Genomic DNA, 115,343 nt, shown 5'->3' with positions numbered 1-115,343 from the left:
CAGAAAGGAGTATTTTCGACATCCTGAATACGTGGAATACCATCACCTTTAAGACGAACCGCAGGCTTGCCTTGGTAAGCTTGTTCAAACACTTTCGCCACTTGTGCTTCCGTCACGCCTTGCGAAAGTTTCATGGTGATCGTGGCAAGAATGCCGCGCTTAAAGTTGCCTAGGTGTGGAGTAAAAATCACATCGCAACCCAAATGCTGAGCAATCTCTGGTTGGTGACGATGGTTAAAGACACCGTAAGGTTGCAAGCTCACTTCGCAGAAGCTGTTAACCATGGAAGCTTTACGCCCTGCACCTGATACACCACTAGTTGCGTTAATCACAGGCCATTGGTTGGTATCCAGTAATTCGTGTTCTAATAAAGGTTTGATTGCAAGCTGTGAAGCGGTTGGGTAGCAACCTGCCACTGCAATCAAAGGAGTGGTTTTTATTGATTCTTGGTTCCACTCTGCTAAGCCGTATGCAGCTTTATCTAGCCAGTTGTTATATTGATGTTCGAAGCCATAAAAGGTGTTGTAGAAGCCTTCGCTTTTCACACGGAATGCACCGGATAAATCGAATACCTGACAGCCTGCCTCTAAGAAAATTGGGGCTAAGTCGTGGCTAACTTCATGTGCTGTGGCCAGAAAGACCACATCTGACGCTTGAGCAACCTGCTCAGGGTCAGTCAGCGGCGAAACTGGCATATCAATCACACCCGCTAACTTGCCGTGCAATTGAGCAATGTTCTTTCCTGCATCTACGCTATTGGCGGAAACATATAAACCTGATAGCGTGAGTTCAGGGTGTTTGTTGACCATTAAAGCCAACTCTGCGCCGGTGTAGCCGCTGGCTCCGATAATCGTGGTTTTTAGCATTACATGACATCCATATACTTAAGGCTTAAAATGACTATTCATATTTAATTTTTGCTTTATTTTGATTTTTTATTCAATAAATATGATTTAATATGTGTTTTACATTTTTGTGCTCTGTCTGTCAACAGGAGAATTGAAGAATCCATGCAATTACCAAGTTTTCTAGAGGTCTATGAAGGACTGATCAGTACCTCTTCGATAAGCTCAACCGATCCAAGTTGGGATCAAGGCAATGCCAAAGTGATCGAGAAGCTGGCATCTTGGTTTAAAGATCTTGGCTTTAGTGTTGAAGTGATCGAAGTGGAACCAGGCAAACACAATATGATCGCACGTATGGGTGAAGGTGAAGGCGGCTTACTTCTCGCAGGCCATAGTGATACCGTGCCATTTGATGAAGGACATTGGAGTTTTGACCCACATACGCTGACCGAGAAAGACAACCGCTTTTACGGATTAGGTACTGCGGATATGAAAGGCTTCTTTGCCTTTATTTATGAAGCGGTAAAGAAAGTCGACTGGAGTAAACAAACCAAGCCGCTGTATGTGTTGGCGACCTGTGATGAAGAAACCACCATGCTGGGTGCGCGTCATTTCACTGAGAACGCACCTTTTAAACCGGATTACTGTATCATTGGTGAACCCACCAGCCTTGTACCCATTCGAGGTCACAAAGGACATGTGGCAAATGCTATTCGCGTAACAGGTAAATCCGGTCACTCATCGGATCCAGCACTTGGTGTCAACGCCATTGAAATCATGCATGAGGTCATGTTTGCCATGATGCAACTGCGTGACAAGCTAGTGAAAGAGTACCACCACCCTGGTTTTGCCATTCCAAGCCCTACCCTAAACCTCGGTCATATTCATGGCGGTGACAGTGCAAACCGGATTTGCGGTTGCTGCGAACTGCATTATGACGTGCGTCCTCTTCCTGGTATTAGCCTTGATGGTTTAGAGAACATGCTGCGCGGAGCCTTGAAAGAAGTCGAAGCGAAATGGCCAGGGCGATTAGAAATCATTCCCCTGCACGAGCCAATTCCGGGGTACGAATGCCAACACGACCACCCATTTATCGGTGGTGTAGAAGAGATCTGCCAAACCAGTTCAGAAACCGTTAACTACTGTACTGAAGCACCATTTCTTCAACAGTTGTGTCCAACACTGGTTTTAGGTCCCGGCTCGATTGACCAAGCTCACCAACCTGATGAGTTCTTGTCATTCGACTTTATCGACCCAACCATCGACGTGTTATCACGTGCGATGGTGAAATATTGTTGTTAGTCGCATTCTGTACTTTCCTCACAATGCAGCTCGATTGAGCTGCATTTTGTTATCTGCGCCACGCCCCCTCTAGCACGCTATATCCTTCTTTTAGAGCGTTATTTTGTAATTAATTTTCACTTCTCCTTCGATAAGCTGACCTATTTTTGCTCTAAATCAGGAGAGAAGTGGAATAATTGCAATCTATGCGTGCTTTATTTGACTAGAACTGGTGCTTTTCGCTAGATTGGAGTCTTAACAAGGACAATGGATGTAGTTTTTTTACGAGGCAGGATGACAATGAACGAGAAATACGCCGCACTCAAAAGCAATGTGCGCATGCTGGGCCACTTACTGGGCAACACAATTCGCGATGCCCACGGCGAAGAAATCTTCGAGAAAGTGGAAACCATTCGTAAATTATCCAAATCGGCTCAAGCTGGAAATAATGCTGACAGAGACAGCTTAATCGAAGAGATTAAAAGCTTGCCAGATGAGCAATTGACGCCCGTGACCCGCGCGTTCAACCAATTTCTAAACCTGACCAATATTGCTGAGCAATACCACACCATTTCACGCCATTGTGAAGAGCATATCTGCGAACCTGACGCAATTAACTCGCTGTTCTCAAAGCTGGTGCAAAATGATGTGAGCAAGCTAGACACGGCACAAGCGGTTCGCGACCTGAACATTGAATTGGTTCTAACTGCGCACCCGACCGAAATCACTCGTCGAACCATGATCAATAAGCTGGTGAAGATCAACGAGTGTCTATCTAAGCTTGAGCTGAGCGATCTCTCTTTCAAAGAGCGTAAGAAAACTGAACGTCGCCTTGAGCAACTTATCGTTCAAAGCTGGCACTCTGACGTTATCCGTCAGCAGCGCCCGACACCGCTTGATGAAGCTAAATGGGGCTTTGCAGTGGTCGAAAACTCACTATGGGAAGCCGTACCTGACTTCTTACGTGAAATGAACGACCGCCTGAAATCTTACCTTGGCGAAGGTCTGCCAATTGATGCTCGCCCAGTGCACTTCTCTTCTTGGATGGGTGGTGACCGCGACGGTAACCCATTTGTAACCCACAGCGTGACTCGTGAAGTACTGCTTCTATCTCGCTGGAAAGCAGCTGACCTATATCTTAACGACATCAACGAACTGATCAGCGAACTGTCAATGACAGTGTGCAACGATAAAGTTCGTGAGCTTGCAGGTGAAGATCAACACGAACCATACCGTGCGATTCTGAAACAACTTCGCTCACTATTGAACGAAACTAAAGACATTCTAGACGCGAAAGTTCACGGCCAGAAATTGGCAGTCAAAGCACCTCTGCAAAAAGTAGAGCAGCTTTGGGAACCACTTTACGCGTGTTACCAATCGCTAAACGAATGTGGCATGGGCGTGATTGCCAACGGCTCACTGCTGGATACGCTGCGCCGCGTTAAAGCCTTCGGTATCCACCTAGTTCGTCTCGATATTCGTCAAGAAAGTACTCGTCATGCTGATGTGCTTTCTGAATTGACTCGTTACCTAGGCATTGGCGACTATGAGCAGTGGAGCGAGCAAGACAAGATTGCTTTCTTAACCAACGAACTTGCATCTAAGCGCCCTCTTCTACCTCGCGACTGGGAGCCATCAGAGCCAGTTAAAGAGGTTTTGGATACCTGTAAGATTGTGGCAGCACAACCTCGCGAAGCGTTTGGTGCTTACGTTATCTCAATGGCACGTACCGCTTCTGACGTACTTGCCGTGCATCTACTGCTACAAGAAGCGGGGTGCCCTTACCGCATGGACGTATGTCCACTGTTCGAAACACTAGACGATTTGAACAACGCAGAAGCGGTAATCAAGCAGCTGATGGGCATTGATCTATACCGCGGCTTTATCCAAAACCACCAAATGGTGATGATTGGCTACTCTGACTCTGCAAAAGATGCAGGCGTAATGTCAGCAGGTTGGGCGCAATACCATGCGATGGACTCACTGGTTAAGGTTGCAGAAGAAGAAGGCGTTGAACTCACACTATTCCACGGTCGCGGCGGTACAATTGGTCGTGGTGGCGCGCCGGCTCACGCTGCACTACTATCTCAACCACCTAAGAGCCTGAAAGGCGGTCTGCGCGTAACCGAACAAGGTGAGATGATCCGCTTTAAGCTAGGTCTACCTGATGTCGCAGTCAACAGCTTCAACTTGTATGCAAGTGCAATCCTAGAAGCGAACCTACTGCCGCCACCAGAGCCTAAACAAGAGTGGCGTGACTTAATGGATGTGCTGTCCGAGGTGAGCTGTGAAGCCTACCGTAGCGTCGTTCGTGGTGAGCCAGACTTCGTGCCTTACTTCCGCCAAGCAACACCTGAACTTGAGCTAGGTAAACTGCCTCTAGGTTCTCGCCCTGCAAAACGTAACCCGAACGGTGGCGTGGAAAGTTTGCGTGCGATTCCTTGGATCTTCTCTTGGAGCCAAAACCGTTTGGTTCTTCCAGCATGGCTAGGGGCTGGTGAAGCGATTCAATACTCAGTAGACAAAGGCCATCAGGCACTACTGGAAGAAATGTGTCGTGAATGGCCATTCTTCTCGACTCGCCTAGGTATGCTTGAGATGGTGTACACCAAGTGCAACATGGATATCTCTCGTTACTATGATCAGCGCTTAGTTGAGGAGCAGCTTCAACCGCTGGGTGATCGCTTACGAGATCAACTTCAACAGGACATTAAGTCTGTCCTGAACGTAGAAAACAACGAGAACTTGATGCAAAGTGATCCTTGGGGACTAGAATCCATTCGCCTACGTAACATCTACGTAGAGCCATTGAACATGCTTCAAGCTGAATTGCTGTACCGTACTCGCCAGACTGAAGAATCTTCTGCAAACTTAGAAGAAGCACTGATGGTAACCATTGCAGGTATTGCAGCTGGTATGCGTAACACAGGCTAACCAAGCTACGCATAAAGAACCAAAGGCTGAGTTAATACTCAGCCTTTGTTACTACTAACCAATCACTTCTACTATTTGAGCAATACGCAACCAGACATTTAATCCAAGAAAAAAACAAAAAGTCCCCACCAAACAACATAAAACACTACACAAAAACACTATTGAGTATTTTATTAGTTTTTTTGGGTAATTTTGTCCTACTATTCCACTTCATGCTTATTATTTATATACTACTTGCCTGCTGGAAGCTCACAAATCCAATCAAATAGGCTCCAGCTCGATGGAAACACCCATCACTCTAGGTGATAAACGGCTTTAAGGTGACAGGACCAACATTGTTGGTGCTATTTACACATAAAAAACTCAAGCGTCAGAAAGAGCGCAAATGAAAGTGTAAGTAGCTTGTTTACAAGTTTATTGACCATTTGGATTGAAGACATGTCATTACCACACGTAATTTTAACTGTTCTTAGCACTCGCGACGCAACCGGTTACGACATCACTAAAGAATTCTCAGCTAGCATCGGTTACTTCTGGAAAGCAAGTCACCAACAAGTTTACCGTGAACTAAACAAAATGGCTGAGAAAGAGCTGGTTACTTGCGTACTTGAACCGCAAGAAGGCAAACCTGACCGTAAGGTTTACTCAATTACTGACGCTGGCCGTGGCGCATTAGGTGAGTGGTTCGATCAACCAACAGCACACCCAACAGTACGTGATGAGTTCTCTGCTAAGCTAATGGCTTGTGCAGTGCAACCTGCGACACCGTTTCGTGACCAACTTTCTGAACTTGTGGAAGAGTCTCGTAAACTGGTTTCTCATTACAAAGAGATTGAAGCCGCGTACTACGCAACACCATCAACACTAGACAAACAAGCACGACTAGAGCGTCTAACACTTCGTCGTAACTTAATGCTACGTGAAGCGTGGATTAACTGGGCAGAAGAAGTGCTAACAGAACTTGAAGTGATTGGCTAATTCGTCGCTTTGAATAAAACGAAAAAGGCTTGCCGATGGGCAAGCCTTTTGTCTATCTGGGGAAAACGTATTAAGCGCCTACTGCGACTTGTGGGCGAACACCGAGCGTGTGGCATAGTGCATAAGTCATCTCTGCACGGTTAAGTGTGTAGAAGTGAAAGTCCTTCACGCCTTCACGGCTTAAGACACGCACCATATCAATCGCTTGGCTAGCACCAACAAGCTGACGCGTCACAGGATCATCATCCAAACCTTCAAACTGTTTGCTCATCCAACCCGGCACTTTCACGTTGTTCTGCGCCGCAAAGCGAGACGCTTGTTTGAAGTTTGATACAGGCAAGATCCCCGGAACGATTTCTACATCAATCCCTGCCGCTACACAGCGATCACGGAAGCGTAGGTAAGATTCCACATCAAAGAAGAATTGGGTAATTGCACGGTTTGCCCCTGCTTCAACCTTACGCTTTAAGTTAAGCAGATCCGATTGTGCGCTTTTCGCTTCTGGGTGTACTTCTGGGAATGCTGCCACTGAGATATCAAAATCATGGCGTGCTTTAAGCAGCTCTACCAAGTCTGACGCATACATATCTGGCGCACCACCACCTGGTGGAATATCACCGCGCAGCGCAACAATGTTCTTGATACCGTTATTCCAGTAATCGTCAGCAATGTCGATCAATTCATCACGAGTTGCGTCGATACACGTTAGGTGAGGCGCAGCAACAAGACCCGTCGCTGCTTTGATTTCTTTGATGATAGAGTGGGTTCTGTCACGCTCGCCTGAATTTGCGCCATAAGTAACAGAAACGAATTTCGGTTGAAGAGTTTTAAGGCGGTGCACTGAGTTCCACAGTGTTTCTTCCATCTTTTCACTGCTTGGTGGGAAAAACTCAAATGAGACGTTGATATTGTCTGATAGTTCAGCGATATTCTGGTTTAAGGCATCAATATGCCCTGCATGTGTGTATCCCATCTTACTCTCCCTGTGGCAACTCCACCACGAAATCAAAATCCTTAAATCGACGTTTAGACGTCTATATGTCTCCAGAATGTATTGAATACGATTTAATGTCAACCTTGTGATTATGAATTTTTCTCAAGTTAATAATTAGGATAGTTCAAGTTCCTAAGTGACAACCTCATCGCCTAACTCTGTGATTCAGTATGGCGTTATCAAGACAATAAAAAACCCCGGAAGCCATCCGAGGTTTTGTGGTAGTTCGCAAAATTGGACTTAGTAAGATTTAGAATAAGCCAGCTAGGCGATTAAGATCAGATTGAATCGCACCGGCCGTCACTTCACGTCCTGCGCCTGGACCACGAATCACTAATGGGTTGTCTTTGTACCATTTACTCTCAATTGCGAAAATGTTGTCACACGGTAGTAAGTTCGCTAAAGCATGCTCTCGTGATAGTGCCTCAACTCCTACCGTTGCTTTACCGTTACGCTCGAGACGGGCGACATAACGTAGCACTTGGTCGTTTCTTTGAGCTTTAGTTAGGCGCTCTTGCAGGATTTCACTTAAGGTATCACCTTGGTCAAAGAAAGCGTCTAGGCTCAAATCTCGCAACTCTTCTGGTACCAACGATTCGACCTTCACACTTTCAGGTTCAATATCCAAACCAGACTCACGAGCTAAGATAACCAACTTTCGCATCACATCAGAACCATCTAAATCTGAGCGAGGATCGGGCTCAGTCAAACCTTGCTGCCATGCTAAGTCGACTAGTTCAGTAAATGGTACCGAACCATCAAATTGTTGGAATAGCCAAGATAGCGTACCTGAGAAGATACCCGACAGTGCGACAATCTCGTCACCGCTTTCACGCAAATCTCGAACGGTGTGATTTATTGGTAGCCCCGCACCAACCGTCGCGTTGTATAGCCAATGACGGCCAATCTTGGCGAAAGCATCTTGTACTTGATGGTAATACTGACTATCAGCTGAACCTGCCACCTTGTTCGCCGAGATAAGATGAATACCTTGCTGTGCAATTTCTACATAACGTGCCGCCAGATCTTTACTCGCAGTGACATCCAGTACCACCGCTTCGTCGAAGTTTTGAATCGCACCGAGCTTAGTTAGCCAATTGCTATCATTCTCTATGCTTTCATCATCAAAGCGCTGAGCAACCGTTGCTGCATCAATCCCGTTTTCATCAAACCAGTAAGTTTGGCTATCTACCACCGCCACTAAATCAAAGCTCATGCCGTGGCGTTTTTCGAGCTCTTCTTTTTGCTCTGCGAACAATGATAACCAACTTGAACCAATATTACCTTTACCACACAAGGCAACCGCTACGCGCTTTTGCGCTTGAAACAGCTGACTATGAATACTTTGTACTAACTCTTCCACTTCGGCTCGGCGTAATACTGCGACGAGACTCAGCCCTGATTGTGCCTCTGAGATAAATTCAACCGGAGAGTCTTTTAACTGCTGATAAAAACCAAAGCAATGATTGGCGTTTTTCGTGACCCCTGCACCTACCGCTGCGAGCAGTGAGTAACCCTCTTTCAGTTTAATTTCAGCTTCAACCGCCAACTCTTGAAGGTAAGCCAATGCACCACCGGCTATCTCGGACGTGTACGCTAAGCGCAATGTTTGTTGGTCTTCTTGCGCTTCAAATGCTAGTGGCTCTAATTGAGCGCGCTTTAACGCTTGCAACACTTCTTTCTGCGCTCGCTCAAAATCATGACCATGCACAAATGAAAGTTGCACGAGTAACACTTCATCAAGAGAGGTAATGATTTTAGCGCCACGACCAGATGCTAATACACGCTCAATTCGGGTTGAGCCAGACTCCGGTTGATAGCTGCATTTGAGGTTCAAATCCATCGTACTTTGAGCAACAGGTTGAAGCGTGCGACTGTGCAATACTGGAGCAGCTAAGCGAGCAAGTTCACTTGCTTCATCTAAACGCAGTAGGGGCAACAAGCATGCATCAGAGACTAAACGTGGATCCGCACTATACACACCTGCGACATCACTCCAAATAGTAACAGTACTAGCTTCTGCCAGTGCACCAATGACCGTAGCCGAGTAATCAGAACCATTACGGCCTAACAGTACTGTCTCTCCCGCCTCATTCTGTGCCATAAACCCTGTGATAATCACTCGCTGATGATTATGTTGTGCTAATGCTTCTTTAATTAGAGCGTAAGAACGAGCGCGGTCGACTTCTGGCTGTGTACCTACTTCTGCACGTAAAAAGGTACGAGAGTCTTGTGCAACCGCTGGCAAACTCTGCTGCGACAGCAATGCAGCAAGTAAGCGTGAAGACCATACCTCACCATGTCCAAGCACTGCGGCTTTTTGAGCTTCTGTTAACGGAGCCGTTAACTCTGCTAGAGTACTGAATTCATCTTGAAGGGAAGCAAGCAGTTGCGTCTGTGCCTCACCTGTTAACAAAGCTTCTACCAATTCAGTTTGGAAGTGTCTCAAGCTTTGTAATGCTTCATGCGCAACACGACCGTCTTTATCTAAACCTTCAAGAAACTCGATCAAGCGATTGGTGGTTTTCCCTGCCGCAGACACCACGACTAAATCATTTTCGGCTGAATACTCTTTTAGTATTTCAACCACACGTAAATAGCATTCGGGGTTGGCTAAACTGCTGCCGCCAAATTTATGCAGCTGACGTTGTACACTCATGACTTTTCTCTCTCCCGATTACTGTGCTGCTTTTAAAAATGCTTGCTCAAGATCGGCGATCAAATCCTGTGCATCTTCAAGACCAACGGATAAGCGCAGTAACTGTTGAGAAACACCAGCTTCAGCTAATGCCGCTTCCCCCATCGCGCGATGTGTCATCGATGCTGGATGACAAATCAAGCTTTCAACCCCACCCAAGGACTCTGCTAACGAAAACAATTCCAGCTCTTTTACAAACACTTTGAGCTGTTCAAATGATCCTGCGAATTCGAAGCTCAACATAGAGCCAAAACCGGATTGCTGCTTCTTGGCGATGTCATGTCCAGGATGCTCTGGCAAACTTGGGTGATAAATCTGTGCAACTAACGATTGAGTCTGTAAGTAAGCAAGTACATCTTGAGAACTTTCTTCATGAACTCGCATTCGCGCACCCAGCGTACGAATTCCTCTTAATGTCATGTAACTGTCGAATGGTGTTCCCGTCGCCCCAATGCAATTGCCCCACCACGCCAGCTCTTCTGCATGCTCTTCACTCTTAGTGATCACCACACCACCAATAACGTCGGAGTGACCGTTAATGTATTTCGTCGTAGAGTGGATAACAAAATCCGCACCTAGCTCCAAAGGCTTTTGGTACACAGGTGTCAAAAAGGTATTGTCCACGGCAACCAGTGCACCGACTTGTTTTGCCTTTTCACACACAGCGGCAATATCGACCACGCGCACAAGCGGGTTTGACGGTGTTTCTAGCAAGATAAGCTTTGGTTTTTTCGCAATCGCCGCATCAAGAGCTTGCTGATCCGACTGATCGACAAACTGCACTTTAAAATCACCCTTGTTCGCACGAGTATTGAAAAGACGATAGGTACCGCCGTAGCAATCGTGCGGCGCTACAATTAGATCATCAGGACCAAGAAACGTCGATACCCAAAGGTTTAATGCTGATGTACCACAGTTAGTGACAACCGCTCCTTTGCCTGATTCAAGCTCGTACAATGCTTGCTCTAGTAAGCCTCGGTTAGGGTTACCAGAACGGGTATAATCGTATTGAGGCACTTCACCGAATGCAGGGAAGCCATAGTTAGTAGAAAGGTAAATAGGTGGTACAACAGCGTTGTATTGGCTGTCTGACTCGATACCAGTGCGTACAGCAATGGTCGCAGGCTTACGGGTGCTCATGGGTGTATCCTTTCACGGGTGGTGACATCTAAATGGGAATGCGCTATATCTAGCTTGTATTGCTCAATTGATTAACACTCTTCCCTAACTATTAACCTCACTTTACTTGTCTAAAAATGAGACGTCAACACTTCTAGACGTCCATATGTCTTTGCTTATGGCAGTAAATGCAGCTAAAATCAGCACCTATATTTATTTTTCTAACTTATTACATTAATGAAGGTGCGCAATGGCTGACTGGAATGGCGAATACATTAGCCCGTATGCTGAGCACGGTAAAAAAAGCGAACAAGTGAAAAAGATTACCGTCTCAATCCCGCTAAAAGTTTTAAAAGTGCTGACTGATGAGCGAACACGCCGCCAGATCAACAACTTACGCCATGCGACTAACAGTGAACTACTGTGTGAAGCGTTCCTACACGCTTACACAGGTCAACCACTGCCAACTGATGAAGATTTGCGTAAAGACCGTCCAGACGATATTCCTACCGAAGCAAAAGCAATCATGACAGCGATGGGAATCGAATTCGAAGCATTCGACGAAGAATAATTGCTTACAAATTCGTCGATGATAGAAGCTGTGCTGGGGACGGTTTCCAAGAACAAAAAAAGGGACGCTCTCGCGTCCCTTTTTTATTTTTAAATTTTACTTTACCACTATTGAGCCATGTAATTCTCTGGCATTTCAATACGTGCCACACCAGAGTCAACCGCAGCTTGAGCCACCGCTTTTGCCACGCGTGGTAGTAGGCGTGAATCCATTGGCTTTGGAATGATGTAGTCAGTTCCGAACTCTAGCTTATCGACGCCAGCTGCTTTTAATACCGCTTCCGGTACTGGCTCTTTCGCCAATTCACGAATCGCGTCAACCGCAGCCAGTTTCATTTCATCATTGATCTCGCTTGCACGAACATCCAATGCGCCACGGAAGATGAATGGGAAACACAATACGTTGTTTACTTGGTTCGGGTAGTCACTGCGACCTGTACCCATGATCAAGTCATCACGCACTTCGTGAGCCAATTCAGGTTTGATTTCTGGATCTGGGTTTGAACATGCGAACACAACTGGCTTGTCTGCCATGAGCTTCAATGCTTCTGCAGGTAGTAGATTTGGACCCGATACACCCAAGAAAAGATCTGCACCTTCAATCACATCTTCCAACGTGCGCTTATCTGTGTTGTTAGCAAACAGCTGTTTGTATTCATTGAGATCATCACGACGCGTGTGGATCACCCCTTTACGATCCAGCATGTAGATCTTCTCGCGCATCGCGCCACATTTGATCAACAGCTCCATACACGCGACTGCCGCCGCACCCGCGCCTAAACAAACAATCGTTGAGTCTTCGAGCTTCTTACCTTGCAGCTCGATTGCATTCAACATACCTGCTGCCGTTACGATCGCTGTACCGTGTTGATCGTCATGGAATACTGGCACGTCACAGCGCTCAATCAGACGCTTTTCAATCTCAAAACAATCTGGTGCTTTGATATCTTCTAGGTTGATACCACCGAATGTATCAGCAATGTTTGCTACTGTGTCGACAAATTCATCGATCGTGCGGTGTTTTACTTCGATATCAATTGAGTCTAAACCAGCAAAGCGTTTGAACAATAGCGCTTTACCTTCCATTACTGGTTTAGAAGCCAGCGGGCCAAGATTACCAAGACCAAGAATAGCCGTGCCGTTAGAAATAACCGCAACCATGTTGCCCTTCGCTGTGTACTTATACACGTTGTCAGCGTTCTGTGCGATTTCACGTACAGGTTCTGCAACACCAGGGCTGTATGCAAGAGCAAGGTCATTTGCAGTTTCAGCAGGCTTAGTTAGCTCTACGGCAATTTTTCCTGGGGTTGGATATGCATGGTAATCCAATGCTTGTTGGCGGCGTTCTTCTTCTGGGGTGACTTCTTGGCGATTGTCTTCAGACATGGATCGTTTCTCTTTGTTATTTTTCGGTAAGGGGGAATAAATTCTAAAGGATAGAAGTCAAACTTCATAGGCTAGATTGCGAGCGATATCCTTAAAAGGGCCGATAATAAAAGAGATTAGACCAGATATTAGTGATGAGCACCCTGCTTACAGGTCAGGTGCTCTTTTTATCACTTGGTTTGGATAGGAAAACAGCGAAATATAATCTCACTCTTCATCGACATATTGTGCTTGTAGGTAATTTTCTATACCTGACATCTGGATCAAACCGAGTTGAGTCTCAAGCCAGTCAACGTGCTCTTCTTCGTCTTCAAGAATATCTTGAAACAGATCTCTAGAGACATAATCGCGAATATCCTCAGCGTAAGCGATGGCATCTTTCAAATCTGGAATGGCGGCCATCTCAAGTTTAAGGTCACACTCAAGCATTTCTTTGGTATCTTCACCGATCATAAGTTTGCCGAGGTCTTGTAAATTAGGTAACCCCTCAAGGAACAGAATACGCTCGATCAAGTGATCAGCATGTTTCATTTCATCGATCGACTCGTGGTATTCCTTATCTGCGAGATGCTTTAATCCCCAGTCTTTATACATACGGGCATGCAGAAAATATTGGTTGATCGCGACGAGCTCGTTACCGAGTATCTTATTGAGATGTTGAATAATGATTGGATCGCCTTTCATGGCAAAGCCCTCCTCTTTGGCTTCATTTAAATGTAGAAGCAAATGAGAAGGTGTCAAAAAGGCTCAGCTAATATTTAGCTAGCTTGTTTCAGCATTAGGTATTCAGTTTCAGCTAAAATTTCTTTCGCTTGCTTGATGCACTTGCCGCATTGACTTCCCAATGCCGTACATCTTTTAATTCCTTTTATATCTGTTACGCCTTCATCTATCGCCAACTTCCTAATTTTCTTGTCAGAGACGCCATGGCAAAGACAAACGTACATATTCACTACCTTTAAATTTCACTATGGAATGAAATATAAACAAGAATCGTTCTTGTTACCAGTTGTATTAAAGCGAATTACAGAACGTTTTGTTATAACGATTTGAACGATTTTGGCGGCTTTCAGTGACTTAGAGGGGTACTAAAAAAGAAGAGGAAGTTAGGTAAAAATAAGGTCATGTTTTTCATAAACAAAACGCATGACTAAGAATGACTGGCTTATAACCATATTGAAAAGAGGAATAGCAGATATAAAAAAGGGAAGCCTTAGCTTCCCTTTTTCTAGCGCTTTCTTCAAGAAGAAGAAGAGTGCAAGATTTTGCTCAATTCGTTAAGAATTATGCAAAGATCTTAGCAACAACACCAGCACCTACAGTACGGCCACCTTCACGGATAGCGAAACGTAGACCTTCGTCCATTGCGATAGGAGCGATTAGTTCAACAACCATTTGGATGTTGTCGCCAGGCATTACCATTTCTACGCCTTCTGGTAGAGAGATATCACCAGTTACGTCAGTTGTACGGAAGTAGAACTGTGGACGGTAGCCTTTGAAGAACGGAGTATGACGGCCGCCTTCGTCTTTAGAAAGTACGTATACTTCTGACTCGAACTTAGTGTGTGGAGTGATTGAACCAGGCTTAGCTAGTACTTGACCACGTTCAACTTCGTCACGCTTAGTACCACGTAGAAGTGCACCAACGTTCTCACCAGCACGACCTTCGTCTAGAAGCTTACGGAACATTTCAACACCAGTACATGTAGTAGTAGTAGTGTCTTTGATACCTACGATAGCAACTTCGTCACCTACGTTTAGGATACCACGTTCGATACGGCCAGTTACTACTGTACCACGACCTTGGATTGAGAATACGTCTTCGATAGGCATTAGGAATGGCATATCTACTGCACGCTCTGGCTCAGGAATGTATGAATCTAGCGCTTCTGCTAGTTCAACAATCTTAGCTTCCCACTGCTCTTCGCCGTTTAGTGCGCCTAGTGCAGAACCTTGGATAACTGGTAGGTCATCACCTGGGAAATCGTACTCAGATAGAAGTTCGCGAACTTCCATTTCTACTAGCTCTAGAAGCTCTTCATCATCAACCATGTCACATTTGTTCATGAATACGATGATGTAAGGGATACCAACCTGACGGCCTAGTAGGATGTGCTCACGAGTTTGTGGCATTGGACCATCTGTCGCAGCAACAACTAGGATACCACCGTCCATCTGTGCAGCACCAGTGATCATGTTTTTAACATAATCCGCGTGTCCTGGACAGTCTACGTGTGCGTAGTGACGAGTTGGAGTATCGTACTCAACGTGAGAAGTTGCGATTGTGATACCGCGCTCACGCTCTTCTGGAGCGTTATCGATAGATGCGAAGTCTTTAGCTACACCGCCGTAAACTTTAGCAAGAGTAGTACAGATAGCTGCAGTTAGAGTTGTTTTACCGTGGTCAACGTGGCCGATAGTACCAACGTTAACGTGCGGTTTCGTACGTTCAAATTTTTCTTTAGACACAATCGTGTTCCTTCCTAGTTATGATTCGCCGTGATCATTATTGATCTCGACGCGCCAGAAATTGTTATTTTATGCGCCAACGTCTGTTAGCGCAATATTTCGACGGCTTGATCTAGCAAAAAGTCGTAAACTTTTTTAGCTCAATCGTCTATTAGTAACCACGGTCTGCAATGATTTTATCTGCGAAGTTTTTCGGTACTTCAGCGTACTCGTTAAACTCCATAGAGTAAGACGCACGGCCTTGAGTTGCAGAACGTAGGTCCGTTGCGTAACCAAACATCTCAGATAGTGGTACTTGAGCGCGGATGATCTTAATACCAGCCACACCATCGTCCATACCTTCGATCATACCGCGACGGCGGTTAAGGTCACCAACAACATCACCCATCCAATCTTCAGGAGTAGTTACTTCAACATTCATCATTGGCTCAAGAAGAACAGGCTGTGCTTCTAATGAACCCTTCTTGAATGCCATCGAGCCAGCGATTTTAAACGCCATCTCGTTAGAGTCAACATCGTGGTAAGAACCATCAAACAGAGTGGCTTTAATATCTAATACAGGATAACCCGCTAGAACACCGCTGTTCATTTGCTCTTCGATACCTTTCGCTACCGAGTTGATGTATTCCTTAGGAACAACACCACCCACAATTTCGTCAACAAAGACAAAACCTTCGCCAGGTTCAGATGGCTCCAGTTTGATCCATACGTGACCATACTGACCACGACCACCAGATTGACGTACAAATTTACCTTCAACTTCCGCGTTGCCACGGATTGTTTCACGGTACGCAACCTGAGGTTTACCAACATTACAGTCAACGCTGAATTCACGTTTCATACGATCAACGATGATATCTAGGTGAAGCTCACCCATACCAGAGATCAGTGTCTGACCTGTTTCGTCGTCCGTCTCTACGCGGAATGATGGATCTTCTGCCGCTAGTTTACCTAGTGCAATACCCATCTTCTCTTGATCGGCAACAGAGCGAGGCTCTACCGCGATCTGAATTACCGGATCAGGGAACTCCATGCGCTCTAGAATCACTTTGTGATTCTGGTCACATAGCGTGTCACCTGTTGTCACGTCTTTCAGACCGATAGCAGCTGCGATATCACCAGCGCGAACTTCTTTAACTTCTTCACGCTTGTTCGCATGCATCTGTACGATACGACCGAAACGCTCTTTCTTGTCTTTTACTGAGTTGTAAACTGCATCACCTGAGTTCACAACACCTGAGTAAACGCGCATGAAAGTTAGCGTGCCCACGAATGGGTCAGTCGCGATCTTGAATGCTAGTGCTGAGAACGGTTCGTTGTCGTCTGCGTGACGCTCAACTTCGTTCTCTCTTTCGTCGATGCCTTTAATTGCAGGAACATCAACTGGCGATGGCAAGAATTCAATCACTGCGTCTAGTACTGCTTGAACACCTTTGTTTTTGAACGCACTACCACAAGTAGCCAGTACGATTTCGTTGTTTAGTGTACGAGTACGTAGAGCTTGTTTGATCTCAGCTTCAGACAGTTCACCCTCTTCAAGGTACTTGTCCATTAGCTCTTCAGTTGCTTCAGCTGCCGCTTCAACTAGGTTGTTGCGCCACTCTTCAGCTAGCTCTTGCATGTCTGCTGGAATTTCGTCGTATGTAAACGACATGCCTTGATCGGCTTCATTCCAGTTGATCATTTTCATCTTGATAAGGTCAATAACACCTCGGAAATCATCTTCCGCGCCAACGTTTAGCTGGATTGGAACAGGATTCGCACCAAGACGGTTTTTAATTTGGTCCACAACACGTAGGAAATCTGCGCCTGCACGGTCCATCTTGTTTACAAATACCATACGTGGAACGTGGTACTTGTCAGCTTGACGCCATACAGTTTCAGACTGAGGTTCAACACCAGATGAACCACAGAACACAACAACCGCACCATCAAGTACGCGCAGAGAACGCTCTACTTCGATAGTAAAGTCAACGTGTCCAGGGGTGTCGATGATGTTAACGCGGTGCTCTTGGAATTGTGCTTCCATACCACGCCAGAAAGTAGTAGTTGCAGCTGAAGTGATAGTGATACCACGTTCCTGCTCCTGCTCCATCCAGTCCATGGTTGCTGCGCCATCGTGAACTTCACCGATTTTATGAGACAGACCAGTGTAGAACAAAATACGTTCAGTAGTGGTTGTTTTACCAGCATCTACGTGAGCACAGATACCGATATTACGGTAGCGCTCAATAGGAGTTTTGCGAGCCACGATTGAATCCTCTTAACTTAGAGATAGGGACTATTGCTATAGCTAAAAATGCTATCCCTAGATATAGCAATAGTTCCTAGCATAGGCATAGGAACTAAAGAAGTGCTGCAAGGAACCTTGCAGCACTGAAAAGGTATTACCAACGGTAATGTGCGAACGCTTTGTTTGCGTCAGCCATGCGGTGAACGTCTTCACGTTTCTTAACCGCAGTACCTTTGTTCTCAGACGCGTCTAGCATTTCAGCAGCTAGGCGTTGAGCCATAGATTTTTCACCACGCTTACGCGCAGCTTCAACCAACCAACGCATAGCAAGTGCGTTACGGCGAACCGGACGAACTTCTACAGGTACTTGGTAAGTTGAACCACCTACACGGCGAGATTTAACTTCTACCGCTGGGCGAACATTTTCAAGAGCTTCTTCAAAAATAGCTAAGTGGTCTTTACCAGACTTTTCAGCCATAGAATCTAGTGCAGTGTAAACAATTTTCTCTGCAGTAGATTTTTTACCGTCAACCATTAGGATGTTAACGAATTTTGCCAGCAGTTCAGATTTGAACTTTGGATCTGGAAGGATCTTACGCTGACCAATGACGCGACGACGTGGCATGGATTTTCTCCGTTGTCTTCTTCAGGTTTTATCCAAAACTTTTCAGTTTTTTCAAAAAATTAAAAATAATTTAGTGTTTGGCCTTACTTAACGGAATCCATTAAGACTTAGGACGCTTCACACCGTACTTAGAACGACCTTGTTTACGGTCGTTAACGCCAGCACAGTCAAGTGCACCGCGAACAGTGTGGTAACGTACACCCGGAAGGTCTTTTACACGACCGCCACGGATTAGTACAACACTGTGCTCTTGAAGGTTGTGACCTTCACCGCCGATGTACGATGTAACTTCGAAGCCGTTTGTCAGACGTACACGACAAACTTTACGAAGTGCTGAGTTAGGTTTTTTAGGTGTAGTTGTGTAAACACGAGTACATACACCACGTTTTTGTGGGCACGCTTCTAGTGCAGGCACGTTGCTTTTAACAACTTGCTTTGCACGTGGCTTACGTACCAACTGGTTAATAGTTGCCATTAACTAGCTCCTGATTTACTTGAAAGTAAGCTTTGTGAAAAATCTATCCCTAACGACTCTTGGCAGTTAGGGACGCAAAATTCTATGCAGCAGTGAGAGGTGTGTCAAGAAATATACGGATCTTTTTTGTTCAATTAGGGTAATTCGTCCGTAAAGCTCAATCGACAGGAATAAAGGGCTAATCCCAAGTCAGAGATTTCGCCTGTTTTGTCGTGAGTTCGACAAAACCTGAATAATTTATAACGGTAATAGACGGGCTTATACGATTGGTGATTCCGCGAGCTTCGATATCACTCTGTAAAGCAAACACAGCGGGGCCTTTTACCTTTGTAAATGCTTTATGTTGAGGGTTAGCGGCATAAACCGCCTCTTCAATCAGCAAGACATCATCTTGCTCACTGTACAGTGCCATTGCATCGTCTAATGCTGCTACGGATTTGATGATATGTAACATGGCTTCCTCAGAATGACAGCAGTTTGCTAGCTTGTTGCAGTTTAGCTTTGAGTTGCTCGGTATTTAGAGACTCGGCATCAATGACTAAATCGGCTTGAGCCAAGCCACGCTCGGCAAGCGAATCAGCACAAACAAACACTTGCTCAATATCGTACAAGTCGAACAGCTTTAGCATTGGTGCGTAGTCTTTGCTTAAGATGCCATTTGGCTCCTGTCCAAGCAGTAACTGGTAGACACCATCACCAACAAATAAGACGGTGATGTCTTCACAGTACGCCGACGCCGCTAGCAGCGCATCCACACCTTCACGCCCCGCATTACTACCATGAGGTGCGCTACGAAATAGGTAAGTTAACTGACTCAAAACTGCACCACTCTATCTTGCGTTAACATAGCTTCGGCTAAGCTGCCCAAACCAGCTTGTTCGAACCCTGTCGCTAGGTTGTTCTGCTCAAGACCATGTTGATTGGCTTCATCTTCGCTGATGATACCGCGACGTAAAGCCGCTGCCACACACGTTTCCAAACGAACATCGTGTTGCTGTGCGAGTGATTGCCATGCTTTAGCTAGGTCAAACTCATCATTGGCGGGCACGCTCAGAGCTGTACCATTGGTGACGCCGTCTTGATAAAAGAACACACTCACTAGAGTGTGCCCTTGTTCAATGACTGCTTTAGCAAATTGGTATGCACTGCGTGCCGATTGGCTGCCGTAAACCGGACCGTTCACCACTAGCGTGTAAGTTAATCCACTCACGCTTATTCGTCCTCAGTTTTACGCTGACGAATATAAAGGTAAACCGTATGCTTAGAAATGTTTAGACGATCAGCAACGCGGTTGATGGCGTCTTTAATGTCGAAGATACCTTTATCGTACAATTCCATGACGATCTGACGGTTTTTCGTATTGTTCGATACCGATTTGTCTGCATTGATTTCTTCAATCGTGCGCTCAACGGTTTGATCGACAAGTTCTTCAACATCGCTGGCGAAGTTTACTGAAGACGCCGCCTCTTTTGCTTCTTGTGTCGGCATAAAAGATTGCAGCACTTGGGAGAACGGCGCATCAAGGTTGACGTTAATACAAAGCAGGCCAATCACTCGGTTTTCACCATTGCGGATAGCAACGGTGATCGACTTCATGAGTACACCACCTTTTGCACGGGTGAAGTACGAACGTGAGAAGTTACGTTCAGAGCCTTCAATGTCTTTCAACATCTTTAACGCTAAGTCGGTAATCGGAGAACCGACCTGACGGCCAGTGTTTTCACCATTGGCGATTTTGATTGCAGAGGTATTGAGATCTTCAAGAGAGTGAAGAACGATCTCACAAAAGGGACCAATCAAACTGGCGATGCCGTCCACGACCGCTTCGTAAGATCTCAAGATGATTTTATCGTGCTCAGAAAATGGCATCACGTTGACAGATTCCATTTCGAGCAACATCTCCGCATTTATTGTTTCTGTAGTTGTCATAAGCCTTCGAGCGAAAAATCAACAAATTGGTGTAAGTTTATCAGAAAATTTGAAAGGCAACCTAGCAAACTCATCAACTAGTGACCTAGAACAAAAAAGGCCCGTAAAACGGGCCTTTTTTCATCGAGTTATCGCTATCTGTTATTACTTAGCAGCTTGATCGTTCTCAACTTTTAGTAGTTCAACTTCGAATACAAGCGTTGAGTTAGCTGGGATGCTTGGTGTGTCTTGATCACCGTATGCTAGCTCTGGCGGGATAACAAATTTGAACTTAGAGCCTACAGGCATTAGCTGAACACCTTCAGTCCAACCAGGGATAACGCGGTTTAGTGGGAACGTTGCTGGCTCACCACGATCGTAAGAACTGTCGAACTGAGTACCGTCGATCAGAGTACCTTTGTAGTGCACCTGAACCGTATCAGTGTCTTTTGGCTTCTCACCTTCAGCAGGCGTGATTACTTGGTAAAGTAGGCCAGAATCTGTCTTAACTACGCCTTCTTGCTTTTCGAACTCAGCACGGAAGTCATCACCTGCTTTCTTCGCTTCAGCCGCTTTTTCAGCGGCTTGCTTTTGCATCTTCTCAGCAACACGCTTATCTAGAGACTCTAGAGCAGCACGAGTTTCTTCCTCGTTTAGCGCAGCTTTGTCTTTGAATACGTCTTCGATACCTTTAAGAACTAGGTCTTTGTTTAGGTCGATACCGATTTCGCTTGGCTTATCGATACTCGTGCTCAGGTAGTTAGCAAATGAAACACCGATCGCGTACGCCGCTTTGTCATCGTCGGTTTTAAAGTGAACTGCTTTACCAGTTTCTGCTTGAACTTGTTCTGCTTGAGGTGCTGCTTCTGGTTTTGTTTCTTCTTTTTGACAACCTACCGCTAGCATTACTGTTGCAGCAAGTAGCGACACTTTTAAAACTGATTTCATTAAATTCTCCCAATAATGGCTTAGCCACTGGTTGTTGTGCACAAATCTTCGATGAGACTAGTGAAGACAATCGTTATACCAATATACTAGCTATATGTCTTAAGACACAAACCGGATTATTAGATGTGATGCAAAGAATTTCTCATTTATTCCTATATTTAATTGTCATCACCACGTTAAATGGATGCTTTTTTACCGATCATGACGTTCAACGTTGGTCACTCGAACCACAAGGTTCCACCAGCTTTGCGCTCAGTCGAGATGGCCGATTTGCACTGCTGTACTCCAAAGAGCACCAGTTGGTTCTTTGGGATTTGGAGCAAAACAAACAACTCGCAAAGCTGGGTGAACTCGATCAAGCTGCGAATGTGGTCTCCCATATTCGCATTTCGGACAATGGCCGCTATGCCGTCACTGCAAGCCAAATGAACTTCGCAGTATGGGATCTCGGATGGACTCAAGCCGAAGGACTTTGGTCTATCGATGACGCGCTAATTCGAGACGTTGATATCACCAGTAACGGAGAACAAGTGTTGCTTGGCCTGTCCAACGGTAAAGCGATTCACGTCAACTTAGTCACTGGTCGCAGGCTAGAGTTCCTTGCACACCAAGAAAAAGTCAATTCCGTGGCGATATCTCCCAATGGCCGCTTCGCCTTAACGGGCGGTAATGACTACAAAGCGTATCTGTGGGATACCGAAACCGGGCTAGTATTGCGCAGCTTTGAACACGAGCAACGCGTGGTCAGAGTCGCGCTTCAACGGGATGGGAAACTGGCCATGACGTCCGATGGCGGTAATCAAGCCATCATCTGGGACTTAGAAACTGGAGAAGAAGTGACACAGCTAAGCAGTTGGTCTCGTCAGTTGATCTTCTCGACGGCTCGATTCTCAGACGATGGCAGCTTATTAGTTACAGGAACGCCTTCAGGACGCGTGATGGTTTGGGATACTCACACAGGTAAACGAGTGGATAGATTTGAAGTCGAGCCGAAAAAAGATACTCGCCCTCCTCGTGCGGTCGTGTATGATGCAGCCTTTGATTCCAAGCAACGTATAATTACTGCCACTTCTGCGGGCATTGCCCAAGCTTGGCAGCTAGAGAACGGATCATGACAGAAAAACTTATTCAGCAATTGGAAGCTCGCATTAATGACTTAGAGTGTCAGCTTGCGTTCCAAGAACAGACGATTGAAGATCTGAACGGTGCCTTGTCACAGCAGCAACTGCAAATCACCAAGATGCTCGATCAGATGAAATACGTGGTAGGTAAAGTGAAGAATATGGATTCGTCGAATTTGGCCGATCCATCAGAAGAAACACCACCACCGCACTACTGATTCATCCGAATCCTAGTGCAGTAAATAACACAAAGCCCAGACTCTTATCTGGGCTTTGTTGTCTTTAAGAAAACGAATCGCTACTCGTCAGAGTAAATGTTTACGCTCAACTCACCTTGAGTGTTGATCCCTGCTCGATACATACCAGAACTGTTCATCGCAAAGTGCAACTCACCTTGTGCATCGATGGCAATTAGACCGCCCTCTCCGCCCATCTCTTTAAGTTCACCTTGAATGATATGTTCACAAGCCGTGTGGACGTTTTCTTGCAAATAACGCATGCGCGCTGCGACATCTTCCGCCACTCGTTTACGGATAAAAAACTCGCCGACACCTGTAGTGGAAACCGCAACAACACCATTCTCTGCCACCGTGCCGCACCCAATCAGAGCGGAATCTCCCACGCGACCGTATTTCTTGTTGGTCACACCGCCAGTGCTGGTTGCTGCCGCTAAGTTGCCTTGTTGGTCCAATGCAACCGCACCAACCGTACCGTGTTTACGGTCATCTGGGTAACGGGACTCGGAAAGAGCAAACAAGCCTTTCTCACGCATAGAAATCAGTTGTTCATAGCGACGATCAGTGAAGAAGTAATCTTGCTCTGTGTACTCGTGGCCTTGTTCGAAAGCAAATTTCTCAGCGCCCTCGCCGACTAACAGCACATGGTTGCTGTTTTTCATTACATCACGAGCGAGTTCAATGGGATTCTTAATATGACGAACACCGGCAACAGCACCTGCCGCTTGGTTTCTACCATCCATTACAGAGGCGTCCATTTCTACCATTTCAGTATGAGTAAGAACCGAGCCTTTGCCTGCATTGAAATTAGGGGAGTCTTCTAGCACTTTTACCGCAGCAACGACCGCATCTAAGGCTTCACCACCTTTTGTTAAGATTTGATGACCCGCTTTCACCGCAGCTTCTAAATCCGTCAAAATGGATTGTTGCAGTTCATCGCTCATCTGTGCCCGCAAAATGGTACCTGCACCACCGTGAATGGCAATCGAGAAAGGTTTCGTCATCGCTTTGTCCAACTGTTATTCCTTGTATGATTTGCACTACACCCCAGATAAACAAAAAGCGCAAGTTGAAACCTCAACTTGCGCTTTTCAAAGCTTGTTCTAGATAATGCTATCTAGAGGAAGAGCGTGCGATTAGTGAGAACCGCAACCGCCGCCGCCACAGCATTCGTGGTCGTCAGCTTTTTCTTCGCCACCGCAGCAGCCGCCTTCGTGGTCATGGTCGTGACCGCCACAACAACCGCCACCTTGGTGGATGTGACCGTGTTCGATCTCTTCAGCTGTTGCTTCACGAGTAGCCATAACTTCAACTTCGAAAGTTAGTGTTTGGCCAGCTAGCATGTGGTTGCCGTCTACAACAACTTCGTCGCCATCAACTTCAGTCACTTCTACAGGGATTGGACCTTGGTCAGTGTCTGCTAGGAAACGCATGCCAACTTCGATTTGCTCAACGCCTTGGAATACGTCAGCAGGAACGCGCTGTACTAGAGCGTCGTTGTGATCGCCGTAAGCATCTTCAGGAGCTACTGTTACTGAAAACTTGTCGCCAGCCACTTTACCTTCTAGCTCTTTCTCAAGGCCAGTGATTAGGTTGTTGTGACCGTGTAGGTAATCAAGAGGCGCGTCAGCTGTTGATTGATCAACAACAACACCGTCTTCCATCATTACTTTGTATGCAAGGCTTGCAACAACGTTCTTTTCAATTTTCATACTAACTCCAGGGAGATTAACTGACTTAACCAAAATGGGGTTAAGTACCGAGATGGTAGTATTATGGGGATCAATTAACGAAGTTCAATTACTCAGGCTTAAAAATCCCGATCATTTCTTGTTCTGAGTGTTTATTTTTTTCTACAGATTGTGGTTTACGCTGCTCGGTGTAATCACAATCTACACATTCAACTAACTCGATATTGTTCTCAATCCACCAGCGCAACGTATCTTGCTGGCTACACTGCGGGCAGCTTGCACCCGCGATAAAACGTTTCTTGGCTTTCACTTTTGTTCCTTTTCCCGCTTAATACCTTGCGGGTACTACTTCCAATGATTTGGCGACTGTTGATCGCTTTCCATTTCGCGACCAAAGATTTCTTCTAGTTCTTTGCGTGCCTCTTTCGAGCGTTGAGCAAGTTCTTTATCCTCATTATGCTGAGGCAATAAGTCTTTGAGCATAGCATTATCTAGTTTACGAAAATGTGCTTCTGCCCGCTTTGCTTGATACGGATGCATGCCTAGTTCTACGAGCGCTTGGCGACCTAGATCTAATGCGCCCAAAAAGGTTTCACGCGAGTAGTTTTGCACACCGTGATTCATTAACTGATAAGCTTCCACACGGCTGCGTGCACGGGCGAGGATCTTCAAATTCGGGAAGTACTCACGACAAATGTCGACAATCGCCATGACCTCATCTGGTGAATCGGTACAGATAACCAGCGCTTCCGCTTTGTCTGCACCTGCGGCACGTAACAAATCAATCTGAGTCGCATCACCGTAAAACACCTTATAGCCGTATTTACGCAGCAAGTGGATTTGGCTCGCATCACTTTCTAGCACCGTGACTTTGATCTTGTTGGCATACATCAAGCGCCCAACAATCTGACCAAAGCGACCGAAGCCGGCAATGATCACGCGCGGTCGACGATCAACAACATTGGTCGTCACGCTCTCTTCTTCTTGATTGAGCGTGTGAGCAAACCACTTCTTTTGCCCCATGAGCAACAACGGCGTCGTCACCATCGACAAACTCACCACAACCAATAAGAAGGAAACTTGCTCTTTGGTTAAGATCCCTTCTTGGCTTGCCGCGGTGAAAATCACAAACGCAAACTCACCACCTTGGCTCAAAATCGCCGCCATACGACTACGCGACTTTGCGCGAACTCGGGCAGTACGCGCCAGAACGTAGAGCACCAAGCCTTTCACGGTGACCAAAGCAACCACAGAACCTAATATTGCCCACGGTTGCAATGCTAATAACCCTAGGTTCACCGCCATACCAACAGCGATAAAGAACAAGCCAAGTAGCAGACCTTTAAAAGGTTCTATCGCGATTTCCAGCTCATGACGATATTCACTTTCCGCCAGCAGTACGCCCGCTAAGAAAGTACCGAGTGCCATCGACAGCCCCAGCTTTTGCATCGCAACAGAAATGCCAAGTACCACTAAAAGAGCAGCAACGGTGAAAAGTTCACGCACACCACTCATCACGACAAAACGAAATAAAGGGCGCAGTAAAAAGTGACCACCTATCAATAAACCGATCACCGAGGCTAAGACCCACAAGGCATCCAGCCAATCACCGCCACTGGTGCCACCAGCGAGTAATGGCAACATGGCAAGCATTGGGATTACAGCAATATCTTGGAATAACAGTACCGCAAAGCCCGATTGTCCGGTTTCCGTTCCGGCTTGTCCTTGCTCTTCTATCACTTTAAGTGCAATCGCGGTGGATGAGAGTGCTAATCCCATGCCGATCACTAAGCTCACTTGCATGCTCAAACCAAACAGGCTGACGATGCTGCCAATCACGGCAGTCGTCACAATGACTTGAGCCCCCCCAAGTCCAAGTATTGGTCCACGCATTTGCCATAGTTTTTTGGGATTTAACTCCAAGCCAATTAAGAACAGCAGCAACACCACCCCAAGTTCAGCAAAGTGGAGAATCGCATCCACATCGCTGATCAAACCCAGTCCCCAAGGACCAATTAAAACACCAGCAATCAGGTAGCCAAGCACGGAGCCCAAACCAAGTCGCTGAGCAATCGGCACTGCTACGACAGCAGCAGAAAGGAATACCACGCTGCTTTGAAGAAACTCACTGGTTATCGCCATGATGACCTCCTTGTACTCCCCACTCATTCAAAGGGTTGTTCAGCCATTGACGATATTGTTCCGCATGCTGATAACGCTCAATATCCGAGACATTACGTGACCAGTACAACACCAGAGGTTCCATCCAGTGCATTTGACAAAGAGCAGCGGTTAACTCGAAAGGTTGTAAGATCTGTTCTAATGGATATTTGTTATACCCAAGTGGGCTAAAGGCATCTTCTTTGCCTCCCGTGGTGATAACACTACGCCAATATTTACCTTCAAGTGCACAGCCATCACCAAACGCAAACCCTTTACCTAACACGCGATCTAACCACTCTTTTAGTAGCGCAGGGCAAGAATACATATAGAGGGGATGATGAAAAACGATCACATCGTGCGTCATCAACAGGTTGTGTTCGTAATTCACATCAATAAAGAAATCAGGATACGCACCATAAAGATCATGCACAGTGACGTGATCAAGTGATTGAATTTTTTTTATCATCACTTGATTAGCAATGGAGTTTTGCGGCTCAGGGTGAGCATAAATCACCAGAACTCTTGGGGGATAAGACGCTGCAACAGCCAAATGGTCGTCCTTGTTTTAATTTCTCAGGGAAAATTATCGTTATCAGTTTGTTATACTTTTTTGTATAGCATAATGCAATTAAAGGTCAGAGATCGACTTTTCCCGCCAATAGCCCTACTATTCACCGCGAGATATATGACGAAGAAACGCGCGCTGCGCAAAGTGAACTAAAGCCCTATGATTACCTTTTCAGATATTCAGTTACTGCGTGGCGGTAAACCTCTTTTAGACCAAGCTTCTGCAACCATTCACCCTGGCGACAAAGTGGGTCTGGTTGGTAAAAACGGTTGCGGTAAATCGACTCTATTCGCACTCCTGAAAGACGAATTGTCGATTGACGCTGGCTCATTCAGTCAACCGCAACATTGGGAATTGGCATGGGTAGCGCAGGAAACTCCCGCACTAGACCGCAGCGCAATTGAATACGTCATTGATGGTGATCGAGAGTTTCGCGGTCTTGAGCAACAACTGATGATTGCCGAAGAAAAAGACAACGGTACGTTGGTTGCAGAGATCCACGGAAAAATTGAAACCATTGGTGGTTACAGTATTCGCGCGCGTGCTGCCGAACTGCTTGACGGTCTGGGCTTTAGCCAAGAACAAATGAGCTGGAATCTGACTCAGTTCTCAGGTGGCTGGCGTATGCGCCTCAACTTGGCTCAAGCGCTATTGTGTCGTTCAGACCTACTGTTACTTGACGAACCAACCAACCACTTGGACTTAGATGCAGTAATGTGGCTGGAACGTTGGTTACAAAACTATCCAGGCACATTGGTTCTTATCTCGCACGACCGTGACTTTTTAGATCCAATTGTTGGTCGTATTATTCACATCGAAAACCAGCAGCTAAACGAATACACAGGCAACTACTCGTCGTTTGAAAATCAGCGCGCGCAAAAAATGGTGTTGCAACAAGCCATGTTCGAGAAGCAACAGAAACAGATGTCGCACATGCAAAGCTACATCGACCGCTTCCGTTACAAAGCATCTAAAGCCCGCCAAGCACAAAGCCGCATCAAGGCTCTAGAACGTATGGAAAAAGTGCTGCCAGCACAGTTCGATAACCCGTTTAACTTTCAATTCCGCGAGCCAGCGGCTTTGCCAAACCCAATCATGATGATGGATGAGGTATCGGCAGGTTACGGTGACAACCTGATCTTAGAAAAGATCCGCTTGAATCTGGTCCCAGGCAGTCGTATTGGTCTACTTGGTCGTAACGGCGCAGGTAAATCAACCTTGATCAAACTGTTGTCTGGTGAGCTAAAAGCGCAAGGCGGCGATCTCACATACTCACAAGGCGTGAAGATCGGTTACTTCGCACAGCACCAACTAGAAACACTGCACCCAGAAGAAACACCACTACAACACATGATGCAGATTGCACCAGACCAAACTGAACAACAACTGCGTGATTACTTAGGTAGCTTTGGCTTCCAAGGTGATAAAGCACTAGAAAAAGTCGCACCGTTCTCTGGAGGTGAAAAAGCGCGTTTAGTATTGGCATTAGTTGTGTGGCAAAAACCCAACCTATTGCTACTCGATGAACCAACCAACCACCTAGATTTGGACATGCGCCAAGCATTGACCATGGCACTGCAAACCTTTGAAGGTGCGATGGTCATTGTTTCGCACGACCGTTACTTGCTGCGCGCAACAACGGACGACTTGTATCTGGTACATGACCGCCAAGTCGCACCATTTGATGGTGACCTCAATGACTACTACAAGTGGCTAACAGAGCAACAAAGAGCCGAGCGTAAAGAAGCACAAGCGGCACAACCAGAGAAAGACAACAACAACAGCGCTGCGGCAAAAAAAGAGCAGAAGCGACGTGACGCAGAATTTCGTAAACAGACAGCGCCAATTCGCAAAACCCTGACACAGTTAGAAAATAAAATGGATAAGTTAGGCGAAGCATTAGCATCAGCAGAAGAGCAATTATCGGATAACTCTCTGTATGAAGCAGAAAACAAGGCTAAACTTAATGAAGTATTGGCACTTCAAGCGTCGAGTAAATCTGAGCTTGAAGACGTAGAGATGGAATGGATGTCTGCTCAAGAAACGTTAGAGCAGATGGAGCTAGAGTTCAATCAATGACAAAAGAGCACGCAGAATACACTCTCACCCTAGAACACCTTTGGCAGTTCAGTCTGCAATTTTATGGTGTGCGAGAAGTGAAGGAAGCGTGCTTGTCGTTGCAAAATAACTATCACGGCAATGTGAATCTACTACTGCTGCTCAGATGGCTCGATGAGCAGCAAGTTATTTTCCAAGAACAAGACTGGCATTTAGTCCAAGGTTGCCTTGGTCGAAGCGAAACCCTTCTGCACTCCTACCGTGAGTTACGTCGCCATCTAAAATCGCAAGTCAACGATGCCCTTTATCGCGAAGCACTACAGTTCGAACTGCAGTTAGAAAAACAGCAACAATCCGACCTCGTTGACTGCGTCAACTCATTAAAATTAGTCAGTAACGATGGCGATCCATTAACGCTAAGATATTGTCGGCAGCTCGGTGGTGAGCACCTTCAACAAGCGTTTTCCCTTCCAGTTCCAAAAATTCAGCATCCATAAATCAGTCATAAACCAGTAAAATATCTATACTAAAGCTATAAAGGATTATATTAATAAGTTCTTCAGCGAACATTGAAGGACCATATAAGAGCAGTTAGGTATGACACAATTTTTCGCAGCCGCCGGGATTAAGAACCCGCACCTTCAGACGCTATTACCGCGCTTTATTCGCAAGAAAGCGCTGTTTACGCCTATTTGGCAAACACTCGATACACCGGATGGTGACTTCCTCGATTTGGCGTGGTCCCAGCAGCCAGATTCCGAAGCTGCACGCAACAAACCAATCTTCGTCCTCTTTCATGGCTTGGAAGGCTGCTTCTACAGCCCGTATGCGAACGGTTTGATGAACGCCTTCTCTAAATCGGGTTGGCTTTCAGTGATGATGCACTTTCGTGGTTGCAGTGGTAAGCCAAACAAGAAAGCCCGCGCCTATCATTCTGGCGAAGTAACGGATGCTCGTTTCTTTCTTGAGCAGCTCAATCAGCAGTTCCCCAACAATCCAAAAATCGCAGTAGGGATCTCCCTCGGCGGTAACATGCTGGCGAACTATTTAGCTAAGTACAAAGGTGACCCGATCTTGAGTGCCGCGACGATTGTCTCTGCACCGCTTGATTTAGCGGCATGTGCCAATCGTATTGAGCAAGGCTTCTCGAAGGTCTATCGACGTTACTTACTCTCTTCACTAAAGCGTAATGCACTGCAAAAGCATGACTTAATCCAAGGCGAACTCGCACTGTCGTATAACTCGATCAAACGTGTGACTCGCTTGTATGAGTTCGACGACTTGATCACAGCCCCTCTGCATGGCTTTAAAGACGCACAAGATTATTACGATCAATGTTCTGGCTTAAGCAAACTGCAACAGATCACTCTACCGACGCTGATAATCCACGCAAAAGACGATCCGTTTATGACGGAAGAAGTGATCCCGAAATTTGTGTTGCCAGATAACATCGATTACCGACTTTATGAGCATGGGGGGCATGTGGGTTTTCTTACGGGAACCGCTCTCAAACCAAAGTTTTGGTTAGAAGAAGCCCTACCTGCTTATTACGAAAGTATCGCTGCGGAGTACCTTTCTGCTGTATCCGTGCCACGAACACAGTAAACTACTTAGGCGCGCCAGACTCCAACCCAAGGCGCGCTTAAACATCATAAAAGTTTGAGGTATTTATGGTCATCCCTTGGCAAGACATCGCGCCAGAAACGCTGGAAAATTTGATTCGTGAATTCGTACTACGTGAAGGCACCGACTATGGCTCGGTCGAAGTTTCACTGCAAAGTAAAATCGATCAGGTCAAATACCAATTAGAAAAAGGTGAAGCAATCATCGTCTTTTCTGAGCTACATGAAACAGTAGATATTCAATTAAAAGCAAAGTTTTAGACCCTTCACATTTTACCGTATCCCACTCGATGACAAGGGCTTGTTACGTGCTATAGTGGGTTATCGACCGTGCAGCATACGCATGCTGCACTTTACAGGTAAGTAATTTTCGACAAGGTTTGTCATGTCAGCTAAACATCCAATCATTGCGGTTACTGGTTCATCCGGTGCCGGTACCACCACCACATCTGAAGCCTTCCGCAAGATGTTCAATATGATGAACGTCAAACCTGCATGGGTCGAAGGCGATAGCTTTCACCGTTTTACTCGTCCAGAAATGGACGTCGAAATCCGTAAAGCCCGCGAGCAAGGCAAACACATCAGTTACTTTGGTCCACAAGCCAATGACTTTCCGGGGTTAGAAGAGTTCTTTCGTCAGTTTGGTGAAGATGGCACTGGCAGCGTGCGCCGTTATCTGCACACCTTTGATGAAGCGGTCCCATATAACCAAATGCCGGGCACCTTTACACCTTGGCAAGATCTGCCAGAAAACAGTGATGTCTTGTTCTACGAAGGCTTGCATGGTGGCGTGGTGGATGGCGATGTCAATGTGGCACGTCACGTCGACTTTCTAATTGGCATGGTGCCAATCGTCAACTTAGAATGGATTCAAAAGTTCGTTCGTGACACGCGCGATCGTGGCCACTCAAGAGAAGCGGTCATGGATTCGATCGTGCGCTCAATGGATGACTACCTAAACTACATCACCCCGCAGTTCTCTCGAACGCACATCAACTTTCAGCGTGTCCCAACGGTGGATACATCCAACCCACTCAATGCCAAAGGCATACCAAGTTTAGATGAGAGTTTTGTTGTCATACGCCTTCGCGGCATAAAGAATGTCGACTTTCCTTATTTACTGGCAATGATTGATGGCTCATTCATGTCTCGCCACAATACTATTGTGGTACCGGGCGGTAAGATGAGCTTTGCAATGGAGCTCATAGTAAGGCCGATTCTGCAGCAACTTATCGAAACAGGGAAAATTGGCTAAAAACCTTGCCATCGTAGTGTTTACTTTTCATACCGTGATCATGTGCACAGTTTTGCTTACAAAATCTCAATGATGGCACGATTAAAATCAAGAAATCGTTTTCGAAAAAGGATACTATTTCTAACCGAAACACAAGAGAGCTTGCAGCATATAAAAAGTGCTCTTATTCTAGTAGGCCAATTCAGGCTTAGCTAAAATATGGATAGCGCAAGCGTACCCTGCAGAGGAAGTGAGATATTATGGTTCTAGGTAAACCTCAAACCGACCCAACATTAGAGTGGTTTCTTTCACACTGTCATATTCATAAGTACCCATCAAAAAGCACGCTAATTCACGCGGGCGAAAAAGCAGAGACTTTGTACTACATCGTTAAAGGCTCTGTTGCGGTTCTTATCAAAGACGAAGAAGGTAAGGAAATGATCCTTTCTTACCTAAACCAGGGCGACTTCATTGGTGAACTTGGTCTATTCGAAGAAGACCAAGAGCGTACAGCTTGGGTTCGCGCTAAATCTCCTTGTGAAGTGGCTGAGATTTCTTTCAAGAAATTCCGTCAACTTATCCAAGTTAACCCAGACATCCTAATGCGTCTTTCTGCGCAGATGGCTCGTCGTCTACAAGTTACTAGCCAAAAAGTGGGTGACCTAGCGTTCCTAGACGTAACTGGTCGTATCGCTCAGACTCTTCTGAACCTTGCTAAACAGCCAGATGCGATGACGCACCCAGACGGCATGCAAATCAAGATCACTCGTCAAGAAATCGGTCAAATCGTTGGCTGTTCTCGTGAGACAGTAGGTCGTATCTTGAAGATGCTAGAAGAGCAGAACCTAATTTCTGCGCACGGTAAAACTATCGTTGTTTACGGGACTCGTTAATCTCGATTAACGTTTAAAAAATTTAAAAGCCACCAAATGCAAGTTTGGTGGCTTTTTTGTTTTTTGGGAATCGGGAACGGAAAACAAAGAGCCGAGAATTGGGAACACTGCATTCCGAGATCGGACTTCATCCTCCGAGATATAGCCCTCTCAGATTCCGAGAGTTAAAACCTCCCGCAGCGAAGCATTCCGGCATCTAGAGGGCGTAGCCCGTTCTCGCCTCTTCTTTAACCGTTGGTGCTTTCGAAGATCTTATCTGCCGATGCAGCCACAAATCCTGGGTACAACTCACCGTTATCCATTGGATAGCGCTTAGCAAACTCGTAGAAGCCTCCAGGAATCACCTCAACACCTTCAGTAAAGGTCACTGGCACTTTGTCTGCCATGGTCGATGATTGCTCTAGTAACACCTCCGGCGTGCCTTTTACTTCACCGCCATTCTCGTTGATGGTGAACCCTACTTTACGTAGGTGGTCGTTCACTTGCTTTACTTCTTCATGCTGGTTGAGTTGATTCACACTCACTGTGAAGTGGTTTGCTCCGTAACCGTGCGCGGCAAGCCAAGAACCGTATTCACTCTCTTTCGCCAAGGTTTGGAAGTCAGCGTAACTGAGGTTCCACAAACGTCCGCCGTATAAGAAATCACTGCCGGTCAGTTTAGAAGCATCAACCTGCTCTACCAATTTATGAACAATGGCCTGTAGCTCCGGTGAGCACTCATCCACTTTCAATTCACTGATGAAGACTTTTGGTTGTTTTGGATCTGGGTGCTCAAAATGTTTTGCTACCAGCTTTTTGCTTTCAAATACGTAGTCACCACAGGCTTTGTAGCCCACCGCCAAGAATGGCTTCGCTAACGTTTCAATGCCTAGGGGATCGACATTAAACGTACGTAGAGCAATATGGTCATTAATCAGAGGCTCATCTTCTTGAAGAAGTTGATGGACTTTAGCAGCGGAAGGACAAAGACGTTTAATGTAGTCTTGCCATAGCGATTCAAATAACACATCGGGCGTCATAACGACTCCTTGTTATGCAATGTAGAGTTAGGGGTAAGAGAAGTTGACCGCTCGTTCACAGCCCGGAGGCTGTCCAGAATCACGAACGAGCGGTCATCAACCTGTGACGGTATGTGTGGCATAAGTGCCAGTCAGTCAACACGCACTGGAGAGTCTTAAGCTCGCCTTTGGCGTTTGCCAGCGCGCTTACCAGAATCCTAACTTGGTAAATAGCTCCGGCAGAGAGAAGCGGCGATACTTTGTCACCGCTTCGTTTTTCTCTATTACAGGTTTACACCCGGACTCAATGTGGCAGGCAAGACCGTCTCTTGTCCTTCCATTGATGCCATTGGATACGCACAGTAGTCTGCTGCGTAGTAAGCACTTGGACGTAGGTTGCCCGACGCACCCGGACCACCAAATGGTGCGTCACCACTTGCGCCCGTTAGCTGGCGGTTGCGGTTCACGATGCCGGCACGAATGTGGTCCACGAAGTATTCCCACTCTTGGTCGTCGGTTGAAACCAGACCCGCAGAAAGGCCAAAGCGTGTATCGTTAGCTAGTTCTACCGCTTTCTCTAGCCCTTCGTAGCGCACAACTTGCAGAAGTGGACCGAAGTACTCTTCATCTGGCAGTTCAGCAATGTTCGTCACATCAATAATTCCTGGAGAAACAAATGCCGCTTCGCCTGCTTTCGCTTCAATCAAGCTTTCTCCACCAAGTGCTTGTAGGTTTGCTTGTGCATCCAGAATGAATTTAGCTGCCGCGACCGAAATCTGTGGTCCCATAAATGGCGCAGGTTCTGCAAATGGTTGGCCGACTCTAATATTGAGTGTCGCTTCCACCAGCTTAGTAATGACGGCATCACCCTTGTCGCCAAATGGAATGTAAAGACGACGTGCACAAGTACAGCGCTGACCTGCACTGATAAAAGCCGATTGGATGATGGTATAAACCGTCGCATCTAGGTCGCCGTAGTTATCCGAGATAACCATCGGGTTATTGCCACCCATTTCAAGCGCCAGCATTTTGCCCGGCTGACCAGCAAACTGACGATGCAGAACATGACCTGTGTTTGCACTACCGGTGAATAGCACTCCATCAATGCCTTTCGCATCCGCAAGCGCAATGCCAGTTTCTTTCGCGCCTTGGACTAGGTTAATCACGCCTTTTGGTAGACCGACCTCCTCCCACAGCTTCATAGCGAGTTCACCCGTCCATGGCGTTTGCTCAGACGGTTTAAAGACAACGGTGTTACCAGCCAGTAGTGCTGGCACGATGTGACCGTTTGGCAAGTGACCTGGGAAGTTATAAGGACCGAATACCGCCATCACACCCAGTGGGCGGTGGCGCAATACAATTTGGTTGCCTGCGGCTTCACGTGCAGCTTCACCCGTACGGTCGTGGTAAGCACGGATGGAAATCGCAATTTTACCTGCCATTGCTGCCGCTTCGGTGCGTGTTTCCCAAATCGGCTTACCGGTTTCTTTGGCAATCACTTCGGCGATTTTTTCGCTGTGCTCTTTTACTTTTTCAGCAAAAGCCAACACGATCGCTTCTCGCTCTGCAAATGGGCGCTTCTTCCAGTCAACAAACGCTTCACGTGCCGCCGAAACCGCTTGGTTCACTTGTTCTGCCGTTGCACCGTTGCCTTGCCATATCACTTCTTGGTTGTACGGCGACAGAGACGTAAATCCTTCACCCTGACCTTGTACCCATTCACCTGCAATCCAATGTGTCATTGTTTCTATCCTTAAATTCTGTCGTCAGTTACTGCGGAAGAAGGCGAACAAAATCCCCTTCCTCAACCAAAAGCGCATCAGCAAGTTCAGGAGCCAATACAACGCTTTGCGTTTCAGCGTCGTAAGCCGCTTTTGCAGCTGCAGCACGGAAGTTCTCGAATGATGAGTTACACATCAAGAAGTCTTGAGTACTGGTATGCTCAGAGATTTTGACTTGGGCACGGAACGAGTGACGTACCGATTCGATATTGCGTAGATCACACTCCACCGTTGGGCCACCATCGAAGATGTCGACGTAACCACGGTTAGTAAAACCTTCGCGTTCAAGCAGCTTCAGAGCAGGACGCGTGTTATCGTGCACCTTACCTATTACGGCTTGTGCTTCTGGGCTTAGCAAGTTGATGTAGATTGGCAATTTCGGCATCAAATCAGCGATAAAACCTTTCTTACCGATACCGGTTAGATAATCCGCAAGCGTGAAATCGATAGAGAAGAAATGCTCTTGAAGCCATTGCCAGAATGGTGAGTTGCCCTGATCATCAGAAACACCACGCATTTCAGCAAAGATAGTTTCCGAGAAGCGTTCTGGGTGCTCTGCCATCATTAAGAAACGACACTTAGACATCAGACGCCCGTTCAAGCCACCACGGAATTTCTCGCGTAGGAACAAGGTACAGATTTCGCTGTTACCCGTGTAGTTGTTACCAAACGTCAGCAGCTTAACCACGTTGTTTACGCCAAGCTTTGGTGACGAGTGCACCACTTTACTGATGTGGTAAGAATAAAAAGGCACATCCCAGCCGATTGAAGCTTCAATACCTGTGGTACCTGCGACTTCACCAGTTTCAGATTCAAAGCCCACCATTAGGTAGCCTTCATCACCGGCTTCGTTCACGTCAGGTTTGCCAAAACTGTACTCTGAATGTTTAATTCGATTGGTTAACAGTTCTTCGTTAACCGGTAGAGATGTAAACCCATGACCAGACTCAACCGCACAGGTGTGCAGCGCGTCATAATCCGACATTGCGATAGGGCGAACTACTAGCATCAATACTCCCTCCAGATGCAAGAAGATCCTAACTATATTGTAGGAACAATACCCCCATCAGAGATCCTTGATGGGGGTTTCTAGGTTGACGATAAATGGGGACCGCGCTTAGACCAGTGTTGCGATCGCTTTATCTAGCTTCGCTAAACCTTCTTCGATTTCTTGTTGTGTGATAACGAGTGATGGTGTGAAACGTACGACATTGGCACCCGCAACCAATACCATGAGACCTTGTTTACCCGCAGCAACCAGTACGTCACGCGCACGACCTTGCCACTCTTCGTTCAGTGCAGCACCAAGCAGTAGACCTTTACCGCGCACTTCAGAGAAGATGTTGTATTTCGCGTTGATCTTATCTAGACCCTCACGGAACATCGCTTCACGCTCTAGTACACCAGCCAGTACTTCTGGTTTAGTCACTTCATTAACGACCGCTTCGGCAACGGCACATGCTAGCGGGTTACCGCCGTAAGTCGAACCGTGCGTACCGACTTTCATGTGTTCAGACAGTTTCTCTGTCGTCAGCATGGCACCGATAGGGAAACCACCGCCTAATGATTTCGCAGTGCTTAGGATGTCTGGCGTAATGCCTAGACCTTGGTATGCGTAGAAGTGACCAGTACGACCGTTACCTGTTTGAACTTCATCGAAGATCAGTAGTGCGTTGTGCTTGTCACACAGCTCGCGAACCGCTTGAGCGAATTCAGGTGTTGGTGGAATGATGCCGCCCTCACCTTGTAGAGGCTCCATCATCACCGCACAAGTGCGATCAGACATATGTGCTTGCAGCGCTTCGATATCATTGTAAGGGAGGTGCGTTACGTCGCCTGGTTTAGGACCGAAACCGTCAGAGTAAGCCGCTTGGCCGCCTACCGTTACGGTGAAGAAAGTACGACCGTGGAAACCTTGTTTGAATGCGATGATTTCAGATTTCTCAGTGCCATGAACGTCTGCTGCATAACGGCGCGCCAGCTTCAGTGCTGCTTCGTTCGCTTCTGCGCCAGAGTTAGCAAAGAACACGCGCTCGGCAAAGCTCACTTCTGTTAGCTTCTTCGCCAGTCGAAGTGCAGGCTCGTTAGTCATAACATTACTTAGATGCCAAAGCTTGTTACCTTGCTCAGTCAATGCGTTCACCATAACTGGGTGACAATGACCAAGACAGCTCACCGCAATACCACCAGCAAAGTCGATGTATTCATTTCCGTTCTGATCCCAAATACGTGAACCTTCACCTTTTACAGGAATCATTTCCATCGGGTTATAGCAAGGTACCATTACCTCATCGAATAAACCGCGCTCTACTTTGTTTTCCGTTGTCATTGCACATTCCTTCTTGATACCGCATGCCTAGCAGATAAGCGAATTTAACCAGCACTCTTTGCCAGCAAATAATGTTTTGCATTTAAGCTAATACGGCATTGTATTTACATTTGATTAACCATTTCAATAGTGATTTATTCTTTTCGTATGCGAGCGTAACACCTCATACTCACTATCTATGATTATTTATGCACCAAGAAACGCAAATAGAGAAGCGATTTTTTATAAAAACCATGCATGACAAGGTTCAGAAAGAAATGAGAAAAATGAATAGTCCCTACCTAATTGGCAGAACGCATAGTTTTGCATTCCCCTTCTCAGGCACAAAATATGAAGAATTTGTTAAGAAAAGTGATCGCGATCAGATCGTTTTACGCGCAAGAAAGTTTGCGAGTAGTTCGTGGCCTTGTTCTGTCTTAATTGACTCTGGATGAAACTGTACTGCATCAATTGGCAGGGTTTTATGCTGATAACCCATGATTTCATCCATGGTTCCGTCAGGCAACTCAGTCCACGCAGTCAATTCAAACACCTTTGGTAACGTACCGTTTTTCACCACAAGAGAGTGGTAGCGGGTTACCGTGAGCGGGTTATTGAGGTTTTTAAACACACTGCGACCATTGTGACGAATTGGGGATGTCTTACCGTGCATTACTTGTCGAGCACGTACCACTTCCCCTCCAAACACCTGTGCAATCGCCTGATGACCAAGGCAAACGCCCAAGATAGGTAACTTACCAGCAAAGTGCTCAATGGCTTGTAGAGAGATACCTGCTTCGTTAGGGGTACATGGCCCAGGAGAGATCACCAAATGAGTTGGGTTGAGTGCCTCAATGCCTTGGATGTCGATCTCATCGTTACGCACCACCTTTACGTCTGCACCAAGTTCGCAGAAGTATTGGTAAAGGTTGTAGGTAAAAGAGTCGTAGTTATCGATGATCAACAACATAAAGGGTCGGTTGCTCCAATCCGTTTTGGCAATGCTTACGTGGTGATCGCCACGTTCGTGACAATCAAGGGCGGTATTTTGCTATACCAAGCAAGAAAGGCAAGTTTTTGCTGAATAAAAAGGCCAGCATAGGCTGGCCTTTGGTCTTTACAGCTATTTAGGAACTGTTTGTCAGGAAATAAATTCGCTTAGCGGCGACGGCGGAATAAGCCTAGACCTAGCAGCGCAATTAGCGCGCCAAAGCCAAATGAACCACCATCATCATCGTCTGATGGGTTAGTGCTCGACGGCTCTAACGTAACATCGCGAGAATCACTGAACTTAACGGTGTTGCCCGTCGAATCTGTCACTTTCTCTTCTAGTACGTACTGGCCTTCTGTTGGAGCTTTGTCGAATTCCACACTGACACTGCGAGCATCAATGTCCGCTTGTGTCAAAGTTGCACTCGCTTCGTAGCCATCAGCATCAGAGGTTGACGACGCCGCTTGAGTTGTTTCCACTAGGCTTACCGTCACGATATCACCAACAACTGCGTTTGGTGGCAGACGAACTTCCACCGCTAGGTTTTCACCTGAGCTTGGTAGATCGATGTCTGTATCCGGGAAATCAATCGCGATGATCACTGGATCGTGGTCAGATGCCGAGAACGCATCTTTGTACTTCGGCATATCACCGGTGTACTTGCTGCTGTATTCGAACAAGTTACTTTCTAGTGAGTTAATGTGCCAATCTTCAATCGCCACCACTTTTTGTGCCAAGCTGTTGCTCGCCAACGCGTGGTCTAGGTTACCTAGCTCACCAGAGTAGGTGTATGAGAAGGTGTCTGCGCCGTGAAGTACCGTGTTCAGGTTATGGTAACCGTAACCTTTTTCAATTTTGGTCTTCTCTACTTGAAGCTCACCACCACCAATGGTTGTGTAAGCAGCAGTGTAAATGTCACGGCCGTATTTCTCTTTCGAGTAATCAGTCAATGTAAGCAGAGGATCTTCCATGCCATACGCGTTTAGGTCCCCCATTACTAGCACGTCACCTTCAATGCCTTTCAGAGCGTCACCCACAACGTTGGCTGCAGAAACACGGAAGTTGTTACAGTTGCCTTGCAGATCCGCCGGCTCAGAGTCTTCTACACCCGCAATCCATTCTTCAATACATTCAGAGCCTTTCGATTTGAAGTGGTTAACCACAACGGATAGATCTTTACCGGTCTCTTTCACTGTAAAGGTTTGTAGCAGGCTATGACGCTGGTATTTGTCGTAAGCCGGGTTGCCTTCCGCATCGTCACCACGCGTAATGGTGTTTTCTTCGATGTGCTGCTCTGGTGTCACAATCACTTTCGCAACTTCTTTTGGCGTCACTTCGTTTGCACGGTATAGGATCGCCACCATGATCGCATCACTACCAAAGTATTCGTCTTGGTATTTGTCTTGATCCGCGATTTCAACGTAAGTGTAATGATCTTCTGTGTCTTCGATTTCAGCATTCAATGCATCCACCAAGTTCTTCACCGCACTGCTGTCACCAAAGCCGTTGTTTTCGACTTCCATTAAGCCAATGATGTCAGCGTCCATCTTATTCATCGCCGCAACGATTTTCGCTTGTTGGATCAGGAACTCATCGAGGTTTTCTGCCCCACGGTTTTGTCCGGTTGGGTTTTCATGACCGCTGTCAGCCACAGAGTTGAAGTAGTTCAGTACGTTAAAGCTCGCGATACGCAAATCTGAATCCGCAATCGCTGGCGCATCTTTACGAGCCACGTCGAAGTCTTCACCTGAAGCCACGAAGTTGGTGTTATCGACTTCATTGGTCGCAATCAAGCGGTATTCGTTGTAACTGTAAGCCACCACGCCCTGCAGACCTTCTACTCGCGAACCAAGACGAATGTGCTGCTCAGAAGAGCCATCTTGATCTGCATCTTTCGCAAAGTCAGGGTAGTAAGGAATTTGGCCGTTTGGTGCTTTGCCATCTGATTCTAGGTATACGCGGTTCGCTGCGTTGTCTTTTGCTAGCTCAACAGCTGCATCACTCTCTGCTGCGTGCAATTGAGTCGGCTTAAACAATGGCGCTTCATGAGACAGCATCATATTGTTACGACGAGAGTCGTAGTCGTAAGAGAAGTTACGAGTCACAAACAACTCGCTTGCTGATTTCAGTTCAACTTGCATGCCTTCATGACGCTCTAGCGCATCACGTAGTGTCTCACCTTCTTTGATAACAAGATCGGTAACTCGAGGAATATCCGATGTGCCCGTTTTCACATAACTGTTAGCATCAGAAGCTAGCTGAGTATTGCTGTAATACTCTTGAACTTTACCTTTCACACAAACAACATCGCCTGATTTTAGATTGGTATCCGCGGCATCGGTATGAATGAACAAGCCTTCTGAAGTCTTGTCGTTGTTGTCGCTTTCTAACGCTTGCAGGTAGAAACCTTTGGTTAGGCCAGTGGTAACAGCAGTCACGACACCAGTTACGAAATGATCTTCGTCAGTAATGTATGGATAACCATCAATAAATGGTGACGAATCGCCTTCACCTTGAATATCTTGAATGGTGGTGAAGTTAGGTTGCTGACCGTCTACTTCACAAGCGAATGGTGCTGGTGGCTCCGTCGCATTTAGCTCACCAAGACCGTCAATGTTGTCTTTCTCAAATGCCGTCCACTGAGATGCATCATAAGTAGCAGAAGGGGTTAGTGCATCACTGTTACGAACCAATGTTATATCTTTACCAAAATCTACGTCACCCATCACACCGATGATGTCATGCACTTCGCCATCTTTAAGCAGTGCGATCGGGTCGTCACCGTTAAAGTTCGCAACGCTTTTATCTGTGATATCCGTGACAGCTTTGATGGCATCGCTCGCGTCACCATGAGCCAGTACATACACTTGGTTAGCTTGTAACGTCACTTGGCTAAGGTCGAGTGTGCTCCCCCAAGTACCGCCACCGTTTGATGATTTCGCTAGCTCGTAACCGGTTAGCGTTACCGCTGCATCGCCCGTGTTCGCGATTTCTACGGCTTTGTTGTATGAGCCACCTTCAACATATTGGGAAAGGATAATTTCTGCGTTAGCATTGGCACTAAGCGCGCTGGCAATCGTCAGTGCAAGTAAAGAGGGTTTGATTAACGTATCCATTGTCGTACCTGATATTTATTTAAATGCAAACTAAGCCCTGAGCAGAGCCCACCATTTGTGCCTACTATCAGGTTTATTTATGAAATAAATAAGAAACACCAGTAAAAGCCGTGAAATATATCACACGTGAATACGCAAAATTATGCCAGGGCTGCCCATTTAAACAGTTTTTGTAACAAATACAGTAACTAAGAATATAAATATCAATAATTAGACTTATTACTCGGTTTTATATCACTCAGCATGCTATGTGAATGTATGAGTATTCAATCTGAATTAATTCAATTCTAGCAATACAATTTAAATATTAAGCAATGCTAATTTAGAATGACGAACTTATTATTTCTTTCCTTTACAGCGCCATTAAAAATAACCTTTGAGGTTATTTATGCGTGTGAAGTTCAAAGTTTTATAAACCAAGCATTACTCTCACCATGTGAATCTAGCAAAATCCATAAGCACTCGTTATAACGCTCATGAGAGACAGATAACAAGATCTCCAATAACGACGATTAGGATAAGAAAATGAAACAATTTCAAAAGATTGCGCTAGCCCTTTCGGCTTCCATACTGATTATGGGATGCCAATCTATTCAGAATAAATTAAAAACAAGCCAACCATTAAAGCCGAACACAGCTCAACATTTAATTGAGGAAGCCAAAGCCGAGCTGGACCAATATGAAGAGTTTGATGTAAGTGATGAGGGGATGATTACTTTCACCGCTCAGTTGCCGCGATTCTCGCGTTACACTTGGGATCCAGTTTCGATTACCGAATCGAGCTATCAAATCGCATGCGAGGATCTGCGTTACTTCACGGAACGCGGTTTTGTGATAAAAACATGGTTTGCAGGACCACGAGGACGTGCCGAGTACTACAATATGACACGTTGTGAGGAAGAGGCATCTTCCAGAAAATAGGCACCAAAATGTATGGTTCGCACCGTTATTGCAACTACAATTAAGTCATAACGGAGTTGGTTTCGATTTAACTTACGGCGTAGCACTTCCGCACCTTAATAGCTATAAGTGATAGCGTGGAAACAGTGCTTGCCTAGGTCAATACCTAAAAAATGAATAGAAGGCAGATGGTTCACCTTACTCTGAGAGCCCACTCTAAGCTTAATGACTTGAGAGTGGAGTGGGCCATATAATTAAGCTCCACCAATCAATGGTAGAGCTTTTTTGTGTTAGGCTTCAGCCTATGGGCGAGCAACAAAACCCACTGCTTCGTATGCTTTCTTCAACGTTTCAGCCGCACGTGCCGATGCTTTCTCCGCGCCTTGCTTCATCACTTCATTCATGTAAGTACGGTCAGCGCGGATGCGGTGGTATTCAGCCTGAATTGGCTCAAGCATAGTCACCAACGCTTCACCAACATCTTTCTTGAATGGACCGTACATTTCAACGCCTTGGTATTTGGCTTCAATCTCTTCAAAGCTCATGCCTGTTGCCGCAGAGTACAGACCCATTAAGTTAGAGATACCTGCCTTGTTGTCCCAATCGTGAGCGATACGCGGTGGCGTTTCTGTGTCGGTTTGCGCTTTGTTGATCTTCTTAATGATCGACTTAGGCTCTTCCAACAGCGTGATAACGTTCTTACGGTTGTCATCAGATTTAGACATCTTCTTGGTTGCGTCTTGAAGGCTCATTACGCGCGCGTTTACCGTCGGAATGTAAGGCTCTGGCACTTGGAAGATTGGCTGCTCTGGTGAGTAGATGTTGTTAAAGCGGTTAGCAATATCACGCGCTAGCTCTAGGTGTTGCTTCTGGTCGCTACCTACAGGCACTTGGTGCGCACCGTAAAGCAGGATGTCTGCCGCCATCAGCACTGGGTAGTCAAACAGACCAACGTTTACATCACCAAACTGGCTTGAGCTGTCGTTTGAGTAACGTGCAGATTTGTCTTTAAACTGCGTCATACGACCCAGTTCACCCATTTGGGTGTAACAGTTAAGAAGCCAACCAAGTTGAGCATGCTCTGGTACGTGTGACTGAACAAATAGCGTGCTCTTCTTCGGGTCAACACCAACTGCCAGACAGATCGCCAGTGCGTCTAGCGTCGCTTCATGCAGTGCTTTAGGGTCCTGACGAACCGTAATCGCGTGAAGGTCTACCACACAGTATTGGCAATCATAATCGTCTTGCATCTGCTGCCATTGACGTAGAGCACCCAAGTAGTTACCGATACTTAGTTCACCTGAAGGTTGAACACCACTCAATACAATGGGCTTGCTCATTAGAATGATTCCTTTGACTTCTTAATCTAAATAAATGAAAAAAACCGTGCAACGATAGGTGCACGGTTTACTCAGTGTACTCATTAACGAGTATTTTGGAAGCTCTTTTGTAGCCGTTATGCAGAAACCGCTACTACATCCAATAATTCAGCCAAACTGTCAGCGACGAAATCTGGATTTGATGCAGAGATAGGCTCACCGTGGTTGTAGCCATAAGTCAGACCAAATGAGGCACAGCCTGCATTCTTTGCTGCGAGAATGTCGTTCTTCGAGTCGCCGACCATCAGCATTTCACTCGGTTGGATTTGGTGCTTTTCCATCAACCAGTTCAGTGCAATTGGGTTTGGTTTTTTCTCTGGAAACGCGTCGCCACCTAGCACATCAACAAAGTATTTTGCGATGTCGTGTTTTTCTAAAACATCAGGCACAAACTTCGAAGGCTTGTTGGTCACCAACGCCATAACAAAACCGGCTTTGTGCAACTCTTCCAGCGTCTCTTTTACCGTTGGGTAAAGGTGGCTTAACTTGTGACCACTTTGCTCGTAGTAGTCATCAAACAGCACACGCGCTTTTGCACGAAGCTCTTCGCTCAACTCTGGATTGATGGTCAGGCTTTGACTTAATGAGCGTCCAATCAGTACGTCTGCGCCGTTACCAACATAGTCACGAACTTGTTCTTCTGAAACAGAAGGAAAACCGAGTTCTTGAACAGCTTGATCGGCGGCAACCGCAAGATCGGGCACGCTATCAAGCAAAGTACCGTCTAGGTCAAAGGCAATGAATTTAATGTCTTGTTGAGTCATAACTCCCCTGAAAATTCTATTTATAAATCGGTGAAAACGACAAAGGATGGCACCCCATCCTTTGTTTTTATCATTATGTCTGACTTTGCAGTAACTATTTGTTTATTAAAACTTGTTTAGCAATTACTTTGCAGCAATACGCTGACGAACAGCTTCAAACAAACAAATGCCAGATGCGACAGATACGTTCAAACTTGAAACGCTACCTGCCATTGGGATCTTAATCAAATCGTCACAGGTTTCGCGAGTTAGACGACGCATACCGTCACCTTCTGCACCCATTACGATAGCAAGAGGGCCAGTCAGTTTCGCTTGGTAGATATCGTGCGTTGCTTCGCCTGCTGTACCAACAAACCAGATGCCTTGCTCTTGCAGTGTACGCATAGTACGAGCCAAGTTGGTCACTCGGATCAATGGCACGACTTCTGCTGCGCCACAAGCAACCTTGCTTACGGTGGCATTCATCGGTGCAGAGCGATCTTTCGGTACGATGATCGCCGCCGCGCCGGCTGCATCAGCATTACGAAGACATGCGCCTAGGTTGTGTGGATCCGTCACGCCATCCAATACCAACAGCAGCGGTGATTCATGCTGCGCTAGGATGCCATCAATGTCGTTTTCATTAAGCTGTTTCGCAGCTTTAACACGCGCAATGATGCCTTGGTGGTTAGCACCGTGTGCTTTGTCGTCTAGCGTTTTACGAGTCATTTGTTGAATCGAAACACCACAAACCTGAAGGTCATTCAGGATTGGCATTAGACGATCGTCTTGGCGGCCTTTTAGGACGTATGCTTCGATAAAACGCTCTGGTTCGCGTTCTAATACCGCTTTCACTGCGTGAATGCCGTAAATAAATTCGTTACTCATTGTTTAACCTGTTGTTCTGGTCGTCTTGCCCTCGCCAATCTACTCCTTTTCGGACTAGATTGGCGCTTCAGCCTACTCAGCGTCGCTCTTAGTACGCTTAGTCTTTCTCGGCTTACTGTGTGGCTTTTTCTTGCGTGCTTTCTTCGGCTTTTTCGTACCTTCAGCGTCACCGCGTTTCGCGCTACCTTTGCGAGCACTGCCTGCTTCCGCAGGTTCTGGGTGCTTGGTCGGTTCAATCATCGGCTTCGCGCGCGTACCGCCTTTGGTTGCCGCACGCTTTTTCTCTTTTGCTTTGCGTTTGGCATCTGCTGCGCGTTTCTTCGCAGTCTTACCTTTGCCGCGTAGCTTACGGCTTGTTTCGATTAATTCAAAGTCAATTTGCTTGTCATTTAAGTTGACCGCAAGCACTTTCACTTTCACCGCATCGCCTAGGCGATAGATGTTACCGAAGCTTTCACCGATAAGTCTTTGACCAATCGGATCAAATTGGTAGTAGTCGTTTGCTAGCGTTGAAATGTGCACCAAACCATCGATGTGCAGCTCAGTCAGACGAACAAAGAAACCAAAGCTGGTCACGTTGGCAATAACACCATCCAGCTCATCGCCAACATGGTCTTGCATGTATTCACACTTCAACCAATCAGCCACTTCACGAGTTGCATCGTCTGCACGGCGCTCTGTCATCGAACATTGCTCACCGTAGAAGTCCATGTCGTCAAACGAGTAGTGGTAACCACCCGTTGGGGTCCAACGATCTTGATTGCGACCTTCTTCTTTGGCAATCAGATATTTGATTGCGCGGTGCAGCAGCAGGTCTGGGTAACGACGAATTGGCGACGTGAAGTGCGCGTAACGCTTCAGCGCCAAACCAAAGTGGCCGGCATTGTCCGCGTTGTATACTGCTTGCTTCATTGAGCGCAACAGCATGGTTTGAATCAGCTCTTTGTCCTGACGCTCCGCAATCTGTTTTACCAAGTCTGCATAGTCGGTTGGTGATGGTTCAAGACCGCCCTTCAAATCCAAGCCAAGCTCACTTAGGAAATCACGGAAACCCTGCAAGCGCAGTTCACCCGGAGATTCGTGAACACGGTACAATGCTGGCTCTTTTGCCTTCTCGACATAAGACGCTGAGGCGATGTTCGCTAGGATCATACATTCTTCGATGATCTTATGTGCATCGTTACGAATCACAGGCTCGATGGTTTCAATCTTGCGTTCGGCATTGAAAATGAACTTAGCTTCAACGGTCTCAAATTCAATCGCACCACGGTTGTCACGAGCGTCTTTTAGCACTTTGTACATGCTGTGCAGTTCTTCTAGATGAGGCACTAGGTTGTGGTAGCGCATACGCAGCTCTTCATCACCTTCTAGAATCGCACCCACTTTACTGTACGTCAGACGTGCATGTGAGTTCATCACCGCTTCGTAGTGCTTGTACCCTGACAGCTTACCGGTGTCAGAGATGGTCATTTCACACACCATACACAGACGATCAACTTGTGGGTTAAGTGAACACAAACCGTTTGATAGCACCTCAGGTAGCATTGGCACAACTTGCGATGGGAAGTACACCGAGTTACCACGGTTGATGGCTTCTTTGTCCAGCGCAGAGTCTGTACGTACGTAGTAACTTACGTCAGCAATCGCTACCCATAAACGCCAACCACCGCTCTTTTTCTTCTCACAGTACACCGCATCATCAAAGTCACGAGCGTCTTCACCATCGATGGTCACCAACGGTAACTCACGCAAGTCAACTCGACCCACTTTTGCTTCTTCTGGGACTTCTTCGCCTAGATTTTCAATTTGTTTATCGACAGCCGCTGGCCAATCGTGAGGAATTTGGTGAGTACGAATCGCGATTTGCGTTTCCATACCCGGAGCCATGTTTTCACCCAGCACTTCAACCACTTTACCCATCATGCCACGCGAACGAGAACCACGGTCAGTGATCTCAATCACCACCACGTTACCCATACGAGCACCTGCTTTGTGCTCATTTGGGATTAGAATATCTTGGCTGATACGCGAGTCATCAGGCACAACGTAAGAGTAGCCGTACTCTAGGAAGAAACGACCAACGATCTGCGTGTTACGCTCTTCTAAAACACGTACTAAACGCCCTTCACGGCGACCGCGCTTGCTGTTATCCGTCGGTTGAACCAAAACGAAATCACCATGAATGATGTGTTTCATTTGGTGATGAGGCAGCACAATGTCATTATCCTTGCCAACACTGCCTTCAGGACGCACCCAACCATGACCATCTTTATGGCCAATTACGTAACCTTTCACCATCTCGAGTTTTTCTGGTAGCGCGTAGCACTGACGACGCGTAAACACGAGCTGGCCATCACGCTCCATCGCGCGCAGTCGACGGCGTAAACCTTCGTATTGATCTTCACCTTTTAGCTTAAGCGCTTCAAACAAATCGTTGCGATTCATTGGGACGCCAGCTTGCTGCAGAAACTCAGTGATGAACTCTCGACTTGGAATTGGGTTTTCGTAATTTTTGGATTCACGATCTGCGAATGGATCGTTTGGAATATTGTCTGACATAGGCGTGCCTATCTAGCAAGGAAGGTATAGAGCTAGTATATCCGAGTCTCTTGATAAGCTACAGAATTGCTTTGAAAAAAGAATGATCTTGAAAGGATGAGAGAGACACACGTAAACTAAGGACGTGTAAGCAGGATCAGCAGCTCTGAGTTGTCGCGAAGCAGTTCATCAATAGTGCAACCGTCTAATTCAGCTAAGAAAGCCAATTTCGCTTTTGCTAGCTTCTCTTTTAGACGACATGCCGGCGTAATGTGACAAAACTCGACATCACAATTTACCAAATCTAATGGCTCTAGATCGCGCACCACACCACCGACAGTAATTTCTTTTGCCGGCTTCATCAAACGAATGCCGCCGTTTTTACCACGCACCGTATGTACATAACCTAACTGACCAAGACGGTTGATCACCTTCACCATATGGTTACGTGATACACCAAATAAATCAGTTACTTCGGTAATATTTGTAAGCTCATCTTTGGGCAAAGAAGCCAAGTAAATCAGGGTTCTTAACGCGTAATCAGTAAAGCTAGTTAACTGCATGTTGCTATCCTCTCTAGAAGCAAAAGTGTAATTCTTTTCTTGATCGAAAGATACATTTGAGATACAACTTTAAACATGCATTACAAATACAACTTTAAATAGGAAGCCATTATGCTCAGCAACCAAACCATTGATATCGTGAAAGCAACCGCACCACTTCTTGCAGAAACTGGCCCGAAGTTGACTGCGCACTTTTATGACCGCATGTTCACCCATAATCCTGAGTTGAAAGACATTTTCAACATGAGTAACCAGCGTAATGGTGACCAACGTGAAGCTCTATTTAATGCTATCTGTGCTTATGCAAGCAATATCGACAACCTACCAGCCCTACTTGGTGCAGTAGAGAAAATCGCCCACAAACACACCAGTTTTATGATCACCAAAGATCAGTACCAAATCGTTGGTACGCACTTACTGGCTACCATTGATGAGCTGTTTTCTCCTGGTCAAGAAGTGATTGACGCATGGGCAGAAGCCTACGGCGTGCTAGCAAACGTGTTCATTCAACGTGAAGAACAAATCTACCAAGAAAATGCAGCACTTCAAGGTGGCTGGCGTGGTCTGCGTGAGTTTGAACTGGTTGGTAAACAACTTGAAAGCGAGAACATTTGTAGCTTCGTCTTCAAACCGGTCGATGGTGAAAAGGTTTCTGAGTACAAACCGGGCCAATATCTTGGTATCTACATCAACAGTGATAAGTTCGACAACCAAGAGATTCGCCAGTACAGCCTATCTTCTGCGGTACAAGAAAACACTTACCGTATCTCGGTAAAACGTGAAGACGGCGGCAAGGTATCGAACTTCCTGCATGACGATCTCAACATCGGCGATAAAGTGCAGCTAGCCGCACCTGCGGGTGACTTCTTTATGGACGTAGAAGCAAGTACACCCGTTGTTTTGGTTTCCGCTGGTGTCGGTCTAACGCCAACACTTTCAATGCTTGAGAGCCTTGCTGAACACAAAGCACCTGTAACTTGGGTACACGCAGCAGAAAACGGCCAACAACACGCATTCAAACATCATGTGAATCAGATTGTTGGCGCAAAAGAGAATATGAACTCGCTGGTTTGGTACAACCAACCAACGGCAGAAGATAAGTTGGGTGAAGACTTCCATTTCACCGGCTTCGTAAACCTACACGAAATTGAAGCAGCAGTGAAACAAGACAACGTTCAAGTTTACTTCTGCGGCCCTGTTGGTTTTATGCAGCACGTAGCGAAACAACTGCTTGAACTTGGTGTTCCGCAAGAACAATTCCACTATGAATGCTTCGGTCCACACAAAGTCGTTTAATCGCTCACGATTACGTTTCGGGAAAAACAACAAAGCCCACATGATGTGGGCTTTGTTGTTTTTATTGGCAGAGTGTTATGAAGCTACTGGTGTTTTAAGAGTACATCTACCAGAAAGTATCGCGACGCTTGGCTCGCGCAATGATGTTTTGCGGCATACGTTGCTCTAAACCATTTCTTAGCACCGCAATACGCTTATGTTTTCTCTGATCTGCCGTGACTGAGTTGTATAACCAACGGTAAGCATCTTCGTAATCCAGTGGGCTACCGTAATCACGTAACAATAACTCAGCAAGATGAATACGCGCATTAAGGTTCCCCATTGCCGCCGCTTCTCGCAGGTATGGGATTGCACGCTCTTTATCTTGTTGAACTAAGGTACCACGAGAGTAGTAGCGCCCAAGCTGCTCTAATGCAGCAGGTAAGCCTTGGTGTGCAGCGTTTTCCATATAGTAGAGACCAAGTTCAACATCTTGCTCTACACAAACGCCCCACGCCAGCATGTCGCCGTAGAGAAACTCATACGACGGTAAATTAATTCGTGTGGCACGTGCAACAATATCTTCCACCAACTGGCAGTTATCCGCACGCACGCGTTCTAAATGCTTATTTTGTTCAATAAGCTTAATTAACTCTGCTTCGGTATAGATGGGAACTGGTGCCCCCACATCGGCAACATCTGCCTTGACCGACGTTGCACTCAGCATCAATAACAGTGAAGCAGCCACTGTTCGTAACTTCATAAATGTACTCTTTAAGGATTCTGAGAAATCAAAGATCGGTGAAGGATCTCCTCTGCTTGATAACCTTATCGGCAAACGTCAGTTAAGCTTTAGACAATTTTTGCCTCTTGTTTAAGCTTAACGGCAACAATTTGCCATATCGAGTTTATTTTTCCGTCAGTGCAGCCAAGTTACAGATACAAAAAAGCCGACTCGAAAGTCGGCTTTTATAATCTCTAACGAGTATCGATTAAGATTCGAATGGGTGAACCTTGATGATAGTTTCGTTACGATCTGGACCTGTTGAAACGATGTCTACAGGCACGCCAGTTAGCTCTTCAATACGCTTGATGTAGTCTAGAGCTGCTTGTGGTAGCGCGTCGATTGACTTAGCACCAAATGTGTTCTCAGACCAACCAGGCATTGTTTCGTAGATTGGTGTCGCTTGCTCAAATGACTCAGCTGCCATTGGAGAAACTTCTAGGATAGAGCCATCTTTCATCTTGTAACCAGTACAGATTTTTAGCTCTTCTAGGCCATCTAGAACGTCTAGTTTAGTTAGACAGAAGCCAGAGATAGAGTTGATTTGGATTGCGCGACGCATCGCAACAGCATCGAACCAACCAGTACGGCGTAGACGACCAGTTGTTGCACCGAACTCATGACCAACTTCACCTAGATGCTTACCAACAGGATCTTGCTTGTCTAGACCGTCGTATAGCTCAGTCGGGAATGGACCAGAGCCAACACGAGTACAGTAAGCTTTAGTGATACCAAGGATGTAACCGATATGACGAGGACCGAAACCAGAACCTGCAGCAACACCACCAGCAGTCGTGTTAGAAGAAGTTACGTAAGGGTAAGTACCGTGGTCGATATCTAGCAGTGTACCTTGCGCACCTTCGAACATGATCTTGTCGCCGCGCTTACGTGCTGCGTCTAGTTCGTCAGTTACGTCGATAACCATTGAAGTTAGTAGCTCAGCGTAGCCTTTAGCTTGCTCAAGTACTTCTTCATAGCTTACTGGTTCAGCTTTGTAGAAATGCTCTAGTTGGAAGTTATGGAATTCCATTACTTCTTTTAGTTTCTCAGCGAACGTTTCCATATCGAATAGGTCGCCAACGCGTAGACCGCGACGAGCAACTTTATCTTCGTATGCTGGACCGATACCACGACCTGTTGTACCAATAGCTTTTTTACCGCGAGCGATTTCGCGAGCTTGGTCCATTGCAACGTGGTAAGGAAGAATTAGAGGACATGCTTCAGAAATGAAAAGACGCTCGCGTACTGGAATGCCGCGCTCTTCAAGAGGTTTCATTTCTTTAATTAGAGCTTCAGGCGATAGCACTACACCGTTACCGATAACGCATTTTACGTTATCGCGAAGGATACCTGATGGAATTAAGTGAAGAACGGTTTTTTCACCGTCAATTACAAGTGTATGACCTGCATTGTGACCGCCTTGGTAGCGTACCACGTATTTTGCATCTTCAGTTAAAAGGTCTACAATTTTACCTTTACCTTCGTCACCCCATTGGGTGCCTAGAACGACTACGTTATTTCCCATCTTTCCAAGTCTGATTGCTAGTTAAAAATGGATTCTAGCACCGAATCCCCCTTCTTGCAGTCATTTTTGTTCACAGAGTTGATACTAGAATGCAAACATCACCGATGTTGTTCATTTCGAAATCACTACATCACTGATAATATTTACCTTTCTTAAATCCACAAGGAATCGCAATGTCTGAGTCTATTTGGCTGGCTATCGGGCTGGTTTTGATTGTAGAAGGAATTGGACCACTGATTGCCCCAAACGGTTGGCGTAACATGGTGGCTCAGTTGAGTGACCAACCAGATAACCAGTTGCGTCGGATTGGTGGCTGTCTGGTCGTCGCCGGAGCGGTCATCGCGATAATGATGAGTTAAGCCGCCAGCGCTTATTTTCCAGCAGATATAAAAAAGGCTCCATATAGGAGCCTTTTGTCGTTTAGCAATTCGCTTATTCAGCTTTTGCGCCTTTCGCGTTATTCATGTACTGGAAGAACTCACTCTTCGGATCAAGTACAAGAATGTCATTCTTAGAGCTGAACGATTTCTCGTAAGCTTTTAAAGAACGAAGGAAGCTGAAGAACTCAGGATCTTTGTTGTAAGCATTCGCATAGATCTTCGCAGCTTCTGCATCCGCCTCACCTCGTGTTACACGAGCTGTTTTGTCTGCTTCTGCAAGAATTGTTGCCACTTCAAGCTCAGCTTGTGCACGGATAACTTCGGCTTTCTCACGACCTTGAGAACGGTGCTTACGAGCTACCGACTCACGTTCTGCACGCATACGACGGTAGATTGATTCACTGATCTCATCTGGTAGGTTGATCTTCTTCATACGGAAGTCAACGATGCGAACACCCAAATCTTTCATTGCGCTGTCGCGTGTGTCTTTCAACACTTCAGACATGATTAGGTCACGTTCACCATCGATTTCCAATGCTTCACGAGCTGCTTCAGTACTTACTTCCTCGCTGGTTGCGTCTTCTGGAAGTACGTCGTTGTTACGTGGACCAGATACGATTTGCTTGATTTCACGAGCACCGATTTCTGCACGTAGTACGTCCGTTACCTTACGCTCAAGAAGCGCCTCGGCAGTCAGCGTATTGCCGCCACCTGTTGCTAGGTAGTAACGACCGAAATCTTCGATACGCCACTTCACGTAGGTATCAATGATTACGTCTTTTTTCTCAGACGTTACGAAACGGTCAGCACGGCCATCCATTGTTTGGATACGCGCATCTAGTGTTTTCACGCGGTCAAACAAAGGCATTTTGAAGTGCAGGCCCGGCTCGTAAATACGAGTGATGTCGTTGTTGTCTTTCAAGACACGACCAAATCGAACCACAATACCGCGGTCACCTTCAGGAATCACGAACAGTGACATCAGCATTAATGCCAGAGCGATTACCAGTACAGGGATCATTAACTTACGCATTCTTAGTATCTCCCTTGACGTGTACCCGTTGAACGAGACTGCGTGTTCGAAGTGTCTTCTTGAGTACGCTCAGATTCAAGTTGAATGTGGTCGTATGTTGAAGTCGATTTCGATTTACGTTTAGAGTCTGATTGACCATCTTGGCCTGCCAATTTATCAATTGGAAGGTAAAGAAGGTTGCCGCTGGATTCAGAGTCAATCAGCACTTTCGATGTGCTTGAGTAAACTTCTTCCATTGCGTCAATGTACAGACGATCTCGAGTTACGCCAGGAGCCGCTAGGTATTCAGGCAGTAGTTTTTCAAACTGAGCCACTTGACCAAGCGCTTCGTTCGTCACACGCTCGTTGTAACCTTGTGCTTCTTTCTTCAAACGCTCTGCTCGACCTGTTGCCTTCGGCAAGATTTCGTTTTTGTAAGCTTCTGCTTCACGGATGAAACGCTCTTCATCCTCACGTGCCGCAATTGCATCATCGAACGCATCTTTCACTTGCTCTGGTGGACGTGCAGACTGGAAGTTCACATCTACAATCACGATGCCCATATCGTAGCTATCGATGATTTGATTCAGTGTTTCTTGCGTTGTTTGACGGATTTGCTGACGACCACTGGTTAGGATGCTATCCATCAGTGAGTCACCAATTACTGCACGCAGAGCTGAGTCGGTTGCTTGACGCAAACTGTCATCAGCATTCGTTACGCGGTATAGATATTTGTATGGGTCAGCAACACGGTATTGAACGTCCATCGCTACTGTTACTACGTTTTCATCTTTAGTCAGCATTAGACCTGATGCACGTAGTGAACGAATCGCTTGTACGTTAACCGCTTCGTATTCATCAATGAAACGAGGACGCCAGTTCAGACCTGGGTCTACGATACGGTCGTATTTACCTAAACGCAGTACGACACCGCGCTCTGCTTCACCGATGGTGTAAAAGCCAGCGAAGAACCATACTGCAATCGCGATAACTGCAATGACACCAAAGCCAATCGCACTACCACCACCGCCGATAGGTGAACCACCGCCGCCGCCTTTTTTACCAAATTTGCCACCCAGCTTTTGACTCAGTTTGCTGAACACTTCATCTAAATCTGGCGGACCTTGATCTCGGCCACCAGGACGCTGGCCACCACGATTATTATTACCCCAAGGGTCATTATCGCGGCCATTGTTGCCGTTGTTATTTCCAGGCTCATTCCACGCCATTAGAAAGCTCCATCATTTGATATGACGTTATACTGTAGCAGTCCTTTAAGTGACTATAAAGTCGACTAAAACTGCCCCTTCTCTTTTTTCAAGTCTAGACCAATCTACCTGTTGCATTCGAATATCGATCAACAAGTTACCTTCCTGGTCATATTCCTCACGTTGAATACACTTCATTTGGAAGAATGTACTACGGAATCGTCCTTGATACTGTGGAGGAATTCGCAACTGATGCTCAACCATTTGCGACGCCAAACGTTCTGTCAGCGCATCAAATAGGAGATCAATGCCCAATCCATCCATCGCAGAAACCCAGACCGCTCGAGGCACGCCTTCCTCATCACGTTCAATACGAGGATTTTGCTCTTCTAGATTGTCAATCTTGTTCATTACTACGAGCGTCGGCACTTCATGTGCGTCGATCTCTTCTAATACTTCATGAACAGCTTGAATATTCTCACGAAAACGCTCGTCACTGGCATCAACAACATGTAACAAAATGTCAGCTTCTTGCGTTTCCTGCAAGGTTGCTTTGAAGGCAGCAACCAAATCATGTGGTAAATGTCGGATAAATCCAACGGTATCTGCAAGAATTGCAGGCCCCACATCGTCTAACTCTATCTTACGTAAAGTTGGGTCAAGAGTAGCAAATAATTGATCTGCCGCGTAAACGCCAGCTTCTGTAATGCGGTTGAAGAGTGTCGACTTACCCGCGTTGGTGTAACCCACAAGAGAAATCGTTGGGATTTCTGCTCGATTTCGGGCGCGGCGCCCTTGTTCACGCTGCTTCGCAACTTTTTCGAGACGGCGAAGGATAGCTTTAATTCTGTCACGCAATAATCGACGGTCGGTCTCTAACTGAGTTTCCCCCGGCCCACGTAGACCGATGCCGCCTTTCTGCCTTTCAAGGTGCGTCCAACCACGAATCAAACGAGTAGAAATATGACGAAGTTGGGCTAGCTCTACTTGCAGCTTACCTTCGTGTGTTCGTGCTCGTTGAGCAAAGATATCGAGGATGAGACCAGTGCGGTCGAGGACTCGACATTTGCACAGTGCTTCGAGGTTACGTTCTTGGGCAGGAGAGAGGGAGTGATTAAAAATCACAATTTCAGCACCAGTTAATTGTACCGCAGTAGCAATTTCTTGTGCCTTACCCTCTCCGACATAGTATTTCGGGTGTGGGGATTGACGACTGCCAGTTACAACTTGCAGTGCCTCTACCCCAGCGGAAGAAACCAGCATTTCAAACTCAGCCAGATCTTCCCATTCACCTTCTTGCGTGAAGTTGATATGAACAAGTACGGCTCGCTCACCGGATTCATAACGGTCAAACAAGCAATCAACTCCTTATTTTAGCAATACTAAATGAAGAATTAATCTTCAGATTTCTCTTGTGGACGATCACCTTGAGGACGATCACCACTGTGGTGGCTCACTGGACGAGCCGGAACAACGGTAGAGATTGCGTGCTTGTACACCATTTGATTTACAGTGTTTTTCAGCAGGATCACGAATTGATCGAAAGATTCGATCTGACCTTGTAGTTTAATACCGTTCACAAGGTAGATAGATACCGGGATACGCTCACGACGTAGCGCATTTAGGAATGGGTCTTGTAGAGATTGCCCCTTAGCCATTTTATTTTCCTTATTTAATTTGTAGTTGTAATTATTTAGCTAGTGGTGCAATGCAAAAGGTACTGCTTTTTGCATCTGAGCTAAACGAATCAAAATGCACCCTAAGTAATTAGCAGCATAGTATAAAAACCGCCAATAACAGATCCTTTGAGAGTGCGATCACGCAAAAACGATCACATTATACACAGCTATCTCAATCAGATGCTATTGCTTCTGACATGGTTTCGAGTGCTTGTTCAATGTTGTCGCTATCCAACCAAGTTAAATCATTCCAGCTGCGTAACCAGGTGATTTGACGCTTGGCCAATTGACGAGTTGCACATACGCCACGAAAAACAGCTTCATCACGAGTACACTCCCCGTCTAAATACTCCCACATCTGTCTGTAACCAACACAACGTATTGATGGAAGATCAGGGTGAAGATCGTCACGCGCATACAACGCTTTCATTTCTTCTTCAAAACCTGCTTCCATCATCTTCTCGAAGCGCAGCTCAATTCGACGGTGAAGTTCTGCCCTGTCCATGGGAGCTATTGCAAACTGTTTGACTCGATAAGGTAAGCTATCACCTTTAGTTTGAGTCAACTCAGTAAGAGTTTTACCTGAAATGCGGAATACTTCCAATGCCCTAGATAAACGTTGAGGATCGTTTGGATGGATTCTCGCAGCTGATACAGGATCAATCTCTTTCAGCTCATCGTGCAACACTGACCAACCTTTAGTCAATGCTTCTTGCTCAATTTGCTGACGAATTTCAGGATTTGCAGCAGGAAGAGGTGATAGGCCTTCAAGTAATGCTTTGTAATACAGCATGGTACCGCCGACTAAGAGCGGAATTTTCCCTTCTGCAACAATGTCATCCATTGCTTGTAGGGCATCACGACGAAAGTCTGCCGCTGAGTAAGATTCACTAGGATCTAAGATATCAATAAGACGATGCGGTGCTAGGCTCAGTTCGCGTTCATCAGGTTTAGCCGTACCAATATTCATGTCCTTGTAGATCAATGCGGAATCGACGCTAATGATCTCAACCGGATATTTTTGGCGTAGGCGAATGGCGAGCTCTGTTTTACCTGATGCAGTTGGTCCCATCAAAAAGAGGGCCAAAGGTAGTTTGTCTGTCATGGCTTTAATTTGGCAATCGAGGCAGAGAAATCAACAGCAGACACAAAATGGGTGTCTTCCAATGGCAATTGACCATGTCTTAGCTGTTCAAGTTCCGCAATAATTTGAATGGCTTCAGAGAGAGTATAGTGGCTCTTAACCGTTGTGACTTGCAACGCAAGCCAATCAATCAGCTCAGATAACAGCGACGCCGTTGCCATCTCTCCCGTCAAGCGAGTTTGCGCGTAAGATAACAGATCTGGTATCAGATTTTGTAAGTTTTGTTGGCGCAACGGGGCCGGTACTCCCATGACCATCAACGCTTTATCATTTCGTGATTTTAGCTGGATACCAAGCTGAGCAAAATCTTGCTGATAATCTTGTGCTAATTGAACCAAGCTCGATTCCAACTTGATCGATAATGGTACCAGTAACGGTTGAGCTTTTAACGCTCCGTCACTTGGTGTGAGCTGACCTTTGGTCCGATAAAACTCCGCTCTTGGCAACGCGACCAAAGCTGCGCCACTGTCGCTGCTCATCAACACATACTGTTCGTCCACCACGGCTAAAGCTTTGCTAAGTGCCGTAACGGGAGAGAGTTCTGTCTTTGTTGATACGCTTACCGCCTCTCCGATCGTTTCAGTTTGAGGCTCAAAGTCTGGCGTTTGAAGCAATTCATGATAAGCACGCACTTCTTGTTTACTTGGCGCAGGCTCTGCATGACGTTGCTCTCTGTTAGAACTTGGTTTAGGTGCAGGTTTTGATTCAACCCAATCTGTTCGTCTGAAAGAATCCGCCGGACGTGCTTCTCGCACAGAAGAATCACTTGGTGCCCTATCGCGAGGTTTCGCTTCATAGTCTGAACGCCCCGGATAAGCTGGAGTGTTATCAATCGCTTGATAGACATGCTCTGGCACAGGAGAATTCACAGGCTCTGGTGCACTGACTGGTTCTTGATTTTCCGTGCTTGCCTCAAAAGATTCAACAGGGTCGGCATGGTGGAACGCGGATTCGTTGACGTGAGGTTTATCAATCACCGAGCTTTGCGCAAGCGCATCTGCCAAAGCTTGATAGATAAAGTCATGCACTAAGCGGGCTTGATGGAAACGCACTTCATGCTTGGCTGGATGCACGTTAACATCCACTTGATGCGGGTCCAGTTCAATAAACAACACATACGCAGCAAACTGATCTGGCTTAAGGCTGGTTTCATAGCTTTGGCGAATCGCATGATTGATCAACTTGTCACGCATCATTCGTCCATTCACATAACAGTACTGCAAATCGCTTTGCTGTCTTGCTCCCTCCGGCGTCGTGATCCAGCCGTGAAGCTTCAACCCTTGATGCTCCAGTTCAATACGCAGCATATTACGTACAAAGGCGTTACCACATACCGCCGCAATACGCTTTTCAGTTTGCTGTTGGTTCTTTGCCGCGCGGTATTGACGGATCATTTTGCCGTTGTGGCGTACGTTGATGGTAACGTCAAAGCGGCTCAGTGCGATACGCTTCAAAAGCTCATCAATGTGTGCGAATTCCGTCTTTTCAGTTCTAAGGAATTTGCGACGTGCCGGCGTATTGAAAAATAGGTCTAATACTTCAACCGAGGTGCCTATCGGATGTGCAGTCGGTTGGAGCTTAACTTGCATATCTCGACCTTCAGAGTAAGCACTCCACGCTTGTTCTTGTGCTGCTGGGCGAGAAGTCATGGTAAGGCGCGAGACCGAGCTGATACTCGCTAACGCCTCACCACGGAAACCCAGACTCATGATGGCTTCAAGATCGTCCAATGTGTGGATCTTAGAGGTGGCATGACGACTGAGCGCCAGACCTAACTCATCTTTAACAATCCCTTTGCCGTTATCGCGCACGCGAATTAGCTTGGCGCCACCTTTTTCGATATCGATATCGATTCGAGTCGCGCCAGAGTCGAGACTGTTTTCTACCAGTTCTTTCACGACAGAAGCGGGTCTTTCAACCACTTCTCCTGCCGCGATTTGGTTTGCCAACCGAGCTGGCAAAATCTTAATGGTCATGATGAGTTATAAGCTCACTTATTTGTTTGGAATGATCAGTACCTGTCCTACGGCAAGCTCGTCAGAACGCAGGTTGTTTGCTTTACGAATGCTTGAGACGCTAACGCCATACTTCGATGCAATCTTACCTAGGTATTCACCACGAGCAACTTTGTGCTTGCGGATTGGCTTGTCTTTCACTGCGACAGTGATCTTCAGCTTCTGACCGACCCAAACCGTGTCTGATTTCAGATTATTTTCACGACGAATATCGGCAATCTTCACTTTGTAATGACTGGCGATCTTACCGAGGAACTCACCTGATTTAACCGTGTGTGTGATTGTCTCAGTTTCCACCGTATTAGGTTTATTTGGAATCGAGACAGAAACCGCACCAGCGCCCGGAATCTTCAACTTCTGACCGACCGCCAAACCACTAGATTTAAGTTTATTCGCACTCATAATGGCTTTGGTCGACGTTCCGTATTTTTGTGCAATCACAGATAAAGACTCACCTCGTTTTACCGTGTGAACAGCAGACTTCGATGAAGAAGAGAACACCGTACCTTCTGGTGGATTATCTTTTAAGTACTGAACAACGGCTTTAGTGATCGCACGCGCTAACTTGTCTTGGTGAGCACGTTGGAACAATAACTTCTCTTCCGTTGGGTTCGAGATAAAGCCGGTTTCAACCAGTACTGAAGGGATCTGTGGAGAGCGTAAAACCGCAAGACTGGTATTGATTGGTTTTGAGTTATGCAAACGAGCGACTTTGCCCATTTCCCCCAAAATACTCGTCGCCAACTTGTAACCTTCTTTCTGAGAATGGCTGAACTGAAGGTCTAACAAGGTCTGGTTAACATTGCGGTCATTGGTGTTACTGACAAACGCAGTACCAGAGCCACCTAGGATCTCAGACTGTTTCTCGTGGTTTTCAACCCAACGAGAAATTTCTGTGTTTGCTCGGCGTGTATTCAAAACGAAGACAGAGCCACCGCGTGGTTTTGGTGAAGTAAAGGCATCCGCGTGAATTGATATCAACAGATGAGCATCATTTTCACGTGCAATCGCAACACGACGGTTCAAGTTAACGAAGTAATCTCCGGTACGCGTCATGCGAGTTTTGATACCCGGAACGGCATTGAGTTGCGCCGACAGTTTACGAGAAATACTCAGTACCGCGTCTTTTTCGTATTTACGACGAGATGGGCCAATAGAGCCAGGATCTTCACCGCCATGACCAGGGTCGATCACAATCAAAATTTCTTGAGCGCGCTGTACCGTGCTCATGTCTTTGTTGGTCGTTGTTGGCTTATTTGGCTTAGCCGCTGGTGTCGCTGTCTTTTTGCCATGTGGCAGGTCAATGACGAGACGATGACCATATTGACCACCCGGCGTCGGGCTGAGCGTAAACAACTCGGCTTTAACACCTTTTTTCAACTCAAACACCAAACGGTAAGTGTTTTTATTCGGCGGAGAGCTTTTGCGCACTCGCTTCAACACTGGACTATCCGTCACAGTGACAGGCAACTTCGCTTGCATTGATGTGTTTTTGAGATCCACAACAAGGCGATCCGGCCCAGATAGAGAGAAATAGGAATAGTCAGCTTCCGCGCTTAAATCGATGACGACACGAGTCTCATCAGGTGAAGGCCATACTCGGAAACTTTTAACAACGTTAGCAAACGCTAAATTGGGGATGATAAGGAGAAGAGTGGCAACTAACGCTGCCACCGCTCTAAATTTTGAAAGACTCAACATAGCTCCAATTGACTGAGTAACTGCACACCATATTCATTATTCGCCGTTAATTCGGCTACACGCTGCTCGCCTTGGTAACGAATGTCCACATCAAGATCTGGCTGTGGCAGCAATCCTTGCCCTTTTTCTGGCCATTCAACTAAGCAAATCGCATCATCAGTGAAATAATCACGAATCCCCATGAACTCAAGTTCTTCAGGATCCGCAAGACGATAAAGGTCAAAGTGATAAACTTGCCACTTATCCAACTGATAAGGTTCAACCAAAGTATAGGTTGGACTTTTTACATTGCCTTGATGACCAAGAGCACGGACAAAACCACGACTAAATGTTGTTTTACCCGCACCCAGATCCCCGTGTAGATAAATAGTGGTTTGTTGAGAACAAAGCTGAGCCAATGCGGTACCAAGTGCTACCGTTTCATGCTCATCTTTAAGATTAAATTGTTTCGTGCTCATTGATGTATCTCTAACTAATGATCGTTGACTATATAAAAATCAAAAGAACAGGAATAGTAAACTGTGTTGGTTTTGAGAGACAAGCTCTCAAATGTCATATATGCGAAAAAAGTAGTCAAAAAGACAAATCCTAATTCCCTGATTCTATTGAATGCATAAACAGATTTGGTCACATCAAAGTCAACAGTCGATGACTTTGTTTCAAAATCTATTTCTCGACTTTATGTCTAGACTTTCTGGTAGCACCAATGAGTAAGATCCGGTAAGATCCGCCCCCCCTTTATCTCGGTGATAAAACATGAACTTCGAACAACTCGCTCAACAAATCAAAATTTGGGGTAAAGAGCTCGGCTTTCAGAAAGTCGGTATCTGCGATGTTGATCTTAGTGAACATGAGGCGGCTCTGCAAAAATGGCTTGATGCTGGCTATCACGGTTCAATGGATTGGATGGCTCGTCATGGCATGATGCGCGCAAGACCAGATGAACTTTTGCCGGGAACCGTACGCGTAATAAGCGTACGCATGAACTACCTACCTCCGGAAGCCCACTTCGCCTCCAACTTAGCTAACAAGAATCACGCATACATTAGTCGTTATGCGCTTGGACGCGATTATCACAAGCTAGTAAGAAAGCAACTGAATAAGCTTGGCAAGCTTATCGAACAAGAAGTAGGACAGTATGGCTACCGTCCATTTGTCGATTCTGCTCCTATCTTAGAAAGACCTCTTGCTCAGAAAGCGGGGCTAGGCTGGACAGGCAAACATTCACTTATCTTAGATAAAGACTGTGGATCTTGGTTCTTTCTTGGCGAATTGCTGATTGACCTGCCATTGCCAGTAGATGAACCAAGCGTCGATCAATGTGACAAATGTAAAGCATGCATTACTTCCTGCCCGACTCAAGCAATCGTTGAGGATAAGGTGGTGGATGCACGTCGCTGTATCTCTTATCTCACCATCGAATTTGATGGCGTGATTCCTGAAGAGTTCCGTAAGCCAATAGGCAACCGCATTTATGGTTGCGATGACTGCCAATTAGTCTGCCCTTGGAATCGATACGCAGAACTAACGGAACAAGAAGACTTTCATCGCCGAGACAGCTTTGAAGAGCCTGATTTACTGACAATGTTTCATTGGGATGAAGCGACCTTCCTTAAACAAATGGAGGGATCGGCGATTCGTCGAATTGGTCATGTTCAATGGCTGCGTAATATTTCTGTCGCACTTGGCAATGCAGAATATAGTCAACAAATCATTGAAGCACTGGAAAACAGACGTGGCGAAAGTGAATTGCTTGATGAACATATAGAATGGGCATTGACGCAACAAATTAATCAGCTTCCGACCAATGAGTCCGACTCGGTAGAAACGAAGAAAAAGCGGTTAATCCGGATTGTCGAAAAAGGCCTACCAAGAGACGCATAAATGCGTAGCTCATATGCAAGAGATTGAAAACATTTTTTGCCCGTTCAATTCATGACCTTGTTCTCAATTCTGTAATGTGGAAAAAAATAAGAGTATTGAGAGAAAATAGGTTATAGAAAAAAGTTAAACACAACCTAAAGAAATGATTAGGATCAAAAAAACACAAAGTAATGATCCAAATTTAACGCACCCGATCCGCAATAAAAGCACCTTTCCCCATACATAACAACAACTTAAGCGTTTAATAAAAAGTTTAGCCGCTGTCAGATTTGGAAAAGATCTTTCTTTACAACCTTTAAACCCCAAGCAGAAAACACTTTATCAACCAACTTATCCACAGAACGATATATGTGGATAACTCTGTTAATTAAAGATGTGAAAACGCCCCGAACACCAGAATATTCATTGGTCAGCCGTCTCGTCTCATGTTTAAAACACAAACGAAATCGTCCGACATCATTCGATGCGGATTAGAGTTTTATTTTTCAGGGATTGATGCTTCTCAGCATTATGAAAAGAGCGATGTGGCTGGCTGTAACCTCTATTGCAAATAGAGTTACATTCATCGATGGTTTGAGTTAGTGACTAAAACTATCGCTTGAAAATTGGTTGCGGGAGCCGGATTTGAACCGACGACCTTCGGGTTATGAGCCCGACGAGCTACCAAGCTGCTCCATCCCGCGTCCGTATATTATCGATTAATACGATAATAGAAACTGGAGCGACACACGAGGTTCGAACTCGTGACCTCAACCTTGGCAAGGTTGCGCTCTACCAACTGAGCTAGTGTCGCAATGTCACTGTTAAGCACAATGAGGGCTTATTCCACATTTCAAAAAGAAAGTGGAGCGACACACGAGGTTCGAACTCGTGACCTCAACCTTGGCAAGGTTGCGCTCTACCAACTGAGCTAGTGTCGCAATGTCATTGTTAAGCACAATGAGGGCTTATTCCACATTTCAGAAAGAAAGTGGAGCGACACACGAGGTTCGAACTCGTGACCTCAACCTTGGCAAGGTTGCGCTCTACCAACTGAGCTAGTGTCGCATCTCTTAACGGCCTGAATATCATTAAAAATGACCTTCAAACTGCTTTAGATTTGGTTGCGGGAGCCGGATTTGAACCGACGACCTTCGGGTTATGAGCCCGACGAGCTACCAAGCTGCTCCATCCCGCGTCCGTATTTCACCGTTAGGTACGATGAAGACCTTAAAATTGGAGCGACACACGAGGTTCGAACTCGTGACCTCAACCTTGGCAAGGTTGCGCTCTACCAACTGAGCTAGTGTCGCATCTCTTAACGGCCTGAATATCATTAAAAATGACCTTCAAACTGCTTTAGATTTGGTTGCGGGAGCCGGATTTGAACCGACGACCTTCGGGTTATGAGCCCGACGAGCTACCAGGCTGCTCCATCCCGCGTCCGTATTTCATCGTTAGGTACGATGAAGACCTTAAAATTGGAGCGACACACGAGGTTCGAACTCGTGACCTCAACCTTGGCAAGGTTGCGCTCTACCAACTGAGCTAGTGTCGCATCTCTTAACGGCCTGAATATCATTAAAAATGACCTTCAAACTGCTTTAGATTTGGTTGCGGGAGCCGGATTTGAACCGACGACCTTCGGGTTATGAGCCCGACGAGCTACCAAGCTGCTCCATCCCGCGTCCGTATTTCATCGTTAGGTACGATGAAGACCTTCAAACTGGAGCGACACACGAGGTTCGAACTCGTGACCTCAACCTTGGCAAGGTTGCGCTCTACCAACTGAGCTAGTGTCGCATATTCTCAAGAGAGAATTGGCTGCGGAGCCGGGATTTTATCCGGGCGGCGCATCCGTCGACGGCCTGAGGGTTATAATAAATAACGTTCAAACTGTCTTGAATTTGGTTGCGGGAGCCGGATTTGAACCGACGACCTTCGGGTTATGAGCCCGACGAGCTACCAGGCTGCTCCATCCCGCGTCCGTATTTCATCGTTAGGTACGATGAAGACCTTAAAATTGGAGCGACACACGAGGTTCGAACTCGTGACCTCAACCTTGGCAAGGTTGCGCTCTACCAACTGAGCTAGTGTCGCATCTCTTAACGGCCTGAATGTCATTAAAAATGACCTTCAAGCTGCTTTAGATTTGGTTGCGGGAGCCGGATTTGAACCGACGACCTTCGGGTTATGAGCCCGACGAGCTACCAAGCTGCTCCATCCCGCGTCCGTATTTCACCGTTAGGTACGATGAAGACCTTCAAACTGGAGCGACACACGAGGTTCGAACTCGTGACCTCAACCTTGGCAAGGTTGCGCTCTACCAACTGAGCTAGTGTCGCATCAACAACGTTTCCGTCGTTCAGGGCTGCGAATTATAAGAGCATTTTTTTGTGATGCAAGTCCTTCGTTCAAAAAAACTTTATTTTTTTACTGACCGACGAAAAAGCAAGCAAAACGTTCACGAAATACAACAATTTGGATCGCAGCCTTAACAGTTAGATCTTAAAGATCGTTTCGCGGTAGTACTTTAGCTCAGCAATCGACTCACGGATGTCGTCTAACGCTAAGTGTGTACCTTGCTTAGAGAAGCCATTTAACACTTCAGGTTGCCAGCGACGAGTTAACTCTTTAAGCGTACTCACGTCTAGGTAACGATAATGGAAATATTCTTCGAGCTCTGGCATGTGTTTGTACAAGAAACGGCGATCTTGACCAATACTGTTACCACAAATTGGTGATACACCCTTTGGAACCCATTTTTCTAGGAATTCGATGGTTTGTACAACAGCATCTTGCTCTGAAATATCACTATTACGGACGCGCTCAACCAAGCCGCTTGATGTGTGCGTATTGGTACACCAGTCATCCATCTTAGCCAGCTCTTCTTCTGGTTGATGAACAGCGAGTACCGGCCCTTCAGCCAAAATGTTCAGCTCGCTATCGGTAACGATAGAAGCAATTTCAATGATTTTATGCGTTTCAGGATCAAGGCCCGTCATCTCTAAATCAACCCAAATTAGGTTTTGATCGCTAAAGGACATGGTTACGCCGCCTATTTGTTTATCGATAAAAGAGGTACTATACCTGAAAATACTTGAAACACGATACTCACTCGCTTGAACCCTTGTTGGTTCAATCACTTGAGCGAACTCACACTAAGTACAGAATTGTGGCAAAAAAGAAAAAGTTAACCAAAGGTCAGGTGCGACGCGTACGCAGCAACCAACAAAAGCGCCTAAAAAAGCAAGAAGACTCAATCCAATGGGATGAGCACATGCTTGGCGCAAGTAAGCAAGGCTTGGTCATTACTCGCTTCGGCCAACATGCTGACATCGAAGATCTTGAGACGGGTGAAGTTCAACGTTGCAACCTTCGTCGCGGCATTGAATCCCTAGTATCGGGTGACCGCGTGTTGTGGCGTGAAGGTTTAGAATCTATGGCTGGTATTTCAGGTGTTGTAGAAGCAGTAGAACCTCGTACATCGGTACTTACTCGTCCAGATTACTACGATGGCTTAAAACCTGTGGCCGCAAATATTGATCAAATGATCATTGTGTCTTCGGTTCTACCGGAACTGTCATTGAACATTATTGACCGCTACTTGGTTGCTTCAGAGACACTTAACATTGCGCCATTGCTGGTTCTGAACAAAATCGACCTGTTGTCAGACGAAGAGCGTGCAACTTATGAAAGTTGGTTGGAAGAATACCAACGCATTGGTTACAAAGTTCTATTTGTGAGCAAGAAATCGGGCGAAGGCATTAATGAACTTGAAGCCTTGCTAGGCGACCGAATCAATATCTTCGTTGGCCAATCAGGTGTTGGTAAATCCAGCCTTGTGAATGCTCTTATGCCAGAGCTTGAGCAAGAAGTGGAAGAAGGCGAAGTCTCTGAGAACTCTGGGCTCGGTCAACATACAACGACCGCGGCACGTCTATACCATATTCCCACGGGCGGTGAACTCATTGACTCTCCTGGGGTTCGTGAATTTGGCCTTTGGCACTTAGAAGCGGAAGAGGTCACCAAAGCATTTGTTGAATTCCGCCCTTATCTTGGTGGCTGTAAGTTCCGTGACTGTAAGCACAACGACGATCCAGGCTGCATATTGCGTGAAGCTGTAGAGAAAGGTGATGTGAGCAAAGTTCGCTTTGAAAACTACCATCGCATCCTAGAAAGCATGGGCGAAAACAAAGCCAACCGTCAGTACTCACGCAGCAAGAAAGCGGATCTGTAACTGAGTTAAGACTGCAACTGTGTAAGAAAACATCACCTAATACTGACAAGCAGATGAAATTTCAGTAACATCACGCGCCCTAAAGCGAGAATCTAACAGAAGTATCGGAATTAAAGATGGACAAGATTAAAGTTGGACTGCAGTACTGGATCCCACAACATGGCCTAACGCGTCTAGTGGGTAAACTGGCTTCAGCTAAAGCTGGCGGTCTAACAACAGCAATCATTCGTTGGTTTATCAAACAATACAATGTGAACATGGATGAGGCGAAACACTCCGATCCAAAACACTTCAAAACGTTCAACGAGTTCTTTGTACGTGAGCTAAAAGAAGGCGCACGTCCAATCGCAGAAGGTGAAGCGGTGATCACTCACCCAGCGGATGCTTGTGTTAGCCAGTTTGGCCCAATTGAAGACGGCCAACTGATTCAAGCAAAAGGTCATAACTTCTCAGCTCAAGAACTGCTTGGCGGTGATGAGACACTAGCGGAAGAGTTCCAAGATGGTACTTTTGCAACGCTATACCTCTCACCTCGTGATTACCACCGTGTACACATGCCATGTGACGGCACGCTGCGTCAGATGGTTTATGTACCTGGCGACCTGTTCTCGGTAAACCCACTAACGGCAGAAAACGTACCAAACCTATTCGCACGTAACGAGCGCGTAGTGTGTATCTTCGATACTGCGTTTGGTCCAATGGCACAAGTACTGGTTGGTGCAACCATCGTAGGCAGCATTGAGCAAGTATGGGCTGGCACTGTTACGCCACCACGCGGTAATACTGTTTACAAATGGGATTACCCTGCAGAAGGTAACAAAGCCGTTATCTTGAAAAAAGGTGAAGAAATGGGCCGCTTCAAGCTTGGCTCAACGGTTATCAACCTATTCGCTAAAGATGCCATCACATTCGATGAGAGCATGGAAAACGGTAAACCAACAGTAATGGGTACACCTTACGCGCACCAGCAGTAAGGCTTCCGTACAAAATGATTTTAAAGGCCTCCGCTCGCGGGGGCTAATTATATGGTCCGCCTCACTCTCAAGCCCTACGCTTAGAGTAGGCTCTCAGAACGAGGTGAACCATATGTCTACCATTCACATCTTAGGTATCGATTTAGGCAAGCACTGCTTTCATGCGGTTGGCAACAATCACACTGGCAAAGACGTTATTCGCCGTAAGTTTAGTCGAAGCCAACTACTCCGTTTCTTATCTGTACTTGAACCTACCATCATCGCTTTTGAAGCCTGTGGTGGTGCTCACTGGCTTGCGAGAAAGTGTGAAGCCTATGGGCATCGAGTTCGACTTATCCCGCCTCAATATGTAAAACCTTACGTCAAAGGTAATAAGAACGACTTTATTGATGCGGCTGCGATAGCAGAAGCAGCGAGTCGACCAAGCATGAGATTTGTCTCTGCCAAGTCAGAGGAAGCTCAGGTAATCGCAGCTATCCATCGAGTGAGGGATGGTTATATCAAAGAACGAACGGCTTGTATGAGCCGAATTGGAGCAATACTACTTGAGTTTGGGCTGAGTTTTCCTAAAGGCCATGCCAAGATGAAAGCGCTATTTCAGTGGTTGGCCGAGCAAGATATAAAACTACCACCAAGCCTGGTCGCTGAGTTGCTCTCGATTCATGAGCACTATAAATACCTAAATGAGCAAGTATCTACTCAAGATAGAAAACTGAAAGCGATTACTGAAAATAATGAAAATGCTGAACTTTTGAAGAGTATTCCTGGTATTGGTGATTTAACAGCAACGTTGTGTGTAGCCAATATCAGTTCTCCTTCAAACTTTGGTGGAGGTCGCGAGATGGCTGCATGGCTAGGACTCGTTCCAAGGCAGTATTCAACGGGTGGCAAATCAAAGCTATTAGGCATGAGTAAACGAGGGAACAAACACCTTCGTGCTCTATTTATACATGGAGCGAGGTCCGTGCTATCTAGGATAGAAACAACAGGAAAAGTGTTTGGAGATTGGTTAGTCAATTTACGAGCAACAAAGCCGTTTAATGTAGTGGTAGTCGCACTTGCCAATAAGCTAGCAAGAATAGCTTGGGCGGTGTTGTACCACCGCCAAGCTTTTAAGGCTGTATAGCCATAACCAAGTTTGCAACGCCAATGAATGTGATGACAAAAACGGTCGAACGGCCAGATTAGTAACCTGATACAAAAAATAGCACCTAGTTGCTTTGGGGCTTTTAAGGATAATCTGGCGCGGATATCATCGTGGAGCGGGGAAGTTAATGTTCCCAACGTGGACTCCGAATACATTAGCGCAAACCAACTCCGTTATTACTAAATTGTAGTTGCAATAACGGGGCGGACCATACATTTTTTATTGACGAAAAGCAAAACTCTGTTCGAAATTTAGTCTCACTTTTTCAAACTCATACTTGCCTCTAAGACCCTAAAAGCACAATCAATTATTCTGTGGTTAGGGATGATTATTTGAAGGGGCGACCAATGCCAAAGATGAGTGCGAATACACTGGTCAAGTTACTGGTGTGTTTTTTGATTCCGCTCGGTGTTTTAATGATGCCGATTGATGCTATACCAATAGACGACCTCACGTTAATTCAGCACCGTCTACTGGCGATTTTCCTTCTCGCTGCGCTGCTATGGGTTTTAGAGCCTGTCCCCGTTTTTGCCACTTCAATTCTTATCATCGCACTGGAATTGATCATGATATCGGATAAAGGCTTACACTTATTTCGTAACCCACCAGCGGGGCATGATTTGGGGGACTTGATCGCTTACACGGACATCTTCTCCGCTTTCTCTTCTCCTATCATAATCCTTTTCATGGGGGGCTTCGCACTCGCTATTGCTGCCTCTAAATACGAGCTTGATAACAACCTTGCTCGTGTACTGCTAAAGCCGTTTGGCACTCAGCCTAAGTTCATCATGTTGGGCTTAATGCTGATTACCGCCGTGTTCTCGATGTTCATGTCTAATACGGCGACCACTGTCATGATGCTCGCATTATTAGGCCCAATTGTAGCATCGGCACCGAAAGGCGATTTAGGCATTAAAGCCCTCGTATTGTGCATTCCAATTGCCGCGAATACTGGTGGTATTGCAACGCCAATCGGTACACCGCCCAACGCGATTGCCTTGCAATACTTAACCGGAGAAAACAGCATCGACTTCCTATCTTGGATGATGATGGGATTACCTTTCGTCTTGGTGCAACTAACGCTGGCCTGGTTCTTATTACAAAAGCTCTTCCCTTCTAGTGAACCAGAGATGAAGCTGCGTCTGGATGGAAAGTTCAAGAAGAGTTGGCGTGCGATCGTGGTTTACGTCACCTTCGCCATGACTATCCTGCTGTGGATGACGACTAAAGTGCATGGCATGAATACGTATGTGGTCGCCATTATTCCACTCGCGGTATTCACTTTAACGGGCATCATGGGCAAAGAAGAACTTAAGCTAATAAACTGGGATGTGCTGTGGTTGGTTGCCGGTGGTATCGCCATTGGTATTGCCCTAGACAAAACTGGCTTGGCAGAAGCGCTAGCTCACGCCATTGACTATGAGTCCCTTTCTCCATTCTCTGTCGTCATCGCACTATCGATTGTGTGTTGGTTAATGGCGAACTTTATGTCCAATACCGCGACAGCGAACTTACTGATGCCAATCGCAGCCGCCATTGGCGCCTCCATGCCAAGTCTTGTTGCTATCGGTGGTTTGCAAGGGCTATTAGTTGTGGTCGCTTTCTCTGCTTCACTCGGTATGATTTTGCCCGTCTCTACACCACCAAATTCTCTCGCCTACTCTACTGGTTTAATTGAGAGTAAAGACATGGCGAAAGTCGGTTTAATCATCGGGGTGATTGGGCTCTTTATCGTTTATGGTGCGGTACTTATTATCTTTTGATCATCACACTCTGCGGTAGTGCAATCTGCCGCAGAGTCCCCTGCTCTTTCCCCACAGGCCCAACAGCATTCAAATTAACTCTTATTTCACCACAATAAATTCACACCTATAAACAATATGTTGAATAAAAATCACACTATTTAGCTTAAGTTTATCGGCTATATGTCGATAAATTATCTGCAGCCTTTCATGTAACTTTCCGTGCTTGAATCGTCTCATACCCATTGGTGTCACCACTTGTGACGTTGATCTTTTTGTCTGTTTTATGAAGGTAAGGCAATGAGAAATACAATTAAGTTAAAAATCCAGATTGCGATTGCAGTCATTATCGCCATTGTTAGTGGCGTTCAAGCTTGGGTTTCCGTCAATCAATTGCGCGAAGAAACCACGTCTACTCTTAACCGAGAAATTCAAAATATTTCTCAATCAACCAACCGTTACATTAGTGACTGGCTCTCGATTCGTAGCGATATGATGCTGGCGAACGAAGATATTATTGCAAGCTCTGACGATGCAGACCGAGAGATGCTACTTACCAAGCGTGCCGGTAAGTTCTTATCGGTTTATGCTGGATTTTCTGATGGTTCTATCGCGTATGGCGATAAAAGTGAATCATGGCCAGCCGATTACGACCCTCGAACTCGCCCTTGGTATCAAGATGCGATGAGTAAGTCAGGCCTAATTATTACAGAGCCATACCAAGACTTTGATGGCAGCATTGTTGTCAGCTTCGCTAAAGCATTCAACCAAAGCAATCGTGGTGTTCTTGCCGCAGACTTAGCAGTAACCGATATCATCAAAGAAGTACTGAATATCCAATTGGATAATGATGGCTTTGCATTTTTGGTGGATGGCAATAACAACTTAGTGGCTTACAAAGATGAGAAATTAAGTCAAAAACCACTGACCGAACTTAACCCTACATTAACGCACAGCGTGATGATGAATCTCGCAGGCGATGCAAAGTTAGATACCATTCAATGGCCAAATCAGGGTGATAAGCTAATTTACGTAGCCAACGTACCCAATACCGACTGGTCTTTAGGAATCGTGCAAGACAAGCAAATGGCGTTTGCTTCTGTCTCTGAGCAGGTAACATTCACCGCGATTGCCTCTATCGTGTTGTACTTGATTATTGCAGCGATCAGCACTTACATCATCACGCGCTTACTCCAACCACTTCAAACGCTTTCAGATGCGCTTTCTGAACTATCGCAAGGAGAGGGAGACTTAACCCAACGCATCAAGATTGAACGCATGGATGAGATTGGCGAACTTGCAACGCATGTAAACCAATTCCTCGCACAAATGCAAACCATGCTAAAAGGCATCGTTGAAAACAGTGAGCAACTATCGGCGCAAGCAAATCAAGCGAATGAACTGTCAGCAATGGCGGCAGGTCGCGTTGAGCATCAGCAGAACGATGTTAACCAAATTGCCACAGCGATTCATGAGATGTCAGCAACCGCAGCAGAAGTCGCAAGCCATGCAGAATTGACTGCCAGCGCTTCACAAAACTCTGCATCCGCTTGTATGGATGGACAAAATGTTATCCAGAAGAACCGTGAAGCGATTGTCGAGTTAGCAGAACAAGTCAGTGATGCCGCCAACGTGATTTCTGAGTTGGAAGCGAATACGCAAAGCATCAACCAAATCCTATCGACCATCCAAGGCATTGCAGAGCAAACCAACTTGTTGGCACTCAATGCCGCAATTGAAGCCGCGCGTGCTGGTGAACAAGGTCGCGGCTTTGCCGTGGTTGCTGATGAGGTACGTGTACTTAGCCAGCGCACTCATGGGTCAACGGAAGAAATCCGTACCATGATCGAAACACTGCAAAACAACACCAAACTTGCAGTCAATAGCATGCAAACCAGCACCAGTTTGGCGGATACCAGCGTGGATTATGCTCAGCAGGCGCACGATAGCCTAACCAGCATCACCAACTCCATCACTGAGATCAACGACATGGCGATGCAAATCGCAAGCGCTGCAGAAGAGCAACGCGCGGTAAGCGAAGACATCAGTCGCAACACGCAAGGCATCAAAGACGATGCGGACATGATTGCCGAACAATCACTTAAGAGCAGTGACGGCGCACGTCAAATGTACGATACCGCCAATACGATGCGTGAGAACATCAGTCGCTTTAAAGTGTAACGCGCCCTCAAAAGCAGCTCAACGAGCTGCTTTTTTATTAGCGATAAGATGCTCTTTTACATATCTATAAATTGATGCATATTAGAGCCTTACCCTGCTCTACAAGGATGTCTCGCAATCATGGGTTATGAATGGCTGGCGCTATGCGCTGCTTTCCTATGGGCTGTTTCTAGCTTAATTTCTGTTGTTCCCGCTCAGCATCTTGGTGCGTTTGCCTATAGCCGATGGCGTATGGGCTGTACAGCCGTCATCCTATCCAGTATGGCTTGGTTCACCGGAGGTTGGTTAAGTGTGACCACAGAACACATTACGCCAATGATGGCATCCGGTTTGATTGGTATTTTTATTGGTGATACGGCGTTATTCGCTTGCTTGAACCGCATGGGACCACGCCAAGCAGGCTTGCTGTTTTCTTGTCATGCCGTCTTCTCTGCCATTTTAGGTTACTTCCTATTTAGCGAAAGCATGACTGGAATGGAGCTGATTGGTGCAGCCTTAGTTTTTAGCGGTGTCGTGATGGCGATTTTCTACGGCCGACGCGGGCAAGCTAGTAATACGCTAGAAGAAATCAAAGGTAATGTTTGGATAGGTGTCGGACTAGGTTTAACTGCCGCTATGTGTCAGGCGCTTGGTGGTATCATTGCTAAACCAGTCATGCAAACGAGTGTCGATCCAGTCGCCGCTTCTGCGATTCGTATGATCAGTGCCTTCGTCGCGCATTGCGCGCTTTGGTTGATTGGCGCGAAGGTAGCCCGTGCGACTCAAACTATCACCTGGAAAGTTTTTGGTATCACTGCATTAAACGGTTTCTTGGCCATGGCAGTAGGTATGACGTTGATTCTCTATGCCCTACGTGAGGGAAATGTCGGGATGGTGGCTCTGCTTTCTTCAACAACACCAATCATGTTGCTGCCGCTGTTGTGGGTTTACACCAAGAAACGTCCAAATCGCTTTGCCTGGTTTGGCGCGGCCTTAGCCGTGATTGGTACTGGTATCTTAGTACAATAAAGCAGGTTCAATTAGGGCCTGTTGAGCTTAGTAACTCACCGCCTTACCAAACACAGAATCGCAGACACAAAAAAGCCCGAGTCGAACTCGGGCTTTTATCATTCTGAATCTTAGTTAATTACTTAACTAGGATTTGACCAGACATTTCTGCAGGAATTTCTAGACCCGCTAGAGAAAGCATGGTTGGTGCAAGGTCAGACAGTTTACCGCCTTCTTTGAACTCAACCGCTTTGTCACCTACGTAGATTAGAGGTACAGGTAGGTTAGTGTGTGCAGTGTGAATTCCGCCCGTTGTTGGGTCAATCATCATTTCCGCGTTACCGTGGTCCGCAGTGATCAGTAGCTGACCGCCAACTTCTTTGATTGCTTCAACCACTTTACCTACGCTTTCATCTAGTGCTTCGATAGCTTGCTCAGCCGCTTCGTAAACGCCAGTGTGACCAACCATATCTGCGTTAGGGTAGTTACAAATGATAGTGTCGAATTTGCCAGATTTGATCGCTGCAACCATTTTCTCAGTTAGCTCTGGAGAGCTCATCTCTGGTTGCATGTCGTAAGTTGCTACTTTTGGAGAAGCAACAAGTTGACGCTCTTCACCTTCAAATTCATTCTCAACACCACCGTTGAAGAAGAATGTAACGTGTGCGTATTTCTCTGTTTCAGAAATACGTAGCTGAGTTTGACCTTGCTTAGATAGCCACTCACCGTACGTGTTTTCTAGAGACGCAGGTGGGAAAGCAATAGCTAGCGGGATATCAGCTGCGTATTGAGTCAGCATAACGAAGTTGATCGCAGGGAACGCCGCACGCTCGAAGCCATCAAATGCAGGAACGAATGCACGAGTGATTTGACGTGCACGGTCAGCACGGTAGTTCATGAAGATAACAGCGTCGCCATCTTGCATGATTGCATCTTCTTGGCCTTCAGCTTTGATCGCTGTTGCTTTAACAAACTCGTCGTTTTCTTCACGAGCATAAGCCGCTTCTAGACCAGCAACTGCTGTTTCTGCTGTGAACTCAGCTTTTGCTTGAGTCAGAAGATCGTATGCAACTTGAACGCGATCCCAGTTGTTGTCACGGTCCATTGCGTAGTAACGACCTACGAGAGAAGCAACACGGCCTTTACCTAGTTTCGCAAATAGGTCTTGGAAACGCTGTAGTGAGTTTTCAGCACTGCGTGGTGGCGTGTCACGGCCGTCTAGGAAGCAGTGTAGGTAAATTTTCTCAGCGCCACGAGCGGCTGCCATTTCAACTGCTGCGTAGATGTGATCTTCGTGAGAGTGAACACCACCTGGAGACATAAGGCCCATTAGGTGTACCGCTTTACCAGCTTCAACTGCAGAATCGATAGCTTCAACTAACGCAGCTGTCTCAGCAAACTCACCATCAGCGATAGACTTAGTGATACGAGTTAGATCTTGGTATACAACGCGACCTGCACCGATGTTGGTATGACCAACTTCTGAGTTACCCATTTGACCATCAGGAAGACCAACGTCCATACCTGAAGCAGAGATTAGAGTGTTAGGGTTATTCGCAATCAGTGCATCCATTACTGGTGTTTTAGCATTTGCAATTGCGTTACTTGCTGTGTCTTCACGGTAACCGTAACCGTCAAGGATAACTAGAGCCAATGGCTTCTTAGCAGACATAGTGATGACCTCATCAAATTTAAGTAACTTTCGGCGTAGAGCTTCATTGCTCCATCTAACCTTGAAACAAAACTAGCGTAATTTTACTACACTTTTTAACCAAAACTGTAGGTTAAGATCAAATAATGTTTGCGATTTATTGTTGCTATCTTACAAGTTAGCAAGCAATCCGACCTAGTCAGCAAACGTGTTTCACAAGCATAGTCACTTTCAAGATGCTTTGTACGACCACCGAAATACTTTGGTGAAAAACTTTTTGTTGATAAACATTTTGCGCTTTTCAATGTAGAAGTGAAGTCAATTACACCAATTAGATTGATAGGAAGAAGTGATACTAAGATTGCACGAATAGCACATTAGAAAAGGCTTGAGGCAAGCGCGTAGATCTCAATTATTCGTTAGAAAATTTTAACCCTCTCGCCTAAGGCGACTAACCCCGCTATACTCCTGCTTTATTTTTCCGCCAACATTGCAAGAGCTCAAGACATGCAAGAGTACATTGATTTTTTCCAACAGAACATGATTCTATCTTTGGTTTGGGTAGGTCTTCTTGTCGCATTCATCATGAACATCGTGAAGTCAGCGACAGCCGCATACAAAGAGATTAACGTAAACCAACTGACTCACCTAATGAACCGTGAAAACGGCGTTGTGGTCGATATCCGCTCTAAAGATGAGTTCAAACAAGGCCATATCACCGACGCACTTCACATTTTACCGTCAGATATCAAAGCTGGTAACTTTGGTAGCCTTGAAAACCGTAAATCAGACCCAATCATTGTGGTATGCAAGACAGGCCAAACTGCTCAAGAAAGTGCAAACCTACTAGCTAAAGCAGGCTTCGAAAACGTAAGCCTACTGAAAAATGGCTTGATTGCATGGAGCGAAGCGAACCTACCGCTAGTTCGTGGTAAAAAATAAGGTTCGCGGTAAAAATCCAATTTTGCCAAGCCTCGTTTATATAAACTGAGCAAATAGAAAGCAGTTGAAGCACTAAGTTGTGACGCTTTGCACGTAATACGCGCTTCATCTAGTCAATGTAGATTTGCTCAGTTAGTCTCAGGACAAACCATATTTCTGGGTTTAGATCGTTCTAGGCTCAACAAATGTTTATTAAGGATTTAAAAATGGCTGAAGCAGCACCACAAGACGCACAACAAAACTTCGCAATTCAACGCATCTTCCTAAAAGACGTTTCTTTTGAAGCGCCTAACTCTCCAGTAATGTTCCAAAAAGAGTGGAACCCAGACGTTAAACTAGACCTAGACACTCAAAGCCGTGAGCTTGGTGAAGGCGTTTACGAAGTAGTTCTACGTCTAACAGTTACTGTAAAGAACGAAGAAGAAACAGCGTTCCTATGTGAAGTTCAACAAGGTGGTATCTTCACAGCTGAGCAAATGGAAGCAGGCCAACTAGCACATTGCCTAGGCGCATTCTGCCCGAACATCCTATTCCCTTACGCTCGTGAAACTATCTCAAGCCTAGTGGTTAAAGGTACGTTCCCTCAACTGAACCTAGCGCCAGTTAACTTCGACGCGCTGTTCATGAACTACCTACAACAGCAAGCTCAACAAGGCGAAGCTGAAGCGTAATTCACGTTTTGTAAGTGACGTGTCATAGTAGATTCTAATTCGACACGGCATATACCTTAAGAAAATGCACAACGCGTCTAACCAGTGATGCAATGTGCATTTTTTATTTCTGAAAGATCCTAGTTCCTAGCCGCTAGAGAGCGTAAAATCTGGCGATTATGAACTAGATTCTATTAGTAGAAAGACAATTAGGCGGTAGCATGACACAAGCAAATACCAACAATGCTTACGGTAAAGACATCGCAATGACGGTGATTGGCGCAGGTTCATACGGCACTTCTTTGGCGATTTCCCTTGCTCGCAACGGTGCGAACGTGGTTCTTTGGGGTCATGAGCCAGCACACATGACTCGCCTTGAGGCAGATCGCGCCAACCATGAATTCTTACCTGGTATTGATTTCCCTGAAAGCTTGATTATTGAATCGGATTTAGAAAAAGCCGTTCAAGCAAGCCGTGACTTGTTAGTCGTCGTTCCTAGCCATGTCTTTGGCATCGTACTGAATAGCTGCAAGCCTTTCCTACGTGAAGATTCTCGTATTTGCTGGGCAACCAAAGGCCTAGAACCAGAAACAGGTCGTCTACTTAAAGAAGTGGCTTTCGACATTATTGGTGAGAGTTACTCTCTCGCGGTACTTTCAGGTCCTACTTTCGCAAAAGAACTTGCGATGGGCATGCCAACAGCCATCTCTGTTGCCTCTCCAGACTCAGATTTCGTTGCTGATCTGCAAGAAAAAATCCATTGCAGTAAAACTTTCCGTGTTTACGCAAACAACGACTTCATCGGCATGCAACTTGGCGGCGCCGTGAAAAACGTTATCGCCATTGGTGCAGGTATGTCTGACGGCATTGGTTTTGGTGCGAACGCACGTACGGCACTCATCACACGTGGCCTTGCGGAAATGAGCCGCCTTGGCGCTGCACTGGGCGCACAACCAGAGACCTTTATGGGCATGGCTGGTTTGGGTGATCTTGTATTGACTTGTACCGATAACCAATCACGTAACCGCCGTTTTGGTTTGGCACTAGGTAAAGGTAAAGATGTCGACACCGCTCAAGAAGAGATCGGCCAAGTGGTGGAAGGCTACCGTAACACGAAGGAAGTGTGGATGCTTTCTCAACGCATGGACGTTGAAATGCCAATTGTTGACCAAATTTATCAAGTATTGTATCAAGGGAAGGATGCACGCCTGGCAGCGCAAGATTTACTTGCTCGTGACAAAAAAGCCGAAGGAAAGTAGCACTCTACGCCCCTTTGCACCTCATCTGAGAAGAATAGAAGTTGTCGGGTCACGGAAGAACCACTCAGGACATTGAGAATGAAACACTGCGAAAAACAAAAAGTCTGGGACAAAATTGTCTCAGAAGCCCGTGAGATGTCAGAGCAAGAGCCCATGTTGGCGAGCTTTTACCATGCGACTATCATCAAGCATGAAAGCTTGTGTGCTGCGTTAAGCTACATTCTGGCAAACAAATTGAACACCGCTTCCATGCCTGCAATGGCAGTACGTGAAGTGGTTGAAGAAGCCTTCGCGGCCGATCCAACCATCACGGACGGCGCGGCCTGCGATATTTGTGCAACGGTGAATCGTGACCCAGCGGTTTCGATGTACTCAATGCCACTGCTTTATCTAAAGGGCTATCATGCTCTGCAAGGCTACCGCGTAGCAAACTGGCTCTGGATGCAAGGGCGTCACGCACTTGCGACTTATCTACAAAACCAGATCTCTGTGGCATGTCAGGTGGATATTCACCCTGCGGCACGCATCGGTAGTGGTATCATGCTAGACCATGCGACAGGCATCGTGATCGGTGAAACGGCTGTCGTAGAAAACGATGTGTCTATTTTGCAGGATGTTACCCTTGGTGGTACTGGCAAAGAATGCGGTGACCGTCACCCGAAAATTCGCGAAGGCGTCATGATCGGCGCCGGTGCAAAGATTCTTGGCAATATCGAAGTGGGTGAAGGCGCGAAAATCGGCTCTTGTTCTGTGGTATTGCAAGCAGTGCCACCGCACACAACTGTGGCGGGAGTGCCTGCGAAAATTGTTGGTCGTCCAAAAACGGACAAACCTTCTCTCGATATGGATCAAGGCTTTAATGGCAAATCGCAAAGCTTTATCCACGGGGATGGTATTTAATCGTCATTTAATCTTTTGACAATAATGTGGTAGGTAACTCTCAAGTGCGAAAAAAAAATCACCCAGTGCTACGCTCGGCTATTTTATTAACTTGTGCTTTATCTGCCACATATCCCATCACCTCTTCCGCTGCTAGCCAGCAAGAGCTGAAAGGCGTTTCCAGTGAAATAAACCGCCAGCGTAAGTCACTCACCTCTCAAGAAAAACAACTGAACGATCTACAAAAGTCGCTAAAAAACCAAGAGCTTGGTATTTCTAAATTAGAAAGAGAAATCAAGCAAACCAAAGCAGACTTAGTGCAGGCTGATCAAAACATTAATAAGTTAGAAGAGAAGATTGCTCTGCAAGAAGGCCAGCGTCAGGCGCAGGAAGAAGAGCTAAAGCAGCTGCTTCAGACCTACTACGTGACAGAAAGAGCCAAAGCCAATGGTCACCTTTTGAATCAAGGTGTAGAAGAAGATCGCATTAGTCAGTACTTCCAGCATTTGGCAAAAGCACGGGCAAAAGTGATTGATGACATCACCAAGACCACGCAGGAGTTGGCACATAATAAGAACCAACTCGAGCTCGAAAAAGCACAAATTGAAACCCTGCTCAAACAGCAATCCGAAAAACGTTCTTCGTTGGCAAATACCCAGTCGAAACGTAAAGGGACACTGAGCAAGATTCAAAAAAGCATCAAAGACGACAAGCGTTACCTTTCTGAACTACAACGCAACGAAACCCGTCTAAAAGCCGAGATCGCGAAAGCCGCGAAACGTAACGCAGTGCCGATGGATGGTATTGCGAAACAGCGCGGTAAATTGCCATGGCCATTAAAAGGTCGCGTCCTACATAACTTTGGCACAAGACAAACCGGCCAAGTAAACTGGAAAGGCATGGTGCTCTCAGCTAATTATGGCCAGCAAGTGAAAGCGGTTTACCCAGGTACTGTTGTATTTGCGGAGTACTTACGTGGTTATGGTCTAGTCGTTTTGCTTGACCATGGTAAGGGCGATATGACGCTTTATGGCTACAACCAAGCGTTAACTAAGAAAGAAGGCGATAAGGTGACAGCAGGTGAAGTCATTGCACTCGCGGGGGATACTGGTGGTCAAGACCGAGCCTCGCTCTACTTCGAGATCCGCCGTAACAGTGAAGCGCAAAACCCGAAATCTTGGCTGAAACGTTAACTACTCAACTTATTGTTTCGCAATAAAAAAGGAGCCTCTCGGCTCCTTTTTTGTATGTATATTTGGGAAAGCGCTATGCGTAATAGGTCTCTACCGCATCAATAAAGGTACTTACATCATCTTTACTTAACGCATTAATACCCGCAGCCGCTTCTCTTCCACCACCAGTTGGGAACTGCCCACACACAGCCACGGCACCTTGCTTGTTATTCAACGGAGCACGAAGAGAAACCGTGTATGTGCCATCTGTATTTTCAGTTAATACCGCATGCGCAGAGTCTGGATTTTGGTTCGCAAGCCAGTTGCCATAAACACCACTAATTCGGCGTGATGCTGCATTATTCGGTAGTTCAAACAGCTTGAGCTTTGAGCTTTCGTGAGTTGCAGGGACAGCTAGTGCCGCATCCATATCTTGCTGATAAGCCGATTGTAATTGGTAGTAAGGTGACGCTTTATCTTCAATAGCATCAAATGGAGAGGTGTAGTGAAGAAGTGCACGATACAAATCCGCCGGATGGAAGTGAAGATCATCAACTTTCGAGCCGTAGCCATTGTAGTTAATCAGTGTACCTAGCTCTTTTAACTGCGCTTTTTGCTCTTCATTGAGTTTGATTTTGTCCGCCAACGCATCCGCTTTAGCAATCAAGTTATCACCATAAGCAGCGGTGATCGCCCATGTATGAAAACGGCCATCAAGCAGTTTATCGACAATCAAAGCGGTACACATATTAGCATCAAGATCGATGTGCGCATCTAAGTTACCATGTTGAGGAATCTCACCCGCTTTGTGGTGATCAGCGTAAAACACATGTGCGCCTTGAGCCAATGCTTGCTCTAGACCTACCATGTTCTTTTCCATTGAAATGTCTAATACCGTCAGCTCATCGCCAGCTTGCAGATCGACCTTTTCCACCAGCTTAATATCACGTTTAACACCAGTCACCAACTTAGCTTCGATGGGATCCGCCAAACGCAATTGCAACAATGCGATGATGCCATCGGCATCGCCATTAAAAATGTCGTAGTTCATTGAACGATAGTTCCTTTATCGAGAGTCATATCCCAACAGATAATTGGGGGGTGTATGAATCCTATTGTGCGAAATGAGCACAGCAAGTCAACTCAAGGGAGGGACTGAAAATGAGAGCTGCGCTCTAAACCTTAAGCATTGAGCCATACTCTCATTTTCTAATGTTAATAAGGAGGGAAAATAGTACTAACTGTGTAGTGTGCTTAAAGCCTCTTCGAGTAGCAGTAACTGCTCCATGCCTTGCTCTGTCGCAACAGGCTTCACCACATTTAGCATTTGTAGCATGCCTTGTTTTACCATTGTTTCGGTGATTTCTGTTTTTGGAGACATCGCTGATTGATACGCTAGCCAGCTACACGCAATCAAATGCAGAGTACAAACCAAGGGCTTCAATTGTGTTTGGTCAACGTTCAACAACTTCAACGACACGAACTCTTGCATGATGGCAATCAGGTTCGCTTGGAGCTTTTCCTGAACATCAATGTACTCATCATGCAGCTTTTCATCGCGCGATAAGATTTCCGGTAAGTTTGCGTAAAAGAAACGGTACTTCCACATTAGCGTAAAAATGGAATCTAGGTAGCTTTTCAGCATGGTCAGGCTCTCTTGAGAACCTTGAATTGGAGTGAATCTTTCTAGCAACTCCGCAGAGTAAAGTGCGAAGATCTCACGCACGATTTCTTGCTTATTACGAAAGTGGTAGTAAAGGTTGCCTGGGCTAATTTCAATATGGTCAGCAATGTGATTGGTTGTGATATTGCGCTCACCATGTTGGTTAAACAACTCCAGTGCGGCATAGACAATTTTGTCGCGCGTTTTCATGGTTATCGTATTCCCTCTTCATTAACGAATTGAGTATAACGACTTCACCAACCTAGGTCGATAGAGGCTCCAAATACGGTAACATAGCAGACCAGTTACGATACCAATGGTGTTTGCAATCAGATCATGCCATGACGTTTGTCGACCCACATACCCTTGCAGAACTTCAATCACGGCACTAAATAACAAAATACTCACTGCTATCGTCCAACGCTGACGCCACTTTGAAACACAAAAGCAACCTAAGAAACCAAAACCACTGTACGCCATCGCATGCTGCATCTTATCCAAGTACGCAATGTCACCCCAATCTTGCAACTCACCCGAACTCAAAGAAAGGTAAGCAATGAGGGCGGCATAGCTCAGTAAAACGAAACGGGCAGCGGTTAGGTTCATCATCAATCCTTAAGCAATTGGGAATGGGAAAGCGGTCACTTGATCAATATGGTCGCAACCTAATGCCAACATAATCAAACGATCAATGCCTAATGCCACACCAGCACAATCTGGCAAGCCCGCCTCTAATGCACCAATAAGATGGAAATCGATAGGTTGTGGCTTCAAGCCCATTTCTAGACGCTTACCGTTATCTTGTTCGAAACGTGCTAATTGCTCTTTCGGGTTATCGAGTTCATGGAAGCCGTTCGCAAGCTCAATACCTTTGAAGTACACCTCAAAGCGATCCGCGACACGGGTATCTTGTGGGTTGATCTTTGCCAGCGCGGCTTGTGAAGCTGGGAAGTCATAAACAAACGCAGGGACTTGCTGACCAATCTTGGCTTCCACACCGATGCTGAACAACAGTTGCAGCAAGGTATCACGATCTTCTTCTGGTTCTGCAATGTCACTCAAACCCAGCTTTGCCGCGACTGCTTTTAGCTCTTGCATCGAGCCTTCTAACGGGCACGCACCAAGTACGTCAATAAAAGCTTGCTGGTAAGTCATTCGCTCAGCAGCGCCGCACTTCAATACCAGTTGTAGTAGGTCATCCATTTCGTCCATCAGCTTATGATGATCAAAACCGATACGGTACCACTCCAACATGGTGAATTCAGGATTGTGGTGACGACCATTCTCTTCATTACGAAAAGCTTTGTTGATTTGGTAAATACAACCACTGCCCGCAGCCAGTAGGCGCTTCATATGGAATTCAGGACTGGTCATAAAGAACAGTTTGCTGCCACCGGCATAGCCTGGTCCTACAAATTCAGTCTGGAAGGTATGCAAATGAATGTCTGTCACCGTCGCGTGACTCATCGCTGGCGTGTCGACTTCCATCACCTGTCGCTCGGCGAAGAATTGACGAATAGCGGTAATCAACATCGCACGTTGACGTAGTTGTTCCATAGAAGCGGTAGGTTGCCAGTTCGTTTGCATAACAAAACTCTTAAAAGGTTGATGAGCAGGAAAAATAGCAATTTTGGCATGATTTGCCTAGTTCAGCGAGGGGGGAATCGGCTCCAATTTTTGCCCCCCAAACGCGAATAAAAATCGATTAAACTGAAGCAAGCATTTGACGTTCCACAGTACAAAAAACACTCACAACTTAACCTATTATCAATGAGGGTAATGTCGCGCAACAGTCATGTAACATTGACAGCGATTACGTTTGTGCACCAAACGTTTCGTGCCGTGATAGCAGTCACATAACCTAGAATTTCTATGCTCACATGTGCATTACCGGAGAAAAACCCCAAATACATCAATTTTTCTGCCATAAGCCTCCCCTACACTAACCCTACTACTTTTGAGGGATTGCCTTAAAACGGTGCCCTCACACTCACAATAACAAGCGGATTTCCGCAATCACACACTGGAGGATAACTGTGCAAATTATCACCACAGATATCGCAGTCATCGGCGCAGGCGGCGCTGGTCTTCGTACTGCTATTGCAGCGGCTGAAGCAAACCCGGACTTAGAAGTAGCACTTATTTCTAAAGTTTACCCAATGCGCTCCCACACGGTTGCTGCAGAAGGTGGCTCAGCAGCAGTTATCAAGGATGAAGATAGCTTAGACAATCACTTCAACGATACCGTTGGCGGTGGTGACTGGCTATGTGAACAGGACGTTGTTGAATACTTTGTAGAGAACGCGACTCGCGAAATGATCCAAATGGAGCAATGGGGTTGCCCATGGAGTCGTAAAGAGAACGGTGAAGTCAACGTACGCCGCTTTGGCGGTATGAAGGTTGAACGTACTTGGTTCGCTGCAGATAAAACTGGCTTCCACATGCTTCACACGCTATTCCAGACGTCAATGAAGTACGACAACATCAAACGCTTTGATGAGTACTTTGTTGTCGATTTGCTTGTTGATGAAGGTGAAGTACAAGGTCTGATTGCAATCCACATGTCTGAAGGTGAGTTGGTTACGATTAAAGCGAAATCGGTTGTGTTAGCAACAGGTGGTGCTGGTCGTGTTTATCACTGTAACACCAACGGCGGTATCGTAACGGGCGACGGCATGGCGATGGCTTACCGTCACGGCGTTCCTCTACGTGATATGGAATTCGTTCAATACCACCCAACAGGTCTTCCTGGCACAGGTATCCTGATGACCGAAGGTTGTCGTGGTGAAGGCGGTATCATCGTTAACAAAGATGGTTACCGTTATCTGCAAGATTACGGCATGGGCCCAGAAACCCCAGTGGGCGAGCCGAAAAACAAATACATGGAACTGGGTCCTCGTGACAAAGTTTCTCAAGCGTTCTGGCATGAACAGCAGAAAGGCAACACCATCAAACACCCTCTTGGTGACGTGGTGCACCTAGATCTTCGCCACCTTGGTGAAGAATACCTACAAGAGCGTTTACCGTTCATCTGTGAACTAGCGAAAGCTTATGTGAACGTAGACCCTGCAAAAGAGCCAATTCCAATTCGTCCTACGGTTCACTACACCATGGGTGGCATTGAAACCAACGGCGAATGTGAAACTCGCATTAAAGGTCTATTCGCGGTTGGCGAATGTGCATCAGTTGGTCTTCACGGCGCAAACCGTCTAGGTTCTAACTCGCTGGCTGAGTTCGTTGTATTCGGTCGCGTTGCGGGTGAACAAGCGGTGAAACGCGCAGCAGAATTCAAAGGCTGGAACGAAGAGTCTATCGCGACTCAAGTGAAAGCAGTTGAAGACCGCATTGCTGCTCTGATGAACCAAGAAGGCGAAGAAAACTGGGCAGATATCCGTACTGAAATGGGTCACACCATGGAAGCAGGTTGTGGTATCTACCGCCAAGAAGATTTGATGCAAGCAACAATTGATAAGATCACTGAACTTAAAGCTCGTTACAAACAGATCAGCATCAAAGATAAAGGCAAAGTGTTCAACACTGATCTTTTATACGCAATCGAAGTTGGTTACGGCCTAGAAGTCGCAGAAGCGATGGTTCACTCTGCCATCCTACGTAAAGAATCTCGTGGTGCGCACCAGCGTCTAGACGATGGTTGTACTGAACGTGACGATGTGAACTTCCTGAAACACTCACTTGCTTTCTTCAAAGAAGATGCAGCACCAAGTATTGACTACAGCGGCGTGAAGATCACTAAGTCTCAGCCTAAAGCACGTCTATACGGTGAAGCAGCAGAGAAAGCAGCAGCAGCAGAAAAAGCCGCTGAAGCAGAAGCGAAGAGCGCAGAGGAGCAAGCATAATGTCAGCAAACCGCATTCAAAAAGTAGACATTCTGCGTTACGACCCTGAGAAGGACGCGGAACCATACACGCAAACATTCGAAGTCCCATTTGATGAAACCATGTCCGTACTTGATGCACTTGGCTACATCAAAGATCACCTAGATAAAGATCTGTCTTACCGTTGGTCTTGTCGTATGGCGATCTGTGGTTCTTGCGGCATCATGGTAAACAACGTGCCTAAGCTCGCTTGTAAGAGCTTCCTACGTGATTACCCGAATGGCGTGACTATCGAACCACTAGCAAACTTCCCAATCGAGAAAGACTTGATCGTTGATATGACGCCGTTCATCGAGCGCCTAGAAGCAATCAAACCTTACATCATTGGTAACGATCGCAAGCCAGAAGACGGCACAAACCTGCAAACGCCAGAGCAAATGGCGAAGTACAAACAGTTTGCTGGTTGTATCAACTGTGGTCTTTGCTACGCGGCATGTCCTCAGTTCGGTTTGAACCCTGAGTTCATCGGTCCGGCGGCACTAACACTGGCACACCGTTACAACCTAGATAGCCGTGACAACGGTAAAGCTGAGCGCATGAAGCTGATCAATGGTGAAAACGGCGCTTGGGGTTGTACCTTTGTCGGTTACTGTTCTGAAGTTTGTCCGAAGAGCGTCGATCCAGCAGCAGCAGTAAACCAAGGCAAAGTGGAGTCTTCTATGGACTTCGTGATTGCGATGTTGAAACCTGATGGTTCACCAAAGAAAGTGGAGGCATAAGGATGAGCAACCGTAAACCTTACGTTCGTGAAATAAAACGCACATGGTGGAAGAACCATCCTTTCTACCGCTTCTACATGGTACGTGAAGCAACTGTGCTTCCTCTGATCCTATTCACTATCTTCCTGACTTTCGGTCTAGGTTCATTAGTAAAAGGCCCAGAAGCTTGGCAAGGTTGGTTAGAGTTCATGGCAAACCCTATCGTAGTAGCAATCAACATTGTTGCTCTACTAGGTAGTTTGTTCCATGCACAAACCTTCTTCAGCATGATGCCACAAGTAATGCCAATTCGTTTGAAAGGCAAACCAGTGGATAAGAAAATCATCGTTCTGACTCAGTGGGCCGCAGTTGCGTTCATCTCACTGATCGTTCTCATCGTGGTGTAAGGAGCTTTAGTAATGAAACCGAATTATAGTGTTAACACAGCCCCGAAGCGTTCTGATGAACCAATCTGGTGGGGTCTATTTGGTGCCGGTGGTACTTGGTTTGCGATGATCACACCGATTACCGTGCTGGTTATGGGCATCTTGGTACCGCTTGGCGTGATTGATGCAGAAGCAATGAGTTACGAACGCGTATCTGAATTCGCAACCAGCATCATCGGTGCGCTATTCATTATAGGTACGCTAGCATTGCCAATGTGGCATGCGATGCACCGTCTACACCACGGCATGCACGACCTTAAGTTCCACACAGGCTTGATTGGTAAAATCGCATGTTACGCGTTTGCAGGTTTAATCACTGCGCTGGCCGTTGTCTTTATCTTCATGATTTAAGACGCTGACGAAAATGAAAAAGCTGGCAACTCGCCAGCTTTTTTATTGCCTGTTATTTATGTTTTCTCAACGAGTGCAGATCAATACAACCGCTATTCAATAAAGGTCGCGATGTCATCCAAAGATTTTTTGTGCATCGCATGTTCCGGAATGGTCGCATCCTCTTCCGGATAACCGGTCACAATCAACATATATGGACGATCGACATCATTGTCTCGTCCGCAAATCTTACTCAAGAAACTCATTGGTTTTGGTGTATGAGTCAGCGTACCCAAACCTGAATTGTGCAATGCTTGAAGTAAAAAGCCTGTGGCAATCCCGACTGACTCGTGCACGTAATAGTTGGTTTGTTCCCCATCATTGCTCATGCCACCTTTCTTTTGTGAAAACACCGCAATCAACCACGGTGCTTTTTCTAGATAAGGCTTACTGGCATTGGTACCGAGTGGTTTCAGTGCATCTAACCATTCTTGCCCTGCTCGACCTTCATAGAAAGAACGTTCTAATTCTTCAGCGGCTTGACGGATCTGCCCTTTCACTTCTGCACTGTTAATCGCAACAAAATGCCAAGGCTGATGATTTGCACCACTCGGAGCTGTACCTGCTGCTCGAATGCAGTGCTCAATCACTTCTTTCGCCACAGGACGATCAGAGAAGCTACGAATGGAATGACGGCGCTGAAGTTGCTCCAGATTCTGTACAGCTCTTGCTGCCATTTCTTGCGGAGAGTATTCCACAAAATCATTGAGTGGGTAATGTTGTTCTTGAGTCGACATAGTGCTTCCTTGCGCTTGTTGGGTGTCGATTTACTATAGCCACAAATTTCACCATCGCCTTTTTATCTTCATAAAATCAATGTGATATTGAGATAAAGCGCAAATATTCAGCCGTGTTTCACCAACAAAAAAGAGAGGCTGATAACACGTATCAGCCTCTGCATTACTCTAATTTGTACAGCTACCAGAGCTTTTGGTCACCTATGATCTTTTTGCTGCTTGAGCTTTTGACCACCCATGATCTTATTGCTGTTTTATCTTCTTACTTGGTTCATTAAGCCGCAGTACTAAAGCTAATCACCGCCCTTTCTCGGCTGATGAGCTATCACGTTTGTTGTTGGTATCTATCACGCTAGAGCTTGAAGCTGTTAGGATAAAACAACAGATAATAAAAAAGGCCGCCGAAGCGACCTTTTCAATCAGAAAGTCTGAGGTGAATTACTTCACACGACCTACATATTCAGCAGTACGAGTGTCAACTTTGATCACTTCGCCAATTGCGATGAATAGTGGTACACGTACTACAGCGCCAGTTGATAGTGTTGCTGGCTTACCACCTGTACCTTGAGTGTCACCTTTTAGACCTGGGTCTGTGTCAGTAACTTCTAGTTCAACGAAGTTTGGTGGAGTAACTGTGATTGGGTTACCGTTCCAAAGCGTGATCATACAAGTGTTGTTTTCTACCAACCACTTAGCGTTGTCACCAACCGCTTTCGCGTCTGCAGCGATCTGCTCGAAAGTTTCGTTGTTCATAAAGTGGTAGAATTCGCCGTCTGAATATAGATAATCTAGGTCGATATCCATTACGTCTGCCACTTCACAAGTGTCACCAGACTTGAATGTTTTCTCTAGCACTTTACCAGAAAGAAGTTTACGAATTTTAACGCGGTTGAACGCTTGGCCTTTACCTGGTTTAACGTATTCGTTTTCCAGAATTACACAAGGCTCGTTATCAAGCATTAACTTAAGGCCGCCTTTAAATTCATTGGTGCTAACTGTAGCCATTTTTTCCTCTTACATTCTTAGAGCTAAATTCAATGCCGCACATAATAACCCGAAAAGTCGAATCTGTTGAGCAAAACTGGCTCAAACAGTTAGCGAATGGGATCTCTGATCCTGCAAAGTTGCTGGAAAGTTTGGAAATTGATCCTTCGCCGTGGCAAGACGGGTTTGCTGCGCGCAAGCTGTTTGCACAGCGTGTACCGCAAAGTTTTGTCGATAGGATGGAAAAAGGCAATCCTTACGATCCACTTTTACGCCAAGTATTACCTTTGAACGAGGAGTTCGAGGTTCACGAAGGTTACTCCAATGATCCTCTGGAAGAGCAAGACAACGAAGTGCCTGGGCTGTTACACAAATACCGCAATCGCGCATTGATGATTGTAAAAGGTGGCTGTGCCGTGAACTGCCGTTATTGCTTCCGCCGTCATTTTCCTTATCAAGAGAACAAGAGCGGTAAACAAGCTTGGACTCAGTGCTTAGAATACATGGCGAAGCAGCCAGAACTGAATGAAGTTATCTTCTCAGGTGGTGATCCTCTGATGGCAAAAGACGATGAGATCCACTGGCTACTAGAACACATCGCACACATCCCTCACATCAAGCGCCTGCGTATTCACAGTCGTTTACCTGTGGTAATCCCTGCACGTATTACTGACGAGTTGTGTCAGTTACTGCGAGCATCTCGCTTGCAAATCATCTTGGTAACGCACATCAACCACGCCAACGAGATCAATGCTGAATTTACTGCTCAAATGGCAAAACTGAAGCAATCCGGCGTTACTTTGCTTAACCAAGGCGTGCTATTAAAAGGCGTCAATGACAGCATAGAAGCACAAGTTGCTCTCAATGAAACCCTGTTTGACTCAGGAATATTACCTTATTACCTACACGTGTTAGATAAAGTCCAAGGCGCGGCACATTTCTTCGTATCTGATGAAGAAGCAAAAGAAATCATGCGTGGCTTGATTACTCGCGTCTCGGGCTACCTAGTGCCTAAATTGACTCGTGAAATTGGCGGCCGACCAAGTAAAACGCCACTGGATCTGCATCTAGAGTAAGTTGCTTTCCGTATAAAGATTGTCGTTACGAGTAAAAGCTTTTGTTCGCTCAGGCGGTCTTATCTATGCATACTCCGCAAATTTGGAGGTTAAGATGCAAGCAACTTTTGAACACATTTTCGATCTTGGCCCATTCAGTTGGCCTGCATTAGCCTGTTGCGCCATCAACGGCTTAATGATCGGTATAGAGCGCCAAACGCGGGGTAAACCTGTTGGTATTCGTACCGCTATTTTAGTTATCTCTGGCACTTACTTATTTATGTCGATGGCCGTCTCGCTTTCACCTAATACGCTCGACCAAGCGCGTGTACTTGGCCAGATAATCACTGGTGTGGGCTTTTTAGGTGCAGGGGTGATGATGACACAAGACGGCAAGATCCATGGGGTGACATCCGCTGCAGTGATTTGGGTATTGGCAGGTCTCGGCTTGATGATAGGCCTTGGCTATCTGACGCAATCCGTCGTAATTACTGTTTTGGCATTGACGGTCTTGCTTGGCGTGGATAGAGCAGAAAATCGCGTTAAAGCTCTACGCCGCGGTGTGCATCAAAGGATGCAGCAGCGAAAAACCTCAACTAGGATCATGAAGTAGCCTTATTCGTCCTAAATGCCTAAACACATTTCAGAATGAGATCCACAGACAAAAAAAGACCCCGATATTCCTCGGGGTCTTTTTTATCCGTGTGCTCGTGGCGACAACTTAACTTATTTAGCGAAGTTCACGATAGGGAAACACTTGAAGAAGCCGTTATCCGCACAGTTTAGTAGACCAATTTGAACACCGTCGATTTGGTCAGTCATATTGAAGAAACCTAACTGGAAGTTAGATTTTTTAGAGATGCTCGCCAAACCGATGTCTGCCATTGTGTAACCTTCTGAGTAGTTCACTGCACTCCAGTTTAGACCTTTTACATTGTTCGTGATGTTCACTGCACCTAAGTTAACACCATTAGTTTGGCCTTCGTTCCAGTTAAGAAGACCGAGTGATGCACCCGTCATTTCTTGATTAACTTTAGAAGCACCAAAGAACAAACCGAAGTTCACACCTGTTGTGCGGTCTGTTTCAGACATACCTAGAACCGAAAAGTCGACACCTTTTACTTCGTTTACTTGGCCATGTAATACCGCAAGGCGAACACCACCAACAGAAGAGTTAGAAGGCGCGTTAGTGTTGTCGATGGTAGAGAACATAACTGGCGAGCTATCAGCAAGAGCAACAGGTGAAGCGATTACGGCTGCAACAGCCAATGACGTCATAAGCTTTTTCATTTTCATCTCCATGGAGGGAATAGTTGTTTTACAACATAGTGTAATGTACAAATTTTGCGCCATTTTGAATCAATAAATGTTAGCTGGAAGTCATATTTAACTGTCTGACAAATAAAGCAATTGATTCATCATAGTTATTTATCTGCATTTTCCCTGACGAATTACGCACAATACCCGCACAGTTGCGCATTTTTAAACCAGTTAATCTGATAAAAATTAAGCGTAATAAGTACTGGCTAACTATCAGATTAAAAAGAAAAAGTAAGAATAGACCTACAAACTCACGCAAGAAAGGCTCAATACCGAAGTTACCGGCACAAAAAAACCGAGGCATTCACCTCGGCTTATCGAACTTTATCGGTAGTCTAGCTCACCGCTATAAGGTTTTAAAACAAGGAGAGCACGCGCAGTTTACGCTAGTAAATGAGCATGCTCGACGCTGTTATCAAGCCTTAGAGCAAAGAGATAGGCTGGCTTACATCATGCCGCCCATACCACCCATACCGCCCATACCACCCATGTCAGGCATGCCTGCGCTTTCTTTTTGTGGTAGGTCAGTCACCATCGCTTCAGTCGTGATCATTAGACCCGCTACTGATGCTGCGAATTGTAGAGCAGAACGAGTTACTTTCGTTGGATCTAGGATACCCATTGCAATCATGTCGCCGTATTCGCCCGTTGCTGCGTTGTAACCGTAGTTACCTTCGCCAGCACGAACATTGTTAGCAACCACAGATTCTTCATCACCCGCGTTCTTAGTGATTTGACGGATAGGCGCTTCCATTGCACGTAGTGCAACGCGGATACCTACGTTTTGCTCTTCATTGTCGCCTTCAAGACCAGCAACTTTAGATGCAGCGCGGATAAGTGCAACACCACCACCAGCAACGACACCTTCTTCAACCGCTGCGCGAGTTGCGTGAAGTGCATCTTCTACGCGGTCTTTCTTCTCTTTCATTTCAACTTCAGTTGCTGCACCAACTTTGATGACTGCAACGCCGCCTGCTAGCTTAGCAACACGTTCTTGAAGCTTTTCTTTGTCGTAGTCTGATGTTGCGTCTTCGATTTGTTGACGAATTTGAGCAACGCGACCTTGGATCATCGCTTCTTCACCCGCACCATCGATGATGGTTGAGTTTTCTTTAGTGATAGTTACACGTTTAGCTTGACCTAGATCTTCTAGCGTTACTTTTTCAAGCTCTAGACCGATCTCTTCAGAAATCACGATACCGCCAGTTAGGATAGCGATGTCTTGTAGCATTGCTTTACGACGGTCGCCGAAACCAGGAGCTTTAACAGCAGCGACTTTCACGATACCACGCATGTTGTTTACTACTAGCGTTGCTAGTGCTTCGCCTTCTACATCTTCAGCGATGATAAGCAGTGGACGAGACGCTTTAGCAACGGCTTCTAGCGTTGGAAGAAGCTCACGAATGTTCGAGATTTTCTTATCAACTAGAAGGATGAATGGGCTTTCTAGATCAACAGAGCCTGCTTCTTGGTTGTTGATGAAGTAAGGAGATAGGTAACCGCGGTCGAACTGCATGCCTTCTACTACGTCTAGCTCATCTTGTAGAGCCTGACCTTCTTCTACGGTAATCACGCCATCACGGCCTACTTTTTCCATCGCTTCAGCAATGATGTTACCCACTGTTGCATCGGAGTTTGCAGAGATAGTACCTACCTGTGCGATAGCTTTGGTGTCGTTACATTCAACAGATAGTTCTTTTAGTTGCTCAACCGCTGCGATAACTGCTTTATCGATACCACGCTTAAGATCCATTGGGTTCATACCAGCAGCAACTGCTTTTAACCCTTCAGTAATGATAGCTTGAGCAAGAACCGTTGCTGTTGTAGTACCGTCACCCGCTGCGTCGTTTGCTTTAGACGCAACTTCTTTAACCATTTGTGCGCCCATGTTCTGGAATTTATCTTCCAGTTCAATTTCACGCGCTACTGATACACCATCTTTAGTGATCGTTGGTGCACCAAAAGATTTGTCTAGAACAACGTTACGACCTTTAGGACCCAGTGTTACTTTTACTGCGTCCGCTAGAACGTTTACGCCTTCTAGCATTTTAACTCGTGCGTCATTACCAAATTTAACGTCTTTAGCAGCCATCTTTGATTTCCTTTCTAAATTCTGTTTTCGATTTCGTTTTTGAATCAGAGCAAAAAATTACTCAATGATTGCTATTACTCAACGATTGCCATAATGTCGTTTTCAGACATTACTAGCACTTCTTTGCCGTCGATTTTTTCAGTCTTTGTGCCGTAACCTTCAGCGAAGATAACGGTATCACCAACTTTAACGTCCAACGGTAACACTGTGCCGTTTTCTAGAATGCGGCCTTTACCTACAGCTAGAACAACACCACGTGTCGATTTTTCCGCAGCAGAACCAGTTAGAACGATGCCACCCGCTGACTTTGATTCAACTTCTTTACGTTCTACGATAACTCGGTCATGTAATGGACGAATGTTCATCGGTCGTCTCTCCTGAAAGTTTTCATGTTTATTTGATAATTGCCCGCGTAGGGCACGTGATCAGTATATAAGGGGCAAACCTAACGATCCCAAGGGGTAGACGTGATTTTTTTGTGACTTAGTTAAAATAACCAGCAGCTAGGCAACGGTTTGCGTGCGAAATGCTCACTCGCCCACTATCTCGCTTTCTTGTATCCTTGCGTTTCCCTCACCAGATAGACATCAAAAATGTTGGAAAAAAACAAGCCGGACAATCAGGCCGAAGATAAGCATGGTTTGTTGACCGCGCCCATTCCTGACACCTTACGCAAAATGACCATCCCGATGACGATGGGCATGATTGCCATTTTGATGTTTAACTTGGTCGATACTTTTTTTATCTCGTTGCTGGGTACAGAAGCCCTAGCAGCAATCAGTTACACCTTTCCCGTCACCTTTGCAGTGAACTGCATCACCATGGGCATCGGCATGGGGCTTTCTACCAATATTGGTAGACTGTTAGGTCAAGGCCATGCTCCTCAAGCTGCTCGCTTTACCAGCCACGGGTTATTGCTGGCAGTTGTGCTGGTGATGATCGCCTCAACACTAGGTTTTTTTTACTATCGAGCCGCTGTTTAGCTTCTTGGGCGCGAAAGAAGATTCTATTCCGCTGATCGCACAGTATATGCAGGTTTGGTATCTCACCATTCCTCTGTTGGTAATTCCAATGGCGGGCAATAGTGCGATTCGCGCAACCGGCGATACCAAAACTCCAGCTAAAATCATGATGCTGGCAGGGCTTATCAACGGTATTCTCGATCCATTGCTTATCTTTGGTTACGGGCCCTTCCCTGAATTGGGCATCCAAGGCGCGGCGATTGCTAGTGCCTTCAGTTGGTTTGGCGCGTTATGCGGTTCGCTTTACCTACTCGTCAAACGTGAGAAGCTACTTGCCCCGCCGCAATGGCAATTCATCAAACAAGACTGGCAACAAACGTTAAAAATCGGCACTCCTGCAGCGCTCTCCAATGCAATGACCCCATTATCGGGCGCAATCCTGATGATGTTGCTTTCAAGTCATGGGACAGCTGCAGTAGCAGCTTATGGCGCAGCTCAGCGAATTGAATCGATTCTGTTGTTGGTTTTAATGTCTCTCACTTCCGCTCTCACCCCATTTATGGCACAGAACTTTGGGGCAAATAATCCTGCTCGAGCCTTTTCCGGTTGGTTCCTCAGCATGCGGTTCGCAGTTCTCTTCCAAGGGTTTATCTTCTTGATGATGGTGCCACTCAGTATTCCTCTTGCAGCCTTGTTCTCTCAGGAAGCCGCCGTAAAAGATCTGCTTTGGCATTACCTATTGGTGGTGCCATTTAGTTATGGCTTCCAAGGGATTGTGATGATGCTAGTCAGTGGCTACAACGCAATGCACAAACCAATGCGTGCCTTCCAATGGAGCTTCATGCGTTTATTCGTATTTACCTTGCCTGCAGCTTGGATTGGTAGCCACGTTTATGGCATTGAAGGTTTGTTTATTGGTATTGCGCTGGGGAATACGATGGGCGGGCTATTAGGGTATTGGTTTGCACTACGTGAGCGAAGAATAACATTGGCAGAACACCAACCATCAGCGTAAACGTTAGATAATAAAAAACCGCGGATAACCGCGGTTTTTTTGATTCTGACTTTAACCAGTTGCTTAGAATAGCTCTTCAGCAACTTGGTATAGGTCGTTACGTACTGGACGCTTCATGTTCTCGATTGCATCGATGATGTCGTGGTGAACTAGCTGCTCCTTCACGATACCAACACAACGACCGCCATGGCCTTCCATTAGTAGATGAACCGCGTAGTTACCCATGCGAGATGCTAAAACACGGTCGAACGCTGTTGGGCGGCCACCACGTTGGATGTGACCAAGAACCGTCGCACGAGTCTCACGACCTGTCGCTGCTTCGATCTCTTTCGCTAGTTCGTTTGCATCCATCATCAGCTCAGTAAGTGCGATGATCGCATGCTTCTTACCTTTTGAGATGCCATCTTGGATGTTGCTGATTAGCTTGTCTTTATCCAAGCCAGTTTCTGGCGTGATGATGTATTCACAACCACCAGCAATTGCAGACATCAGAGTAAGGTCACCACAGTGACGACCCATGATTTCTACGATAGAAATACGTTGGTGAGAAGAAGACGTGTCACGAAGACGGTCAATTGCATCGATAACTGTGTTTAGTGCAGTTAGGTAACCGATTGTGTAATCCGTACCTGCGATATCGTTATCGATTGTGCCTGGTAGACCAATACATGGGTAGCCCATTTCAGTCAGTTTCTTAGCACCCATGTAAGAGCCGTCACCACCGATAACAACAAGTGCATCGATACCGTGCTTTTTCAGGTTCTCAATCGCTTGTTCACGAACTTCCACTTCTTTGAATTCAGGGAAACGTGCAGAGCCTAGGAATGTACCACCCTTGTTGATCACATCTGAAACGCTAGAACGATCTAGCTTCTCGATGCGGCCTTCGTAAAGACCTAGGTAGCCATCGTAAACACCGTAAACTTCCAATCCCTCAGATAGTGCTGTACGAACTACGCCGCGTACTGCTGCGTTCATACCAGGTGCGTCACCGCCACTTGTTAAAACACCGATCTTCTTAATCATGCTCACCCTCGATCTTTGGCAATCAATTTATTTAATTTTCTTCTAGGCCCCTTGTTACCAAGCAACCTGCATAATCCAGAACTGTGCGTTATGTTACATTTCCTCTACAGGAATACCAATGAAAACACACTTTTTTATGTAACTTTTCTACTTATGTAAGAGTATTACAGTTTCTCTTTGCAACTTCGTTGATTCACATCAGGATCACGATTCTTAGTCAGTAGTGATGGAAAGATAGCCAATAAGCGCCTATTTGTCGTTACGCTTGGTCTGATTTTTCGACCGCTACCAATCTTGCGCCTTTTGTTCTTTCTCTGGTCCAAAGACGACCGACAACGGATCCTGATGGATCAAGACGTCCGCTTCCGGGAAAAGCGCCAACAAATTATCTTCAACTTTATCGGCAATATGATGGGCTTTTATTAAAGGTAGATGATCATCCAACTCTAAATGCAATTGAATAAAGCGCGTCGGCCCAGACATGCGAGTTCTTAGCTGATGGACTCCTAACACACCTTCAACATTGATGCAGGCTTCACGGATCTGCTCCAGTTCCTCATCTGGTAGCTTTCTATCGAGCAATGTCTGAATCGCTTCGCTGACCATCTTGAATGCGCTGTATAAAATGAAGATACCAATCCCCACCGCAAACACTGCATCGGCTTGCGTTACCCCAAAATAGCTCAATCCTAAAGCCACCATGATGGCGCCATTCATGTATAAATCGGTTTGATAATGCAGTGAGTCAGCAGCAATCGCTTGGCTACCCGTTTTACGTACCACATGCTTTTGGAACATCACGAGTCCAAAAGTAACGACCATAGCGAATAGAGAGACATAAACCCCTAGCTCAGGTGAATTCAGCTCATGTGGACGGAAAAATCGCTCAGTACCATTAAGAACCAAGAAGACAGCAGAACCAGAAATAAACATTGCCTGCGCCAGTGCTGCTAGCGACTCTGCTTTACCATGGCCAAAAGTATGTTCTCTATCAGCGGGTTGTAGTGAATAGCGTACAACAATAAGGTTCACGACCGATGCGGCGATATCCAGCATCGAGTCAATCAAGGAAGCAAGCAGACTGACAGAGCCCGTCACCCACCAAGTAATGACTTTTACTATTAAAAGAATCGTCGCGACAATGGTCGCCGTCCAAGCAGCGGTCGTGACTAAACGTGCATATTCGTGTTTCATAATCAAAGAGTTAACTCAAACCGTACTTTGAGTATACCTTGAGAATTATTGAATGAGTATGAAATCGCCAAGATCAAAAAAAGGCAGCACTCAGGCTACCTCTTTTACTTTATCTTTCAGCGATTAGCTGTTGTGGTGCTTGTGCATGCGTTTTTGCATTTTTTCGCCACACTCTTGGTGACGCTCTTTTTGTAGCTCAACATATTTTGTTTTTTGCTCAGGAGTCAGCACGCTCAGCATTTGGTGTTTCTTCTCTAGCATCTTAACGCGACGCTCAGTTTGCTTCTCAACCATCTCTTTTGCTAGGTCGTTTGCTGCGGCTTCATCGAAGTTATCAGCCAATAGAAGTGCTTGAACTTTATCGTGGTGCGCTTGACGCTCTGCCATGTGTGCTTCGTGACCATCTGCGAATTTTGCTTTCATCGCCGCTTTGTTCGCTTCACGCATTTCTTTTAGCTGGTCTTTCTGTGCATCAGTCAGGTCTAGTTGACGCATGATGCCACGGTCCATACCTTTGCCGCATTCACCTCGATGGCCTTTATGATCTTTACCACCAAATGCGAATGCGCTCGCTGTACCTAGAGTTAGTGGTAGAACAACAGCAGCCAGTACTAGTTTCTTTGCAGTTTTCATAATTTGATTCCTTACACAGGTTAGTGATTCTTCTGAGCTGTTCTCACAGCGCTTGAGTGTAGAATACGACCTACTAGGTAAAGCGACGTATAGAGACCGTAAAGAATCGTAAAGAGTGATTTTTACACTCTTCGTTACCTATCATTCCCATGTAATATTAAAGCAACCACGAATCATAAATAGGTACTCAAATGGCGAACATTCTTTTGATTGATGATGATACCGAGCTAACCAGTCTGCTTAAAGAGGTACTGAGCTTTGAAGGTTTTAACGTCAGTGAAGCCAACGATGGAGAAGCAGGCCTCGCGGCTGTCACTGATGAAATTGACCTTATTTTGCTCGATGTCATGATGCCAAAACTCAATGGAATGGAAACCCTAAAACGCCTGCGCGAAAACTGGGAGACGCCAGTGCTTATGCTAACGGCGAAAGGCGAAGAGATAGACCGCGTTATCGGCCTAGAACTGGGTGCCGATGATTACCTGCCAAAACCGTTTAGCGACCGCGAATTACTCGCTCGGATCCGGGCGATTTTGCGCCGTACCAGCAGCACCCAGAAGAGCGCGAAAAACAGTGACTGCATTGAGTACCAAGAAATCAAACTCTTCCCTGGCAAACAAGAAGCATACTGCGAACAGACGTTGTTAGATTTAACGACGACAGAGTTTGCTCTTCTGACACACTTTGTGCAAAACCCTGGGCAAGTGCTAACTAAAGAAGCCTTGAGCTTAGATGTACTTGGCAAGCGCTTAGCCGCGTTTGATCGTGCGATCGATATGCACGTATCCAACCTACGTAAAAAATTGCCAGACCAAAGTAACGGTAAGCCTCGTATTAAGACGCTACGCGGGCGCGGCTACATGCTGATTGAGGAGGATTAATGCGAGCACCACGCTTCAAACTGCCGAAGATAAACAGCTTGTATGGACGCATCTTTGCCATCTTTTGGTTCACCATGTTTTTGGTTCTGATGGCGGTGCTGTCATTACCACACCTTGACCCACGGAAAGCACGCGACATCCCGCAAGACCACTATCAGCGTATGATTGAAATACGTGACGGTATCGAGAAGAAGTATCGCAAACAAGATAACCTCGGCAAGCTTTTGTTCAGCATCGAAGGTCAGCGACGCAGTAAACATGATCCGCATCCACGTATCTTCTTTTCCGATCACGAAGGCAACGTACTGACAACTTCATCAGGTCACAGAGATTTCAAGCTACGTGCGCTACAAAACTTTGTCACTAGCATTGAAGATCAGTCCCAACCGAAGCAAAAACTTTACGGTCGCTACATGATCGCAGGCCCCGTGCCAATCAAAATAGCCAATTCGGATCTGTTGATGTACGTCGGCTTTAAATGGAATGAGCCGCCACCAATCATGTTGCGCCTGTTCGATCACCCATTGCAATTGCTGCTTGCAGTTATGCTCGTGAGTACCCCGTTATTGCTTTGGTTAGCGTGGGCTTTGAGCCAACCCGCTCGACGCTTGGAAAGTGCAGCGCAACGCGTCGCGAAAGGTGAGTTTGTCATCGATCCTAACCTAGAGAAAGGCACAACCGAGTTTCGTCAAGCCGGAACCAGCTTCAACCAAATGGTCGAGGCTGTGAATCAGATGATTTCTGGCCAGCAGCGTTTACTCTCAGACATTTCACATGAGTTACGTTCGCCTTTGACTCGCTTGCGTATGGCAAGTGCGCTGGCGACTCGTAAGCAAGGGGAAAGTCCAGAGCTGACCCGAATCGACACCGAAGCGCAACGTTTAGAGCAGATGATCGCCGAACTACTCGAACTTTCACGCATGCAAGTGAACAGTCACATGACGCGCGAGACTCAGCCAATAGTAAGTTTGTGGGAAGAGATTATTAAGGATGCGCAGTTTGAAGCCGAACAAATGGGCAAAGTACTGAACTACTCTAACCTTCCTGAACGCAGCATTTCTGGCAATCCAAAACTACTGATGAGTGCGGTAGAAAACATCATTCGTAATGCGATTTACTACGGCAAAGACGAAGTGAAGATCGACATTCAAGACAGCGCAGACACCTTGAGCATCATTGTAGATGACAATGGTGAAGGTGTGCCTGAAGAAGAATTAGAAGCCATCTTCCGCCCATTTTACCGAGTCTCGACAGCCCGTGATCGTCATTCTGGCGGTACCGGTCTTGGTTTAACCATTACCGAAAGTGCCATCCGCCAACACAGCGGTTCGATTATCGCAAGTCGCAGCCCATTGGGTGGTTTACGAGTCACGATTACTCTGCCATTACTCAAAATAGGCAAATAACCTTACAAAGATCAAAGTTGATAATGATTTTCATTAACATTAAAGTAAATCCTTCATAAAGGAGGATTTACAATGTCGCATATTTTTCCAGAGCTTCCGTACCGCTACGATGCACTAGAACCATACATCGATGCGAAAACCATGGAAGTTCACTACAGCAAACACCACAAAACCTATTACGATAAATTCATGGCTGCCGCAAAAGGCAGCGCTCTCGAGACCCAAAGCCTCGATGACATCTTCGCTTGCATCTCTCAACACAGCCCAGCTATTCGAAACAACGGTGGCGGATACTACAATCACATCATTTATTGGAATTGTATGTCACCGGATGGTGGCGGTGAGCCTCAAGGTGCACTCGCTCAAGCCATCAACGATAAGTTTGGTGACTTCGAAAAATTCAAAGACGAATTCGCACAAGCGGCTATCAATACGTTTGGTTCTGGCTTCGCTTGGTTAGTCGTAAAGGATGGAGAGATTCAGATTACCTCCACGAGCAACCAAGACAATCCTCTGATGGATGTTGCCGCGGTGCAAGGTGAGCCAGTTCTAGCGCTGGATGTTTGGGAACACGCTTACTACATCAGTTACCAAAACCGTCGTCCTGAGTACATTGACGCATGGTGGAACGTAGTGAACTGGCGCGCAGTAGAAGAAAACTACGCTCGCGCACTCAGTTAAACCTTTCAACATCTGGGCGACAAGGTTTACCTACACGCCCTCATGCCCCCAAGTCATTGTGTTGAATCTCGCTTCTCATGGTGACTTGGGTATATACTGCTCGCCTGTTTTGACCAACCTAATTCAATACCATGTTTGATATCGCTCTATACGAACCAGAAATCGCGCCGAACACCGGCAACATCATTCGCCTGTGTGCTAACTGTGGTGCGAATCTCCACCTGATTGAGCCACTGGGTTTCGATCTAGAAGAGAAGAAAGTCCGCCGTGCAGGTTTGGATTACCACGATTTGGCTCGTGTAACGCGTCATAAAGATTATCAAGCATTCTTGGAATACTTAGAGAAAGAGAAACAAGGCAACTACCGCCTATTTGCGTGTACGACCAAAACCACAGGTCATCATGTGGATGCGAAGTATCAAGAAGGCGATGTATTGATGTTTGGTCCAGAAACTCGCGGACTACCAGCAGATGTGATTGATAGCTTGCCAATGGAGCAGCGCATCCGCATCCCGATGATGCCAGATGCCCGTAGCCTGAACCTTTCTAATGCCGTTGCGATCATCGCGTTTGAAGCATGGCGTCAAATGGGTTTTGAAGGCGCAATGTAAGCGCACCAAATCACGGATACTAAAAAGGGCGCTGAATGCGCCCTTTTGCTTTTCTTACTTACCGATTAAATCAGTTGAGCTTGTTACGATCATTGTCGTCTTTACGCTCGTACTCACCTTCGAAGGTATTGCCGTTGTCCGATTGAGAGTCGAATGGGTCACGACGAAACGGGTCTTGTTCATAGGGACCTTGATTTGAGAAGCCACCTTGGAAGCCGCCACCATTCATGGTCTTCACCACCATCTTGCTCATTAAGTATTTCGCAATCGCAGCGCGTGGCGCGGGAAGCAACACCAACATACCCAATGCGTCGGTCATGAAACCTGGTGTTAACAGCAATACGCCTGCAACTGCCAGCATCACACCTTCAAAAATCTGTTGAGCCGGAAGCTCACCTTGCTCTAAGCGACCTTGCACTGACATCAACGTCTGGATGCCTTGGCTGCGTACCAAAGACGCGCCAACAAATGCGGTGATCAGAACTAAAGCAATCGTAGGCCAAAGACCTAAAAAGCCTCCCACCTGAATAAATAGGCCGATTTCGATGATCGGGACGAAAATAAACGCCAATAATAAGATAGGAAACACATGCCCTCCTTTGTTGATTTCAGTGTAATGGCAAAAGCCTACTAAGCTCAAACGAATCGTTGTAAAAAAGCGTGTTCATCATAGGGAGAATGCGTTGTACAAAAAACGCCCTTTGAATAAAGGTGCATATATAAAATTTGATCGTTGAAAAGTGCTATTTTCGCACTCTTAAAATCCATGTTTGTCGAGGAAAAACACCTACCCATAAAGGGTTATTAATATCCCGTTCATACTTTGCAAATTATTGACGCATTAAAAGCGAAAAAGGTGATCCACTTACTATTTTTATGCGCTAGGTGCAGTATGATGTGCCACATAAGTCAGGACGGTTTTTCCAGCCAAAAACTCTGATGAACGGATTCTAGATTGCAGAAATGGCTAATAAATAACTTAAATATCAGAATTATTATCTAAGGATCCTGTTATGGCTACACTATCTGATGCTCCAAAGACAGCAAACCAAGCCACTCGTATTGAAGAAGATCTATTAGGTCAACGTCATGTTCCTGCTGATGCTTACTACGGCATCCACACCCTTCGCGCTATCGAAAACTTTAATATTTCAAGCACTACCATTTCTGACGTACCTGAGTTTGTACGCGGTATGGTAATGACGAAAAAAGCCGCTGCACTAGCAAACAAAGAGCTAGGTGCAATTCCAAAAGACGTTGCTAACTACATTCTAGAAGCGTGTGATTTGATCCTTGAAACAGGTAAGTGCATGGATCAGTTCCCTTCAGACGTGTTCCAAGGCGGTGCAGGCACGTCAGTGAACATGAACACTAACGAAGTTATTGCGAACGTTGCGCTTGAACTGATGGGCAAAGAAAAAGGCCAATATGAGTTCATCAACCCGAACGATCACGTAAACAAGAGCCAATCAACAAACTGTGCGTACCCTACCGGTTTCCGAATCGCGGTTTACAACAGTGTTCATCAGTTGATGGAAGCGATCGAATACCTAAAAGGTGCATTCGAACTTAAAGCACAAGAATTCAAAGACATCTTGAAGATGGGTCGTACTCAGCTTCAAGACGCGGTTCCTATGACTGTGGGTCAAGAGTTCCACGCATGGGCAGTGACACTAAACGAAGAGATTCGCGCCCTAGACTACACGTCTAAGCTACTACTAGAAATCAACCTAGGTGCAACAGCTATCGGTACTGGTCTAAACGCACCAACAGGCTACCAAGCACTAGCCGTAAAACACCTAGCAGAAGTTACGGGTGTAGAAGTGGTTGCAGCAGAAGATCTAATCGAAGCAACATCTGACTGTGGTGCTTACGTAATGACGCACGGCGCGCTCAAACGTCTAGCAGTGAAACTGTCGAAGATCTGTAACGACCTTCGCCTACTTTCTTCTGGCCCTCGCTCTGGTCTAAACGAGTTGAACCTACCAGAAATGCAAGCGGGCTCTTCTATCATGCCAGCTAAAGTAAACCCAGTTATCCCAGAAGTCGTAAACCAAGTTTGCTTCAAGGTTCTAGGTAACGACAACACGGTATCTTTCGCAGCAGAAGGCGGTCAGTTACAGCTAAACGTAATGGAGCCAGTAATCGCACAAAGCGTGTTTGAGTCTATTTCTCTACTACACAACGCATGTGTGAACCTACGTGACAAATGTATCGATGGCATCACGGTGAACAAAGAAGTTTGTGAAAACTACGTTTACAACTCTATCGGTATCGTGACTTATCTAAACCCATACATCGGTCACCACGAGGGCGACATTGTTGGTAAGATCTGTGCTGAAACAGGTAAGAGCGTACGTGATGTGGTTCTAGAACGTGGTTTATTAACCGCAGAAGAGCTAGATGACATCTTATCGGTTGAAAACTTCATGCATCCGACTTATAAAGCGAAACGCTACGAGTAATCGCTGGTGAAAGGGGTCCCAAACGGGGCCCTTTTTTAGGCTCTGATACGGTTAACCACAATTTTTATGCGCTTTTTATTGCCGTAAGCCGCTCGGGTTCTGATTTTCTGAGCATTTACACCTGTTCCTGAGTGTTCAAAAAATCAGAATCATTAAAAACTAAAAGAGGTATCAATATGGTAATGGTCGAACTCTTCGTGGTTCTGCTCTTCATTTATTTGGGGGCAAGAATCGGTGGTATCGGCATTGGCTTTGCCGGTGGTGCTGGGGTAATTGCATTGTCTTTAATCCTAGGCGTCCCGACAAGCCAGTCTTTCATCCCTGTCGATGTAATCCTGATCATCATGTCTGTTATTACTGCTATCGCTGCAATGCAGGTAGCGGGTGGTTTAGATTGGATGGTTCAGGTTGCGGAAGACTTTTTGCGTAAACATCCCGAACGCATCACCTTTTACGCACCTATCGTGACATTTTTGATGACACTACTAGCAGGTACAGGTCACACAGCATTCTCTACTTTGCCAGTTATTGCAGAAGTAGCGAAAGGCCAAGGTGTTCGTCCTTCTCGTCCACTGTCTATCGCGGTAGTTGCCTCGCAAATCGCTATCACAGCATCGCCTATCTCAGCGGCAGTTGTGGCATTTGCTGCAATGTTGCATCCATTTGGCGTTGATTACCTAACGCTACTAGCGGTTTGTATCCCAACCACCTTCATCGCTTGTATGATCGGTGCATTTGTTGCGAACTTCATGGGCAGCGAGCTTAAAGATGATCCTGAATACCAAGACCGTCTAGCAAAAGGCCTTATCAAGCTAAACACAGAATCGAAACGCGAAATCTTGCCAACAGCGAAGAAAGCAACATTCATCTTCCTAGGCGCTATCGCATTCGTAGTCTGCTACGCAGCAGCGATCTCTGGTTCAATTGGTCTTATCGAAAACCCAGCACTTGGTCGTAACGAAGCGATCATGGCAGTCATGCTAGCGGCAGCCGCAGCAATCGTATTGAGCTGTAAAATCGATGCAGGCAAAATCCCAGCTGCTGCAACATTCCGCTCTGGTATGACAGCGTGTGTGTGTGTACTTGGTGTGGCATGGCTAGGTTCTACGTTCGTTAACGCGCACGTTGATGGCATCAAAGAAGTTGCGGGTGCACTACTAGCAGACTACCCATGGATGCTAGCACTTGTTCTATTCTTCGCTTCAATGCTGCTTTACTCGCAGGGTGCAACTACCGTTGCGCTGATGCCAGCAGCACTAGCAATCGGTGTGGCACCACTTACCGCAGTTGCGTCTTTCGCAGCAGTAAGTGCGCTATTCGTACTACCAACTTACCCAACGCTACTGGCTGCGGTTGAGATGGACGACACGGGTTCAACTCGTATCGGTAAGTACGTATTCAACCACCCATTCTTCGTACCAGGCGTAGCAACTATCGCTTCAGCAGTTGCACTTGGATTCGCGTTCGGTGGGCTACTGATCTAGCAGAAACAGAGTCTTACTCGGGGGAGCTTCGGCTCCCTTTTTTATTGCCTGTTGTATTGGACAACGGTTAACAAATCTTCACTTCCATGAAACTTATTGGCTAGCCAGCAGGTCTGATTGAGTTACACTAACGGCAATTATCTAAGATGAATTGAACCTTTTATGCGTGCATTACTCTCCGTCTTACTCTTAGGGCTTATTACCTTTTCTGCGCCTTCTTTTGCTCTGTTTGGCAATGATCAGTTAGGGAACAGCCAAAGCAACACTTTTGGCAGCAGCAACGATACGTTTGTGCCTGTCGATCAGGCTTTCCAATTCAACTATTACCAGCAGGACGGTAAGCTCATGCTGGACTGGCAGGTACGTGATGGTTACTACCTGTATCAAGAGCGCTTATCCGTTGCGGGCGAAAATGTGTCGCTAGGCGAACTGCAAATGGAAGACGGCACGCCGCATAAAGATGAATTCTTTGGTGACGTGCATATCTACACCCAGCCACTGTTTGTTAACGTGCCAATGCATGACTGGCAAGACGGTGCACGCGTGGTGGTGCAATACCAAGGCTGTGCCAAAGCTGGCTTCTGTTACCCGCCAGAAACTCGCGTAATTTCTATCAGCGCGTTTACTTCATCGAACTCAGATTCAACAGCGGCGACGACTGCACCAAAAGCAGAACAAGTACCAACAGCAACGCCACCAGCGGTGCAATCATCTACTTCTACCGACACACCATCGGCTCCAGTAACACAGCAAGATAGCCTTGCCGCCAACCTTGCTGATAACTGGTGGACACCACTTCTGTTCTTAGCGCTTGGTGTGGGTTTGGCGTTTACACCATGTGTACTGCCGATGTACCCAATTCTGACCAGCATCGTGCTTGGCAGTGGCAAACTAAGCCAACGCCGTGCGCTAGGCTTGTCGTTTGTCTACGTGCAAGGCATGGCGCTGACTTACACCCTACTTGGCCTTGTGGTGGCATCTGCGGGCATGCAGTTCCAAGCTGCGATGCAACACCCTTATGTGTTGATTGGTTTGAGTGTGCTGTTCGTGACACTCGCACTGTCGATGTTTGGCGTTTATAACCTGCAACTGCCAAGTGGCGTGCAAACGTGGTTAAACAACCTAAGCAACAAACAACAAGGCGGAAGCAGCGCAGGCGTATTCGCCATGGGCGCGATTTCAGGTCTAGTGTGCTCACCATGTACCACGGCGCCACTGTCTGGTGCGCTACTTTACGTTGCACAAAGCGGTGACTTGCTGACTGGTGGTATCGCACTTTACGCACTGGCGATGGGTATGGGAATTCCACTCATTCTTGTTGCTGTATTCGGCAACAAACTTCTGCCAAAAGCAGGGGGTTGGATGGATCGCGTTAAGACCCTATTCGGCTTCATTCTGCTGGCAGCGCCTATCTTCCTACTTGAGCGCATCATGCCAGAAATATGGGCAACGGCATTGTGGTCAGCACTAGGTATCGCTGCATTTGGTTGGCTATACCACATCAAGAACAGCCTTGAGTTTGGTGGTTGGAAACAAAGTGCAGTAGGCATTATCGCTGTGCTTGGTTTGTCTGCGTCAGCTCAACCAGCACTTAATTACTGGTTTGGTGGCCACACAACAACGCAAACTCAACAAGTGACAGTAAGCTTTACGCGCGTCTCCAATGTAACAGAGCTCGAACAACAATTGGCATTGGCTAAGCAAGCCGGTAAACCCGTGATGCTCGACTTCTATGCTGATTGGTGTGTCGCATGTAAAGAGTTTGAAAAGTACACCTTCCATGACCCAAGTGTCGAAGTAAAACTGCAAGATTTTGTACTGCTACAGGCCGATGTGACCAAGAACCAAGTACAAGACATCGAACTTCTTAAGCATATGAATGTATTAGGTTTACCGACGATTGAATTTTGGGATGCGAATGGTAAACATGTTTCAAACGCTCGTTTGACCGGTTTTATGCAGGCCGAGCCTTTCTTGGCACACATCAACCAATTTTGATTGTGAATAATTCAAACGCCAGTGATACCTCGCTGGCGTTTTTTATTGTCTCAATAAAATCTCGAAACTTGCGTTTATATGCAATTTTTCTAATAAAAGTCGATTTGGTTCAGACTTTTAGCGCATAAACATTGTCCCCCCTGTTAAAGGTGGACAATAATTCCATTAACGAAATAGTCAAAAGTGTTTAACGTCATGGATTCGACCTACACCATTATCATCGCTGATGATCACCCATTGTTCCGCAACGCCTTGTTCCAATCGGTACATATGGCGGTGAGTGGTGCTAACCTCCTCGAAGCTGACTCTTTAGATGCACTCCTGACACTCCTTAAAAAAGAAGAAGAGCCCGACCTAGTGCTGCTAGATCTCAAAATGCCAGGTGCAAACGGCATGTCCGGTCTGATTCACTTACGTGCAGAATACCCAGACCTACCAATCGTCGTGGTTTCTGCCAGCGAAGAACCCGCAGTGGTTAGCCAAGTAAAAAGCCACGGCGCATTTGGCTTTATTCCTAAATCAAGCGACATGCGTGAACTTGTCAGTGCCCTTAACCAAGTGCTGAACGGCGACCCATTCTTCCCTGAAGGCTTGATCACCAATAACGCAGCATGTAATGACTTAGCAGAAAAGATTGCTGCGTTGACACCTCAACAATACAAGGTGCTCGGCATGCTATCGGATGGCTTACTCAACAAGCAAATCGCTTACGAGCTCAATGTCTCAGAAGCCACCATCAAAGCACACATGACCGCCATATTCCGAAAATTAGGCGTCAAGAATCGCACTCAAGCCGTTATTTTGCTGCAACAAATGGAATCAGAGCAGTAATGTGTTAATAAATATAACCAATTCACATTTATATGACGCAAAAAGAACAATAGACGTTAAAATGATAATGCCAATCACAGTGAGTCAGAGCTTATAAATAGCGTAGGAAAAAGGCTTGAGAACAAGGCGAAAATTTTTGATAAGTAGTTCTCCTACAATCGAAATTTTTAACGCCGTTATCGAGCGTTTTCACAAGCTAGAATAAGCAATTACTGGCTACGATCGGCATAGACTGTCACACACAGCCTCTTCATCCCTCTGTTAAACCGCTAACTCTGGGAGGTCATACTTTGTTAAGTATTCTCGTCACTCAATTCGTCGTACTCTGGGCCGTCATCGACCCGATTGGTTCAGTACCCGTTTATCTATCACAGACTCAGCACCTTACGGCAAAACAGCGTCGTCTCGTCGCATTAAAAGCCATTGCCATTTCAATGGGTGTGTTGCTGTTCTTTCTTATTGCCGGTCAGTTGTTACTGGAAGCAATGCAAATCCCATTACCCGCCTTCCAAGCCGCTGGTGGTTTAGTGCTATTACTGTTTGCATTGTCGATGATCTTTGGTGAAAGCAAGCCAGAACAAGAGCAAAAACTGGGCGAAGAAGTCAGCCACTCGGATCTCGCTGACTTAGCCGTTTACCCTCTTGCGATCCCTTCGATTGCGTCGCCGGGGGCAATGATGGCTATCGTGATGCTCACCGATAACAATCGCTACTCTTTCGTCGACCAAGCAATGACCGCAGGCGTCATGATTGCGGTACTTCTGGTTACCCTCTTCTTGTTACTGGGTGCAAACACGATTCAAAAAGTGATTGGTAACGTAGGTGCAGCCATCATCAGCCGCGTAATGGGGCTTATCCTTGCCGCTGTTGCACTGAATAATTTGCTGCTTGGTATAAAAGATTTCTATGTTAATTGATAAAACTCTTAGACCTTTGGCTAATTTAACATCAAATTAACATCACACTTTTATTCCCACTTCTTCTCAAACGCCCTAAAAATGGGCGTTTTTGCTTTTTAGCGTCCCGACTAAAGTTGAAAAGAGTTCTTGCCAGTGCCTTGCTAATGTACATGTTGAAACATTTTTTTAACAACAATACCAATCGTAAGGAGACGGCAATGGCATTTGAAAGCGAAGAAAGAGCCAAAGCCTACTGGGACAAGAACGTGAAGCTCATGATTACCCTGATGGTCATCTGGTTCGTAGTGTCTTTCGGCTGCGGCATCTTATTTGTCGACGTACTTAATCAATTTCAATTAGGTGGATACAAACTAGGTTTCTGGTTTGCTCAGCAAGGCTCCATCTATGCCTTCCTCGGTATTATTTTCTACTACGCGTGGAAGATGCGCCAAATCGACCGTGAATTCGGCGTGGATGAGTAAGGAGTAACTCAGATGGATTTGAAAACTATTACCTATCTTGTAGTTGGCGCGACATTCGTCCTCTACATCGGTATTGCGATTTGGGCACGTGCGGGCTCAACCAAAGAATTCTATGTAGCAGGCGGCGGTGTAAACCCTATCGCTAATGGCATGGCAACCGCAGCAGACTGGATGTCAGCAGCATCGTTCATCTCAATGGCAGGCTTGATAGCCTTCATGGGTTACGGCGGTTCGGTATTCCTAATGGGCTGGACTGGCGGTTACGTACTGCTTGCACTTCTGCTTGCACCATACCTACGTAAGTTCGGTAAGTTTACCGTGCCAGAATTCGTAGGTGAGCGTTTCTACTCTAACGCAGCGCGTATCGTAGCGGTTGTATGTCTTATCATCGCATCGGTGACTTACGTTATCGGTCAGATGAAAGGTGTCGGCGTGGCGTTCGGTCGCTTCCTTGAGGTGGATTACTCAACCGGTCTATTGATTGGTATGTGTATCGTATTCATGTACGCCGTAATGGGCGGTATGAAGGGCATTACCTACACGCAGATTGCTCAGTATTGCGTACTCATTTTGGCTTACACTATTCCTGCAATCTTTATCTCTCTGCAACTTACGGGTAACCCACTACCTCAAATCGGCTTAGGCAGTACCATACAAGGCACCGATGTCTATCTGCTCGATCGGCTCGACCAGGTGGTGACCGAACTGGGCTTTAGTGAATACACTACTCAAGTTCGTGGCGATACGTTAAACATGTTCGTTTACACCATGTCACTGATGATCGGTACTGCGGGTCTACCACACGTAATTATTCGCTTCTTTACCGTGCCTAAAGTACGTGATGCACGTACATCAGCAGGTTGGGCATTACTTTTCATTGCGATCCTTTACACAACAGCGCCGGCAGTATCGGCAATGGCACGTCTAAACCTAATGGATACGGTTAACCCAGCTCCTGGTCAGCATCTTGCTTATGACGAGCGCCCTGACTGGTTCAAGAACTGGGAGAAAACAGGTCTGCTAGGCTTTGATGATAAGAATGGCGATGGCCTGATTGAGTACACATCAAGCCCAGCGACTAACGAGCTAAAAGTTGACCGTGACATAATGGTACTAGCAAACCCAGAGATTGCTAAGCTACCAAACTGGGTCATCGCGTTGGTTGCAGCAGGTGGTCTCGCAGCGGCACTATCGACGGCAGCGGGTCTACTATTGGCTATCTCGTCCGCGATATCACATGACTTAATCAAAGGCGTGATCAATCCAAATATATCCGAGAAGAAAGAGCTGCTTGCGAGTCGAATCTCTATGGCTGTTGCCATCGCAGTCGCCGGCTACTTGGGCTTGAATCCGCCAGGATTTGCAGCCGGAACGGTAGCCCTCGCCTTCGGTCTGGCGGCATCCTCCATCTTCCCTGCGTTGATGATGGGTATCTTCAGTAAGAGCATCAACAAAGAAGGCGCAATCGCAGGTATGATTGCAGGTATCAGTATCACGCTATTCTACGTATTCCAGCATAAAGGCATTCTATTTGTTGCTGACTGGACGTACCTACAAAGTTGGGGGCAGAACTGGTTCCTAGGTATTGAACCAAACGCATTTGGTGCAATCGGTGCGGTATTTAACTTTATTGTGGCGTTCGCTGTATCAAGAGTGACAGCAGAAACACCACAAGAAGTAAAAGACCTAGTCGAGCACGTACGTGTACCAGCAGGCGCTGGCGGTGCGGTAGACCACTAAAATATAACGCAAACCACAAAAGCCCCGCTTGGGGCTTTTTTATTCACTTAACTTATTCTAATAATTAGATATTCCCTGAACCGTAGCAAGGAAGCATACCAATGCCATTGATTATATGTTCAGGGGTTACGCGGAAAAATCGCTTAGAACAAGGCAAAGATTGCAGCAAGCTAGTTGCTCTAACTTCAAAATCTTTAACGAAGTTATTAGCGATTTTAGCCAGTAAAAATGAACAGATAATTGATGGGATTAGTATTTTATGTTCAAAAACAAGCACTTTATTATCGCCCTGTTGATCGCCCCAATTTTGTCTTTAATCGCTTATTTCGGTACAGACATGGCTCTGAGTGAGAAACCTCATGCAGCTAAAGAAGGGGAAAGCTACAAGCTGGCCAGCAAGTCGAATTGCCGTTACACCAGTGGCTTGTGTGATATGGAGAATGGCGACTTTAAAGTGAAGTTTCGCTCAGAAAAGCTGACGCCAGATAGCTTAGAGTTGTCTTTACATGCTGCTTATCCACTGGAAGGGGTGAAGCTTTCAGTGGTGGATAGCCAAGAGCAAAACGCACAGCCAATCGATATGACGCCTACGGATCAAGTCGGACAAAACTGGATCATCACTTTGCCTAAGCCTGCATCGGCAGAGAGTTGGTTACGTGTTGCGATTCAATCTGAAGGCACGCTCTACTACGGTGAAACGCAAACGGCATTTGTGAAATACGAAACCCTGTTTACGGACAAATAACTTACCTGCTCCATAAGGCTTTAAGACGCATTTTAGCCAACCTTATCTCGCGAAAGAATACCGAGCTTAATTGTAGGAATTGAGCTCACCCACTTCAGCCGATACTGAGTCCGAGTATCGGCTTTTTTTGTTGTGTTATTTCCTCAAAAAAGCTGTGGTTGCTAATCGACAATTAATTGATAATAATTATCATTATCTTAAATATCGAGGTAACTATGGACAGCAGCCAAGCCATCTACAACGCCTTTTTTAAAGCACAAGACCGATTCCTTCATGTGTATGCGCCAAGCGGCTTCGAACCCGATGTGATTCATGATTACATCCATTGGGGCATGGTGCTGTCGTCCATCTATGATCACGATACAGAGCACGAAAACCTGTTGCTGTGCGAGCTGTATTTACGCCAAGTCTACTTCCATCTACTTGATGCTATTCAGGATCCTGCGCGCAGCCGCATCTTCCGCCGAGTCTGCCTCGATTCCATTCACACTCCGCTACTTTGTCTCAAACGCTACTACTATCAGTTTGAGGATGACGATGTGAAATTTCTCTCATTACAACAACAATTACGTCTGATACAGACGCCACTCGATTAAACAAAAGGAACCTACCATGACCACGGAATTCCGTATCGAAGCGGACAGCATGGGCGAAGTCAAAGTCCCAGCCAACGCTTTGTATCAAGCCCAAACTCAACGCGCTGTCGATAACTTCGCTTTCAGCAAACACATCATGCCGACGGGCTTTATCCAAGCACTCGCTCACATCAAACAAACCGCAGCGCTCACCAATGCTCAACTTGGCTTACTGGAAGGTGATATCGCCAATGCCATCGCCGATGCCGCGCAAGCAATCATTGATGGTAAACACATCGATCAATTCCCTATCGATGTATTCCAAACCGGCTCGGGCACTAGCTCAAATATGAATGCCAACGAAGTGATTGCAACATTGGCGTCTGATCACCTAGGCGGAACGGTCAATCCAAATGATCACGTCAACATGGGTCAAAGCAGTAACGACGTAGTGCCTACTGCGATTCAAGTTAGCTCCGCAATTGCGATTGAAAAACAGCTACTGCCTGCACTGTCTCATCTAAGTGAGACACTAGAGACTAAGCAACAAGCCCTAAAAGACGTGGTGAAAACAGGTCGCACGCATCTCATGGATGCGATGCCAATTACCTTCGCCCAAGAGCTTGGTGGTTGGCAGTTCCAAATCGATCACGCCAAACAAGCCATCGAACAAACACTACCAGCAGTGAAAGCGTTAGCCCAAGGCGGAACAGCGGTAGGGACAGGGATCAACGCCGATCCACGCTTCGCCGATCTTTTTGCCGATAACC

The 115,343-nt window shown here is 46.2% G+C and carries 104 protein-coding genes, 14 tRNA genes and 1 pseudogene (2 of these 119 only partly in view); 48 read left to right on the top strand and 71 right to left on the bottom strand.

Features of this window, described 5'->3' with window-relative positions:
• Nucleotides 1–866: the 5' portion of an N-acetyl-gamma-glutamyl-phosphate reductase gene (gene argC / locus C1S73_RS12380; protein ID WP_038873688.1), read on the bottom strand. Its footprint begins 139 nt before the window's first position; the window shows 866 of its 1,005 coding nt (coding positions 1–866); its start codon is at nucleotides 864–866; its stop codon lies off the left edge, out of view.
• Nucleotides 867–1,010: 144 nt separating this feature from the next.
• On the opposite strand from argC, the gene argE reads away from it, so the two are divergent.
• From argE to C1S73_RS12365, 3 genes are all read left to right on the top strand, one after another.
• Nucleotides 1,011–2,147, top strand: coding sequence for an acetylornithine deacetylase (gene argE, locus C1S73_RS12375; protein WP_038873691.1), 1,137 nt, complete (start codon nucleotides 1,011–1,013; stop codon nucleotides 2,145–2,147).
• Between the two features lie 279 nt (nucleotides 2,148–2,426).
• Nucleotides 2,427–5,060, top strand: coding sequence for a phosphoenolpyruvate carboxylase (ppc, locus tag C1S73_RS12370; protein ID WP_038873715.1), 2,634 nt, complete (start codon nucleotides 2,427–2,429; stop codon nucleotides 5,058–5,060).
• 438 nt (nucleotides 5,061–5,498) lie between these two features.
• A complete protein-coding gene (locus C1S73_RS12365) occupies nucleotides 5,499–6,038 on the top strand; it encodes a PadR family transcriptional regulator (protein WP_038873693.1) in 540 nt (179 codons plus the stop codon).
• Between the two features lie 70 nt (nucleotides 6,039–6,108).
• Here C1S73_RS12365 and metF read toward each other — a convergent pair whose 3' ends face one another.
• The 3 genes from metF to C1S73_RS12350 form a co-directional block, all read right to left on the bottom strand.
• Nucleotides 6,109–7,011, bottom strand: coding sequence for a methylenetetrahydrofolate reductase (gene metF, locus C1S73_RS12360; RefSeq protein WP_038873696.1), 903 nt, complete (start codon nucleotides 7,009–7,011; stop codon nucleotides 6,109–6,111).
• A 271-nt stretch (nucleotides 7,012–7,282) separates the two neighbouring features.
• A complete protein-coding gene (locus tag C1S73_RS12355; protein WP_038873699.1) occupies nucleotides 7,283–9,691 on the bottom strand; it encodes a bifunctional aspartate kinase/homoserine dehydrogenase II in 2,409 nt (802 codons plus the stop codon).
• A gap of 18 nt (nucleotides 9,692–9,709) precedes the next feature.
• Nucleotides 9,710–10,870 (bottom strand): O-succinylhomoserine (thiol)-lyase, encoded by a 1,161-nt coding sequence (locus C1S73_RS12350; RefSeq protein WP_038873701.1) that lies wholly within the window; start codon nucleotides 10,868–10,870, stop codon nucleotides 9,710–9,712.
• A gap of 229 nt (nucleotides 10,871–11,099) precedes the next feature.
• On the opposite strand from C1S73_RS12350, the gene metJ reads away from it, so the two are divergent.
• Nucleotides 11,100–11,420: a met regulon transcriptional regulator MetJ gene (gene metJ / locus C1S73_RS12345; RefSeq protein WP_038873704.1), complete on the top strand. Its 321-nt coding sequence runs from the start codon at nucleotides 11,100–11,102 to the stop codon at nucleotides 11,418–11,420.
• Nucleotides 11,421–11,527: 107 nt separating this feature from the next.
• Here metJ and C1S73_RS12340 read toward each other — a convergent pair whose 3' ends face one another.
• The 12 genes from C1S73_RS12340 to fkpA all read right to left on the bottom strand — a co-directional run bounded on the left by C1S73_RS12340 (nucleotide 11,528) and on the right by fkpA (nucleotide 21,463).
• Nucleotides 11,528–12,805, bottom strand: a complete 1,278-nt coding sequence (locus C1S73_RS12340; RefSeq protein ID WP_038873706.1) for a malic enzyme-like NAD(P)-binding protein — start codon at nucleotides 12,803–12,805, stop codon at nucleotides 11,528–11,530.
• A 207-nt stretch (nucleotides 12,806–13,012) separates the two neighbouring features.
• Nucleotides 13,013–13,489, bottom strand: coding sequence for a bacterioferritin (gene bfr / locus C1S73_RS12335; RefSeq protein WP_038873709.1), 477 nt, complete (start codon nucleotides 13,487–13,489; stop codon nucleotides 13,013–13,015).
• Nucleotides 13,490–13,563: 74 nt separating this feature from the next.
• The gene (locus tag C1S73_RS12330; protein WP_038873712.1) at nucleotides 13,564–13,752 is read right to left on the bottom strand and encodes a (2Fe-2S)-binding protein; all 189 of its coding nucleotides are present in this window, start codon (nucleotides 13,750–13,752) and stop codon (nucleotides 13,564–13,566) included.
• 337 nt (nucleotides 13,753–14,089) lie between these two features.
• Entirely contained in the window at nucleotides 14,090–15,274 is a 1,185-nt protein-coding gene (tuf, locus tag C1S73_RS12325) for an elongation factor Tu (protein WP_042605518.1), read from the bottom strand.
• A gap of 151 nt (nucleotides 15,275–15,425) precedes the next feature.
• Entirely contained in the window at nucleotides 15,426–17,525 is a 2,100-nt protein-coding gene (gene fusA, locus C1S73_RS12320; RefSeq protein WP_038871960.1) for an elongation factor G, read from the bottom strand.
• Nucleotides 17,526–17,661: 136 nt separating this feature from the next.
• Nucleotides 17,662–18,132: a 30S ribosomal protein S7 gene (gene rpsG, locus C1S73_RS12315; protein ID WP_005438390.1), complete on the bottom strand. Its 471-nt coding sequence runs from the start codon at nucleotides 18,130–18,132 to the stop codon at nucleotides 17,662–17,664.
• Nucleotides 18,133–18,232: 100 nt separating this feature from the next.
• Nucleotides 18,233–18,607 carry a 30S ribosomal protein S12 gene (rpsL, locus tag C1S73_RS12310; RefSeq protein WP_004399892.1) on the bottom strand — a complete coding sequence of 125 codons (375 nt, stop codon included), beginning with the start codon at nucleotides 18,605–18,607 and terminating at the stop codon, nucleotides 18,233–18,235.
• Nucleotides 18,608–18,785: 178 nt separating this feature from the next.
• On the bottom strand, nucleotides 18,786–19,061 hold the full coding sequence (gene tusB, locus C1S73_RS12305) for a sulfurtransferase complex subunit TusB (RefSeq protein WP_038871962.1): 276 nt from the start codon (nucleotides 19,059–19,061) through the stop codon (nucleotides 18,786–18,788).
• Between the two features lie 7 nt (nucleotides 19,062–19,068).
• Nucleotides 19,069–19,425 (bottom strand): sulfurtransferase complex subunit TusC, encoded by a 357-nt coding sequence (gene tusC / locus C1S73_RS12300; protein WP_038871964.1) that lies wholly within the window; start codon nucleotides 19,423–19,425, stop codon nucleotides 19,069–19,071.
• Nucleotides 19,422–19,817, bottom strand: a complete 396-nt coding sequence (tusD, locus tag C1S73_RS12295; RefSeq protein ID WP_038871966.1) for a sulfurtransferase complex subunit TusD — start codon at nucleotides 19,815–19,817, stop codon at nucleotides 19,422–19,424. Before tusD ends, tusC begins: the two co-directional genes overlap by 4 nt.
• Nucleotides 19,818–19,819: 2 nt before the next feature.
• Complete coding sequence (locus C1S73_RS12290) at nucleotides 19,820–20,536, bottom strand: helix-turn-helix transcriptional regulator (RefSeq protein WP_038871970.1); 717 nt, start codon at nucleotides 20,534–20,536, stop codon at nucleotides 19,820–19,822.
• 144 nt (nucleotides 20,537–20,680) lie between these two features.
• Nucleotides 20,681–21,463, bottom strand: a complete 783-nt coding sequence (gene fkpA / locus C1S73_RS12285; protein WP_038871973.1) for an FKBP-type peptidyl-prolyl cis-trans isomerase — start codon at nucleotides 21,461–21,463, stop codon at nucleotides 20,681–20,683.
• A gap of 128 nt (nucleotides 21,464–21,591) precedes the next feature.
• Between fkpA and C1S73_RS12280 the strand changes: the two genes are divergently transcribed.
• Entirely contained in the window at nucleotides 21,592–22,578 is a 987-nt protein-coding gene (locus C1S73_RS12280) for a WD40 repeat domain-containing protein (protein WP_038871975.1), read from the top strand.
• Nucleotides 22,575–22,802, top strand: a complete 228-nt coding sequence (locus tag C1S73_RS12275; protein ID WP_005438375.1) for a SlyX family protein — start codon at nucleotides 22,575–22,577, stop codon at nucleotides 22,800–22,802. The genes C1S73_RS12280 and C1S73_RS12275 overlap by 4 nt, the downstream gene beginning before the upstream one ends.
• Nucleotides 22,803–22,882: 80 nt before the next feature.
• On the opposite strand, the gene C1S73_RS12270 is transcribed toward C1S73_RS12275, so the two are convergent.
• From C1S73_RS12270 to kefG, 5 genes are all read right to left on the bottom strand, one after another.
• Complete coding sequence (locus tag C1S73_RS12270; protein WP_038872047.1) at nucleotides 22,883–23,824, bottom strand: isoaspartyl peptidase/L-asparaginase family protein; 942 nt, start codon at nucleotides 23,822–23,824, stop codon at nucleotides 22,883–22,885.
• Nucleotides 23,825–23,956: 132 nt separating this feature from the next.
• Complete coding sequence (slyD, locus tag C1S73_RS12260; RefSeq protein WP_038871977.1) at nucleotides 23,957–24,532, bottom strand: peptidylprolyl isomerase; 576 nt, start codon at nucleotides 24,530–24,532, stop codon at nucleotides 23,957–23,959.
• An 88-nt stretch (nucleotides 24,533–24,620) separates the two neighbouring features.
• A complete protein-coding gene (locus C1S73_RS12255; RefSeq protein WP_010443959.1) occupies nucleotides 24,621–24,821 on the bottom strand; it encodes a YheV family putative zinc ribbon protein in 201 nt (66 codons plus the stop codon).
• A gap of 35 nt (nucleotides 24,822–24,856) precedes the next feature.
• Nucleotides 24,857–26,653 (bottom strand): glutathione-regulated potassium-efflux system protein KefB, encoded by a 1,797-nt coding sequence (gene kefB / locus C1S73_RS12250; protein ID WP_038871979.1) that lies wholly within the window; start codon nucleotides 26,651–26,653, stop codon nucleotides 24,857–24,859.
• Nucleotides 26,637–27,224, bottom strand: coding sequence for a glutathione-regulated potassium-efflux system ancillary protein KefG (gene kefG, locus C1S73_RS12245; RefSeq protein ID WP_038871981.1), 588 nt, complete (start codon nucleotides 27,222–27,224; stop codon nucleotides 26,637–26,639). The genes kefB and kefG overlap by 17 nt, the downstream gene beginning before the upstream one ends.
• Before the next feature lie 177 nt (nucleotides 27,225–27,401).
• Between kefG and C1S73_RS12235 the strand changes: the two genes are divergently transcribed.
• The 6 genes from C1S73_RS12235 (at nucleotide 27,402) to crp (ending at nucleotide 33,049) form a co-directional block, all read left to right on the top strand.
• The gene (locus C1S73_RS12235; protein ID WP_038871983.1) at nucleotides 27,402–29,321 is read left to right on the top strand and encodes an ABC transporter ATP-binding protein; all 1,920 of its coding nucleotides are present in this window, start codon (nucleotides 27,402–27,404) and stop codon (nucleotides 29,319–29,321) included.
• Nucleotides 29,318–29,797, top strand: coding sequence for a TIGR02444 family protein (locus C1S73_RS12230; RefSeq protein WP_038871985.1), 480 nt, complete (start codon nucleotides 29,318–29,320; stop codon nucleotides 29,795–29,797). The genes C1S73_RS12235 and C1S73_RS12230 overlap by 4 nt, the downstream gene beginning before the upstream one ends.
• 100 nt (nucleotides 29,798–29,897) lie before the next feature.
• The gene (locus tag C1S73_RS12225; protein ID WP_038871988.1) at nucleotides 29,898–30,905 is read left to right on the top strand and encodes a hydrolase; all 1,008 of its coding nucleotides are present in this window, start codon (nucleotides 29,898–29,900) and stop codon (nucleotides 30,903–30,905) included.
• A 65-nt stretch (nucleotides 30,906–30,970) separates the two neighbouring features.
• Complete coding sequence (locus tag C1S73_RS12220) at nucleotides 30,971–31,183, top strand: YheU family protein (protein ID WP_038871991.1); 213 nt, start codon at nucleotides 30,971–30,973, stop codon at nucleotides 31,181–31,183.
• Between the two features lie 124 nt (nucleotides 31,184–31,307).
• Nucleotides 31,308–32,177, top strand: coding sequence for a phosphoribulokinase (locus C1S73_RS12215; RefSeq protein ID WP_005432770.1), 870 nt, complete (start codon nucleotides 31,308–31,310; stop codon nucleotides 32,175–32,177).
• A gap of 239 nt (nucleotides 32,178–32,416) precedes the next feature.
• Nucleotides 32,417–33,049, top strand: coding sequence for a cAMP-activated global transcriptional regulator CRP (crp, locus tag C1S73_RS12210; RefSeq protein ID WP_005381432.1), 633 nt, complete (start codon nucleotides 32,417–32,419; stop codon nucleotides 33,047–33,049).
• 227 nt (nucleotides 33,050–33,276) lie between these two features.
• Here crp and C1S73_RS12205 read toward each other — a convergent pair whose 3' ends face one another.
• The 6 genes from C1S73_RS12205 to C1S73_RS12180 all read right to left on the bottom strand — a co-directional run bounded on the left by C1S73_RS12205 (nucleotide 33,277) and on the right by C1S73_RS12180 (nucleotide 42,243).
• Nucleotides 33,277–34,068 carry a DUF1338 domain-containing protein gene (locus C1S73_RS12205; protein ID WP_038871994.1) on the bottom strand — a complete coding sequence of 264 codons (792 nt, stop codon included), beginning with the start codon at nucleotides 34,066–34,068 and terminating at the stop codon, nucleotides 33,277–33,279.
• Nucleotides 34,069–34,331: 263 nt separating this feature from the next.
• Nucleotides 34,332–35,789 (bottom strand): succinylglutamate-semialdehyde dehydrogenase, encoded by a 1,458-nt coding sequence (gene astD / locus C1S73_RS12200; RefSeq protein ID WP_038871996.1) that lies wholly within the window; start codon nucleotides 35,787–35,789, stop codon nucleotides 34,332–34,334.
• A gap of 28 nt (nucleotides 35,790–35,817) precedes the next feature.
• Nucleotides 35,818–36,837: an arginine N-succinyltransferase gene (gene astA, locus C1S73_RS12195; protein ID WP_038871998.1), complete on the bottom strand. Its 1,020-nt coding sequence runs from the start codon at nucleotides 36,835–36,837 to the stop codon at nucleotides 35,818–35,820.
• Between the two features lie 108 nt (nucleotides 36,838–36,945).
• Complete coding sequence (locus tag C1S73_RS12190) at nucleotides 36,946–38,157, bottom strand: aspartate aminotransferase family protein (protein WP_038872001.1); 1,212 nt, start codon at nucleotides 38,155–38,157, stop codon at nucleotides 36,946–36,948.
• Nucleotides 38,158–38,518: 361 nt separating this feature from the next.
• On the bottom strand, nucleotides 38,519–39,106 hold the full coding sequence (locus tag C1S73_RS12185) for an aminodeoxychorismate/anthranilate synthase component II (RefSeq protein WP_038872003.1): 588 nt from the start codon (nucleotides 39,104–39,106) through the stop codon (nucleotides 38,519–38,521).
• 188 nt (nucleotides 39,107–39,294) lie between these two features.
• A complete protein-coding gene (locus C1S73_RS12180; protein WP_038872005.1) occupies nucleotides 39,295–42,243 on the bottom strand; it encodes an ExeM/NucH family extracellular endonuclease in 2,949 nt (982 codons plus the stop codon).
• Nucleotides 42,244–42,768: 525 nt separating this feature from the next.
• On the opposite strand from C1S73_RS12180, the gene C1S73_RS12175 reads away from it, so the two are divergent.
• Nucleotides 42,769–43,164 carry a hypothetical protein gene (locus C1S73_RS12175; protein ID WP_038872007.1) on the top strand — a complete coding sequence of 132 codons (396 nt, stop codon included), beginning with the start codon at nucleotides 42,769–42,771 and terminating at the stop codon, nucleotides 43,162–43,164.
• Between the two features lie 281 nt (nucleotides 43,165–43,445).
• Here C1S73_RS12175 and trpS read toward each other — a convergent pair whose 3' ends face one another.
• The 5 genes from trpS to nsrR all read right to left on the bottom strand — a co-directional run bounded on the left by trpS (nucleotide 43,446) and on the right by nsrR (nucleotide 49,254).
• Entirely contained in the window at nucleotides 43,446–44,483 is a 1,038-nt protein-coding gene (trpS, locus tag C1S73_RS12170; protein ID WP_010648934.1) for a tryptophan--tRNA ligase, read from the bottom strand.
• Between the two features lie 116 nt (nucleotides 44,484–44,599).
• Nucleotides 44,600–45,286 carry a phosphoglycolate phosphatase gene (locus C1S73_RS12165; protein ID WP_038872010.1) on the bottom strand — a complete coding sequence of 229 codons (687 nt, stop codon included), beginning with the start codon at nucleotides 45,284–45,286 and terminating at the stop codon, nucleotides 44,600–44,602.
• Between the two features lie 123 nt (nucleotides 45,287–45,409).
• Nucleotides 45,410–46,153 carry a 23S rRNA (guanosine(2251)-2'-O)-methyltransferase RlmB gene (gene rlmB / locus C1S73_RS12160; protein ID WP_010443989.1) on the bottom strand — a complete coding sequence of 248 codons (744 nt, stop codon included), beginning with the start codon at nucleotides 46,151–46,153 and terminating at the stop codon, nucleotides 45,410–45,412.
• A 72-nt stretch (nucleotides 46,154–46,225) separates the two neighbouring features.
• On the bottom strand, nucleotides 46,226–48,712 hold the full coding sequence (gene rnr, locus C1S73_RS12155; protein WP_038872013.1) for a ribonuclease R: 2,487 nt from the start codon (nucleotides 48,710–48,712) through the stop codon (nucleotides 46,226–46,228).
• A 116-nt stretch (nucleotides 48,713–48,828) separates the two neighbouring features.
• Complete coding sequence (gene nsrR / locus C1S73_RS12150; protein ID WP_038872016.1) at nucleotides 48,829–49,254, bottom strand: nitric oxide-sensing transcriptional repressor NsrR; 426 nt, start codon at nucleotides 49,252–49,254, stop codon at nucleotides 48,829–48,831.
• 111 nt (nucleotides 49,255–49,365) lie between these two features.
• Here nsrR and hmpA point away from each other — a divergent pair, with 111 nt between their 5' ends.
• Nucleotides 49,366–50,550, top strand: a complete 1,185-nt coding sequence (gene hmpA, locus C1S73_RS12145) for an NO-inducible flavohemoprotein (protein WP_038872020.1) — start codon at nucleotides 49,366–49,368, stop codon at nucleotides 50,548–50,550.
• Between the two features lie 106 nt (nucleotides 50,551–50,656).
• Here hmpA and motX read toward each other — a convergent pair whose 3' ends face one another.
• Nucleotides 50,657–51,292 (bottom strand): flagellar protein MotX, encoded by a 636-nt coding sequence (motX, locus tag C1S73_RS12140; RefSeq protein ID WP_038872022.1) that lies wholly within the window; start codon nucleotides 51,290–51,292, stop codon nucleotides 50,657–50,659.
• 229 nt (nucleotides 51,293–51,521) lie between these two features.
• Complete coding sequence (locus C1S73_RS12130; RefSeq protein ID WP_038872025.1) at nucleotides 51,522–52,838, bottom strand: adenylosuccinate synthase; 1,317 nt, start codon at nucleotides 52,836–52,838, stop codon at nucleotides 51,522–51,524.
• A gap of 173 nt (nucleotides 52,839–53,011) precedes the next feature.
• Between C1S73_RS12130 and C1S73_RS12125 the strand changes: the two genes are divergently transcribed.
• Nucleotides 53,012–53,197: a DUF2065 domain-containing protein gene (locus C1S73_RS12125; protein ID WP_038872028.1), complete on the top strand. Its 186-nt coding sequence runs from the start codon at nucleotides 53,012–53,014 to the stop codon at nucleotides 53,195–53,197.
• A gap of 73 nt (nucleotides 53,198–53,270) precedes the next feature.
• On the opposite strand, the gene hflC is transcribed toward C1S73_RS12125, so the two are convergent.
• From hflC to tsaE, 8 genes are all read right to left on the bottom strand, one after another.
• Nucleotides 53,271–54,251 carry a protease modulator HflC gene (gene hflC, locus C1S73_RS12120; protein ID WP_038872031.1) on the bottom strand — a complete coding sequence of 327 codons (981 nt, stop codon included), beginning with the start codon at nucleotides 54,249–54,251 and terminating at the stop codon, nucleotides 53,271–53,273.
• Between the two features lie 2 nt (nucleotides 54,252–54,253).
• Nucleotides 54,254–55,459: an FtsH protease activity modulator HflK gene (gene hflK / locus C1S73_RS12115; protein ID WP_038872033.1), complete on the bottom strand. Its 1,206-nt coding sequence runs from the start codon at nucleotides 55,457–55,459 to the stop codon at nucleotides 54,254–54,256.
• A 45-nt stretch (nucleotides 55,460–55,504) separates the two neighbouring features.
• Nucleotides 55,505–56,794, bottom strand: a complete 1,290-nt coding sequence (hflX, locus tag C1S73_RS12110; RefSeq protein WP_038872035.1) for a ribosome rescue GTPase HflX — start codon at nucleotides 56,792–56,794, stop codon at nucleotides 55,505–55,507.
• A 38-nt stretch (nucleotides 56,795–56,832) separates the two neighbouring features.
• Nucleotides 56,833–57,096: an RNA chaperone Hfq gene (gene hfq / locus C1S73_RS12105; RefSeq protein ID WP_005438329.1), complete on the bottom strand. Its 264-nt coding sequence runs from the start codon at nucleotides 57,094–57,096 to the stop codon at nucleotides 56,833–56,835.
• 193 nt (nucleotides 57,097–57,289) lie between these two features.
• A complete protein-coding gene (gene miaA / locus C1S73_RS12100; RefSeq protein WP_038872037.1) occupies nucleotides 57,290–58,222 on the bottom strand; it encodes a tRNA (adenosine(37)-N6)-dimethylallyltransferase MiaA in 933 nt (310 codons plus the stop codon).
• Nucleotides 58,219–60,237, bottom strand: a complete 2,019-nt coding sequence (gene mutL, locus C1S73_RS12095) for a DNA mismatch repair endonuclease MutL (protein WP_038872039.1) — start codon at nucleotides 60,235–60,237, stop codon at nucleotides 58,219–58,221. Before mutL ends, miaA begins: the two co-directional genes overlap by 4 nt.
• A gap of 18 nt (nucleotides 60,238–60,255) precedes the next feature.
• Nucleotides 60,256–61,977 (bottom strand): LysM peptidoglycan-binding domain-containing protein, encoded by a 1,722-nt coding sequence (locus tag C1S73_RS12090; RefSeq protein ID WP_038872041.1) that lies wholly within the window; start codon nucleotides 61,975–61,977, stop codon nucleotides 60,256–60,258.
• Nucleotides 61,971–62,435 carry a tRNA (adenosine(37)-N6)-threonylcarbamoyltransferase complex ATPase subunit type 1 TsaE gene (gene tsaE, locus C1S73_RS12085; protein WP_038872042.1) on the bottom strand — a complete coding sequence of 155 codons (465 nt, stop codon included), beginning with the start codon at nucleotides 62,433–62,435 and terminating at the stop codon, nucleotides 61,971–61,973. Before tsaE ends, C1S73_RS12090 begins: the two co-directional genes overlap by 7 nt.
• A gap of 298 nt (nucleotides 62,436–62,733) precedes the next feature.
• On the opposite strand from tsaE, the gene queG reads away from it, so the two are divergent.
• Entirely contained in the window at nucleotides 62,734–63,861 is a 1,128-nt protein-coding gene (queG, locus tag C1S73_RS12080; protein WP_038872045.1) for a tRNA epoxyqueuosine(34) reductase QueG, read from the top strand.
• Nucleotides 63,862–64,467: 606 nt separating this feature from the next.
• Here queG and C1S73_RS12075 read toward each other — a convergent pair.
• From C1S73_RS12075 to orn, 15 genes are all read right to left on the bottom strand, one after another.
• Nucleotides 64,468–64,544 (bottom strand) — tRNA-Met (locus tag C1S73_RS12075).
• A 34-nt stretch (nucleotides 64,545–64,578) separates the two neighbouring features.
• Nucleotides 64,579–64,654, bottom strand: a tRNA-Gly gene (locus C1S73_RS12070).
• Between the two features lie 51 nt (nucleotides 64,655–64,705).
• Nucleotides 64,706–64,781: transfer RNA gene (locus C1S73_RS12065), tRNA-Gly, on the bottom strand.
• Nucleotides 64,782–64,832: 51 nt separating this feature from the next.
• Nucleotides 64,833–64,908 (bottom strand) — tRNA-Gly (locus tag C1S73_RS12060).
• Nucleotides 64,909–64,961: 53 nt separating this feature from the next.
• Nucleotides 64,962–65,038: transfer RNA gene (locus C1S73_RS12055), tRNA-Met, on the bottom strand.
• Between the two features lie 39 nt (nucleotides 65,039–65,077).
• Nucleotides 65,078–65,153: transfer RNA gene (locus C1S73_RS12050), tRNA-Gly, on the bottom strand.
• Between the two features lie 53 nt (nucleotides 65,154–65,206).
• Nucleotides 65,207–65,283, bottom strand: a tRNA-Met gene (locus C1S73_RS12045).
• Between the two features lie 39 nt (nucleotides 65,284–65,322).
• Nucleotides 65,323–65,398: transfer RNA gene (locus C1S73_RS12040), tRNA-Gly, on the bottom strand.
• 53 nt (nucleotides 65,399–65,451) lie between these two features.
• Nucleotides 65,452–65,528: transfer RNA gene (locus tag C1S73_RS12035), tRNA-Met, on the bottom strand.
• A 39-nt stretch (nucleotides 65,529–65,567) separates the two neighbouring features.
• Nucleotides 65,568–65,643: transfer RNA gene (locus C1S73_RS12030), tRNA-Gly, on the bottom strand.
• Nucleotides 65,644–65,748: 105 nt separating this feature from the next.
• Nucleotides 65,749–65,825 (bottom strand) — tRNA-Met (locus C1S73_RS12025).
• 39 nt (nucleotides 65,826–65,864) lie between these two features.
• Nucleotides 65,865–65,940 (bottom strand) — tRNA-Gly (locus C1S73_RS12020).
• 53 nt (nucleotides 65,941–65,993) lie between these two features.
• Nucleotides 65,994–66,070: transfer RNA gene (locus C1S73_RS12015), tRNA-Met, on the bottom strand.
• Nucleotides 66,071–66,109: 39 nt separating this feature from the next.
• Nucleotides 66,110–66,185, bottom strand: a tRNA-Gly gene (locus C1S73_RS12010).
• Nucleotides 66,186–66,341: 156 nt separating this feature from the next.
• Entirely contained in the window at nucleotides 66,342–66,887 is a 546-nt protein-coding gene (gene orn / locus C1S73_RS12005) for an oligoribonuclease (protein WP_038874099.1), read from the bottom strand.
• A gap of 128 nt (nucleotides 66,888–67,015) precedes the next feature.
• On the opposite strand from orn, the gene rsgA reads away from it, so the two are divergent.
• The 6 genes from rsgA (at nucleotide 67,016) to C1S73_RS11975 (ending at nucleotide 75,132) form a co-directional block, all read left to right on the top strand.
• Nucleotides 67,016–68,080 carry a small ribosomal subunit biogenesis GTPase RsgA gene (gene rsgA / locus C1S73_RS12000; RefSeq protein ID WP_038874102.1) on the top strand — a complete coding sequence of 355 codons (1,065 nt, stop codon included), beginning with the start codon at nucleotides 67,016–67,018 and terminating at the stop codon, nucleotides 68,078–68,080.
• Between the two features lie 116 nt (nucleotides 68,081–68,196).
• On the top strand, nucleotides 68,197–69,054 hold the full coding sequence (gene asd, locus C1S73_RS11995) for an archaetidylserine decarboxylase (protein WP_038874097.1): 858 nt from the start codon (nucleotides 68,197–68,199) through the stop codon (nucleotides 69,052–69,054).
• A gap of 112 nt (nucleotides 69,055–69,166) precedes the next feature.
• Nucleotides 69,167–70,180, top strand: a complete 1,014-nt coding sequence (locus C1S73_RS11990) for an IS110 family RNA-guided transposase (RefSeq protein WP_102778931.1) — start codon at nucleotides 69,167–69,169, stop codon at nucleotides 70,178–70,180.
• Nucleotides 70,181–70,548: 368 nt separating this feature from the next.
• The gene (locus C1S73_RS11985; protein WP_038871033.1) at nucleotides 70,549–71,964 is read left to right on the top strand and encodes an SLC13 family permease; all 1,416 of its coding nucleotides are present in this window, start codon (nucleotides 70,549–70,551) and stop codon (nucleotides 71,962–71,964) included.
• 279 nt (nucleotides 71,965–72,243) lie between these two features.
• Nucleotides 72,244–74,124, top strand: coding sequence for a methyl-accepting chemotaxis protein (locus C1S73_RS11980; protein ID WP_038871030.1), 1,881 nt, complete (start codon nucleotides 72,244–72,246; stop codon nucleotides 74,122–74,124).
• Between the two features lie 120 nt (nucleotides 74,125–74,244).
• The gene (locus C1S73_RS11975) at nucleotides 74,245–75,132 is read left to right on the top strand and encodes a DMT family transporter (protein WP_038871028.1); all 888 of its coding nucleotides are present in this window, start codon (nucleotides 74,245–74,247) and stop codon (nucleotides 75,130–75,132) included.
• A gap of 118 nt (nucleotides 75,133–75,250) precedes the next feature.
• On the opposite strand, the gene gpmM is transcribed toward C1S73_RS11975, so the two are convergent.
• On the bottom strand, nucleotides 75,251–76,783 hold the full coding sequence (gpmM, locus tag C1S73_RS11970; protein ID WP_038871026.1) for a 2,3-bisphosphoglycerate-independent phosphoglycerate mutase: 1,533 nt from the start codon (nucleotides 76,781–76,783) through the stop codon (nucleotides 75,251–75,253).
• Between the two features lie 486 nt (nucleotides 76,784–77,269).
• Between gpmM and C1S73_RS11965 the strand changes: the two genes are divergently transcribed.
• From C1S73_RS11965 to C1S73_RS11945, 5 genes are all read left to right on the top strand, one after another.
• On the top strand, nucleotides 77,270–77,704 hold the full coding sequence (locus C1S73_RS11965; protein WP_038871024.1) for a rhodanese-like domain-containing protein: 435 nt from the start codon (nucleotides 77,270–77,272) through the stop codon (nucleotides 77,702–77,704).
• 206 nt (nucleotides 77,705–77,910) lie between these two features.
• Nucleotides 77,911–78,375: a protein-export chaperone SecB gene (gene secB, locus C1S73_RS11960; protein ID WP_005530940.1), complete on the top strand. Its 465-nt coding sequence runs from the start codon at nucleotides 77,911–77,913 to the stop codon at nucleotides 78,373–78,375.
• Between the two features lie 200 nt (nucleotides 78,376–78,575).
• Nucleotides 78,576–79,613: an NAD(P)H-dependent glycerol-3-phosphate dehydrogenase gene (gpsA, locus tag C1S73_RS11955; protein WP_038871023.1), complete on the top strand. Its 1,038-nt coding sequence runs from the start codon at nucleotides 78,576–78,578 to the stop codon at nucleotides 79,611–79,613.
• A 78-nt stretch (nucleotides 79,614–79,691) separates the two neighbouring features.
• Nucleotides 79,692–80,513, top strand: coding sequence for a serine O-acetyltransferase (cysE, locus tag C1S73_RS11950; protein WP_038871022.1), 822 nt, complete (start codon nucleotides 79,692–79,694; stop codon nucleotides 80,511–80,513).
• 26 nt (nucleotides 80,514–80,539) lie between these two features.
• Nucleotides 80,540–81,685 (top strand): murein hydrolase activator EnvC family protein, encoded by a 1,146-nt coding sequence (locus tag C1S73_RS11945; protein ID WP_038871021.1) that lies wholly within the window; start codon nucleotides 80,540–80,542, stop codon nucleotides 81,683–81,685.
• 73 nt (nucleotides 81,686–81,758) lie between these two features.
• Here C1S73_RS11945 and C1S73_RS11940 read toward each other — a convergent pair whose 3' ends face one another.
• The 4 genes from C1S73_RS11940 to epmA all read right to left on the bottom strand — a co-directional run bounded on the left by C1S73_RS11940 (nucleotide 81,759) and on the right by epmA (nucleotide 84,914).
• Nucleotides 81,759–82,715, bottom strand: a complete 957-nt coding sequence (locus tag C1S73_RS11940; RefSeq protein WP_038871019.1) for an acetyltransferase — start codon at nucleotides 82,713–82,715, stop codon at nucleotides 81,759–81,761.
• A 186-nt stretch (nucleotides 82,716–82,901) separates the two neighbouring features.
• Nucleotides 82,902–83,537, bottom strand: a complete 636-nt coding sequence (locus C1S73_RS11935; RefSeq protein WP_038871017.1) for a TetR/AcrR family transcriptional regulator — start codon at nucleotides 83,535–83,537, stop codon at nucleotides 82,902–82,904.
• Between the two features lie 21 nt (nucleotides 83,538–83,558).
• A complete protein-coding gene (locus C1S73_RS11930) occupies nucleotides 83,559–83,933 on the bottom strand; it encodes a VanZ family protein (protein WP_038871015.1) in 375 nt (124 codons plus the stop codon).
• A 9-nt stretch (nucleotides 83,934–83,942) separates the two neighbouring features.
• Nucleotides 83,943–84,914: an elongation factor P--(R)-beta-lysine ligase gene (gene epmA / locus C1S73_RS11925; RefSeq protein WP_038871013.1), complete on the bottom strand. Its 972-nt coding sequence runs from the start codon at nucleotides 84,912–84,914 to the stop codon at nucleotides 83,943–83,945.
• Between the two features lie 449 nt (nucleotides 84,915–85,363).
• Between epmA and frdA the strand changes: the two genes are divergently transcribed.
• From frdA to frdD, 4 genes are read left to right on the top strand one after another with little or no spacing between them, the layout of a single operon-like run.
• The gene (gene frdA, locus C1S73_RS11920; RefSeq protein WP_038871011.1) at nucleotides 85,364–87,184 is read left to right on the top strand and encodes a fumarate reductase (quinol) flavoprotein subunit; all 1,821 of its coding nucleotides are present in this window, start codon (nucleotides 85,364–85,366) and stop codon (nucleotides 87,182–87,184) included.
• Nucleotides 87,184–87,942, top strand: coding sequence for a succinate dehydrogenase/fumarate reductase iron-sulfur subunit (locus C1S73_RS11915; RefSeq protein ID WP_038871009.1), 759 nt, complete (start codon nucleotides 87,184–87,186; stop codon nucleotides 87,940–87,942). Before frdA ends, C1S73_RS11915 begins: the two co-directional genes overlap by 1 nt.
• A 2-nt stretch (nucleotides 87,943–87,944) precedes the next feature.
• Nucleotides 87,945–88,328 carry a fumarate reductase subunit FrdC gene (frdC, locus tag C1S73_RS11910; protein WP_038871007.1) on the top strand — a complete coding sequence of 128 codons (384 nt, stop codon included), beginning with the start codon at nucleotides 87,945–87,947 and terminating at the stop codon, nucleotides 88,326–88,328.
• A gap of 12 nt (nucleotides 88,329–88,340) precedes the next feature.
• A complete protein-coding gene (gene frdD / locus C1S73_RS11905) occupies nucleotides 88,341–88,718 on the top strand; it encodes a fumarate reductase subunit FrdD (protein WP_038871005.1) in 378 nt (125 codons plus the stop codon).
• 92 nt (nucleotides 88,719–88,810) lie between these two features.
• On the opposite strand, the gene C1S73_RS11900 is transcribed toward frdD, so the two are convergent.
• Both C1S73_RS11900 and efp read right to left on the bottom strand, forming a co-directional pair.
• Nucleotides 88,811–89,494: a nitroreductase family protein gene (locus C1S73_RS11900; RefSeq protein WP_038871002.1), complete on the bottom strand. Its 684-nt coding sequence runs from the start codon at nucleotides 89,492–89,494 to the stop codon at nucleotides 88,811–88,813.
• Between the two features lie 438 nt (nucleotides 89,495–89,932).
• Entirely contained in the window at nucleotides 89,933–90,499 is a 567-nt protein-coding gene (efp, locus tag C1S73_RS11895) for an elongation factor P (RefSeq protein WP_005425036.1), read from the bottom strand.
• 32 nt (nucleotides 90,500–90,531) lie between these two features.
• Here efp and epmB point away from each other — a divergent pair, with 32 nt between their 5' ends.
• Together epmB and C1S73_RS11885 are read left to right on the top strand one after the other, a co-directional pair.
• On the top strand, nucleotides 90,532–91,554 hold the full coding sequence (epmB, locus tag C1S73_RS11890; RefSeq protein WP_038870999.1) for an EF-P beta-lysylation protein EpmB: 1,023 nt from the start codon (nucleotides 90,532–90,534) through the stop codon (nucleotides 91,552–91,554).
• Nucleotides 91,555–91,648: 94 nt separating this feature from the next.
• Nucleotides 91,649–92,146: an MgtC/SapB family protein gene (locus tag C1S73_RS11885; RefSeq protein WP_038870997.1), complete on the top strand. Its 498-nt coding sequence runs from the start codon at nucleotides 91,649–91,651 to the stop codon at nucleotides 92,144–92,146.
• 113 nt (nucleotides 92,147–92,259) lie between these two features.
• Here C1S73_RS11885 and C1S73_RS11880 read toward each other — a convergent pair whose 3' ends face one another.
• From C1S73_RS11880 to C1S73_RS11870, 3 genes are all read right to left on the bottom strand, one after another.
• A complete protein-coding gene (locus C1S73_RS11880; RefSeq protein WP_038870994.1) occupies nucleotides 92,260–92,823 on the bottom strand; it encodes a VC2662 family protein in 564 nt (187 codons plus the stop codon).
• A 475-nt stretch (nucleotides 92,824–93,298) separates the two neighbouring features.
• On the bottom strand, nucleotides 93,299–94,945 hold the full coding sequence (gene groL, locus C1S73_RS11875) for a chaperonin GroEL (RefSeq protein ID WP_038870992.1): 1,647 nt from the start codon (nucleotides 94,943–94,945) through the stop codon (nucleotides 93,299–93,301).
• Between the two features lie 74 nt (nucleotides 94,946–95,019).
• Nucleotides 95,020–95,310, bottom strand: coding sequence for a co-chaperone GroES (locus tag C1S73_RS11870; protein ID WP_005381516.1), 291 nt, complete (start codon nucleotides 95,308–95,310; stop codon nucleotides 95,020–95,022).
• A gap of 228 nt (nucleotides 95,311–95,538) precedes the next feature.
• Here C1S73_RS11870 and C1S73_RS11865 point away from each other — a divergent pair.
• A pseudogene (locus tag C1S73_RS11865) lies at nucleotides 95,539–96,922 on the top strand (MATE family efflux transporter).
• A gap of 63 nt (nucleotides 96,923–96,985) precedes the next feature.
• Here C1S73_RS11865 and pfkA read toward each other — a convergent pair.
• The 3 genes from pfkA to C1S73_RS11850 all read right to left on the bottom strand — a co-directional run bounded on the left by pfkA (nucleotide 96,986) and on the right by C1S73_RS11850 (nucleotide 99,775).
• Complete coding sequence (gene pfkA / locus C1S73_RS11860) at nucleotides 96,986–97,948, bottom strand: 6-phosphofructokinase (RefSeq protein WP_038870987.1); 963 nt, start codon at nucleotides 97,946–97,948, stop codon at nucleotides 96,986–96,988.
• A 285-nt stretch (nucleotides 97,949–98,233) separates the two neighbouring features.
• Nucleotides 98,234–99,142, bottom strand: a complete 909-nt coding sequence (gene fieF / locus C1S73_RS11855) for a CDF family cation-efflux transporter FieF (RefSeq protein ID WP_038870985.1) — start codon at nucleotides 99,140–99,142, stop codon at nucleotides 98,234–98,236.
• A 123-nt stretch (nucleotides 99,143–99,265) separates the two neighbouring features.
• Nucleotides 99,266–99,775, bottom strand: a complete 510-nt coding sequence (locus C1S73_RS11850; RefSeq protein ID WP_038870983.1) for a CpxP family protein — start codon at nucleotides 99,773–99,775, stop codon at nucleotides 99,266–99,268.
• Nucleotides 99,776–99,966: 191 nt separating this feature from the next.
• On the opposite strand from C1S73_RS11850, the gene C1S73_RS11845 reads away from it, so the two are divergent.
• From C1S73_RS11845 to trmL, 4 genes are all read left to right on the top strand, one after another.
• Nucleotides 99,967–100,656, top strand: a complete 690-nt coding sequence (locus C1S73_RS11845; protein WP_038870981.1) for a response regulator — start codon at nucleotides 99,967–99,969, stop codon at nucleotides 100,654–100,656.
• Nucleotides 100,656–102,062 carry an envelope stress sensor histidine kinase CpxA gene (gene cpxA, locus C1S73_RS11840; RefSeq protein ID WP_038870978.1) on the top strand — a complete coding sequence of 469 codons (1,407 nt, stop codon included), beginning with the start codon at nucleotides 100,656–100,658 and terminating at the stop codon, nucleotides 102,060–102,062. The genes C1S73_RS11845 and cpxA overlap by 1 nt, the downstream gene beginning before the upstream one ends.
• 72 nt (nucleotides 102,063–102,134) lie before the next feature.
• On the top strand, nucleotides 102,135–102,743 hold the full coding sequence (locus tag C1S73_RS11835; protein WP_038870975.1) for a superoxide dismutase: 609 nt from the start codon (nucleotides 102,135–102,137) through the stop codon (nucleotides 102,741–102,743).
• 131 nt (nucleotides 102,744–102,874) lie between these two features.
• A complete protein-coding gene (trmL, locus tag C1S73_RS11830) occupies nucleotides 102,875–103,354 on the top strand; it encodes a tRNA (uridine(34)/cytosine(34)/5-carboxymethylaminomethyluridine(34)-2'-O)-methyltransferase TrmL (RefSeq protein ID WP_012126507.1) in 480 nt (159 codons plus the stop codon).
• A 70-nt stretch (nucleotides 103,355–103,424) separates the two neighbouring features.
• On the opposite strand, the gene C1S73_RS11825 is transcribed toward trmL, so the two are convergent.
• Nucleotides 103,425–103,943: an FxsA family protein gene (locus C1S73_RS11825; protein WP_038870971.1), complete on the bottom strand. Its 519-nt coding sequence runs from the start codon at nucleotides 103,941–103,943 to the stop codon at nucleotides 103,425–103,427.
• 424 nt (nucleotides 103,944–104,367) lie between these two features.
• Between C1S73_RS11825 and aspA the strand changes: the two genes are divergently transcribed.
• From aspA to C1S73_RS11775, 10 genes are all read left to right on the top strand, one after another.
• Complete coding sequence (gene aspA, locus C1S73_RS11820) at nucleotides 104,368–105,819, top strand: aspartate ammonia-lyase (protein WP_038870968.1); 1,452 nt, start codon at nucleotides 104,368–104,370, stop codon at nucleotides 105,817–105,819.
• 176 nt (nucleotides 105,820–105,995) lie between these two features.
• Nucleotides 105,996–107,303 (top strand): anaerobic C4-dicarboxylate transporter, encoded by a 1,308-nt coding sequence (locus tag C1S73_RS11815; protein WP_038870965.1) that lies wholly within the window; start codon nucleotides 105,996–105,998, stop codon nucleotides 107,301–107,303.
• A 162-nt stretch (nucleotides 107,304–107,465) separates the two neighbouring features.
• Nucleotides 107,466–109,301, top strand: a complete 1,836-nt coding sequence (locus tag C1S73_RS11810; RefSeq protein ID WP_038870962.1) for a protein-disulfide reductase DsbD — start codon at nucleotides 107,466–107,468, stop codon at nucleotides 109,299–109,301.
• A 195-nt stretch (nucleotides 109,302–109,496) separates the two neighbouring features.
• The gene (locus tag C1S73_RS11805; RefSeq protein WP_038870959.1) at nucleotides 109,497–110,132 is read left to right on the top strand and encodes a response regulator transcription factor; all 636 of its coding nucleotides are present in this window, start codon (nucleotides 109,497–109,499) and stop codon (nucleotides 110,130–110,132) included.
• Nucleotides 110,133–110,422: 290 nt separating this feature from the next.
• Nucleotides 110,423–111,049 (top strand): MarC family protein, encoded by a 627-nt coding sequence (locus C1S73_RS11800; RefSeq protein WP_005448274.1) that lies wholly within the window; start codon nucleotides 110,423–110,425, stop codon nucleotides 111,047–111,049.
• Nucleotides 111,050–111,249: 200 nt separating this feature from the next.
• Nucleotides 111,250–111,513, top strand: a complete 264-nt coding sequence (locus C1S73_RS11795; RefSeq protein WP_005448273.1) for a DUF4212 domain-containing protein — start codon at nucleotides 111,250–111,252, stop codon at nucleotides 111,511–111,513.
• 12 nt (nucleotides 111,514–111,525) lie between these two features.
• A complete protein-coding gene (locus C1S73_RS11790; RefSeq protein ID WP_038870957.1) occupies nucleotides 111,526–113,253 on the top strand; it encodes a sodium:solute symporter family protein in 1,728 nt (575 codons plus the stop codon).
• A gap of 259 nt (nucleotides 113,254–113,512) precedes the next feature.
• Nucleotides 113,513–113,998: a hypothetical protein gene (locus tag C1S73_RS11785; protein ID WP_038870955.1), complete on the top strand. Its 486-nt coding sequence runs from the start codon at nucleotides 113,513–113,515 to the stop codon at nucleotides 113,996–113,998.
• A gap of 215 nt (nucleotides 113,999–114,213) precedes the next feature.
• Nucleotides 114,214–114,594 (top strand): hypothetical protein, encoded by a 381-nt coding sequence (locus tag C1S73_RS11780; RefSeq protein WP_038870953.1) that lies wholly within the window; start codon nucleotides 114,214–114,216, stop codon nucleotides 114,592–114,594.
• A 16-nt stretch (nucleotides 114,595–114,610) separates the two neighbouring features.
• On the top strand, nucleotides 114,611–115,343 hold the 5' portion of the coding sequence (locus tag C1S73_RS11775; protein ID WP_038870951.1) for a class II fumarate hydratase. Its footprint extends 653 nt past the window's final position; 733 of the gene's 1,386 nt are visible here — the first part of the coding sequence; it begins with the start codon at nucleotides 114,611–114,613; the stop codon falls past the right edge of the window.

This window comes from Vibrio jasicida 090810c, assembly GCF_002887615.1.
Taxonomy (GTDB): Bacteria; Pseudomonadota; Gammaproteobacteria; order Enterobacterales; family Vibrionaceae; genus Vibrio; species Vibrio jasicida.
The sequence above is the reverse complement of the archived record's forward strand: the minus strand, read 5'-3'. Positions and strand labels throughout refer to the sequence as shown.

What these genes read in the sequence shown, in the direction of transcription:
- C1S73_RS11930 (WP_038871015.1), bottom strand. Translation starts at nt 83,933, where the DNA reads ATGAACCTAACCGCTGCCCGTTTCGTTTTACTGAGCTATGCCGCCCTC.
- groL (WP_038870992.1), bottom strand. Translation starts at nt 94,945, where the DNA reads ATGGCTGCTAAAGACGTTAAATTTGGTAATGACGCACGAGTTAAAATG.
- cpxA (WP_038870978.1), top strand. Translation starts at nt 100,656, where the DNA reads ATGCGAGCACCACGCTTCAAACTGCCGAAGATAAACAGCTTGTATGGA.
- secB (WP_005530940.1), top strand. Translation starts at nt 77,911, where the DNA reads ATGGCTGAAGCAGCACCACAAGACGCACAACAAAACTTCGCAATTCAA.
- hfq (WP_005438329.1), bottom strand. Translation starts at nt 57,096, where the DNA reads ATGGCTAAGGGGCAATCTCTACAAGACCCATTCCTAAATGCGCTACGT.
- C1S73_RS12205 (WP_038871994.1), bottom strand. Translation starts at nt 34,068, where the DNA reads ATGACGCCCGATGTGTTATTTGAATCGCTATGGCAAGACTACATTAAA.
- nsrR (WP_038872016.1), bottom strand. Translation starts at nt 49,254, where the DNA reads ATGCAGTTAACTAGCTTTACTGATTACGCGTTAAGAACCCTGATTTAC.
- motX (WP_038872022.1), bottom strand. Translation starts at nt 51,292, where the DNA reads ATGAAGTTACGAACAGTGGCTGCTTCACTGTTATTGATGCTGAGTGCA.
- C1S73_RS12290 (WP_038871970.1), bottom strand. Translation starts at nt 20,536, where the DNA reads ATGACAACTACAGAAACAATAAATGCGGAGATGTTGCTCGAAATGGAA.
- gpsA (WP_038871023.1), top strand. Translation starts at nt 78,576, where the DNA reads ATGACACAAGCAAATACCAACAATGCTTACGGTAAAGACATCGCAATG.
- C1S73_RS11785 (WP_038870955.1), top strand. Translation starts at nt 113,513, where the DNA reads ATGTTCAAAAACAAGCACTTTATTATCGCCCTGTTGATCGCCCCAATT.
- C1S73_RS11965 (WP_038871024.1), top strand. Translation starts at nt 77,270, where the DNA reads ATGCAAGAGTACATTGATTTTTTCCAACAGAACATGATTCTATCTTTG.
- mutL (WP_038872039.1), bottom strand. Translation starts at nt 60,237, where the DNA reads ATGACCATTAAGATTTTGCCAGCTCGGTTGGCAAACCAAATCGCGGCA.
- hflC (WP_038872031.1), bottom strand. Translation starts at nt 54,251, where the DNA reads ATGCGTAAGTTAATGATCCCTGTACTGGTAATCGCTCTGGCATTAATG.
- C1S73_RS12280 (WP_038871975.1), top strand. Translation starts at nt 21,592, where the DNA reads ATGCAAAGAATTTCTCATTTATTCCTATATTTAATTGTCATCACCACG.
- C1S73_RS12340 (WP_038873706.1), bottom strand. Translation starts at nt 12,805, where the DNA reads ATGTCTGAAGACAATCGCCAAGAAGTCACCCCAGAAGAAGAACGCCGC.
- C1S73_RS12350 (WP_038873701.1), bottom strand. Translation starts at nt 10,870, where the DNA reads ATGAGCACCCGTAAGCCTGCGACCATTGCTGTACGCACTGGTATCGAG.
- C1S73_RS11850 (WP_038870983.1), bottom strand. Translation starts at nt 99,775, where the DNA reads ATGAAAACTGCAAAGAAACTAGTACTGGCTGCTGTTGTTCTACCACTA.
- C1S73_RS12130 (WP_038872025.1), bottom strand. Translation starts at nt 52,838, where the DNA reads ATGGGAAATAACGTAGTCGTTCTAGGCACCCAATGGGGTGACGAAGGT.
- C1S73_RS11790 (WP_038870957.1), top strand. Translation starts at nt 111,526, where the DNA reads ATGGATTTGAAAACTATTACCTATCTTGTAGTTGGCGCGACATTCGTC.
- trmL (WP_012126507.1), top strand. Translation starts at nt 102,875, where the DNA reads ATGTTTGATATCGCTCTATACGAACCAGAAATCGCGCCGAACACCGGC.
- fkpA (WP_038871973.1), bottom strand. Translation starts at nt 21,463, where the DNA reads ATGAAATCAGTTTTAAAAGTGTCGCTACTTGCTGCAACAGTAATGCTA.
- C1S73_RS12330 (WP_038873712.1), bottom strand. Translation starts at nt 13,752, where the DNA reads ATGTACGTTTGTCTTTGCCATGGCGTCTCTGACAAGAAAATTAGGAAG.
- miaA (WP_038872037.1), bottom strand. Translation starts at nt 58,222, where the DNA reads ATGACAGACAAACTACCTTTGGCCCTCTTTTTGATGGGACCAACTGCA.
- C1S73_RS12165 (WP_038872010.1), bottom strand. Translation starts at nt 45,286, where the DNA reads ATGACTCAACAAGACATTAAATTCATTGCCTTTGACCTAGACGGTACT.
- metF (WP_038873696.1), bottom strand. Translation starts at nt 7,011, where the DNA reads ATGGGATACACACATGCAGGGCATATTGATGCCTTAAACCAGAATATC.
- fieF (WP_038870985.1), bottom strand. Translation starts at nt 99,142, where the DNA reads ATGAAACACGAATATGCACGTTTAGTCACGACCGCTGCTTGGACGGCG.
- C1S73_RS11975 (WP_038871028.1), top strand. Translation starts at nt 74,245, where the DNA reads ATGGGTTATGAATGGCTGGCGCTATGCGCTGCTTTCCTATGGGCTGTT.
- astA (WP_038871998.1), bottom strand. Translation starts at nt 36,837, where the DNA reads ATGCTAGTAGTTCGCCCTATCGCAATGTCGGATTATGACGCGCTGCAC.
- hflK (WP_038872033.1), bottom strand. Translation starts at nt 55,459, where the DNA reads ATGGCGTGGAATGAGCCTGGAAATAACAACGGCAACAATGGCCGCGAT.
- epmA (WP_038871013.1), bottom strand. Translation starts at nt 84,914, where the DNA reads ATGCAAACGAACTGGCAACCTACCGCTTCTATGGAACAACTACGTCAA.
- metJ (WP_038873704.1), top strand. Translation starts at nt 11,100, where the DNA reads ATGGCTGACTGGAATGGCGAATACATTAGCCCGTATGCTGAGCACGGT.
- efp (WP_005425036.1), bottom strand. Translation starts at nt 90,499, where the DNA reads ATGGCTACAGTTAGCACCAATGAATTTAAAGGCGGCCTTAAGTTAATG.
- frdD (WP_038871005.1), top strand. Translation starts at nt 88,341, where the DNA reads ATGAAACCGAATTATAGTGTTAACACAGCCCCGAAGCGTTCTGATGAA.
- C1S73_RS11780 (WP_038870953.1), top strand. Translation starts at nt 114,214, where the DNA reads ATGGACAGCAGCCAAGCCATCTACAACGCCTTTTTTAAAGCACAAGAC.
- C1S73_RS11980 (WP_038871030.1), top strand. Translation starts at nt 72,244, where the DNA reads ATGAGAAATACAATTAAGTTAAAAATCCAGATTGCGATTGCAGTCATT.
- aspA (WP_038870968.1), top strand. Translation starts at nt 104,368, where the DNA reads ATGGCTACACTATCTGATGCTCCAAAGACAGCAAACCAAGCCACTCGT.
- pfkA (WP_038870987.1), bottom strand. Translation starts at nt 97,948, where the DNA reads ATGATTAAGAAGATCGGTGTTTTAACAAGTGGCGGTGACGCACCTGGT.
- C1S73_RS11805 (WP_038870959.1), top strand. Translation starts at nt 109,497, where the DNA reads ATGGATTCGACCTACACCATTATCATCGCTGATGATCACCCATTGTTC.
- trpS (WP_010648934.1), bottom strand. Translation starts at nt 44,483, where the DNA reads ATGAGCAAGCCCATTGTATTGAGTGGTGTTCAACCTTCAGGTGAACTA.
- C1S73_RS12185 (WP_038872003.1), bottom strand. Translation starts at nt 39,106, where the DNA reads ATGTTGTTGATCATCGATAACTACGACTCTTTTACCTACAACCTTTAC.
- cysE (WP_038871022.1), top strand. Translation starts at nt 79,692, where the DNA reads ATGAAACACTGCGAAAAACAAAAAGTCTGGGACAAAATTGTCTCAGAA.
- C1S73_RS12355 (WP_038873699.1), bottom strand. Translation starts at nt 9,691, where the DNA reads ATGAGTGTACAACGTCAGCTGCATAAATTTGGCGGCAGCAGTTTAGCC.
- bfr (WP_038873709.1), bottom strand. Translation starts at nt 13,489, where the DNA reads ATGAAAGGCGATCCAATCATTATTCAACATCTCAATAAGATACTCGGT.
- C1S73_RS11935 (WP_038871017.1), bottom strand. Translation starts at nt 83,537, where the DNA reads ATGAAAACGCGCGACAAAATTGTCTATGCCGCACTGGAGTTGTTTAAC.
- crp (WP_005381432.1), top strand. Translation starts at nt 32,417, where the DNA reads ATGGTTCTAGGTAAACCTCAAACCGACCCAACATTAGAGTGGTTTCTT.
- C1S73_RS12225 (WP_038871988.1), top strand. Translation starts at nt 29,898, where the DNA reads ATGACACAATTTTTCGCAGCCGCCGGGATTAAGAACCCGCACCTTCAG.
- C1S73_RS11880 (WP_038870994.1), bottom strand. Translation starts at nt 92,823, where the DNA reads ATGAAAAAGCTTATGACGTCATTGGCTGTTGCAGCCGTAATCGCTTCA.
- C1S73_RS12235 (WP_038871983.1), top strand. Translation starts at nt 27,402, where the DNA reads ATGATTACCTTTTCAGATATTCAGTTACTGCGTGGCGGTAAACCTCTT.
- rlmB (WP_010443989.1), bottom strand. Translation starts at nt 46,153, where the DNA reads ATGAGTAACGAATTTATTTACGGCATTCACGCAGTGAAAGCGGTATTA.
- frdC (WP_038871007.1), top strand. Translation starts at nt 87,945, where the DNA reads ATGAGCAACCGTAAACCTTACGTTCGTGAAATAAAACGCACATGGTGG.
- argE (WP_038873691.1), top strand. Translation starts at nt 1,011, where the DNA reads ATGCAATTACCAAGTTTTCTAGAGGTCTATGAAGGACTGATCAGTACC.
- C1S73_RS12270 (WP_038872047.1), bottom strand. Translation starts at nt 23,824, where the DNA reads ATGACGAAACCTTTCTCGATTGCCATTCACGGTGGTGCAGGTACCATT.
- C1S73_RS11795 (WP_005448273.1), top strand. Translation starts at nt 111,250, where the DNA reads ATGGCATTTGAAAGCGAAGAAAGAGCCAAAGCCTACTGGGACAAGAAC.
- C1S73_RS11940 (WP_038871019.1), bottom strand. Translation starts at nt 82,715, where the DNA reads ATGAACTACGACATTTTTAATGGCGATGCCGATGGCATCATCGCATTG.
- rnr (WP_038872013.1), bottom strand. Translation starts at nt 48,712, where the DNA reads ATGTCAGACAATATTCCAAACGATCCATTCGCAGATCGTGAATCCAAA.
- orn (WP_038874099.1), bottom strand. Translation starts at nt 66,887, where the DNA reads ATGTCCTTTAGCGATCAAAACCTAATTTGGGTTGATTTAGAGATGACG.
- C1S73_RS11810 (WP_038870962.1), top strand. Translation starts at nt 107,466, where the DNA reads ATGCGTGCATTACTCTCCGTCTTACTCTTAGGGCTTATTACCTTTTCT.
- C1S73_RS12230 (WP_038871985.1), top strand. Translation starts at nt 29,318, where the DNA reads ATGACAAAAGAGCACGCAGAATACACTCTCACCCTAGAACACCTTTGG.
- ppc (WP_038873715.1), top strand. Translation starts at nt 2,427, where the DNA reads ATGAACGAGAAATACGCCGCACTCAAAAGCAATGTGCGCATGCTGGGC.
- C1S73_RS11915 (WP_038871009.1), top strand. Translation starts at nt 87,184, where the DNA reads ATGTCAGCAAACCGCATTCAAAAAGTAGACATTCTGCGTTACGACCCT.
- hmpA (WP_038872020.1), top strand. Translation starts at nt 49,366, where the DNA reads ATGCTCAGCAACCAAACCATTGATATCGTGAAAGCAACCGCACCACTT.
- C1S73_RS12365 (WP_038873693.1), top strand. Translation starts at nt 5,499, where the DNA reads ATGTCATTACCACACGTAATTTTAACTGTTCTTAGCACTCGCGACGCA.
- C1S73_RS11870 (WP_005381516.1), bottom strand. Translation starts at nt 95,310, where the DNA reads ATGAACATTCGTCCATTACATGACCGAGTTATCGTAGAACGTAAAGAA.
- C1S73_RS11990 (WP_102778931.1), top strand. Translation starts at nt 69,167, where the DNA reads ATGTCTACCATTCACATCTTAGGTATCGATTTAGGCAAGCACTGCTTT.
- tusB (WP_038871962.1), bottom strand. Translation starts at nt 19,061, where the DNA reads ATGTTACATATCATCAAATCCGTAGCAGCATTAGACGATGCAATGGCA.
- C1S73_RS11985 (WP_038871033.1), top strand. Translation starts at nt 70,549, where the DNA reads ATGCCAAAGATGAGTGCGAATACACTGGTCAAGTTACTGGTGTGTTTT.
- queG (WP_038872045.1), top strand. Translation starts at nt 62,734, where the DNA reads ATGAACTTCGAACAACTCGCTCAACAAATCAAAATTTGGGGTAAAGAG.
- C1S73_RS12125 (WP_038872028.1), top strand. Translation starts at nt 53,012, where the DNA reads ATGTCTGAGTCTATTTGGCTGGCTATCGGGCTGGTTTTGATTGTAGAA.
- C1S73_RS12215 (WP_005432770.1), top strand. Translation starts at nt 31,308, where the DNA reads ATGTCAGCTAAACATCCAATCATTGCGGTTACTGGTTCATCCGGTGCC.
- slyD (WP_038871977.1), bottom strand. Translation starts at nt 24,532, where the DNA reads ATGAAAATTGAAAAGAACGTTGTTGCAAGCCTTGCATACAAAGTAATG.
- kefB (WP_038871979.1), bottom strand. Translation starts at nt 26,653, where the DNA reads ATGGCGATAACCAGTGAGTTTCTTCAAAGCAGCGTGGTATTCCTTTCT.
- gpmM (WP_038871026.1), bottom strand. Translation starts at nt 76,783, where the DNA reads ATGTCTGCTAAGAAGCCATTGGCTCTAGTTATCCTTGACGGTTACGGT.
- C1S73_RS12220 (WP_038871991.1), top strand. Translation starts at nt 30,971, where the DNA reads ATGGTCATCCCTTGGCAAGACATCGCGCCAGAAACGCTGGAAAATTTG.
- C1S73_RS12090 (WP_038872041.1), bottom strand. Translation starts at nt 61,977, where the DNA reads ATGTTGAGTCTTTCAAAATTTAGAGCGGTGGCAGCGTTAGTTGCCACT.
- epmB (WP_038870999.1), top strand. Translation starts at nt 90,532, where the DNA reads ATGCCGCACATAATAACCCGAAAAGTCGAATCTGTTGAGCAAAACTGG.
- rpsG (WP_005438390.1), bottom strand. Translation starts at nt 18,132, where the DNA reads ATGCCACGTCGTCGCGTCATTGGTCAGCGTAAGATCCTTCCAGATCCA.
- asd (WP_038874097.1), top strand. Translation starts at nt 68,197, where the DNA reads ATGGACAAGATTAAAGTTGGACTGCAGTACTGGATCCCACAACATGGC.
- C1S73_RS11835 (WP_038870975.1), top strand. Translation starts at nt 102,135, where the DNA reads ATGTCGCATATTTTTCCAGAGCTTCCGTACCGCTACGATGCACTAGAA.
- tsaE (WP_038872042.1), bottom strand. Translation starts at nt 62,435, where the DNA reads ATGAGCACGAAACAATTTAATCTTAAAGATGAGCATGAAACGGTAGCA.
- C1S73_RS12275 (WP_005438375.1), top strand. Translation starts at nt 22,575, where the DNA reads ATGACAGAAAAACTTATTCAGCAATTGGAAGCTCGCATTAATGACTTA.
- C1S73_RS11815 (WP_038870965.1), top strand. Translation starts at nt 105,996, where the DNA reads ATGGTAATGGTCGAACTCTTCGTGGTTCTGCTCTTCATTTATTTGGGG.
- C1S73_RS12175 (WP_038872007.1), top strand. Translation starts at nt 42,769, where the DNA reads ATGAAACAATTTCAAAAGATTGCGCTAGCCCTTTCGGCTTCCATACTG.
- C1S73_RS11845 (WP_038870981.1), top strand. Translation starts at nt 99,967, where the DNA reads ATGGCGAACATTCTTTTGATTGATGATGATACCGAGCTAACCAGTCTG.
- C1S73_RS12190 (WP_038872001.1), bottom strand. Translation starts at nt 38,157, where the DNA reads ATGACAACGGAAAACAAAGTAGAGCGCGGTTTATTCGATGAGGTAATG.
- C1S73_RS11885 (WP_038870997.1), top strand. Translation starts at nt 91,649, where the DNA reads ATGCAAGCAACTTTTGAACACATTTTCGATCTTGGCCCATTCAGTTGG.
- C1S73_RS12180 (WP_038872005.1), bottom strand. Translation starts at nt 42,243, where the DNA reads ATGGATACGTTAATCAAACCCTCTTTACTTGCACTGACGATTGCCAGC.
- C1S73_RS11900 (WP_038871002.1), bottom strand. Translation starts at nt 89,494, where the DNA reads ATGTCGACTCAAGAACAACATTACCCACTCAATGATTTTGTGGAATAC.
- rpsL (WP_004399892.1), bottom strand. Translation starts at nt 18,607, where the DNA reads ATGGCAACTATTAACCAGTTGGTACGTAAGCCACGTGCAAAGCAAGTT.
- astD (WP_038871996.1), bottom strand. Translation starts at nt 35,789, where the DNA reads ATGACACATTGGATTGCAGGTGAATGGGTACAAGGTCAGGGTGAAGGA.